This window comes from Ramlibacter sp. (assembly GCF_036676645.1).
GTDB lineage: Bacteria > Pseudomonadota > Gammaproteobacteria > Burkholderiales > Burkholderiaceae_C > Ramlibacter.
On sequence record NZ_JAKFCM010000013.1, the window covers coordinates 1 to 112040 of the forward strand.

Consider the following 112040-nt stretch of genomic DNA (forward strand, 5'->3'; position numbering starts at 1 on the left):
GGCACGCGCAGCTCGGCGATACCGGCCATCAACCGCGGGATCTCGCTGCGCACCCAGTCGATCTCGTCCTGCGGCACCTCGAACACCAGTTCGTCGTGCACCTGCAGGATCATCTTCGTGCGCTTGCCATCCCGGTCCAGCACCTCCTGCACCTTCACCATCGACATCTTGATCAGGTCGGCCGCGGTGCCCTGCATGGGCGCGTTGATGGCGGCGCGCTCGGCGCCGGCGCGGCGCGGGCCGTTGGGTGAGTTGATCTCGGGCAGGTACAGGCGCCGGCCGAACACCGTCTCGACGTAGCCGCGGCTCTTGGCCGACAGTCGCGTTTCGTCCATGTACTGCTTGACGCCCGGGTAGCGCTGGAAATAGCGGTCGATGTAGGCGGCCGCCGCCTTGGTCTCGATGCCCAGGTTGCGCGCCAGCCCGAAGCTGCTCATGCCGTAGATCAGGCCGAAGTTGATCACCTTGGCATAGCGGCGCTGCTCGCTGGACACATCCTCCGGCGCCAGACCGAACACTTCCGCCGCGGTGGCGCGGTGCACGTCCATGTTCTCGCGGAAGGCGCGCAGCAGCGCGGCGTCCTCGCTGATGTGGGCCATGATGCGCAGCTCGATCTGGCTGTAGTCGGCGCTGGCGATCACGTGGCCGGGCGCGGCGATGAAGGCCTCGCGGATGCGCCGGCCCTCGGTGGTGCGGATCGGGATGTTCTGCAGGTTGGGGTCGTTGCTCGACAGCCGGCCGGTCACGGCCACCGCCTGCGCGTAGTGCGTGTGCACGCGCCCGGTGCGCGGGTGCACCATCAGCGGCAGCTTGTCGACGTAGGTTCCCTTCAGCTTCGACAGGCCGCGGTGCTCCAGGATCTTGGCCGGCAGCGGGTAGTCCTCGGCCAGCTTCTCCAGCACCTCCTCGTCGGTGCTGGGGGCACCGCTGGCGGTCTTCTTCAGCACCGGCAGGCCCTGCTTGTTGAACAGGATCTCGCAGATCTGCTTGGGGCTGCCCAGGTTGAAGGGCTGGCCGGCCAGGTCGTGCGCCTCCTGTTCCAGCCGCAGGATGCGCTGGCCCAGCTCATTGCCCTGGCGTGCCAGCTCCTGGCTGTCGATCAGCACGCCGTTGCGCTCGATGCGGTACAGCGTCTCGCTGCTTTGCATCTCCAGTTCGTAGATGAAGCGCAGCTTCGAGTCGCGCTCCAGCTTGGGCCACAGCGCCAGGTGCACATCGAGGGTCTGGTCGGAGTCTTCGCAGGAATATTCGGCGGCCTTCTCGATCGACACCTGCTGGAACGGGATCTGGTGCTTGCCGTTGCCGGCGATGGTCTCGTAGTCGATGCCGCTGCGCCCCAGGTGGCGCTCGGCCAGGCTGGCCAGTCCATGCGGCTTGTGCACTTCCAGCACGTAGCTTTGCAGCATGGTGTCGTGCGCGTACCCGTGCACTTCGATGCCGTGGTTGGCGAAGACGTGGCGGTCGTACTTGATGTGCTGGCCCAGCTTGGCGCGGCCGGGGTTCTCCAGCCAGGGCTTCAGGCGGGCCAGCACCTCCTCGCGCGGCAACTGCTCCGGCGCGCCCGCGTAGCTGTGCGCCAGCGGGATGTAGGCGGCGATGCCCGGCGCGGTGGAGAACGACAGGCCGATGATCTCGGCCTTCATCTCGTCGAGCGAATTGGTCTCGGTGTCGATCGCCACCAGCTCCGTCGCCTCCAGCTGAGCGATCAGCGCATCGAGCTGCTGCCAGGCGAGCACGGTTTCGTACTGCAGGTTGCTCGCCTGCGACAGGCCGGACAGGTCGGGCTCCTGGAACAGCGTGCCGGGCGGCGGCGCCTCCGCGCGGCCCTTGTGCTCCTTGATCTGCTCGGGCGGCACGTCGTGCGTCTCGAGCTGCTTGGCCAGGCCCTTGAAGCCGTACTGCTCGTAGAAGGCCTTGAGCCGTTCGGTGTCCTGGCCGTTGATGACGATGTCGTCCAGCGAAGGAATGCCGGGGATGTGTTCGGCGAGCGCGCAATCCTTCTTGATCGTCAGCAGCTCGCGCCCCCTGGGCAGCCAGTCCAGCGCCTTGCGCAGGTTCTCGCCGACCGCGCCCTTGACCTCGTGCGCGCGCGCGATCAGCCCGTCGAGCGAGCCGTACTCCTGCAGCAGCTTGACGGCCGTCTTGGGTCCGACCTTCTCGACGCCCGGCACGTTGTCCACCGAGTCGCCCACCAGCGCCTGGTAGTCCACCATCAGCCGCGGCGGCACGCCGAACTCGGCCTCCACGCCGGCCAGGTCGCGCACCTTGTCGTTCATGGTGTCGATCACCGTGACCTGCTCGTCCACCAGCTGGCTCAGGTCCTTGTCGCCGGAGGAGATCACGGTGCGGATGCCGCGCTCGCTGGCCAGGCAGGCCAGCGTGCCGATCACGTCGTCCGCCTCCACGCCGGGCACGTGCAGCACCTTCCAGCCGAGCAGGCGCACCACCTCGTGGATGGGCGGGATCTGCGCGCGCAGGTCGTCCGGCATCGGCGAGCGGTTGGCCTTGTATTCGGGATACAGGTCGTCGCGGAAGGTCTTGCCCGGCGCGTCGAACACGCAGGCCGCGTAGTCGGCCCGCACGTCCTTGCGCAGCTTCTGCATCATGTTGATCATCCCGCGGATCGCGCCGGTGGCCGGGCTGGTGGGATCGCCGGGCACCGCCCGCAGGTCGGGCATGGCGTGGTAGGCGCGGTACAGGTAGCTGGAGCCGTCCACCAGCAGCAGGGTCTTGGGGGTGGCGGTGTCGGCGGCGTCGGTCATGGTGGGGATTGTGCAGCGCCTACAATCCAGCGATGTCCCGCGCCATCGCCGCCGCCCCCCTCCTGCTGCTCTCGTGCGCGGCCTTCGCGCAGGCTCCGGCCGCCGCGCCGCAGGAACAGCAGCCGCTGGAAGGCCGCCGCAACCAGCGCGTCGAGCGCCTGGTGCACGAGGACGCCGGCTCCCGCATCGAGGAACTGCGCTATGCCGGCCAGGCCCAGAGCATCACGGTGCAGCCCAAGGTCGCCGAAGCCCCGGCCTACGAAGTGATGCCGGCGACGCCCTCGCGCGACCGCGTCGCCGACGAGCGCCAGGGGTCCGCCGGCGGCGGCCAGCGCTTCTGGAACGTGTTCCGCTTCTGATCACCCATCGCCATGGCGGTCTTCACCGAGGTTCCGGAGGAGGAGGCGCGCAAGCTCGCGCAACGGCTGGGCCTGGGCGAGTTCGTCGCCCTGAGCGGCATCCAGGGCGGCATAGAGAACACCAATTACTTCCTGTCCACCGAGCAGGAGGGCCGGCGCCGCGAATGGGTGCTGACGCTGTTCGAGCGCCTGGGCTTCGAGCAGCTGCCGTTCTACCTGCACCTGATGAAGCACCTGGCGCACCGCGGGATCCCGGTGCCGGATCCGCAGGGCGACAGCGACGGCGACATCCTGCACAGGCTGTGCGGCAAGCCGGCGGCGGTGGTCGATCGCCTGCCGGGGCACAGCGAGCTGGCGCCGATCGCGGCCCACTGCGCCGCCGTCGGCGAGATGCTGGCTCGGCTGCACCTGGCCGGGCGCGATTTCGACCGCAGCCAGCCCAACCTGCGCGGGCTGGCCTGGTGGAACGAGACGGTGCCGGTGGTGCTGCCGTTCCTGCAACCGGAGCAAGCCACGCTGCTGGCCGGCGAACTGGCTTTCCAGAACCACGTCGCCGCTTCGCCGGCGTACGCCGCGCTGCCGCGGGGGCCGATCCACGCCGACCTGTTCCGCGACAACGTGCTGTTCGAGGGCGGCACGCTCACCGGCCTGTTCGACTTCTACTTCGCCGGGGTGGACAGCTGGCTGTTCGACCTTGCGGTGTGCCTGAACGACTGGTGCATCGACCTGCCCACCGGCGCGCACGACCCGGTGCGTGCCGATGCCTTCCTGCAGGCCTACCAGCGGGTCCGCCCACTGGAGGACGCCGAGCGCCGCCTGCTGCCCGCCATGCTGCGCGCCGGCGCGCTGCGCTTCTGGATCTCGCGGCTGTGGGACTTCCACCTGCCGCGCGAGGCGGCCCTGCTGCAGCCGCACGACCCCGCCCACTTCGAGCGCGTGCTGCGCGAGCGCGTCGCGCGGCCGCTCACGCCCTGAAGGGCCGTCCCCCGGTGGGGTGCGTTAAATTCGTCACGCCGCCTTCCCTGCTGTTCCCGAATGAAACTCAACGTCGTCCCGGCCCGCACCGGCCTGCTCTGGGTCCGGCTCGGCATCCGCACCTTCCTGCGGCAGCCGCTCGCCCTGGCGGGGCTGTTCTTCATGTACATGGCCGTGGTGCTGGTGGTCACCCAGATCCCGCTGGTGGGCATGGTGATCGGCGGCATCCTGGTGCCGGCCGCCACCTTGGGGCTGATGGCCGCCACGGCCGAAGCGGCCAGCGGGCGCTTTCCCATGCCCACGGTGCTGGTCAGCGCCTTCCGCGCCGGGCGCGAGCGCCTGCGCTCCATGCTGGTGCTGGGCGTGATCTACACCGTGGCTTCGGTTGCGGCGACCTCGCTGGGCTCGCTGCTCGCCGGCGGCGCGCCCGCCGCGGCGCCCGGTGCCACCCCCGAGCAGCCCCCGATCGATTCCGGCCTGCTTTTCACGCTGCTGCTGCACACGCCCCTGTTCCTGATGTTCTGGCACGCACCGGCGCTGGTGCACTGGCACGGCGTCACGCCGGCCAAGAGCCTGTTCTTCAGCGTGGTCGCCTGCTGGCGCAACCTGGGCGCGCTGCTGGTCTATGGCCTGGCGTGGATGGGCGTGTTCCTGCTGGTGGGCACCGTGCTGGGGCTGCTGGGCGTCATCGCCGGCGGCGCCAACCTGGCGCGCGCCGTGATGGTGCCCACCGCCCTGCTGATGGCCGCCATGTTCACCAGCTCGATCTGGTTCACCTTCCGCGACAGCTTCACGGGCGACGAACCCGCCTCGCCAGCTGGGGAGAAAGATCGGTCGTGACTGCCGGCGGCGATTGAAGCCGGGTCATGCATCTGCCGTGTCGAACACGCGCTCGCGTGTTCCGAGGGGCGGGAGATGGATCCCGGCTTTCGCCGGGATGACGAGGATGATGTCACCGTTACGGGCGATGTCCCGCCCCTCCCGGACGACGTCCGCCCCCTCCCGGACGATGTCCGCCCCCTCCCGAACGATATCCGCCCCCGGGGCGATGTCCGCCCCCGGGGGAATGTCCGTCCCGGATGAGGTCGGTCCGCGGATGAGCTCACCGTCCGCCGGCCGCCTGCAGCAGGCGCGCGATGTCCCCGAGCCCGCGCTGGCGCGCGTGCTGCAGCGGCGTGGCTGCGTGCCGGTCGGCAAGGTTCGGGTTCGCCCGGTGCGCGAGCAGCAGCCGCACGATCTCGACGTAGCGAGGTCCGCCGTCGCCCAGGATCACGGCTTCCAGCAATGCCGTCCAGCCCAGGTCGTTGACGTGGTCCACGTCGATGGCGGTGCCCAGCAGCAAGCGGACCGTGTCGACGTGGCCGCGGTGGCAGGCCGGGATCAGCGCCGTGCCGCCGTAGCGGTTGGTGCTGGCCAGGTCGGCGCCCGCCGCCAGCGCCGCCCGCACGATTTCGGTCAGGCCGTCGGCGCCGGCCAGCAGGAACACGCTGTCGCGCCGCTGGTCCTGCGCGTTGACGTCGGCCCCACGCGAAATCAGCAGCAACGCGCTTGCCACGTGGCCACCCTGGGTGGCGGCGAGCGCGGCGTTGCGGCCCGAAGCGTCGCGCGCGTTCACGGGCGCGCCGGCGTCCAGCAGGCGGCGCACCTCGCGGGTGTCGCCGCGCGCCGCAGCGGCGACGAGCGGCAGGGCGCTGCCGCCTTGCGCCTGCACCAGCGCGGGCAGCAGTCCGGTTGCCAGCAAGGTCCGTCGAAGCATGCAGTGATTGTGTTGCACGCCGCCTCCGTCAGGCTGACGAGGCGTCCTCCGACAGCCACGGATCAGCGCCGCCGCTGAAATCACCGCTGGACTGAGGAAAGGAGAGCGCCATGTCCCAGCAAGCCCTGATCCGGGGAGAGGTCTGCTTCCGCGCCGGCGACGGCATGCTGATGCCCATCCCGGACGGACCGGTCGACATCGAACTCGCCGACGACAGTGTCACGCTCGGCTGGCAGGAAGGCCGCGACGCCAGCTCGGCCGCAATCACTCGCGACGAGTTCGACCGCTACGTGCGGGAAGGCAAGATCCGCCTGGGTTGATCCCGGCGGGCGGCTGCGTGCACCGCCACGCAGCCGGCGCCGGAGGAGGTGCCGCGCCGGGCCGGCGCCTGCCTCAGCGCATGAACAGCTTGGAGAAGATGACGCCGACGGCAAAGGCGACGCCGATCGCGGCCAGCGGATTCGCGCGCACCTGCTCGCGCGTCATCTCGCCATATTCCTGCTGCCAACCCATCATGCGGTCGCTGCCCGAACTGAGGGTCTGCTCCAGCCGGTCGACCGCGTCATGGGCGCTCTGCGCCATCCGGTGGACCCGGCCGCTGTCGCTGCCCATGCCGCCCATGGCGCTGCCGCCCACGGAAGCGCTGCCGGCCGTGCCGGTCGTGTCCGTGGTAGTGCTGGTGGGAAAGGGTGAGGTGGAGGTTTCGCTGTTCATGGTGGTACTCCGTGGTGCAGGCCGAAGGAATTGCCGGCGTCGGCGGCAGGAAATCGCCGGCGGCGCCGGCGGTTCGTCGACTGTAGAAAGCCCAGCGTTGGCGGCCTGTCGTCCACCGGGTTGGGACCGGGTAGGACACCACTGACAGCCGCGCGGCGGGCGGCGCCGGTCGCCGCGCTTATGATGAGCCGCAGTTCCATGAGTGCATCGCAGACGCTCGCGCCCCAGGGCGCCATCACCGACGTCGCCGGCATCGAGGTCGGCCATTTCACCCACACGCGCCGGGCCACCGGCTGCACCGTGGTGCTGGCCCGCCAGGGCGCCGTGGCAGGCGTCGACGTGCGCGGCGCAGCCCCCGGCACGCGCGAGACCGACCTGCTCGCGCCCACCAACCTGGTCGACCGCGTGCACGCGGTCATGCTCTCGGGCGGCAGCGCCTGGGGGCTGGACGCGGCCGGCGGCGCCATGCGCTGGCTGGAGGAACAGGGCATCGGCCTGGGCGTCGGCCCGGCGGTGGTGCCCATCGTGCCGGCCGCCGTGCTGTTCGACCTCTACCTGGGCGACCTCTCCGTGCGGCCCGATGCGGCCGCCGGCCTTGCCGCCTGCACCGCCGCCTCGGCCCGGGCGCCCGAGGAGGGCAGCGTCGGCGCGGGCGCCGGCGCCCTGGTCGGCAAGATCTTCGGACTGGACCGCGCCATGAAGGGCGGCATCGGCACGGTGTCGGTGCGCGCGGCGGGCATCACGGTCGGCGCGATCGTGGCCTGCAACGCATTGGGCGACGTGGTGGACCCGGACACCGGTGCGCTGGTCGCGGGTGCGCGCAAGGACGATGGCCGCACGCTGATGGATTCGCGCCGCGCCCTGCTGGCCGGCCAGCCGCCCAAGCGGCTGATCCCGGGCGGCAACACCACCATCGGCGTGGTCGCCACCGATGCCGTGCTGACCAAGTCGCAGGCGGCGCGCCTGGCGACCGTGGGCCACGACGGCTTCGCGCGCGCCATCAACCCGGCGCACACGCTGCTGGATGGCGACACGCTGTTCGCGCTGGGCACGGGCGCTTCCGGCCGGGCGGCCGAGATGATGCTGTTGGCCACCATGGCCGCCGAGGCCGTGGCGCTGGCGACCGTGCGCGCCGTCCGCACCGCGCGCGGCATGACGGTGGACGGCGTGCGCGTGCCGGCGGCCGGCGAGTTGTAGTCGGGGCGGACCCCGACGGGCTCAGGGCGCCAGGCGGCGGCGTCGCGCTTGGCGGTGTCATGGCGGGCTTGACCCGCAATCCATCACCCGACGACCGAATACGGCAGTGCGATAGTCGCGGGCGGGTGATGGATCCCGGCTTGCACCGGGATGACATGGCGGATGGATGCTGACATGCGCAGGCATGCCTCCACGGGGACGCAGGCGCAGCGAAGCTGTCGCCTACTTGAGCGCCTTGAACCGAACCCGCTTCGGCTTGGCCCCCTCCTCGCCCAGGCGCTTCTTCTTGTCGGCCTCGTACTCCTGGTAGTTGCCGTCGAAGAACACCCACTGGCTGTCGCCCTCGGCGGCCAGGATGTGGGTGGCGATGCGGTCGAGGAACCAGCGATCGTGGCTGATCACCATGACGCTGCCGGCGAATTCGAGCAGCGCATCCTCCAGCGCCCGCAGCGTTTCCACGTCCAGGTCGTTGGACGGCTCGTCCAGCAGCAGCACGTTGGCGCCCTGCATCAGCGTCTTGGCCAGGTGCAGGCGGCCGCGCTCGCCGCCGGACAGCGTGCCCACCTTCTTCTGCTGGTCGCCGCCGTTGAAGTTGAAGCGGCCGCAGTAGGCCCGGCTGGCCATCTGGAACTTGCCGACGGTGATGATGTCCAGGCCGCCGGAGATGTCCTCCCAGACCGTCTTGTCGTTGGACAGTTCGTCGCGGCTCTGGTCGACGAAGGCCAGCTTCACGGTCTTGCCGATCTTCACGCTGCCCGAGTCCGGCTTCTCGCGCCCGGCAATCATCTTGAACAGCGTGGACTTGCCGGCGCCGTTGGGGCCGATGATGCCGACGATGGCGCCGGCCGGGACCTTGAAGCTCAGGTTGTCGATCAGCAGGCGGTCGCCGAAGGACTTGGAGACGTTCTCGAACTCGATCACCTCGGTGCCCAGGCGCTCGGCCACCGGGATGAAGATCTCGTTGGTCTCGTTGCGCTTCTGGTACTCGACGTCGGAAAGCTCCTCGAAGCGGGCCAGGCGCGCCTTGCTCTTGGCCTGGCGGCCCTTGGGGTTCTGGCGCGCCCACTCCAGTTCCTTCTTCATGGCCTTGGCACGGGCTTCCTCGCCCTTCTGCTCGGCCTCCAGGCGGGCTTCCTTCTGCTCCAGCCAGGTGCTGTAGTTGCCCTTCCAGGGGATGCCGCGGCCGCGGTCCAGTTCCAGGATCCACTCGGCGGCGTTGTCCAGGAAGTAGCGGTCGTGGGTGATGCCCACCACCGTGCCCGGGAAGCGCGCTAGGAACTGCTCCAGCCACTCCACCGACTCGGCGTCCAGGTGGTTGGTGGGCTCGTCCAGCAGCAGCATGTCGGGCTTGGACAGCAGCAGGCGGCACAGCGCCACGCGGCGCTTCTCGCCGCCCGACAGGTTCCTGATCACCGCGTCCCAGGGCGGCAGGCGCAGCGCGTCGGCCGCGATCTCGAGCTGGTGCTCGGTGTCGCTCTCCGCGCCGGCGGCGGCGATGATGGCCTCCAGCCTGGCCTGCTCCTCCGACAGCTGGTCGAAGTCGGCATCGGGTTCGGCGTAGGCAGCGTAGACCTCCTCCAGCCGCTGCTTGGCGGCATTGACCTCGCCCATGCCGCCTTCGACCGCCTCGCGCACGGTTTGCTCGGGGTCGAGCTGCGGTTCCTGCGGCAGGTAGCCGATCTTCAGGCCCGGCATCGGCGTGGCTTCGCCTTCGATCTCGGTGTCGATGCCGGCCATGATCTTGAGCAGCGTCGACTTGCCCGAGCCGTTGAGGCCGAGCACGCCGATCTTGGCGCCGGGGAAGAAGGACAGCGAGATGTCCTTCAGGATCTGCCGCTTCGGCGGCACGATCTTGCCGACGCGGTTCATGGTGTAGACGTACTGGGCCATTGGAGCTTGGTGGGAATGCCGGGCGAAACCGCGCATTATCCCCGTTGGGCATTGCCGCAGGGCGGGGTGCGACATTGCCGCCCGACGTGTCATTACCGGCTCGATCCAGGCCGAGTCAAGCGGGCATGTCTCAGGCCGAGTCATTGCGGGCTTGCTCCGGGTCGTGTCATTGCGGGCTGACCCGAGGCGTGTCATTGCGGGCTTGACCCGCAATCCATCGCCCGCATCCAATACTGCGCACGAACGTCGCCCGGGAGCTGGATCCCGGCTTTCGCCGGGATGACATGGAGCGTGGAGCGCCGGGTTCGACGAAACGAAAGGGGATCGACGAAAGGAGATCGACGAGAGGGATCGACGAGCCGCGGCCGGGAAACCACGGTTGGCCTTGGGCCGCGGAGCAAGCCGGAACGCCGGTGCCTTACTCCCCCCCGCCCTCCAGGCTGTTCTTCAGCGCCGCCTTGGCCACCTGGTCCAGCGCGTCGTCCACCACCGGGCGGTCGGCGACCACACGCAGCGAGCCCTGCGAACGCAGGCGCTCCAGCGTGCGCCGCGACATGGAGTGCGCGGTGCCGGCCAGCGAGGTGAACATGAACAGCGTGCCGTGCGGGCTGGCCCAGGTGAGTTGCACGCGCGTCCACTGGCCCTCGACCACCAGTTCGGCCCAGGTGCCGGTGCGCAGGTCGGCGGCGCCGGCGGGCACCGGCTCGTGCGGCAGGACGGGATCGTCGAACGGGATGCCGGCGGCGGCCAGCTCCTGCGGCAGCAGCGACTCGTCGCCCAGCCAGCCCGACTCCTGCACCTCGCTGTCGGCCAGCCAGGGCTCGCCCGCCTCCTCGGCGCCGGCGGGGCGCGGCTCCGACTCGAGCTCGGCGGCCCGCCGGCGCGCGTCTTCCTGCGCACCCTGCAGCACGGCTGCGTGCAACGCGCCCAGGCCGTCGAAGAAGTGCTCGCTCAGTTCCACGGGATACGCGATGCGCTGCAGGCCTTCGCGCAGCTTCGCCACCAGCGCCGGAACCATCTGCGCCAGCCGGTGCGCGCGGCGCCGCTGCGAGGTGGACTTCTGCACGCTCCAGATCAGGTCGTCGACCAGCGCCCGGTAGCCAAAGGGGTCGTCCGAGCCGTCGGTGCAGCTCAGCTGGGCCTCGGCCACCACCTGCGACCAGGAACCCTTGAGGAAATCGACGACGAACGGCGCGACCTCCAGCCCGTCGGCCGCCTGCGCGAACTCCGCGGCGAGCCGTTGGGCCAGCAGGTTGCGCTGCTCCGCGTGCTGCAGGGCGCGCGCGGCGTCCTCGCGCCGCTGCCGTACGGTCTGGTCCTGTTCGCCCCAGACGCCCTGCAGGTGCTCCAGCAGTTCGCCGAAGGTGTCGGCATCGACCACCTTGCTCTCGGCGAGCCAGCGCGAGGCGTACTTCACCGAATCGAGGAAGCGCTTCCAGCCCTCCTCGTCGGCGCTCTTGAACGCCAGGCTGCGCTGGGTCACGCGGTCGAGCAGCTGGCGCGCGGGGTGCGCCCGATCGCTGAAGAACCGGGAATCCTTCTGGGCCAGCTTCTGCACGGCCGGCTGCAGCACGCGAAGCTGCTCCTTGTAGCCGGGCAGCAGCCGCTCGTCCTTCGCCAGGGTCTCGAACATCAGGCGCAGCACTTCGTCGCCGAGCTGGTGGCCCAGCCGCAGGCCCGGAGCGGCCTCGTGGGCGGCCGCCGGCTGCGCGGACGCGGCGGGGGCGGGCTTGGGCCTTTGCTCCAGCCGCTTGACCAGCGCATCGACCTGCTTGAGCTCCTGCAGCAGCGCCATCGAAGCGGGCACGGTATGCAGGAATTCGGCCTTGCCCGCGGGCCCGTCGAAGTCGCCGGCCAGCAGCTTGCGCAGGCGATCCAGCGTGAGCAGGGTCTTGGCCATGCTGCCCGAGGCCTGGGCGCCCTGCGCGCCGCCGCCCTGCTGCAGCTTGCCCCCGACGGGCACCGCCGGCTCGACGCCCGAGGACAGCAGCCAGTCCGACAGCTCGCGGTACAGGCGCCGCAACTGGGCGCCGAGCAGGCCGGCCGACGGGGCGATCAGCGTCTCGCGCGCCTGCGCATCCGGCACGTGCTCGGCCAGCGTGCTCTGCAGCGCCCGCACGAACACTTCGGGGCGCAGCGGATTCAGCCCGGGCTGGATGGTGCGCCAGCCCAGCAAGGTGCTGACCAGCGCATCGACCGTCGGCAGCACGTCATCGACGGCGAACGAGACCTCCTGCTGGGCGCGCGCCACCTCGATGCTCTGGTCGAGCTCGTCGTCGCCGAACAGCTGCAGGTCCTCGTAGCGCAGCACCTCGGTCTGCCCCTGCTCCTTGCCGCCGCCCTCGCGCGCGATGCGCGTGAGTTCCTTCTCGTAGCAGGCCTGCACGGCCGCAGCCTGTGCTTCGAGCACGGCAATGGCCTGCTTGATGGCCGGCTGCTGGAACGCGGCCACGCTCTGCGGGCCGACCGGCGCCGCGCCGCGCACCAGGCCCTGCACCACCTCGGCCATCAACGGCTGGGCCTGCTCCAGCATGGTGCCGAGGCAGTCGTTGAGGGTGGGCTGCAGTGCCGTCGGATCGTCCGCGACACCGAACCGCCGGGGAAGCATCTTGGCCATGGTCGGGCTGATTATGGCCAGCCAACCCAGCTTTGCGAAGCATGCGACAATGGCGGCTCCCGCGTGAACAGCAGTCGCTTGCGCGGGCTCAGCGCTTCGCTGGGGAGTTGCCGGCCAACGCAGCCGCAGCCCTCCCGACCTCAACCCCATCTGCCTCTGACTGGCTCGGCGCCACGGCGCCGCACAGGCCGATACCCGCGCCACGGTGTGGCGCTCACGCTGTTCATGACATTCGACGAACTCAAACTGGCTCCCGCCATCCTCAAGGCCGTGCGCGAGCAGGGCTACGAAACCCCCACCCCCATCCAGGCCCAGGCCATCCCGGCCGTTCTCGAGGGCCACGACCTGCTCGCCGGCGCGCAGACCGGCACCGGCAAGACCGCCGCCTTCACCCTGCCGCTGCTGCACAAGCTCTCCAAGGGCCAGGGCAGGACCAACAAGTTCGGCAAGGACGGCATTGCGGCCCTGGTGCTCACGCCGACGCGCGAGCTCGCCGCCCAGGTGGAAGAGTCCGTGCGCACCTACGGCAAGCACCTCCCGCTGACCTCCACGGTCATCTTCGGCGGCGTCGGCATGAACCCGCAGATCGAGCGCATCAGGAGCGGCGTCGACATCCTCGTCGCGACGCCCGGTCGCCTGCTCGACCTGCAGCAGCAGGGCCACCTGGACCTGTCCACCGTCGAGATCCTCGTGCTGGACGAAGCCGACCGCATGCTGGACATGGGCTTCATCCACGACGTGAAGAAGGTGCTGGCGCTGCTGCCGAAGGACAAGCAGAGCCTGCTGTTCTCGGCCACCTTCAGCGATGAAATTCGTGACCTTGCAAACGCATTGTTACGCGACCCGCGTAGCATCCAGGTCACACCCCGCAACACCACGGTCCAGCGCATCACGCAGGTGGTGCACCCCGTGGGGCGCGCGAAGAAGAAGCAGCTGCTGGCCCACATCATCCAGGAGCACGACTGGAGCCAGGTGCTGGTCTTCACCCGCACCAAGTTCGGCGCCAACCACGTGGCCGAGTTCCTGAACAAGAACGGCGTCACCGCCATGGCCCTGCACGGCAACAAGAGCCAGGGCGCGCGCACCCAGGCGCTGGCCGGCTTCAAGAGCGGCGAGATCCGGGCGCTGGTGGCCACCGACATCGCGGCCCGCGGCATCGACATCGACGACCTGCCGCACGTGGTGAACTACGAGATCCCGAACGTGCCGGAGGACTACGTCCACCGCATCGGCCGCACCGGCCGGGCCGGCAAGGAAGGCCAGGCGGTCAGCCTGGTGTGCCTGGACGAGGAAGGCTTCATGCAGGAGATCGAGCGCTTCACCCGGCAGCAGATCCCCGCGCAGGTGATCGAAGGCTTCGGTCCCGAGGCGGACGAGCGCGCCGAGCCCATCGCCATGGGCCGCCAGACCCTCTGGGGCGGCGCCGGCAAGCCGCCCAGCCGTGAAGTGATGGCGGCGGCCGCCAAGGCCGCCCGCCAGGAGATGATGCAGCGCATCCGCGAGAACAGGGGCGAGCGCAAGGCGGCCGGCGGCGAAGCTCGCGCTGGAAACGGCGCAGCCCGCAACGGCGCCGGCGCCGGCGCCGGCCCGCGCAACGGCAGCGGCCAGCGCGGCCGCCCGGCGGGGCAGCCGCCCCAGCAGGCCCTGAACGGTCGCTCGCACAACGGCGGCGGGCAACAGCGCGCGCCGCAGCAGCCCCGGCCCGAGCGCGTGGCCCCGGATGCCGACGGCTTCGAGGAGCGCGAAGAACGCCTGCCGCGCAACGTCGATCCGCTGCGCACCAACCTGCCCAGCCGGCGCGACACCATCGGCGTGCGCCGCCCGGCCAACGGCAACGGCCAGCCCGATCCCATGCGCACCAGCATCGATGCCATGGGCGCCGGCAATCGCCGCGGCGGGGGTGGCGGCAACCGCAACCGCGGCGGCTCGCGCGGCTACGGGCGCTGACCCCTTGCCCTTGCTGTCCTGAGGGGGCTGCCCCGGGCCCATCGGAGGGCACTCGCTGCAGCGGCTGAGGCGCACAATGGGCGAATGCCCGCGTCCGCGCCGCCTGCCGCCCGCACCGCCCTGCTCGCCGGCGCCACCGGGCTGGTCGGCCGCGAGATCCTCGCGGGGCTGCTGGCCGATGCGAACGTGGGCCAGGTCCACACGATCGGGCGCCGCGAGTTGCCCGCGCGGCATCCGAAGCTTGCGCAGCAGGTGGTCGACTTCCGGGCCCTGCCTGTGCTGCCGTCCGTCGACGAGGTCTACCTGGCCCTCGGGACGACCATCAAGGTCGCGGGCAGCCGGGAGGCATTCCGTGCCGTGGACTTCGAAGCCAACCTCGCGGTGGCCCGTGCCGCGCGCCAGTCCGGCGCATCCCGCCTCGCCCTCGTGAGCGCCATGGGCGCCGACGCGAAGTCACCGATCTTCTACAACCGCGTGAAGGGCGACCTCGAGGCCGCGCTGGCCGGCCTCGGCTACGAAGCGCTGGTCATTGCGCGCCCCTCCTTCCTGGCGGGCGACCGCGAGTCGCTCGGGCAGCCGGTGCGCTCCGGCGAGACGCTGGCCTTGCGGGCCAGCACCGCGCTGCGGCCGCTGATCCCCGCCAACTACCGCTCGATCCTTGCGCGCGACGTGGCAGCCGCGCTGCTGCAGTCCTTGCCGCAGGCGCGCGGCACCACCGTGCTGCCGTCCGGCCGCATGCAGGGCGCTTCGCGCCGCTGACCCGCCTTCAGTCGCGCACGAACAGCGTCACCAGCGGTTCGTTGCCGACCTGCGCGCTGCGGTGGCCATGGACCGCCGGATCGAAGGTCGCTCCGGCGGGCAGCAGGTCGGCCGACCAGAAGTGCTCGCCGGCGCGGAACACGCGCGTGCTGCCGTCCTGCAGGCCGATCTCCATCGCGCCGGAGAGGACGAACAGCCACTGGGTGTGCGGCGAGCAGTGGAAGCTGCTGCGGAATCCGACGGGGCTGTGCCGAAGCTGGCAGCCGCTGGCCGGCAGCAGCGCCGACAGGCGCGCCTCCGGCTTGCCCTGGTCCAGCGCAACCCGTTCCTCGCGGAAGCGGGCGCGGCCGTCGCTGTCGGTGAAGAGGATGACCTTGGTGAAGTGCATGCAAGTGCCTCGGATTCCGGGGTGATCGCGCGGCAGGCGCGCGGACGGCGCATGGTAGCCCTGGCAACACCGACGTCCATATCCGCAGCGCATCGCTACGATGCCGACATGAACGCGCCTACCTCACCCGGCATCCGCTTCGGCCTGCAAGGCCGAGTCTGTATCGTCACCGGCGCCTCGCAAGGCATCGGCGAAGCCTGCGCGCGCCGCTTCGCGGCCGACGGGGCCCAGGTGGTGATCGCCGACATCGAGGACCCGCGCGGCCAGGCGCTGGCCGCCGGACTCGGCGGCCTGTTCGTGCACTGCGATGTCGGCGACAAGGCCCAGGTCGACGCCCTGGTGGCCGAGGTCATGCGCCGCCACGGGCACATCGACGTGCTGGTCAACAACGCCGGCATCTTCAAGGCCGCCGACTTCCTCGAGGTGAGCGAGGCCGATTTCGACGCGGTGCTGCGCGTCAACCTGAAGGGATCGTTCCTGGCCGGCCAGGCCGTGGCACGCGAGATGGCCAGGGCGGGCGGCGGCGCCATCGTCAACATGAGCTCGGTGAACGGCGTGCTCGCCATTCCCACCATTGCCAGTTACAACGTCAGCAAGGGCGGCATCAACCAGCTCACGCGCGTGATGGCGCTGGCGCTGGCCGACAAGGGCATCCGCGTCAACGCGGTCGCGCCCGGCACCATCGCCACCGAGCTGGCCGCCAAGGCGGTACTGACCAGCGAGGAGGCGAAGAACCGCATCATGAGCCGCACGCCCATGAGGCGCCTGGGCCAGCCCTCGGAGATCGCCGACGTGGTCGCCTGGCTGGCCAGCGACGCGGCAAGCTACGTCACGGGCGAGATCGTGGTGGTGGACGGAGGGCGGATGACGCTGAACTACACGGTGCCGGTGTGAGGGCGGACAGGGCGCTACGGGCTCGAGCCGCAGCTGTGTCATTGCGGGGTCGAGCCGCAGTTGTGTCATTGCGGGCTTGACCCGCAATCCATCTCCCGTCGCCTGGACAAGCACTGCACGTGATCGGGGTGCCGGGAGATGGATCCCGGCTTTCGCCGGGATGACATGCAAGGCGTGGACAAGCACTGCGCGTGGCCGGGCCCCGGAGCTGGATCCCGGCTTTCGCCGGGATGACATGCAAGGGAGGTGAATGCCTCAAGCGTTCATCACCGCCACCGCACGCGCATTGAGGTACGCGTCCAGCGCCTCCGGCCCGCCTTCGCTGCCGTAGCCGGAATCCTTGAGCCCGCCGAAAGGCATTTCGGCGGAGGGCATGGCCGGCATGTTGATCCACAGCATGCCGACCTCCACGCGCCGCGCCAGCAGGTCGGCGTTCTTCAGCGAGCGGGTGAAGGCGTAACCGGCCAGGCCATAGGGCAGGCGGTTGGACTCGGCGATCGCGTCCTCCAGCTTGTCGAACGCGCGGATCGCCGCCACCGGCCCGAACGGCTCGTCGTTGAAGACGCGGGCCTGCACCGGCACCTCGTCCAGGATGGTCGGCTGCCAGAAGTTGCCCGCATCGCCGATGCGCTCGCCGCCGGCCAGCACCTTGGCGCCCTTCTCCACCGCATCCTTCATGAACTCGGCCATCGCGGTGAGGCGGCGCGGATTCGCCAGCGGGCCCATCTGCGTGCCCTCGGCCAGGCCGTCGCCGACCTTCAGCCCTTGCGCGTGCCTGGCCAGCGCGGCGGCGAAGTCCTTGCGGATGCTCTCGTGCACCAGGAAGCGCGTGGGCGAGATGCAGACCTGCCCGGCATTGCGGAACTTGGCGCCGCCCGCGCACTTCACGGCCAGCGCGATGTCGGCGTCCTCGCACACGATCACCGGCGCGTGGCCGCCCAGCTCCATGGTCACGCGCTTCATGTGCTGGCCTGCCATCGCGGCCAGCTGCTTGCCCACCGGGGTGGAGCCGGTGAAGGTGATCTTGCGGATCACGGGGTGCGGGATCAGGTAGCTGGAGATCTCCGCCGGATTGCCGTACACCAGCCCCAGCACGCCCGGCGGGAGGCCGGCGTCCTGGAAGGCGCGGATCAGCTCGGCCGGGCCGGCCGGCGTTTCCTCCGGCGCCTTCACCAGCATGGAGCAGCCCGCGGCGAGCGCGGCGCTGACCTTGCGCACCACCTGGTTGATCGGGAAGTTCCAGGGTGTGAAGGCCGCCACCGGGCCGACCGGGTCCTTGATCACCATCTGGCGGATCGCCAGGTTGCCGCGCGAAGGCACGATGCGGCCGTAGACGCGAAAGCCCTCTTCGGCGAACCACTCGATGATGTCGGCGGCAGCCATCGCCTCGCCCTTGGCTTCCACCAGCGGCTTGCCCTGCTCCTGGGTGAGCAGGCGGCCGATCGACTCGGCGCGCTCGCGCATGAAGCCGGCGGCCTTGCGCATGATCTTGCTGCGCTCGGCGGCCGTCATGTCGCGCCAGGTCTCGAAGCCCTTCCGGGCCGCTTCCAGCGCCTTGTCCAGGTCGGCCTTGCCGGCATGGGCCACGCGGCCGATCTCCTTTCCGGTCGCCGGATTGAGGACTGCCAGGCTGCGGCCATCCGCGGCGTCCTGCCACTGGCCGTTGATGAAGAGCTGCGTGTTCGGGTAGGTCATGTCGCTCGTGGACTGGAGGTGGGAAAAACAGTGGATTGTCGGACATCCGACAGGCAGCCGGTCCCCGCACCTCGACCGCAAAAAAACAACCTCTGCGGCGAGCGCCGCGGCCCACAGGAGCGCGCCCCATGGATATAAACGCAGCGGGAGGGGCATTCACCCTTGCAGGAGAAGTAGCGAATGCGCCAATACGACGCCAGCCGCCAGGTGCTGGTCACCGGCGGGGCCGGCTTCCTGGGCAGCCATCTTTGCGAGCGCCTGCTCGCCCAGGGCGACCAGGTCATCTGTGTCGACAACTTCTTCACCGGCGCGCGGCGCAACATCGAGCACCTGCTCGACCAGCCGCGCTTCGAACTGATCCGCCACGACGTCTCGCTGCCGCTGCAGCTGGAGGTCGACCAGATCTACAACCTCGCGTGCCCGGCGTCGCCCGTGCACTACCAGCACGATCCGGTGCAGACCGTCAAGACCAGCGTGCTGGGCGCGCTCAACGTGCTCGAGCTGGCCCGGCGCACCGGGGCGCGCGTGTTCCAGGCCTCCACCAGCGAGGTCTACGGCGACCCCGACGTCCACCCCCAGCCCGAGAGCTACTGGGGCCGCGTCAACCCGGTCGGCCTGCGCAGCTGCTACGACGAGGGCAAGCGCTGCGCCGAGACCCTGTTCATGGACTACCACCGGCAGTACGGCATCGACGTGCGGATCGGCCGCATCTTCAACACCTATGGCCCGCGCATGCACCCGAACGACGGCCGGGTGGTGTCCAACTTCATCGTGCAGGCCCTGCGCGGCGAGCCGATCACCATCTACGGCGCCGGCGGGCAGACCCGCAGCTTCTGCTTCGTCGACGACCTGGTCGACGCCTTCCTGCGCTACATGGCGCTGGAGAAGCCGGCGCCCGGGCCCATCAACCTGGGCAATCCGTGCGAGTTCACCATCCGCCAGCTGGCCGAGCTGGTGCTCGAGTTGACGGGCTCCGGTTCCGATCTGGTGTTCGAGCCGCTGCCGTCGGACGACCCGCAACAGCGCCGGCCCGACATCGGGCGGGCGCGCGAACAGCTCGGCTGGGAACCGACGGTGCAGCTGCGCGAGGGCCTGGCGCGCACCATCGAGTACTTCGAAGAGCTGCTCCAGGTGGCGCACTGAGAGACCCGGCGGTGGACCCCCTGCTGCCCGCGGAAGTCGGCGCGCTCTGGACGGCCGCCATGCGCCGGGGCGACTGGGAGGCCGCCTGGCGACAGACCGACCGGCTGGAAATCCCGCGCCGGCAGGCGCAATCGCAGCCCGGATTCGAGCGGCAGCCCTGGCACCTGTGCTGGGACGGATCGCCGTTCGAGGGCCGCTCGGTGCTGGTGCGCTGCGAGCACGGACTGGGCGACACGCTGCTGTTCCTGCGCTTCGTCGAAGGTCTGCACCGGCGCGCCCGCGAACTGCACCTGATGGTCCAGCCACCGCTCGTGCGCCTGCTGCAGCAGGCACCAGGGCTGGGCCAGGTGCACGATGGCTGGCGCGGCCCCGACTGGCCGGAACACGAGGTCGAGATCGAGGTGATGGAACTGGCCTATGCATCGCGCGTGACCGCGGGCACGGTGCCACCGCCGTATCCGCACCTGGCGACCCAGGCGCGCCGCCGATCCTCGCTGCAGCTGGGCGAACGCGACGGGCGGCGGCGCGTCGGCCTGTTCTGGGCCACCAGCGACTGGGACCCGAGCCGGTCGGTGCCGTGGCCGGCGCTGGCGCCGCTGCTGCAGGCTTCGAACGCCCGCTTCTTCGCCCTGCAGCAAGGCCTTTCGTCGGCGCAGCACTGCGCGCACGGGCCCGACCTGGAGCCACTGTGGCGCCGCACGGCCCGCATCGAGGATGCCGCGGCGGCGCTGCTGCAGCTCGACCTCGTCATCGGGATCGACAGCATGCTGGCGCACCTGGCCGCATCGATGGGCCGGCCGGCCTGGCTGCTGCTCAAGCACGAGTGCGACTGGCGCTGGATGGATGCCCGCGCCGACTCGCCCTGGTATCCGTCGGTGCGCCTGTTCCGCCAGCGCCGGCCGGGCGACTGGGCCGGCCTGGTCCGGGAAGTCGCCGCCGCCCTCGCCGCGCTGCCGGCTGCGACCGGGCCCGCGCGCCTTCGGGCCTGACACCGTGGCGGAACCGGCCGACGGCGGCGCGGCGCAGCGCCCGCAGCATCCGAGCCGCTACCGCGAGGCGCGCAGCGTGGCCGACATCACCCGCGCCAACGTGCAGGCCATGCGCAAGCTCGACGAGGCCGAGAACGCGCAGCACACCGTGTCGGACCGCTTTGCCAACCTGGTGGCACGGGCCTGCGGCCACATCGCATTCGCGATCGTCCATGCGATCGCCTTCGGCGGCTGGATGCTGTGGAACACCTTCGGCACGCCCCATCCGCCCGATCCCTATCCGTTCACGCTGCTGACGCTGTGGGCTTCGGCCGAGGGCATCTTCCTGATGTCCTTCGTCCTGATCAGCCAGAACTACCAGGCGCGCATCAGCGAGCGGCGCAACCAGCTGGACCTGCAGATCAACCTGCTGGCCGAGCAGGAGAACTCCCGGATGCTCGTGCTGCTGGAGGACATCGCACTGAAGACCGGCGCGCTGACCGAGGGCGACGCGGAGATCGGTGCGCTGGTGCAGGCCGCCGAACCCGAACAGGTGGTGCGGCAGATCGACGAGGCCTACGACGACGGCAAGAAAGGGGGCTGAGGGCGCCTCGCCGCCGCTCAGAGATTCGTCTGCTGCGGCGGTATGACGCCCGGGTCCGGAAGCCCGCCGGCGCCGGCCCCGGAGCTCGCCTGCGGCGGTGCCACCGATCCCAGCGCGTAGCTGGTCATGGTGATGCCGCCCTTGGTGCCGCCCTCGGCAAAGGCTGTCACCCGCTCGCCGGTGGCGTGCGCCATGCCCGCCAGGTACAGCAGCGGGATGAAGTGCTCGGGCGAGGGCACCGACAGCGCGTAGTCCGGATGCGCGTGCACGGCCAGCAGTTGCCGTGGATCGCTGGTCATGATGCGACGCACCTCGGCGTCGAATCGCTCGCCCCAGTCCCAGGCGCGATCCTGCAGGCCCCAGTCGATGCGGCGCAGGTTGTGCACCACGTTTCCGCTGCCGAGCACGAAGACACCGCGCTCGCGCAAGGGCGCCAGGCGCGCCCCGAGATCGAAGTGGTACTGCGGCGATTCGCCGCTGTGGATGGACAGCTGCAGCACCGGCACGCTCGCGTCGGGGAACAGGTGGGCCAGCACCGACCAGGTGCCGTGGTCCAGGCCCCAGCTGTCCTCGTCCAGCCCGACGAAGGCCGGCTGCACCACGTCGGCGATCTCTCCGGCCACTTCGGGTGAACCGGGCGCAGGGTAGTCGAACTCGAACAGCTCGCGCGGGAAGCCGAAGAAATCGTGGATCACGCGCGGCCGCTCCATGGCGGTGACGGCGCTGCCGTGGATGAACCAGTGGGCCGAGATGCACAGGATGGCGCGCGGCCGCGGCAGGCTGCGGCCCAGCTCGCGCCAGGCGCTGGTGAAGCGATTGGTCTCCAGCGTGTTCATCGGGCTGCCATGGCCGATGAAGGCGGCGGGCATGCGGGTCTGGGTCATAGGGGTGCGGGTCGCGAAACTCTGTGGCGAGCAGGATAGTGCACCCATCCTGTCATCCTGGCATCCCCATCGGTGTCATGCCTGCGCTGCACCGCATCGCGGCGCCGCACTCGGGCGGGCTGACCCATCCGTGTCATCGCGGGTCCCATTCCCGTCGAGGGCTCCCCTCCGTGTCATTGCGGGCTCCCATCCGTGTCATTGCGGGCTTGACCCGCAATCCATCACCTGTCCCACGAACACGTGCTTGCCTGTACCGGCGCGGGGAGCTGGATCCCGGCTTTCGCCGGGATGACACCGCAGGGGCGAGGGCGCCACTCCTGCGGGGAGGGTCGCATCGGCGTGTGTTCAGTCCGTCCCATTGACCAGCCGTACCTGCTGCCAGCCCTCCCCGGCTTCGAGGATGCTGATCGACGCGGGCGCCAGCTCGAAGCGTTCCAGGTCGTCCAGCGACATCCGCAGCGCGGTGGCGAGCACCGCCTTGATCACGTCGCCATGCGAGGCGATCAGCACGGCGCCGGCCGGGTAGCGCTCGCGCAGCTGCTCCAGGCCTTGCACGGCGCGGCGCCGCACCTGCGGCAGCGTCTCGCCCCCCGGCGGCTGGGCCTGGCTGCGCCGCTCGCACCACTGTCGCCAGCGGTCGGCATCGCGTCGCTGCAGCACATCGAAGCCCAGGCCCGTCCACTGGCCGAACTCGATCTCGTCGAAGGCCTCCAGGATGCGGATCGGCAGCCGCCGCCGGCCGGCCAGCGGCGCCGCGGTTTCCCGCGCCCGCGGCTGCGGGCTGCTGTAGATGGCGGCAATGTCGCGCCCCTCCAGCCGTCGCACCAGCTGCTCGGCCTGCAGCCAGCCGCGTGCATTGAGCGAGACGCCCGGCAGCCGGCCGGCTAGGCCGCGGTCGAGCCAGTCGTGCGCGCCGTGCCGCACGAGCAGGAAGGTGGTCACGCCACCGCCACCCCGTCGCCGGCCGCCGCACCGGCCCCAGCCCCCTGCGCCGGTGCATAGCGGCGCACCATGCGCGCGCAGAACTCGGCGAATTCCTGCGGAACCTGCGGCGCGCTCGTGTGGTGCGGCTGGAGGCCCCGGTGCTCCGGCGTGAAGCAGAACGTGATCGTCACGTCGAAGCCGTCGAGCGCCGCCATCTGCCGGTCGAACCAGGCATCGGCACCGGTCCGGAAGCTGTCGGCCCAGGACAGCCCGGTGCGCAGCTTCTTCACGCCCAGCCGCCGCAGCCAGCGCACGGCGTCGTCCAGCCGGTGGTCGTCGAAGTGGAACCACTGGCAGATGCCCAGCTCGGGCGTGTAGTCGGCAAAGCGCGCGCAGGCCAGCTTGGGCGAGCCGTCCTCGCGCAGCAGGCCCATGTGGAAGTGCCGGTAATAGCTGGAACCTTCGGCCTCGCGGTGCCGCGTGGTGGCCGGCCAGGCCGCCGGCAGGTCGTACAGCGAGTACCAGTGGATCCGCGGCGCGCGGCCGACCAGCAGTTCCGCGGTGCGCTTGAGACCCCACTCCTGCACTTCCTCGGCGCCGAAAGTGGACACGCCCACTTCGGTCACCCAGACCGGCAGCGGCGTCACCGCCTGGATCGAGGCCAGCTGGGCGGGCCACTCGTCGATCTGCCAGTGGTTCCAGTCGAGCGGGAAGCCATGCACGGCCAGCGCTTGCATGTCGCCCAGCGCGCCGGCGTCGCGCAGCCTCTGCACGAACAGCGGGTCGATCGGCGAGATGCCGCCGAGCACCCGCGTGAGGGCGGGGCTTTCGGCCTTCACGGCCGCGGCGGCCAGTTGCGCCATCTCCGCGAAGCGGGACCAGTCGGGATCCAGTTCCAGGTCCCAGTGCGACTTGTTGTTCGGTTCGTTCCAGAACTTGACGGCTTCGATCATGACTCGCGCAGGGCTTTGGGGGCGGGGGCCGTCCGGGCGCTGCGCCGGCGCTGGCGCAGCGGCGCGTCGCCGCGGATGAAGGCCTGGACCAGCTCGCGCGCCTCGTCGTCGCTGAACTGCAGCGGCGGCGACTTCATGAAGTAGGCGGCGGGGCCGTTGAGCGCCCCGCCGATGCCGCGATCGAGCGCGATCTTGGCGCAGCGGACGGCATCGATCACGACGCCGGCCGAATTGGGCGAGTCCCAGACCTCGAGCTTGACCTCGCACTGCATGGGCACGTTGCCGAAACCGGTGCCTTCCATGCGGATGTGGCAGAACTTGCGATCGGCCAGCCAGGGCACGTAGTCGCTCGGGCCGACGTGCACGTCATTGGCCTGCATCGGGTGGCCGAGCTGGCTGGTCACGGCCTGGGTCTTCGAGATCTTCTTGGACGCGAGGCGCTCGCGCTCGAGCATGTTGAGGAAATCGGTGTTGCCGCCGAAGTTCAGCTGGTAGGTGTGGTCCAGCCGGACGCCGCGCTTCCTGAACAGGTCGGTGAGGATGCGGTGCACGATGGTGGCGCCCACCTGCGACTTGATGTCGTCGCCGATGATGGGCAGCCGCCGCTGCGCGAAGCGCTTGTTCCAGTACGGCGCCGAGGCGATGAACACCGGGATGCAGTTGACGAAGGCACAGCCGGCCTCCAGCACCTGCTCGACGTACCACTTGGTGGCCATCTCGGAGCCCACCGGCAGGTACGACACCACCACGTCGGTCTTCGTCGCCTTGAGGATGCCCACGATGTCGTCGGTGCTGGCGCTGGACTTGGGCACCACGTCCTTGAGGTAGGCGCCCAGGCCGTCGTGCGTCATGCCGCGGTGCACCTTCACGCCCAGGGGCGGCACCTCGGCGAAGCGGATGGTGTTGTTGGGGGCCGCGTGGATCGCCTCGGCCAGGTCCAGGCCGACCTTGTGCGCGCTGACGTCGAATGCCGCGCTGAACTCGATGTCCCGCGGCCGGTAACCGCCGAGATCCACGTGCATCAGCCCCGGTACGAAGTCATCGACTGTTGCATCTGAATAGAAATGCACGCCCTGCACCAGCGCTGAGGCACAGTTTCCGACGCCGATGATCGCGACCCGAATCGAGGACATGCATCACTCCTGCAAAAGCCAGCAACGCATGCTACTTGCGCATTCAGCTCCTCGTTGCAGTTTTCCTGCCCATCCATGCAAATATTTCCATGGAAGCGTTGGCGCCCCGCCCACGGGCACAGCCGAAACACATAACATCGGTTTCCTCCTAAAAACGAAATCGAATGGAAACCATGCGACAGGTCCTGATCACGGGAGGCGCCGGATTCATCGGATCCCATCTTGCAGACGAGCTGCTGCGGCACGGCTACACGGTGCGGGTGCTGGACACCCTGGTCGAACAGGTGCATGGGCACGAGCGGCGGCCACCGCCCTACCTCGATGCGCAGGTCGACCTGCACGTCGGCGATATCTGCGACGAGGAAGCGGTCGCGCGTGCCCTGGAGGGCGTCGACGCGGTCTTCCACCTCGCCGCCGCCGTGGGCGTCGGGCAGAGCATGTACGAGATCGCCCACTACACCCGCACCAACAACCTGGGCACCGCCGTGCTGCTGGAAGCCCTGGTGGCCCGGCCGGTGCAGCGGCTGGTGGTCGCGTCCAGCATGAGCCTGTATGGCGAGGGGCTGTACCGCAACGGGGCCGGGCAGCGGGTGGAAGCCGGTGAACGCTCGCTCGAGCAATTGAAGCGCGGCGACTGGGAGCTGCATGGCACCGATGGCGGCGTTTTGCAGCCGGTGCCCACGCCGGAAAGCAAGGCGCCGGCCCTCGCATCCATCTACGCACTGTCGAAGTACGACCAGGAACGCATGTGCCTGATGACCGGCCGTGCATACAATTTCGATACCGTTGCTCTGCGGTTCTTCAACGCTTACGGACCGAGGCAATCGCTTTCGAATCCCTATACGGGCGTGCTGGCGATCTTTGCCTCGCGGCTGCTGAACGACCGGCCTCCGAAGATCTTCGAGGACGGCCTGCAGCAGCGCGACTTCGTCAGCGTGTACGACGTGGCCCGGGCGTGTCGCCTGGCGCTGGAGTCGCCGCAGGCCGCCGGCCAGGTGTTCAACGTCGGCAGTGGCGAGCCGCAGACCGTGCGATCGATCGCCGCGCGCCTGGCCCGGGTGATGGGCAAGCAAGATATAGAACCCGAGATCGTCGGCAAGTACCGGGTCGGCGACATCCGGCACTGCTTTTCCGATATTTCCAGGGCCCGGCAGGTGCTGGGCTACGAACCGCGGGTCACGCTCGACGAGGGAATGGCCGAGCTGTCGGCCTGGCTGGCCGGGCAGGCGGCTGTGGACAAGGTGGCACAGGCGAGCGCCGAGCTCAGCGCCCGGGGGCTGACCGTATGAGCGGACCGCTGACCCTGGTCACCGGCGGGGCCGGCTTCATCGGATCCAACCTCGCCCACCAGCTCCTTTCGATGGGCCGCAAGGTCCGCATCCTGGACAACCTGTCGCGCCCCGGGGTCGAGCAGAACCTGGAGTGGCTGCGCGAGCAGCACGGCAGCGCGCTGGAGGTCGTGGTCGGCGACGTTCGCGACGAAGTGGCCGTGCAACAGGCGGTGGCCGGCACGGCGCAGGTCTTCCATTTCGCCGCCCAGGTGGCGGTGACCACCAGCCTGGTCGACCCGCGCACCGATTTCGCGACCAACGCGCAGGGCACGCTGAACGTGCTGGAAGCGGTGCGCGCGCGGCCCGCGCCGCCCTTCTTCCTGATGACGTCCACCAACAAGGTGTACGGCGACCTGGCCGACCTGGCCCTGCAGCCGGTCGGCCCGCACTACCAGCCGCTGGACCTGTCGATCCAGGCGCGCGGCGTAGCCGAGAGCCGCCCGCTGGATTTCCACAGCCCCTATGGCTGCTCCAAGGGCGCGGCCGACCAGTACGCGCTCGACTACGCGCGCAGCTACGGACTGTGCACGGTCGTGTTCCGCATGAGCTGCATCTACGGGCCGCGGCAGTTCGGCACGGAGGACCAGGGCTGGGTCGCGCATTTCCTGCTGCGGGCGCTGCAGGGCGAGCCGATCACCATCTACGGCGACGGGCGCCAGGTGCGCGACATCCTGTTCGTCGAGGACCTGGTCCATGCCTTCCTGCTGGCCGAGCAGAACGGCCGGGCGCTGGCCGGCCGCGCCTTCAACATCGGCGGCGGGCCGCGCAACGCGATCAGCCTGCTGGACCTGCTGGAGCGCATCGAGGCGCTGGAAGGCTGTCCTGCGGCCGTGTCGTTCGCCGATTGGCGCACCGGCGACCAGCGCTACTACGTCAGCGACACCCGCGCCTACGAGCAAGCCACCGGCTGGCGGCCCCGGGTGTCCGCGCGCGCCGGCATCGCCCGCCTGCACACCTGGCTGAATGCCCACCGGCGCCCACCCGCCCCGCAACCGCCCCGCCTGCGGGCCGCGGCGGCCCATTGACGGGGGCCGGCGATGCAGGCCTGCGTGATCCGGGAGCCGCTGCAAGCCGTGCTGCAGGATGCGCCGCGGCCGGAGCCGGGGCCCGGGCAGGTGTTGTTGCGCCTCGAGGGCTCGGGCGTGTGTGCGTCCAGCCTGCCCCTGTGGGAGGGGCGCAGCTGGTTCCAGTATCCGCAGGCGCCGGGCGCCCCGGGCCACGAAGGCTGGGGGCGCATCGCGGCGCTCGGGCCGGGGGTCGACGGACTGGCGATCGGCGACCGGGTCGCGGCGCTGAGCTATGGCGCGCACGCCGAGTACGACCTGGCCCAGGCCGATGCGGTCGTGCCGCTGCCGCCGGCCCTCGAGGGCCGGGCCGTGCCCGGCGAGCCGCTGGGCTGTGCGGTCAACATCTTCCGCCGCAGCGACATCCGCGCGGGACAGACGGTCGCCATCGTCGGCATCGGCTTCCTGGGTTGCCTGCTGACCCGGCTGGCGGTGCACGCCGGCGCGCGCGTCATCGCCATCTCGCGCCGGGGCTTCTCGCTCGACTTCGCGCGGCAATGCGGGGCGCAGCACGTGGTTTCGATGGACGACCACGGGCGGGTGATCGAGCGGATCAAGGCCCTCACCGACGGCCGCTGGTGCGAGCGCGTGATCGAAGCCACCGGGCTGGAGTGGCCGCTGCAGCTGGCCGGCGAGCTGGCGGCCGAGCGCGGCCGCCTGGTGATCGCCGGCTATCACCAGGACGGGCTGCGGCAGCTGAACGTGCAGCTGTGGAACTGGCGCGGGCTGGACGTCGTCAATGCGCACGAGCGCGACCCGCGGGTCTACGTCGAAGGCATGCGCGCCGCGGTTGGCCTGATGGCGCAGGGCGTGCTCGACCCGGAGCCGCTGTACACGCACCGACTGCCGCTGGACCGGCTGGGCGAAGCCCTGGAACTCACGCGCACCCGGCCGGACGGCTTCATGAAGGCGCTGGTGGTGGCATGAGGCCTTGCAGCGCCCTGGTGGCTGGTTCCCTCACCCTCGGCGGGAAGGCCCCGGCTTGTCCCCACCCCCACCGGGGGAGGAAGGAAGACAGGGCTCGCCCGTGACCCCCCGCCTCGGTTTCCTCGGCCTCGGCTGGATCGGCCAGCACCGCCTCCAGGCGCTGCTGGACGAGCAGGCCTGCGAGGTCGTCGCCATTGCCGACCCCTCGCCCGACGTCCGCTCCCGCGCCCGCGAACGGGCGCCAGCCGCGGCCATCGTCGCTTCGCTCGACGAGCTGCTCGTCCACGACCTCGACGGGGTCGTGATCGCCACGCCCAGCGCGTTGCACGCCGGCCAGGCCCTGCAGGTGCTGGAGCGCCGCATCGCCGTGTTCTGCCAGAAGCCGCTGGCGCGCACCGGGGCGGAAACACGGGCCATCGTGGCCGCCGCGCGCAAGGCCGACCGGCTGCTCGGCTGCGACCTGTCCTACCGCCACACCGAAGCCATGCGGCGCATCCGAAATTGCGTGGTGGAGGGCGGGATCGGCGCGGTCTACGCGGCCGACCTCGTCTTCCACAACGCCTATGGCCCCAACAAGGGTTGGGCGCGCGACATGGCCTTGGCCGGCGGCGGCTGCGCCATCGACCTGGGCACGCACCTGGTGGACCTGGCGCTGTGGGTGCTGGGCTTTCCGGACGTGCGCCAGGTCGGCAGCCGGCTGTACGCGCACGGCCGGCCGCTGGCGCGCGGCGCGGCCGAATGCGAGGACTACGCCCTCGTCCAGCTCGACCTCGCCGGCGGCATCGTCGTGCGCCTGGCCTGCTCCTGGGACTTCCCCGCCGGGTGCGACGCCATCATCGAGGCGCACTTCCACGGCAGTGCCGGCAGCGCGTCCATGCGCAATCGCGGCGGCTCGTTCCACGACTTCGTCGCCGAGCACTGCCGGGGCGCGCACCGCACGCTGCTGGCCGAGCCGCCCGACGCCTGGGGCGGCCGTGCCATCGTCGACTGGGCCCGCCGCCTCGGCGCCGGCGCCCGCTACAGCCCCGCCATCGAATCGATCGCGCGGGTCGCCGGAGTGCTGGACGCGGTCTATGCGCGGTGAGTGCCGGCCTTCCATCCTGTTGACCGCGGACACCGTGGGCGGTGTCTGGACCTACGCCGTCGAGCTGGCCCGCGCGCTGGGACCGCTCGGCATCGCCGTCCACCTGGCCACCCTGGGCGGTCCGGTCCGGCCCCACCAGCGCCAGGCCGTCGAAGGACTGCCCCACGTCCGGCTGCACGAGAGCCGCTTCGCGCTGGAATGGATGCCCGATCCCTGGCGCGAAGTCGACGCGGCCGGCGACTGGCTGCTGGCGCTGGAGCGCAGCCTGCAGCCGCAGCTGGTGCACCTGAACCAGTTCGCCTTCGGCGCCCTTGCCTTTGCCGCGCCCGTGCTGCTGGTCGCGCACTCCTGCGTGCTGAGCTGGTGGCGCGCGGTGCACGGCAGCCGCGCGCCGGCCGAGTGGGACACCTATCGACGCCGTGTCGCCGCGGGCCTGCAGGGCGCCGGCCAGGTCGCCGCGCCGACCGCCGCCATGCTGGCCGCGCTGCGTGCCGAGCACGCCTTCGCCGGCGACGGCCTGGTGCTGCCCAATGGGCGCGACCCGGCCCTGTTCCGCGCCGCCGCCAAGCGGCCTTTCGTGTTCTCGGCAGGCCGCTTCTGGGACGAAGCCAAGAACCTCGCCGCCCTGCAGGCCGTGGCGCCACGGCTGCCCTGGCCGGTGTGCGTGGCCGGCTCGTGCGCCCCTCCGGGCGGCGGGCGCGAACGGCTGCCCTCGGGCGTGCAGGCACTGGGCGAACTCCCGGTGCGCGAAGTGGCGGCGCAGATGGCCTGCGCCTCGATCTATGCGCTGCCGGCACGCTACGAGCCCTTCGGACTGTCCGTGCTGGAGGCCGCGCTGAGCGGCTGCGCGCTGGTGCTGGGCGACATCGCCAGCCTGCGCGAGACCTGGGGCGATGCGGCCGTCTACGTGCCGCCCGACGACACGCACGCGCTGGAGCAGGCCCTGCAGGGGCTGATCGCGCGACCGGACCAGCGCAGCGCGCTGGCGGCCGCCGCGCGCCGGCGCGCACGGCAGTGGTCCCCTGCCGCCATGGCCGAGGCCTGGCTGCGCGCTGCGTCGCGGCTCGCGCCCGCGCTGGCCGGCCAGGCCGAGGAGCCGCAATGCGCGTGATCCTGTTCTGCCATTCGCTGGTCTCCGACTGGAACCACGGCAATGCCCACTTCCTGCGCGGCATCTGCAGCGAGCTGCTGGCGCGCGGCCACGAGGTCGGCGTCTACGAGCCGCGCGACGCCTGGAGCGTGACCCACCTGCTGGCCGGGCATGGCGAGCAGGCCCTGCGCGCCTTCGCCCGCGCCTACCCGCACCTGCGCAGCCACCGATACGACCGCGAAACTCTCGACCTGGACCCGGCGCTGGCCGGCGCCGACCTGGTGCTGGTGCACGAGTGGAACGAGCACGACCTGGTGCGCCGCATCGGCCTGCACCGCAAGGCCAACCCGCACTACCGCCTCCTGTTCCACGACACCCACCACCGCAGCGTGACGCAGCCGCAGGACATGGCGGCCTACGACCTGCGCCACTACGACGGCGTGCTGGCCTTCGGCTCGGTGATCCGCGACCTGTACCGGCGCCACGGCTGGTGCGAGCGCGCCTGGACCTGGCACGAGGCGGCCGACACGCACATGTTCCGGCCGCTGGCCCCCGGGCCTGGGCCGGGAACCGTTTCCCGGCCGCCCGGGACGGGCTCGCTGGTCTGGATCGGCAACTGGGGCGACGGCGAGCGCAGCGCGGAGTTGCAGGAGTTCCTGCTCGAGCCGGTGCGCGCGCTCGGCCTGAAGGCGCGCGTGCATGGCGTGCGCTACCCGGCCCACGCGCTGGAGAGCCTGCGCCAAGCCGGCATCGACTACGGCGGCTGGCTGCCCAACCACGAGGCGCCGCGCGTGTTCGCGCGCCACGATGTCACCGTGCACGTGCCGCGGCGGCCCTACGTGCAGGCACTGCCGGGCATCCCCACCATCCGCGTCTTCGAGGCGCTCGCCTGCGGCATTCCGCTGGTCTGCGCCCCCTGGGACGACTGCGAAGGCCTGTTCGAGCCGGGCGCCGACTTCCTGGTCGCGCGCGACGGTCGCGAGATGCGCGAACAGCTGCGTGCCGTGCTGGCCGACCCGGCGCTGGCGCGGTCGCTGGCCGACCACGGCCTTCGCACCATCGCTGCGCGGCACAGCTGCGCCCGGCGCGTGGACGAGCTGCTCGGGATCTACGCCGAACTGTCCCCGCCCCGCCAAGCTGCAAGGGAGGTCAATGCATGAGCAAGGGGATGCGCATCGCGTTCTTCGCATCCAGCCTGGTGTCCGCCTACTGGAACGGCGCCGCCACCTACTACCGCGGCATCGTGCGGGCCCTGCATGCGCGTGGGCACCGGGTCACCTTCTACGAGCCCGACGCGTTCGGCCGCCAGCAGCACCGCGACATGGCCGATCCCGCCTGGGCCGAAGTCGTGGTCTACCCGGCCGGCAGCGAAGCCGGCGTGCTGCGCACCGTGGAGGCTGCGCGCGGCGCCGACCTGGTCGTCAAGGCGAGCGGCGTCGGCGTGCACGACGAACTGCTGGAGCGCGCCGTGCTGGGCCTGCAGGGGCCGTCCACCACGGTGGTGTACTGGGACGTGGACGCCCCCGCCACGCTGGACCGGATGCAGGCCGATCCCGCCGATGCGCTGCGCCTGCTGGTGCCGCGCTACGACCTGGTCCTCACCTACGGCGGCGGCGAGCCGGTGCGCCAGGCCTACCGGGCCCTGGGCGCGCGCGACTGCATCCCGATCTACAACGCGCTCGACCCCTCCACCCACTTCCCGGTCGAGGCCGATCCCCGTTTCGAGGGCGACCTGGCCTTCCTGGGCAACCGGCTGCCCGATCGCGAGGCGCGCGTCGAGGCTTTCTTCCTGCACGCCGCAGCCGCGCTGCCGCAGCGCCGCTTCCTGCTGGGCGGCAGCGGCTGGCAGGACAAGCCCCTGCCGCCCAACGTGCGCCACGTGGGGCACGTCTACACGGCCGCCCACAACGCGTTCAACTGCACGCCGCTGGCGGTGCTGAACGTCAGCCGCGAGAGCATGGCGCGCTATGGCTTCTCGCCGGCCACGCGGGTGTTCGAGGCCGCCGGCGCTGCCGCCTGCCTGGTCACCGATGCGTGGCCGGGGCTGGAGCAGTTCTTCGAGCCGGGCAGCGAGGTGCTGGTGGCGCGCGATGGCGACGAGGTCGCGCAGCAGCTCCAGGGGCTGGATCCGCAGCGCGCCCGGGCGATCGGCCGGGCCGCGTACCGCCGCGTGCTGGCCGATCACACCTACGACCACCGCGCTGCGCAGTTCGATGCGGTGCTCGAGGGCCGCTCCCGGGCCCGGGAGGTGGCGGCATGACGCGCAAGCTGTCCATCGTCATCCTCGGCCTGTCCATCACCTCCTCCTGGGGCAATGGCCACGCGACCACCTACCGCGCACTGGTGCGCGAGCTGGTCGCAGCGGGCCACGAGGTGCTGTTCCTGGAGCGCGACCAGCCCTGGTATGCGGCCAACCGCGACCTGCCGCAGCCGCCCTGGGGCCGCACCGCGCTGTACGGCAGCCTCGACGAACTGCATGACCGCTTCGCCGAGGACGTCCGCACGGCCGACCTGGCGATCGTCGGCTCCTTCGTCCCGCAGGGCGCGCAGGCGGGCGACTGGGTGCAGGCCGAGGCCGGCGGCATCCGGGCCTTCTACGACATCGACACGCCGGTCACGCTGGCGCGGCTGGCGCGCGGCGAGCACGACTCCCTGCGGCCCGACCAGGTCGCCGGCTACGACCTGTACCTGTCCTTCACCGGTGGCCCCACGCTGCAGCGGCTGGAGCGCGAGTTCGGTTCGCCGCGCGCGCGGGTGCTGTACTGCTCGGTGGACCCGCAGCTGTACCACCCCGAGCCGCAACCGCCCGCCTGGGACCTGGGCTACATGGGCACCTGGAGCGAAGACCGCCAGCCCGGCGTCGAGCGCCTGCTGCTGCAGCCCGCGCGCGCCTGGGCCGCAGGCCGCTTCATCGTCGCCGGCCCGCAATATCCCGGCGACATGGCCTGGCCGGCCAACGTCGAGTACCGGCCGCACCTGCCGCCGGCCGAACACCGCGCCTTCTACAACCGCCAGCGCTTCACGCTCAACCTCACGCGGGCCGACATGCGGCAGGCCGGCTGGTCGCCCAGCGTGCGCCTGTTCGAGGCGGCCGCCTGCGGCACCCCGATCGTCAGCGACCGCTGGGCCGGCATCGAGACCCTGTTCGTGCCCGGCCGCGAGATCGTGCTGGCCGAGGAGCCTGCGCAGGTGCTGGCCGTGCTGCGCGACATGGGCGAGGACGAGCGCCAGGCCATGGCCGGGCGCGCCCGCCGCCGCATCCTCGACGGCCACACGGCCGCGCACCGCGCGCGCGAGCTGGTGGCCCACGCGCTGGACCTGGACCTGGAGGCTGCGCCATGAACGTCACCGTGTTCGGCGCCGGCTATGTCGGCCTGGTGAGCGGCGCCTGCCTGGCCGACGGCGGCAACAGCGTGATCTGCCTGGATACGGACCCACGCCGCATCGACCTGCTCGAAGCCGGCCAGATGCCGATCTACGAGCCGGGCCTGCAGGAGGTGATCGCCCGCAACCGCGCCGCCGGGCGGCTGCGCTTCACCAGCGACAGCCCCTCGGCCGTCGCCCATGGCGAGGTCATCTTCATCACCGTGGGCACGCCCCAGGCCGAGGACGGCAGCGCCGACCTGAGCCAGGTGCTGTCGGCGGCCGACAGCATCGGCCGCTGGATGCAGGGCTTCAAGCTGGTGGTGACCAAGTCCACCGTGCCGGTGGGCACGGGCGAGCGGATCCGCACCGCCATCGCCGACGCGCTGCAGGCGCGCAACCTGCCGCACGGCCCGCAGGCCTTCGCGGTCGCGTCCAACCCCGAATTCCTCAAGGAAGGCGCCGCGCTGGAGGACTTCATGCGGCCCGACCGCATCGTCATCGGCACCGAGCCGGGGCCCGACGGCGAACGCGCGCGCACGCTGCTGCAGCGCCTGTATGCCCCGTTCAACCGGGTGCAGGACCGCGTGCTGCTGATGGACCTGAAGGCGGCCGAGATGACGAAGTACGCGTCCAACGCCATGCTGGCCACGCGCATCAGCTTCATGAACGAGCTGGCCAACCTCGCGGCCGGCGCCGGCATCGACATCGAGCAGGTGCGCAAGGGCATGGGCGCCGACCCGCGCATCGGCTACGGCTTCCTGTACCCCGGTACCGGGTACGGCGGCAGCTGCTTCCCCAAGGACGTGCGGGCGCTGATCCGCACCGCCTCCGTGCACGGCAGCCACCTGCGGGTGCTGGAAGCGGTGGAGGCCGTCAACGAGGCGCAGAAGCACATCCTGGTGCAGAAGATCGCCGCCCGCTTCGGCAGCAACCTGCGCGGCCTGCTGTTCGGCCTGTGGGGGCTGGCGTTCAAGCCCAACACCGACGACATGCGCGAGGCGCCCAGCCGCATCGTGATCCGGGCGCTGCTGGAGAGCGGCGCCCTGGTGATGGCGCACGACCCGGTGGCCATGCGGCAGGCGAAGGCGGCGCTGGCGCACGACTTCGCCGGTCGAATCTCGCTGCTCGACCGGCTGCGCTACGCCGACACGCCCGTGGCCTGCACCGAAAACGCCGATGCGCTGGTGATCGCCACCGACTGGCAGGCCTTCAAGAGCCCGGATTTCGACGCGCTGAAGAAGGCCATGCGCCAGCCGGTGATCTTCGATGGCCGCAACCTGTACGACCCGGCCATCCGCCAGCTCGGGTTCGAGTACCACGCCATCGGACGATGACCCGCCACCTGCAGGGCGAAGCCGACGCCGAAGCGATCCGGCGGCAGGCGCAGGCACTGGGCCCCTGGTTCCACAACCTGCACCTGCCCGGCGGGGTGCAGACCGTGCCCGACCACTTCCTGGGCGGCGACTTTCCCGGCTTCAAGTGGCAGCAGGTCGCGCCCCACGTGCCGGCCGACCTGTCGGGCTGGCGGGTCCTGGACGTGGGCTGCAACGCCGGCTTCTACAGCTTCGAGCTGGCGCGCCGCGGCGCGGGCGTGCTGGCGCTGGACGTCGACGAGCACTACCTGAAGCAGGCGCGCTGGGCCGCCCGGGTGCAAGGCCTGGCCGACCGCGTGCAGTTCCGCCGCATGGGCGTGTACGAACTGGCGGCGCTGGGCGAGGCCTTCGACCTGGTCTGGTTCATGGGGGTCTTCTACCACCTGCGCTACCCGCTGCTGGCGCTGGACCTGCTGGCGCAGCGCACCCGGCGGCTGATGATGTTCCAGACACTCAGCATGCCCGGCGAGAGCGTGTATGCGGACACGCGCGACCACCCGATCGACGAGCGCGAGCCGCTGCTGGACCCCGGCTGGCCGAAGATGGCCTTCATCGAGCACCGCTTCGCCGGCGACCCGACCAACTGGTGGGTCCCCAACCGCGCCGGCATCGAAGCCATGCTGCGCTCCAGCGGCCTGCGCGTGCTGGGCCGGCCCGACCGGGAGATCTACCTGTGCGAGCCCGACCCGGACAGCCGCGCGCGGGAGCGGATCGCGGCGAGCGGATTCGACGCGGCGCTGCGGGCGGTGAATGGCCGGCGCGACTGAGTCCTGGCCCCGGGCCGCCTGCCTGGCCGAGTGGCAGCTGCCGGACCGCGACCAGGTGGACACGGTGCGCTCGGCGCTGTCGCGTGCGCGCCGCTGCACGGTGTTCGTCGACTGGGCCCGGCAGGCGCCTTCACCCGCGCATCCGCTCGATTGGGAGAGCCGCGCCCGGATCGTGGGCGAGTCGCTGGCCGAAGCAGAGCGCGCACGGACCTCTTTCGTGCCGCTGCGCCAGTGCTACGACCCCGTGCGCACCCTGCAGGCCGTGGCGCGAGGCTTGCGCACGGAAGGCGCCGGCGCGGACGAACCGGTGCTGGTGCTGCTGCCCCGGTCCCTGGAGCCGGCGCAAGAGGATGCCGCGCCGCGCTGGCAGCTCGAATGGCACGACGGCGATGCGCGCGCCGCCAGCCGGCTCGACCGGCTGTACGCAGCGGACGACCCGGCGGCGGTGCTGCAGCACTTGCAGCCGGACCTCGCGCCGGCCGCCGCCGCGCTCGCCCGGGAATGGCTTGCCGGCGCGGACTTCGGCCGGTTGCGCGAGGAATGGCGGGTCATCGCGGGCGAGAAGAAGGCCTGGTCCGTGGCGCCCTACCCGGTGGTGCTGGTGACCGTCGATGCGGTCGTGCAGGCCGGCGGCCAGGTGCTGCTGGTGCAGCGCGGGCGCGCGCCGGGCCGCGGCCTGTGGGCGCTGCCCGGCGGGTTCCTGGATCCGGGCGAGACGGTGCTGCAGGCGGCGCTGCGCGAGCTGGCCGAGGAAACCGGCTGGCCGCTCGGCGCGCGCGAGATGCGCCAGGCGCTGCGCGGCGTGCAGGTGTTCGACCACCCGCGGCGCAGCCAGCGCGGCCGCATCGTGACGCATGCGCACCACTTCGACCTCGGACCCGGGCCGCCACCGGCGGTGCGGGGCGGGGACGACGCCGCTGCCGCGCGCTGGGTGCCGCTCGCGGACCTGCCGGCCCTGGAAGCCCGGCTGCACGACGACCACTTCCACATCCTGGACCGGTTCCTCGGCGTGGCCGGCGGCGCCTGAGCGCCGCCGCCTCCTCCTCAACCTCGCAGGCCGCCGATGCCGGCCAACGGAGCCGGCGCCGTCGTCGGCGGCGGCGGCGCGGGAGTCGGTGTCGGGCTGGGCGCGGGTGTGGGCGTCGGGCTTGGTGCGGGAGTCGGGCTCGGCGCGGGGGTCGGAGCAGGTGTCGGCGCCGCGGTCGGGGCAGGCGTCGGCGCCGGAGTGGGCGCTGCCGTCGGGGCTGGAGTCGGTGCCGGTGTCGGCGCTGCCGTCGGTGCCGGGGTGGGTGCCGGTGTCGGCGCTGCCGTCGGTGCCGGGGTGGGTGCCGGTGTCGGCGCCGGAGTCGGGGCGGGCGTCGGAGCTGGCGTGGGGGCCGGTGTCGGGGCCGGGGTGGGAGCGGCGGTGGGCGCTGGCGTCGGCGCCGGGGTAGGCGCCGCAGTCGGGCCCGGCGCAGGCGTCGGTGCCGGTGCGGCGGCCTGCCGGGTGCCGCTCATCACGAGGCCGTTCGCGCCATCGGCGCGCAGCGCCGTGCCGACGAGCTGGGCCGGGGTGCCGGTCGTGTCGACATAGGCGACCCCGCTCGCACTGGCGCCGTCGCCGAGCGCGCAACTGGCACCGCTGAAGCTGGCGCTGAGGTTGAACACGTTCTTGCCGGAGCCGCGGGGCACCAGCTGGCCGCTGATCGCGCAGCCCTGGTCCTGCCCGCTCACCCCGCCCGAGGCATCGACGAGCAGCGCCGGAAAGCTGAAATCGGCGAACAGCGTGCGCCCTTCCACCCGCCAGCTGCCGACCACGTCCGCCTGCAAGGCCGCGCGGTCGTAATCCGGCACGTACGACAGCGTCAGCGTGGCGCCGTTGCCGAGCAGGCCGGTCATGCTGGACCGGGGCACCAGGGTGCCGGTGGCGGTGCCCGGCTCGCGCACGGTCGCATCGGCATTGAAGTCGACGAATTCGGAGCTGAACCGGTCGCCCGAGCCGATGGTCGCGCCCTGCAGCAGGCCGCGCACCGATCCGTCGGCACGGTAGAAGCCCCAGGTCTGGCCGTTCTCCAGCACCAGCAGCGAGATCGTGAGGCCGTTGCCCGTGCTGCCGCTCCACAGGCCCTCGGCCGCCTGGCCGAAGCCGGCCGCCGGCGCGTCGCCGCCGCCCCCACCGCCGCCGCAGCCACCCAGCAGCAGGCTGGCCAAAGGTGGAACCAGCGCAATCGACAGCCTGATGCGCAGCATGCAACTTCTCCCTGGGTGTCTCCCCTGGCACAGCAGGGGGCTCCCCACTTCAGCGCAAATGCGTGCGTGGCGCAACGGACAATCCGCCCAGGCCGGGCAGGACAAACCTCCCATGACAAGCCGGCCTCGGCCGGCGGCGCTGCTCAGGCTGTCGCAGGAGCGGCCCGCACCGGCCGGGCCTCCCGGATGGGCAGGTGGATCAGCGCGGCGCCGGCGGCCAGCACGATGTCGGCGTACCAGACCCAGTCGTAGCGGCCGGTGGCCTGGAACACCGCGCCGCCCAGCCAGGCGCCCAGGAAACCGCCGACCTGGTGCGTGAGCATCACGATGCCGAACAGCGTGGCCATGTTCGCCGGCCCGAAGAACTTGGCCACCAGCCCGGCCGTGGGCGGCACGGTGGACAGGAAGGTCACGCCCATCACGGCCGAGAACAGCAGCACCACCGGGCCGGTCTTGGGCGCCAGCAGGAACAGCAGCACCGCGATGCCGCGCGTGGCGTAGACCAGCGACAGCAGCGACTTCATGCGCCAGCGGCCCACCGCCCAGCCCATCGCCACGCTGCCCACGATGTTGAAGAACCCCAGCAGCGACAGGGCCCAGCCGGCCCATTGCGTGGGCAGCCCGCAGGCTTCCACCACGCCGGGCAGGTGGGTGGCGAGGAAGGCCACGTGGAAGCCGCAGACGAAGAAGCCGGCCGCCAGCAGCCGGTAGCCCGGATCCCGCAGGGCCTGGACGATCGCCTCGCGCGTGCCGAGGCGCGGGGGCGCCGCCGCTGCGCCCGGGTGCTGCGGATGCTGCGAGTGGCCGCGCAGCACCCAGGCGGCCGGCAGGCACAGCAGCACCAGCAGCGCCATCGCCTGCATCGCCCCGACCCAGCCGATGCCCACCATCAGGGCGGCGGCCAGCGGCGCCAGCAGGAACTGCCCGGTGGAGCCGCCCGCGTTGACGATGCCGGTGGCGATGCCCTGCCGGCCCGGCGGGATCAGCCGCGTGGCCGCCGCCATCAGCACCGCCGGGCCGGCCATGCCGGCGCCACCGGCACCCAGGATGCCGATCGCCAGCAGCAGGCCGGCCGTGCTGGTCATGTAGGGCGTGATGAAGGTGCCCACGGCCACCATCAGCGCGCCCGCCAGCAGCACGCGGCCGGCGCCGATGCGGTCGGCCACGATGCCGGCGAACGGCTGGGTGATGCCCCACCACAGCTGGCCGAAGGCGAAGGCCAGGCTGATGCTGGCCAGGCCCAGGCCGGTGGACGTGTTCAGCGGCGACAGGAACAGGCCCATGGTCTGGCGCACGCCCATCGACAACGCAAAGGTGCCGGCCGCGGCCAGCAGGATCACCCACATCGCCGCGCGGGTTCTCGGTTGGCTCATTCGTCTTCTCCGGTGGCCGGCGGCGGCGCCAGCCGCTCGCTGCATTCCTCGATCAGCGCATGCAGGGCGAGCACCCGCCCGTTGCCCAGCAGCGCGTTGAGCTGTTCCTGCGCCACCCGCCAGCGGCGGCGCGCTTCCTGGTACTTGTCGCGCCCGGCTTCGGTGGCCTCGACGCTGCGGCTGCGCGCGTCGCCGCCGGCCTGCACCACCACCCAGCCGGCCGCCACCAGCGGCTGCAGGTTGCGGCTGAGCGTGGAGGGCGTGAGCTTCATGGCGCGCGCCAGGTCCACCGGGCGCATCGGGCCCAGCCTGCAGATGTGCGCCAGCAACGAATACTGGGTGGTCTTCAGGCCGGACTTGCCGACCTCGGCGTCGTAGTGCTGCGCCACCTGCCGCATCAGCTTGCGCAGCTTGAGGTGGGTGCAGCCCTGGGGCCTGACAGCGGCGTTCATGGGAAACTATTGTAGCTGCAACCTTTGCATATGCAAGTTTATAATCGGGCCTCCGTGAAAGGCGCCCCGATGACACAGCACAACCTCCTGGAAGACTGGCTCGCGCAGGAACGCGAGCAGAACGCGCGCTTCGATGCCGGGCCCGGCGCAGGCGTGGCCCGCCCCGAGCAGGTGGCCGGCCTGGGCGGGCTGGAACTGATGCAGGCCATGCTCGCCGGCCAGCTGCCCTACCCGCCGATCGCCCGCACGCTGGACTTCCTGCTGATCGAGGCGGAGGACGGCCGCGCCGTGTTCCAGGGCACGCCCGGCCCGGCCCACCTCAACCCGATGGGCGGCATCCACGGCGGCTGGTATGCGACGCTGCTCGATTCCGCCATGGGCTGCGCCGTGCACACGAAGATGCCGGCGGGCCGCGGCTACACCACCGCCGAGCTGAGCGTCAACCTGGTGCGCGCGATCGGCCCCAAGGCCCCGCGCATCCGCGCCGAGGGCAAGGTGGTGCACGCCGGCCGCCAGCTCGCCACCGCCGAGGGGCGGCTGTACGGCCCCGACGGCACCCTGTACGCGCACGGCACGACCACCTGCCTGGTGTTCGAGCGAACCGCACGCTGACCGGCGCGTGCCGATAATCGCCGCATGCGCCTCCTCCACACCATGCTGCGCGTCGGCGACCTGCAGCGCTCCATCGACTTCTACACCCGCGTGCTCGGCATGAAGCTGCTGCGCACGACCGAGCGGCCCGAGCAGAAGTACTCGCTGGCCTTCGTCGGCTACGGCAGCAATCCGGACCATGCCGAGATCGAGCTGACCTACAACCACGGGGTCGCGAGCTACGAGATGGGCACCGCTTACGGCCACATCGCGCTCGGCGTGCCCGACGTGGCCGCGGCCTGCGAGAAGATCCGCGCGGCCGGCGGTGCCATCACGCGCGAGCCGGGCCCGGTGAAGGGCGGCTCGACGGTGATCGCCTTCGTGACCGACCCCGACGGCTACAAGATCGAGCTGATCCAGCGCAGCGCCGAGCCGGCCTGACCGGCTTCAGCCGCGATCCGGCGGCCCGTGTGCAGCCGACAGGCTGCAGGCGGGGTCGCCCTCGTCCTCGTTCCAGTCGATCGCCACCGTGGCGTGGCCGATGCCGAAGCGTTCCACCAGTTCGTGCTCGACCCGGCGCACCAGGGTGCGCGGATCGGCGTGCGGCGCCGGCTTGACGTGCAGGGTGGCCAGCGCCTGGCCCGAGGTGATCAGCCACACGTGCACGTGGCTGACCGCCACCAGCCCGGGCACCGTGGCCAGCAGGTGGTGCTCGATGGCGTCCGGAGACGCGTCGTCGGGCGCGCCTTCCAGCAGGATGTGCAGCGACTTGCGCAGCAGCGGCCAGGCGCTGCGCAGGATCAGCAGCGAGACCAGCACCGACAGCAGCGGGTCGATCGGCGCCCAGCCGGTGTAGTGGATCACGACGGCAGCGACGATGGCGCCCACCGAACCCAGCAGGTCGCCCATCACGTGCAGGGCCGCGCCCCGGATGTTGACGTGCTCGCTGTCGCCCTGCGAGAGGATGCGCAGGACGACCAGGTTCACCAGCAGCCCGGCGACGGCCACCGCCAGCATGGGTCCGGCCAGCACCGGCTGCGGATCGCGCAACCGGTGGAACGCCTCCCAGGCGATCCAGCCCACGAGGGCCAGCAGCGCGGCTGCGTTGGCCAGCCCGGCGACCACCTCGAAGCGCAGGTAGCCGAAGGTGCGGCGCGGGTCGGCCGGGCGCCGGCCGGCGCGGAACGCTCCGTAGGCCAGGGCCAGCGCGGCCGCATCGGTGAGCATGTGGCCGGCATCGGCGATCAGCGCCAGCGACCCCGACAGCAGGCCGCCGGCCACCTCCACGCCCATGAAGGCGAAGGTGAGCAGGAAGGCGAGCAGCACCTTGCGTTCGTTGCCCGCCGTGACGGGCGGGGCATGGTCGTGGTCGTGGTCGTGCCCGTGGCCTTCATGGCCGTGCGCGTGGGCGGCGTGATCGTGTGGCATGGGTGGATTCTTGGCCTTTCGCAGGCGCGTGGACTCGACGGCCCTCATGCTGGAGCTTGCCATCATGGCAGGGTCAAGCGTTGCGCCGCCCCCCGGCGCGCGGGCGGCTGTTACAGGGACCCCCGGGCCGGCCGGCCCGGCCATACGCTCGGGTCTGCACTGCAGGAGATCCCCATGCCCGTCGACGTCCGCACCGGCCAGGCGCCGCCCGCCCATACGCGCGAGGAATTCGGCCGGCGCTTTCGCGCCCGCTTCTTCGACCCGGCGTTCCGCGCCGAGGACGAGGCCATCCGGCGGCTGGAGGCGATCGCCTGGGAGGGCTACTGCGGCGCACGCAAGTCGCCGGTCAAGCGCAAGGCCGGCCCCGGGTTCAAGGACCCGGACTACGAGATGTCGGTGGAGTGGTACCACACGCGCAACCGCCTGATCGCGGCGCAGCAGCGCTGGGGCGACCCGGCCACGCCCTCGCGGGTGCTGCTGGTCAACGCCGCCACGCGCAACGACGGCACCTGCCCGGGCGAGATGTCCAAGAGCTTCCGGCTGACCCGGATCGCGCAGCAGACCCTGGACGAAGCCGGCCTGCAGACCGACCTGCTGGACCTCAGCCGGCTGGCTTCCGACTACGACCGCCACATCCACCCGTGCAAGGGCTGCCTGTCCACCGCCATGCCGCTGTGCCACTGGCCCTGCAGCTGCTACCCCAACCACGAGCTGTCCCAGGTGAACGACTGGATGGCCGAGATCTACGAGTCCTGGACATCGGCCCACGGGGTGCTGCTGGTCACGCCGACGCACTGGTACACCATGTCCAGCCCGCTCAAGCTGATGATGGACCGGCTGGTCTGCGCCGACGGCGGCAACCCGGACCTGAGTTCCACCCATGGCAAGGACCCGGGGATGGCCAAGCAGCTCGAGCTGGACGGCTGGCCCTACCCCAAGCACCTGGCCGGGCGCGCGTACGGCGTGGTGGTGCACGGCGACGTGGCCGGCATCGAGGGCAACCGCCGCGCCCTGTGCGACTGGCTCGACTGGATGGGCCTCATCGATGCCGGTCCGCAGGCCCGGCTGGACCGCTACATCGGCTATTACGAGCCCTACGCCACCAGCCACCAGGCCCTGGACCGCGACAGCAGCGTCCAGGAGGAAGTGCGCAACGTCGCGCGGGCGCTGGCCATCGCCGTGCAGGAGTTGCGCGAAGGGCGCCTGAGCGCACCTGGCCGCGGCCTGCGGTCGCCACGGCCGAAATGAGGGGGCCCGCAGCGGGCGCTCAGGCCGGGGGCACCAGCTCGGCCAGCAGGCGCAGCAGCGCATCGCGCTCGGCGGCCGGGTCGAACCGCGGCGAGCGTTCGGCGCATTGCGCGGCCAGGCGGTCCAGCAGGCCCTCGCCGGGGGCTGCCGCCTGGCCCTCGCGACAGCGGGCGAGCAGCCCCGCCAGAGCGCCCGCATCGCCGGCGGGAAAGTAGCCCGAATAGCCGGCGCCGAGCAGCCCGACGTTGCCCGGCACGCGGGAGGCCAGCACCGGCGTGCCGCAGCGCACGGCCTCGATGATCACGTGCGCGCCGCCTTCGAGCACGCTGGCATGGACCAGCACGTGGGCCTGGCGGATGCGCTCCAGCGCCTGCTCGTGCGCCAGCGCGCCGAGCCAGCGGTAGCCGGTGCATCCGGCGGCCGTGGCCCGCGCCTGCTCGCCCAGTGCGGGCTCGAGCGCTTCGCCGACGTGGTCGATCCGGATGTCCTCGCGCCCGCGCAGCCGGCGCGCCACCTCGAACAGCGTCTGCGGTGACTTCACCGCACGCAGGTGGCCGACCATCACGGCCTGCAGGCAGTCGCGCGGCTTGTCCGCAGGAGACCGCAGCGGCGCCGACTGGACCACCACGCGCGCCTTGGCCTGCAGCGGGGGCGGCAGCGCCTGCGCGCCCAGTTCCTGCAGCACCACCAGGCACTGCGCCACCTCGAGCGAATGCCGCGCCGAGGCGTCGAAAGCAAGGTCCTGGTACAGGTCGGTGCCGGTCAGCACCACCGCCAGGCCGCGGCCGGGATGCGCCTGCGCCCAGTTCCGGATCGACTCGGCCGAGCGGCGCGCATGCAAGGCCAGCATGACGGCATCGTCCTGCGCCTGTCCGCCGTCCGGCCACTGGCGCACGACCCGCGTGCGGAACGCCGGCGCCAGCATCCCAACCCAGCGCGAGGCGGTGCGCCAGTTGCCGTTGTTCGCATCGGCGAGCGCGGGGCTTACGATGACGACCGATGGTCCAGGCATCACGGATTTATAGCGCGGACGGCCCGCCCGAGGCCCTCGCGCTGCGCAGCGGCACGGCGGCGGACGCGCGGGCCGCGCTGCTGGCCGCGCGGCAGCGCACGCTGGCGCTGGCCGATGCCACGCTGGCTGCGGTGGGCACCGGGTACCCGGGCGTGCGCTACGCACCGGAACTCAACCCGCCCCTGTGGGAACTGGGCCACGTCGCCTGGTTCCAGGAATGGTGGATCGCCCGCAACCGCCAGCGTGCGCTGGGCACCGCCTGCGATCCGGACCACGCGCGCGGGCCCTCGCTGCTGGTGCAGGCCGATGCCTGGTACGACTCCAGCCGCGTCGCGCATCGCACCCGCTGGACGCTGCCCCTGCCGGACGCGGACGGCACCCGCGAGTACCTGGCGCGCACGCTGGCGCAGACCTTGGCCTTGCTGGATGAATTGCCGACGGCGGCCGCCGACAGCGCGCTGTATTTCTTCCGGCTGGTCGCGCTGCACGAGCAGATGCATGCCGAGGCGGCGCTCTACATGGCGCAGTCGCTGGGGATCGATGTCGATGACGGGACGCCGGTCGCCCCGCAGCCGGCGGGCGGCCGGGAGCTCGAACTGCCCAGCCAGCGCTTCCGGATGGGCTGCAGCGGCAGCGGGTTCGCCTTCGACAACGAGCTGGCGGCGCACGAGGTCGCGATCCCGGCCCTGCGCATCGACGCCCGGCCCGTGACCTGGGCACGTTACCTGCCCTTCGTGCAGGCCGGCGGCTACGAGCAGCCGCAGCGGTGGTCGGAACGCGGCCGCGCCTGGCTGGCCGCGCGAGCCGGCCGCCACCCCTCCGGCCTGCGGCAGGTCGACGGCCAGTGGCAGCAGCGCCACGGCTCGCGCTGGCACCCGGTGGACCTGGCGCAGCCGGCCGTGCACCTCAGCGCCTACGAAGCCGAGGCCTGGTGTCGCTGGGCCGGCCGGCGCCTGCCCACCGAGGCGGAATGGGAATGCGCTGCGCTCACCCTGCCGGGCTTCGCCTGGGGCCAGGTGTGGGAATGGACCGCCAGCGCCTTCGAGCCCTATGCGGGATTCACGCCGCATCCCTACCGCGACTACTCGGCCCCGTGGTTTGGCAGCCGGCGCGTGCTGCGCGGCGCCAGCCCGGCCACCTCGGCCTGGCTGGCGCACGCGCGCTACCGCAATTTCTTCGAGCCGCAGCGCGACGACGTGTTCGCCGGCCTGCGCAGTTGCCAGGACGGCTGAGCGCGTCCCTACAATCGCAACCCATCAGCAGGAAAGAACTCGCGAAGTGAAGAACGAGGAGACGGAGCAGTTGCTGGCCCTGTACCGGACGATGGTCCGGATCCGCGCCTTCGAGGACGCCGCCGAGGCCGCCAGCCAGGGCGGCGTCAATGCTTTCGGCAAGGCCGCGGACGGCACCGCCCGGGTGCGCGGCCCGCTGCACCTGTCCACCGGGCAGGAGGCCGTGCCGGCCGGCGTCTGCGCCCACCTGCGGCCGGCCGACTACCTGACTTCCACCCATCGCGGCCACGGCCACACGCTCGCCAAGGGCGCTGATCCGGTGCGCATGATGTGCGAGCTGTTCGGCAAGGCCAGCGGCTACAACGGCGGCAAGGGCGGCTCCATGCACATCGCCGACTTCTCGGTCGGCATGCTGGGCGCCAACGGCGTGGTGGCGGCCGGCCTGCCGATCGCGGTGGGCGCGGCGCACGCGCAGCTGCTGCAGCAGCGCGAGGGCCTGACCGCCTGCTTCTTCGGCGACGGCGCGATCAACCGCGGCCCCTTCCTGGAATCGCTGAACTGGGCACGCGTCTACGGCCTGCCGGTGCTGTTCGTCTGCGAGGACAACCGCTGGAGCGCCACCACGCCCAGCGGCCCGATGACCGCAGGCGACGGCGCTTCGGCCCGGGCGGCCAGCCTGGACATCCCCTCGGTGCAGGTCGACGGCAACGACGTGCTGGCGGTCGCCCGGGCGGCCGGCCAGCTGGTGGCGCAGGTTCGCGCCGGCAGCGGGCCGCACCTGCTGCACGCCATCACCTACCGGGTCAAGGGCCACGTGTCGGTCGACCCGGCCGCCTACCGCGACCCCGCCGAACTGGCGGCAGCGCTGCGGCACGATCCGATCGCCCGGGCCCGCGCCGCCTGGCTGGCGCTGCCGGGCGCCGAGGCCGCGCGGCTGGACGCGATCGAGCGCGAAGCGGCCGACGAGGTGCGCCGCGCCGTGGCCGCGGCCGACGCCGCGCCCTGGCCCGAGGCGGCCAGCGCCTTCACCGACGTGCAGACCACCGGAGCGGGCCAATGGCGCTGATGACCTATGCGCAGGCGGCCGCGCTGGCCCTGCAGCACGAGATGGAAGCCGACGCCCGCGTGGTGGTGCTCGGCGAGGACGTCGGCCGCGGCGGCATCTTCGGCCAGTACCGCGGCCTGCAGGAGCGCTTCGGCGCCAGGCGGGTGATCGACACCCCGATCAGCGAAGCCGCCATCCTGGGCGCCGGCGTCGGCATGGCGCTGGCCGGCCTGCGGCCGGTGGTCGAGATGCGGGTGGTCGACTTCGCCCTGTGCGCGATGGACGAGATCGCCAACCAGGGCGCCAAGAACCGCTTCATGTTCGGCGGCCAGGGCCGGGTGCCGCTGGTCGTGCGCATGCCCACCGGCATCTGGGACGCCTCGGCCGCGCAGCACTCGCAGTCGCTGGAGAGCTGGTTCGCCCACCTGCCCGGCCTGGTGGTGCTGTGCCCGGCCACGCCCCAGGACAACTACGCGATGCTGCGGGCAGCGCTGGCCAGCGGCGACCCGGTCATCTACATGGAGCACAAGACGCTCTGGGGACTGGAGGGCGAGGTCGATCCCGGCCAGGCCGCCGAGCTCGGCCGCGCGCGCGTGCTGCGGCCGGGGAGCGACCTCACCGTCGTGAGCTGGAGCCGCCAGCTGCAGGCCTGTGCCCAGGCCTGCCAGGCGCTGGCCGCGGCCGGCGTGCAGGCCGAACTGATCGACCTGCGCAGCATCTGGCCCTGGGACCGCGAGGCCGTGCTGGCCTCGTGCCGGCGCACCGGCCGCCTGCTGGTGGTGCACGAAGCCGTGCAGGCCGCCGGCTTCGGCGCCGAGATCGCGGCGACCGCGGCCGAAGCCACCGGCTGCCGCGTGCGCCGGCTGGGCGCGCCGCGCATCCCGGTCGGCTATGCGCCGGTGCTGGAAGCGCAGTCACGGGTCGACGCCGATGCGATCGTGCAGGCGGCGCAGGCGCTGCTGGCCCCAAATGGAGCGACGGCATGACGCCCCCCCACACCGAGGCGGTGCACCCGCTGCCCGAGGAGCTGCCGCTGGACGACGCGCAGGACGAGCCCACGCGCGTGCCGCTGGCGATCGAGGACTGGCTCACCGTCATCGTGATGGCCCTGCTGGCGCTGATCACCTTCGCCAACGTGCTGGTGCGCTACTTCACCAGCCAGTCGTTCGCCTGGACCGAGGAGATCTCGGTGTTCCTGCTGATGGTGGTGACGCTGGTGGCCGGCTCGGCCTCGGTCGCACGCAACCGGCAGATCCGCATCGAGTTCTTCGCCGACGCCGGCCCGCCGGGGCGCCAGCGGGCGCTGGCGCGCTTCGGTGCGCTGATGGTCTGCGGGATGTTCCTGTTCCTTGCCGCGCTCAGCGTGCGCATCGTCTACGACCACTGGCACTACGACGAGACCTCCCCCGGCATCGGCGTGCCGCAGTGGTGGTATTCGATCTGGCTGCCGGTGATGTCGCTGGCGATCGCCGGGCGCGCCTTCGGGCTGTTCCTGCGCCGCGGAAGGCAGCCATGATCGGCTTCCTGCTCTTTGCCGTGTTCATCGGCATGATGGTGGTGGGCGTGCCGATCGGCGTGGCCCTGGGCCTGGCAGGCACCGCCGCGATCGGGTTGGCCAACGTCGACTCGCAGTGGTTCGGGTTGCTGGCCGTGCCGCAGAACTTCTATGCGGGCCTGCACAAGTACCCGCTGCTCGCCATCCCGATGTTCGTGCTGCTCGGGTCCATCTTCGACCGCTCGGGCGTGGCGTCGCGGCTGGTGAACTTCGCGGTCGCCATCGTCGGTCGCGGCCCGGGCATGCTGCCGCTGGTGGCGATCGCGGTGGCCATGTTCCTCGGCGGTGTTTCGGGCTCGGGCCCGGCCAATGCGGCCGCGGTCGGCGGCGTGATGATCGCGGCGATGGCGCGCGCCGGCTACCCGGCCGGCTACTCGGCATCGATCGTCGGCGCCGCGGCGTCCACCGACATCCTGATCCCGCCCTCGATCGCCTTCATCGTCTATTCGGTGCTGGTGCCGGGCGCCTCCGTCCCCGCGCTGTTCGCCGCCGGCCTGGTGCCGGGGGTGCTGGTGGGCCTGGCGCTGATCGTGCCCGCCGTCTGGCTGGCCCGCCGCCACCGCATGGGCGCGGCCGAGGCCGAGCTCGCGCGGCCTCCCTTCTGGGCCAGCCTGCGCGAGGCCAGCTGGGGGCTGGCGGCGCCGGTGCTGATCCTGGGCGGCATGCGGGCCGGCTGGTTCACGCCGACCGAGGCGGCGGTGGTGGCGGTGTTCTACGGCCTGTTCATCGGCATGGCGGTGCACCGCACGATCGGCGTGCGCGACCTGTTCCCCATCCTGCGCGAAGCGGGCGAGCTGTCGGCAGTCATCATGGTGGTGGTGGCGCTGGCAGGTGTGTTCGCCTACTCGCTGTCCACCCTGGGCATCATCGATCCGATCACCCGCGCCATCACGCAATCCGGCCTGGGCGAGTGGGGCGTGCTGTCCCTGCTGGTGGTGCTGCTGGTACTGGTGGGCATGGTGCTCGACGGCATCTCCATCTTCCTCATCTTCATTCCGTTGCTGACGCCCCTCATCGCGCACTACCGGTGGGATGTGGTCTGGTTCGGCGTGCTGCTCACGCTGCTGGTGGCGCTCGGCCAGTTCACGCCGCCGATGGCCGTGAACCTCATGGTGACCTGCCGCATCGCCCGCGTGCGCATGGAGGACACGCTGCGCTGGATCGGCTGGCTGCTGGCCGCGATGCTGCTGGTGGTCATGCTCGTGATCGCGTTCCCGTCGCTGGCCCTGTGGCTGCCGCAGAGCCTGGGCTACTGAGATTTCTCGACCCTGACCGACTTCACTGAAGGAGACCTGCCCATGAAGACCCGCCATTTCCTCAAGTTCGCCGCCGCGGCCGCCGCGCTGGCTTTCGCTGCCGCCGCGCCGGCGCAGACCTACAAGCCCGAGTACAAGATGTCGCTCGTGGTCGGCACCGCCTTTCCCTGGGGCCAGGGCGGGCAGATCTGGGCCGACCTGGTCAAGGAGCGCACCCAGGGCCGCATCAACATCAAGCTGTACCCCGGCGTGTCGCTGGTGCAGGGCGACCAGACCCGCGAGTTCACCGCCATCCGCCAGGGCGTGATCGACATGGCGATCGGCTCGACCATCAACTGGTCGCCCCAGGTGAAGGAACTGAACCTCTTCTCCATGCCCTTCCTGATGCCCGACTACGCCGCGATCGACGCGCTCACCCAGGGCGAAGTCGGCAAGCGCATGTTCGCCACCCTCGACCGCGCGGGCGTGGTGCCGCTCGCCTGGGGCGAGAACGGCTACCGCGAGATCACCAACTCCAAGAAGCCGATCAAGTCGCCCGAGGACATGAAGGGCATGAAGATCCGGGTGGTCGGCTCGCCGCTGTTCCTGGACACCTTCACGGCGCTGGGGGCCAACCCGACGCAGATGAGCTGGGCCGACGCCCAGCCTGCACTGGCCAGCGGCGCGGTCGACGGCCAGGAAAATCCGATGTCGATCTTCACCGCCGCCAAGCTGCACACGGTGGGCCAGAAGAACGTGACCATGTGGGGCTACGTGGCCGACCCGCTGGTGTTCGTGGTCAACAAGGACGTCTGGAACTCGTGGACGCCGGCCGACCGCGAGATCGTGCGCAAGGCCGCCATCGACGCCGGCAAGCAGGAGATCGCGATCGCCCGCAAGGGGCTGGTCGAGGCCGACAAGCCGCTGCTCAAGGACATCGCCGCGCTGGGCGTGACCGTCACCCAGCTCACCCCGGCCGAGCGCGACGCCTTCGTCAAGGCCACCCGGCCGGTGTACGACAAGTGGAAAACCACCATCGGCACCGACCTGGTGACGGCGGCCGAGAAGTCGATCGCGGCGCGCAAGTAAGCCGCGGACCCGTCACGAACGGAAAGCCGCCTGCGGGCGGCTTTTTTCGCTTGGCAGAGGCTCAGGCAGTGACATGCAATGGGAGCCGTCCTACCGGCGCTTCAGTGCCATCGCACCGGCGCGGGGGTGCGCTCCGACACCACCCCCACGGCGGCAGGCCTACCTTGGCAGCATCCAGACCCCAAGGAACCTGCCATGGACTCCAACCTCCTGATCGTGGCGCTGGTGATCCTCGCGCTGATCGCCCTCGCCCTGTTCCTCCAGCAGCGCAAGTCCCGCAGCGACCACCTCCGGCGCGACTTCGGCCCCGAGTACGGCCGCGCCATGCACGACCTGGGCAGCCGCGACAAGGCCGAAGCCGAGTTGCTGGCGCGGCGCAAGCGCGTGGACAAGTTGCGCATCGTGCCGCTCAGCCCGGCCGACGCGCAGCGCTTCAGCCAGCAATGGCGGTCGCTGCAGGCGCGCTTCGTCGACAGCCCGCGCGGCGTGCTGGCCGAGGCCGACGTACTGGTGCGCGAGCTGATGGAAAAGCGCGGCTACCCGGTCGGCGATTTCGACCGGCGCGCGGCCGACATCTCGGTGCACCACCCCGGCGTGGTCGAGCACTACCGCGCCGCCCACGACCTGACCGAGCGCGAGCGCGGCGGCGAGGTCGACACCGAAGGCATGCGCCAGGCCGTCATCCACTACCGGGCGCTGTTCTCCGACCTGCTGCAGACGCAGGGCGATCCGGGCGAGCCGCACGGCCGCCACCACCCCGAGATGAGGACCTCCGCATGAAGCCCGAACCGAACGAACGCATGGGCACCGCCGACCTGGTCGCCGGCGCCGAGCCGCAGGACCCGCGCCCCTGGCAGGAGCGACAGCCCCCCGCAACGATGCAGCAGGGTCGCGACGTGCAGGCCCAGCACCTGGGTGGCGGCGTCATGCCGCAGCAGATGGAGCAGCGCCAGCCGATGGACCAGCCGCCGCCGCAGCACGGGGAGCCGCAACACGGTGCCGCAGTGCCGCGCGATCCGCACGCTCCAGGCCAGCCGCCGGCGCATGGGATGGAGCAACTGGCCGCCCTCTTTCCGCCCGGGGTCGCCGCCGACTTCCGCCACCGCTGGGACGAGGTGCAGATCGGCTTCGTCGACGACCCGCGCCAGGCCGTGCAACATGCGGACGAACTGGTCGCCCAGGTGATGAAGAGCCTGGCCGCCAGCTTCGCCGGACAGCGGGCGCAGCTCGAAGCCAGCCTGGGCCGGGGCGAGCAGGCCGACACGGAAGATCTGCGCGTGGCCCTGCGCGGCTACCGCTCGTTCTTCCAGCGGCTGCTGTCGCTCTGAGCGCGTTCATCCGCGGCCGCGTCCCACACGGCCGGCGGGCGCGCACGCCTACATTGAGCGCCGGCTCGCGACAGGCGCGGGCCGCCGCACGCCATGCAGAAGCCGACGCACCCGCGGGCCGCCGCTGTTCCACCCGGGCAGCCGCCGCCGCAACCGAAGCCGCCGCTGGGCCCGCAACCGGAGCCGCCCGGGCCCTTGCCCGCGCCGCCCCCTGCGACCCAGACCCGTTGACCCGTTGACCCACCAGGAGAACGCCATGCCCCGAGGTTCCAGTCCCAAGCGCGAGCGCCAGTACGAGCACATCAAGGAAAGCTACGAGCAGCGCGGCCAGGGCCGCCGCGCCGAGGAGATCGCCGCGCGCACGGTGAACAAGGAGCGTGCCGAGACCGGCGAGACCAAGGCCTCGCGCAAGAGTCCCAGCCGCGCCGGCGGCCAGGCTGGCAAGGCCGGCAAGCCGGCCGCGGCGCGCGGTGGCGGGCCCACCCGCGAGCAGCTGTACGAGGAAGCCCGCCGCAAGGGGGTCGAGGGCCGATCGAAGATGAGCAAGGCGCAGCTGAAAAAAGCGGTCGCCCGCTGACGGCGCAGGTCGCCCCCGGGTGCAGGTCTGGCGCCGCGCTCAGCGGGACTTGCCGGGGAAGAGCCCATCCCACCACTCCTTGGCGGTGGCGATCACGGTCTGCAGCGCCTGCGGATCGCGCTGGGTCAGCGCGCGGACGTAGGCCCTGGCCTGCCGGGCCGTCACGTGCGGCGGCAGCGGCGGCACGTTGGGATCGGTGACCACCTCCACCACCACCGGCCGGTCGGCTGCCAGCGCCTGGACCAGGGCCGGGGCCACCGAGTCGGGTTCGTCCACGCGGATGCCCTCCAGCCCCAGCGAGCGCGCGTAGTCGGCATACGGGAAGGCCGGCAGCACCTGCGAGGCTTCGAACCGGGGATCGCCGGCCATCACCCGCTGCTCCCAGGTGACCATGTTGAGGTCGCTGTTGTTCAGCACCAGCACCAGCAGCCGCGGCTCGGACCACTCGCGCCAGCGGTGGGCGATCGTCACCAGGCCGTTGATGCCGATCATCTGCATGGCGCCGTCGCCCGACAGCGCGACCACCACCCGGTCCGGGTAGGCCAGCTTGGCCGCCAGCGCGTATGGCACCGCCGGGCCCATGGTGGCCAGCCCGCCGGACAGCGAGGCCATCATCCCGCGCCGGATCTTCAGGTCGCGCGCGTACCAGGCGGCCGAGCTGCCGGAATCGCAGGTCAGGATGCAGTTGTCGGGCAGGCGCGGCGACAGTTCCCAATAGACCTGCTGCGGGTTGACCGGGTCGGCGGCGTTCTTCGCGCGCGCCTCCAGCACCTGCCACCACTTGCGCACGTTGTCCTCGACATCCTCGCGCCAGCCGCGTTCGGTCTTGCGCTGCAGCAGCGGTATCAGCGCGCGCAACGTCTCGCGGCTGTCGCCCACCAGGTTGATCTCCATCGGATAGCGCAGCCCCAGCTTGCGGCCGTCGATGTCGACCTGCACGCCGCGCGCCTGCCCCTCCCGGGGCAGGTATTCCGAGTACGGAAAGCTCGACCCCACCATCAGCAGCGTGTCGCAGTCGCTCATCATCTGCCAGCTCGGCTGCGTGCCCAGCAGGCCGATCGAGCCGGTGACGAAGGGCAGGTCGTCCGGCACCGCGGCCTTGCCCAGCAGCGCCTTGGCCACGCCGGCGCCCAGCCGCTCGGCCACCTCGATCACCTCGTCGGTCGCGTGCAGCGCGCCGGCGCCGACCAGCATCGCCACCTTGCGGCCGGCGTTCAGCACCTGGGCGGCGGCGCGCAGGTCGGCCTCGGCGGGCACCACGCGCTTGGCCGTCATGCCGATGCCGCTGTGCACGGTGCCGTGCTCGCGCGGCGGCGTTTCCACCGCCGGCAGGTCCTGCACGTCGTGCGGCAGGATGATGCAGGTGACGGCGCGCCGGTCGAGCGCGATGCGCATGGCGCGGTCGACCAGGTGCCGGATCTGCTCCGGGACCATGCCGACGTGGACGTACTCGTGCGCCACGTCCTTGAACAGCGTGTGCAGGTCCACCTCCTGCTGGTAGTCGCCGCCCATGGCCGCGCGCGCCGCCTGCCCGACGATGGCCAGCACCGGCTGGTGATCGGCCTTGGCGTCGTACAGCCCGTTGAGCAGGTGGATGGCGCCCGGGCCGGAGGTCGCCATGCACACGCCGACCTCGCCCGTGAACTTGGCGTGCGCGCAGGCCATGAAGGCGGCCAGTTCCTCGTGCCGGGCCTGCACGAACTGCATGCGGTCGCCGATGCGGCCGAAGGCGCCCATCAGGCCGTTGATGCCGTCGCCGGGATAGCCGAACACGCGGCGCACGCCCCATTCATGGAGTCGTTCGAGTAGCTGGTCGCTGGTGGTCTTGCTCATCCTGCCCGTTTCGGCTGCGCCCGGCGCCGCCCGCCCCAGTCTGTGCGCGGTCGTGGGGCCCGGATGTAGGACGGGTCCGGAGATGCCTGGCCCCGCCTGCATCCGGGGTCGCGGCCCACGGGAGAACCGGCACGGCAGGCCCGCGCGCTGCCCTGCACTAGCATCGCAGGCCATGGACACGACTGCGGATTTCATCGTCATCGGCGCCGGCATCGCGGGCGCGTCGGTCGCCTTCTGGCTGGCGCCGCGCGGGCGCGTGCTGCTGCTCGAACGCGAGTCGCAGCCGGGCTACCACTCGACCGGGCGTTCGGCGGCGCTGTTCATGGAGAGCTACGGCACCGCCCAGGTGCGCGCGCTGACCCTGGCCAGCCGCGCGTTCTTCGAGGCGCCCCCGGACGGCTTTGCCGAGCACCCCCTGCTCGGCCCGCGCGGCGCGACGATGGTCGCTTCGCCGGGGCAGGAGTCCGAACTGCTGGCGCACTGGGCGGTGCTGCAGCCGATCTCGCCGCGCGGGCGCCTGCTGGATGCGGCGGGCGCGCAGGCACTGGTGCCGGTGCTGCGGCCGGAGCAGGTGCTGGGCGCGGTGCACGAGCCCGACGCGGCCGACATGGACGTGCATGCCATCCACCAGGGCTTCCTGCGCGGCGTGCGGCGGCACGGCGGGCGAACGGTGAACGATGCGGAGGTGACCGCCCTCGCGCGGCAAGGCGCGAGCTGGATCGTGCGCACGCGTGCCGGCGACTTCGCCGCACCGGTCGTCGTCAATGCCGCCGGCGCGTGGGCGGACGCCATCGGGCAACTCGCCGGCGCGCGCCCGATCGGGCTGCAGCCGCGGCGCCGCTCCGCCTTCATCTTCGCGCCGCCCGCGGGCGTGGACTGCAGCGCGTGGCCGCTGACCATTGGCATCGCCGAGGACTGGTACTTCAAGCCCGATGCCGGGATGCTGCTCGGCTCGCCGGCCAACGTCGACCCGGTGGCGCCGCACGACGTGCAGCCGGAGGAACTGGACATCGCAATGGCGATCGACCGCATCCAGCAGATGACGACCATGACCGTCCGCCGCCCCACGCGCACCTGGGCCGGGCTGCGTTCCTTCGTGGCCGACGGCGACCTGGTGGGCGGCTGGGATCCCCGGCTCCCCGGCTTCTTCTGGGTCGCCGCGCAGGGCGGCTACGGCATCCAGACGTCCCCGGCCATGGGGGAAGCCTGTGCCGCGCTGGTGCGCGGCCTGCCGCTACCCGAACGCATCGCCGGCTTCGGCCTGACCGAGGCCATGCTGTCGCCGGCCCGGCCTGGCCTGGCCGGCGCAGCCTAGCCGGCCGCGAGCAGCCGCGAGAGGTTCCAGGCGCCGGCCACCAGCAGGGCACCGCCCAGCGCCGGGGCCAGGCGTTCGCCCCCGGGCGCCAGCTTTTCCAGCGCGACAACGATCGCCAGCGCGGCGATCCAGGCGAGATTCATGACGCCGCCGACGAACAGCAGTCCCATCAGCGCCCAGCAGCAGCCCAGGCACGACAGGCCGTGCTTCAGCCCCATCACGAGGGCGCCGCGTGCACCCGGCCGCCACTCGCCGAGCAGGAATCCGGCCGGGCTGCGGCAGCGCGCCAGGCAGGCCTTCTTCAGGGGCGAGAACTGGTAGATCCCGGCGATCGCCAGCAGCAGCGCGTTGAGCGCGGCCGAGGTGCTGACGATCATCGGGTCCACCCAGTCCAGCGCCTGCAGCGCCCACTGCATCGCCACCGCGGCCACGCTGAAGCCGAGCCACACCAGCAGGTAGCCGCCGACGAAGCCGCCGGCCCGGGCCGGTTCGCCGCTGCGCAGGCTGAGGCGCGAGAAGGTCTGCACCATCGGCAGTGCCGCCGGCAGCATCATCGCCGCCATCATCACGGCCCACATCGCGCCGATCGCGAGCACGTTCGGGCCGCTCCAGGCGGGCGCCCCGGGCATCGTCAGCTGCACCAGCGGGTGCCCCATGTCGAAGGCCATCCAGCCCAGCACGGCCCACGTGACGATCGCGATGGCCAGCACGCCTGCCCGCATGGAGACCTCCTTGGCGCGGCCGTTTGCGCGCCCGCAAACCTTCGGCCCATTGCGCGCCGCTGTCAACTTGAAAGCCGCGGGCTGCGCGCCTAAGCTGCCACTCCCCGCCATCCGTGGCGGCAACCCCATCCGGCATCACGGATGACTTCGCATCCTCAGGAGAAAGCGATGAGCTGGCACATCTCCGGCGAATACATGGAAACCTGCAACTGCGCCTACCTCTGTCCCTGCCTGTCTTCCAACCTGGCCGCGAGGCCGACCGAAGGCGACTGCAAGGCCGCGGTCGCGATGCGCATCGACCGGGGCGAGAAGGACGGCACCCAGCTCGACGGCTTGTCCTTCATCGTCATGCTGCAGTCGCCGGGGCCCATGGGCGCCGGCAACATCACGGTCGGCCTCATCGTGGACGAGCGCGCCACCGACTCGCAGGCCGAGGCGATCGGCGCCATCGCGTCCGGCGCCGCCGGCGGTCCGATGGCGGCGCTGGCGCCGCTGGTGGGACGGATGGCGGGCATGGAGCGCAGCCCGATCCGCTTCGAAGCCGACCGGCTGACACGGGCGGTGCGCGCCGGGGAACTGGTCGACCAGGCGTGCGAAGGCGTTCCCGGCGCCAATCCGGAACAGGCGATCTCGCTGGAAAACACCGGCCACCCCGTGAGCAGCCGCGTCTACCTCGGCAAGGCCACGCGCAGCCGCTTCAACGTGTTCGGCATGGACTGGAACGACAGCAGCGGCGAACGCAACGGCCACTTCGCGCCGTTCGCCTGGTCGGGTTAGTCCCGGTCCGGCTGCCGCCCGATCGGCCCGCGCACAGGCTGCAAGGCAAGAGCTTCCACGAGCTGGCCCGGCGATCCCACTCGTGCTCGCCCGCCGGCCCACCCTCGCGCTCGCCTTCGGTTCGGTCCTGGCCTGTGTGCCCGCGGCGGCCCTCACCGTGCCGGACGACATGGCGCAACGCATGCAGGCCTGCGTGGTCTGCCATGGCAAGGAGGGGCGCGCCACCAACCACGGCTTCTTCCCGCGCATCGCCGGCAAGCCGGCCGGCTACCTGTACAACCAGCTGGTGAACTTCCGCGAAGGCCGGCGCAGGAACGCGACCATGGCCTACCTCGTGGACCACATGTCGGACGCCTACCTGCGCGAGATCGCCGGGTACTTTGCCGGACTCGACCTGCCCTACCCGCCGCCGCAGACCACGGGGGCGCCGGCCGCGGTGCTGGCGCGCGGCGAGCAGCTGGTGCGCCAGGGCGACCCCGGGCGCGGCATCCCGGCCTGCACGCAATGCCATGGCGACGCGATGACGGGCGTCAACCCGGCGATGCCGGGGCTGCTGGGCCTGCCGCGCGACTACGTGCTGGGCCAGTTCGGCGCCTGGCGCACGGGCGCGCGCCGCGCGGCCCAGCCGGACTGCATGGCCGAAGTGGCCCGGCGGATGTCGCTCGAGGACGTCAGCGCGGCGGCCGTCTGGCTGTCTTCGCAGCCGGTGGCGCCGGGGCCGGCGCCGGCCGGTTCCCTGCCGGCGAAGCTGCCGCTGGAATGCGGGAGCGCCGCGCGATGAAACGCTTGCCGACAGGATTGCGGGCAGCCCTCGCCGTCCTGGCGCTCCTGCTGGCCGCGGCAGCGTGGGTGGCCTGGTCGAACGTGCGCGGCGAGGAGCCACTCCCCGCACAGGCGACCAGCGTTCCCGTCACTCCTCAGCTGCTGGAGCGCGGCGCGTATCTGGCACGGGCCGGCAACTGTGCCGCCTGCCACACCGAGCGCGGCGGGCCCGCGTTCGCCGGCGGCAAGGGCATTCCGACGCCGTTCGGCATCGTCTACGCCGGCAACATCACGCCCGACCCCGCCACCGGCATCGGCAACTGGTCCGCGGCGGAATTCTGGCGGGCGATGCACCACGGGCGCTCGAAGGGCGGGCGCTTGCTGTACCCGGCTTTCCCCTACACCGAATACACGCTGGTCACCCGCCAGGACTCCGACGCGCTGTACGCCTTCCTGCAGAGCCGGCCGGCCGTGCAGCGGCCGAACCGGGAACACGCCCTGCGCTTTCCGTACGACCGGCAGGCGGCCCTGGCGGTCTGGCGCGCGCTGTTCTTCTCCCCGGCCGAGTTCAGGCCCGATCCCGCGAAATCCGACGAGTGGAACCGCGGCGCCTACCTGGTGCGGGGGCTGGCCCACTGCCAGGCCTGCCATGCGCCGCGCAACGCCTTCGGCGCCACCAACGACAGGCTGGAACTGAGCGGGGGCCTGATCCCGATGCAGAACTGGTACGCCCCATCCCTCGCGTCACCGGCCGAAGCCGGCGTGCAGGACTGGTCGATCGACGAGATCGTGCAGTTGCTCAAGACCGGCGACTCGCCGCGCGGCGCGGCGATGGGGCCCATGGCGGAGGTGGTGTTCAGCAGCACGCAGCACCTGGCGGAAGCCGACCTGCGCGCCATGGCGACCTTCCTGAAGCAAGTGCCGCGGCACGATCCGCCCGCCGCCACGCCCGCGCGTGCGTCCCACGAGGTGCTGGAACTCGGCGCCCGCGTCTACGGCAACCACTGCGCCCAGTGCCATGGGAAGCAGGGCGAAGGCGCAGGCGCCGCCTACCCCGCCCTGGCCGGGCACCGGACCGTGACGATGGCCTCGAGTGCCAACCTGGTGCGCGTCATCCTCAGTGGCGGCTTTCCGCCGACCACGGCCGGGCATCCGCGCCCCTTCGGCATGCAGCCCTTCGGCCTGAGCCTGAGCGATGCGGAGGTTGCCGCCGTCGCCAGCTACGTGCGCAGCTCATGGGGCAACGCCGCTCCGGCGGTGATGCCGCTGGACGTGCAGAGAGTCCGGTGAGGGGGAGCCGATGCGGCGTGGACGAGGGCGACCGGCCCTACGCGCACCAGACGGCGATCCGCTGCGCCAGGTCCATCCACAACGCCCAGCCCGCCGCGCCGGCCAGCAGCACGCCGGCGGCCCGGGTGCCCCAGTCCTGGCGCAGGCGGTTGCCGGCCTGCTTGAGCCTGGCGAACAGCCAGGGGCCGAGCAGCAGCCCGCTGGAACTGGCGGCGCCGAACAGCGCCATCGAGGCGGCGCCCTCCAGCGCGCCGCCACTGAGCGAGGCCACCAGCAGCGCCGACCAGAGCAGGCCGCAGGGCATGAAGATCCACAGGGCGCCGGCGGCGAACAGGCCGCCGCTGCGCTGCGCCATCGGGCGGATGCGCGTCCAGGCGCTGCGCCCGGCGCTGCTCACCCAGGCCGGCTGGCGCGCCAGCACCACCAGCGACAGCGCCCAGGCCAGCACGACCAGGTGGAACAAGGTCCAGGCCGGGCGCAGCACGGCGGCGTGCTGCGTGAGGGAAGCGAAGGCCTGCACGGCGCCGGCCACGACGGCACCGGCGGCCGCATAGCCGGCGAGCCGCCCACCCTGGAACAGCCAGCGCGCACGCGCCGGTCGCGCGCCGGACGCGAGGCCGCCGCAGGCGGCGCCGCACATCGCCGCGCAGTGCGGCGCGCCGGCGATGCCCATCAGCAGCGCCGTGCCGGCCAGGGAGAGGGAGATCACGGCGGGCCGCTCACAGGATGCGCGAGAAGCGCGAGCGGTTGGCGTTGGCGTGCAGGTAGCGATCGAACACCATGGCCACGGCGCGCACGAAGAACCAGCCGACCGGCGTGACTTCGATGCCCTTGTCGTCCACGGCCACGAGCCCCTCGGCGGCCAGCGACTGCAGCCGCTCGAGTTCCGAGGCGAAGTAGCTGCGGAAATCCAGCAGCCAGCCGGCCTCGATGTCCTCGTACTGCAGCTGGCCCTGGCACATGATGGCCATGATCACGGCGCGGCGCACCAGGTCGTCCCGCGTCAACGACAGCCCGCGCACGATCGGCACCCGGCCCTGGTCGAGCAGGTCGTAGTACTCCTCCAGCGTCTTGGCGTTCTGGCTGTAGGTGGTGCCGACGCGGCCGATGGCGGACACGCCCAGCGAGACCAGGTCGCAGTCCGGGTGGGTGCTGTAGCCCTGGAAGTTCCGGTGCAGGCGCCCCTGCCGCTTGGCCACGGCCAAGGCGTCGCTGGGCAGCGCGAAGTGGTCCATGCCGATGTACTCGTAGCCGGCGTCCAGCAGCGCCGCCATCGCCTGCGACAGCATCGCGACCTTGTCGCCGCCCAGCGGGATCTCGTCGCTGTTGATGCGCCGCTGCGCCTTGAAGCGCTCGGGCAGGTGGGCGTAGCCGTACAGCGCGATGCGGTCGGGCCGCAACTCGCACACCTGCACCAGCGTGCGCGCAAACGACTGCGGCGTCTGCTTGGGCAGGCCGTAGATCAGGTCGACGTTGATGGATTCGAAGCCGATGCGGCGCGAGGCCTCCACCAGCGCGAACACCAGCTCGGCCGGCTGCACGCGGTGCACCGCCTTCTGCACGTCCGGGTCGAAGTCCTGCACGCCGAACGACAGCCGGTTGAAGCCCATTTCGGCCAGCGCGCGCAGCCGGCCTTCGTCGACCGTGCGCGGATCGACCTCGATCGAGTACTCGCCCCCGGGCGCGATGTCGAAGGCGCGCCGCAGCATCGCCATCAGCTGGCGCAGCTCGTCGTCGGTCAGGAAGGTGGGCGTGCCGCCGCCCAGGTGCAGCTGCGACACCGACTGGCGCCGCCCCAGGTGCAGCGCGTGCATGTCCAGCTCGCGCTGCAGGTACTCCAGGTAGACCGGCGAGCGATTGTGGTGCTTGGTGATGATCTTGTTGCAGGCGCAGTAGTAGCACAGCTGCTCGCAGAACGGGATGTGCACGTACACCGACAGCGGCTGCGGCACCGGGCTGGCCGCGCGCTGCGCCAGCGCCGCCAGGTAGTCGGCCTCGGTGAACGCGTCGACGAAGCGGTCGGCGGTGGGGTAGGAGGTGTAGCGCGGCCCCGGCACGTCGAAGCGCCGCAGCAGGTCGTCGGAAACCGGGAGCTTGGCCATGTGTCGGTCGTCCCGGGTTCTCAGCGCGCCACCAGCACCGGGATCTCGGCCTGCGCGACCACCTTGGCGGCCACGCTGCCCAGCATCAGCCGCTGCAGTCCGGAGCGGCCGTGCGAGCCGACCACGATCAGGTCGGCGCCCAGCTCCCGCGCGCTCTCGGTGATGCCCTTGGCAGCGGCCACGTCCTCGACGCGGCGCAGCTGCACGTCCACCTTGGGCTCGGCGTCGGCGGCGGCGATCACCGCGGCATGCGCCTGCGCGGCGTACTCCAGCGCCGCCGACATGTAGGCCTGGAAGCCCATCGGGTTGGCCTCGCCCACGCCCAGGTAGGGGTAGGGATCGACCACGTACAGCGCGGTCAGCCGGGCGCCTTGCTCGCGCGCCATTCCCACCGCGAGCTGCACGGCGCGGGCGGAAGCCTCGGAGCCATCGGTGGCCAGCAGGATGTGCTTGAACATGGGAACCTCCTCAAGGGTGTTGGACGGGTGGATGCCGCAATGCTCGCTCGCGCGGGCGGAAAACGGCTTGACATGTGTCAACGCAGGGCTGCGGAACGGACGAGCCGCGTGCTTGAGGCAAGTCAAAGCAGCGCGGGCCCTGCATTCCCACAATCGAATGCCAGTTTCGCCCAGGAGTTCCCATGCCCACCCTGCTGCCCGATCCCGTCCGCGCCACCGAGGTGGGCCAGCAGCTGGCCCGGCGCGAGGCCGAACTGCGGTCCCTGCTGCAGGCCTGCACGCTGGGGGCGATGCAGGGCGCCGACGAGCGCGAGGTGGGCGATTTCAAGGACATGGCGGTCGCCGAGACCCAGGCGGTGGTCGACGAGGCCCAGGCGGCCCAGGTCGTCGCCGAACTGCAGCGGCTGCAGGCTGCGCGCGGCCGGCTGGCCGAAGGCAGCTACGGCTTCTGCCAGGAGTGCGGCGAAGCGATCGACCCGCGCCGGCTGTCCGCGCTGCCCACCGCCACCCATTGCGCGTCCTGCCAGCAGTGGCTGGAGCGCCGGGCGGCACGCACGCACTGAGCGGCAATTCCCCCGGACAAGCCCCTTGGCGGCCTGCGCCCGGCTTGCCGCGGTCGCAAACGCTGCGCCACCTTCCCCTCTCATCCCCGCCCTGTGTCATCCCGGCGCAAGGCCGGGATCCATCTCCGGCGGCCCGAACCCGCACGATCGGCGCATTGCGGGCGGGTGATGGATTGCGGCTCGAGGCCGCAATGACAACCATCGGCGCAAGGGCGACCCTTGCGCTCAACCCGTGCCCTTGTCCTTCTTCGACGGCCCGCGCGTGGCCGGGGCGCCGGCACGCCGGCCTTATCGCCGCCCCCAGGGCCCGGTTGCTGAACTTGTCGCCACCCTTGGCGCGCTTGCCCATGGCGCTGGCGGGGTGCAGCTGGTCCAGAGGCAGGTCCTTGCTGTCCCGGCGGGGTTGCTTGTCCTGTTTCCTGTCGGTCTTCTTGCTCAACTGGCCGCGTGGACGGCGAGTGGCTGGTCGGCCGGGTCGCCCGCCTGGCGCGGCAGTTCGTACAGGCGGAACGGCGCGTGCCCCGGCCGCGTGCGCTGCAGCAGCGGCCGCGCCACGTTGAACACCGGCACGCCGTTGATGGTGCGCGCCTCCAGCGTGCCGCGGTGGGCGTGCCCGTGGAACACCGCATCCACCGGGTAGCGCAGCAGCGGCTCTTCCAGCCGGCTGCTGCCCAGGAAGGGGTAGATTTCCGGCGGTTCGCCGGCGATGGTGCCGGCGATCGGCGAGTAGTGCAGCAACGCGATCTTGCGCGGCATGCGCAGCTTGGCCAGCGCCGATTCCAGCTTCATGGCCTCGTTCTGCGCTTCCTTGACGAACAGCTTGATCGCCGGCTCGCCCCACGCGCCCAGCGAGCCGCGTCCGAAGCCGCCGGCGAACCCCTTGGCGCCGGCGATGCCCACGCCCTCGATCTCGCAGGCCTCGCCATCGAGCACGCGCACGCCGGCGTGGGCGAGGATCTCGCAGACCTTCTCGGGCATGCCGGACTCGAAGTCGTGGTTGCCCATCACGGCCACGACCGGCACCTTCACCATGGCCAGCTCGTCGGCCAGCACGTGGGCTTCCTCCGCCGTGCCGTAGTCGGTGAGGTCGCCGCACAGCAGCAGCGCGTCGGCGTGCTCGGTGGCCTCGGCGAAGAAGCCGCGCAGGTGGCCTGCGGAATCGCGGGTGGCGTGCAGGTCGCCGACGGCGGCGAAGCGCACGCGGGCGGAGGAAGCCGTCCGGGTCTTGGGCATTCGGGTTCTTCTGGTTGTCGCGGCACGGCGCCGCCGGAGCCCCATGCTGCCGTGCCTGCGGCGCCGGCGGCATCGTCCAACCGCCGCCGCGGCCTGTAGGCGCCCGCCGACGCCGCTTGAGGCTTCTTGCCCGGATGGCGGCGGACGGGTTGCGCATTAGGCTTTCATCCCGAATCGCCATGACCCGCCCAGCATGTCCGCCCTCGCACTCGCCCCCTCGCTGGAGGATGAGGTCCTGCCCGGCACGGCGGCGTTCTACCGCCGCGCGCTGCAGGAACTGTCGGATGCCGGCGTGCCCTTCCTGGTGGGCGGCGCCTTCGCGCATGCCTGCTTCACCGGCATCCGGCGGTCCACCAAGGACCTGGACCTGTTCATCCGCCGCGAGCACTACGAACGGGTCGATTCGCTGATGCGGGCCCAGGGCTGGCGCACCGAGCTGGCCTTTCCCCACTGGCTGGCCAAGGTGTACGCCGGCGAGGACTTCATCGACCTGATCTTCAATTCGGGCAACGGCGTCACGCCGGTGGACGACGAGTGGTTCGAGGGCAATGCGCAGGCGCAGGTGCTGGGCGTGCCGGTGCTGATCGCCAACATCGAGGACTCGCTGCTGTCCAAGGCCTTCATCATGGAGCGGGAGCGGTTCGACGGCGCCGACATCGCGCACCTGGTGCAGGCCAACGCCGAGCAGCTCGACTGGCCGCGGCTGGTGCGCCGCTTCGGCCCGCACTGGCGGGTGCTGCTCGCCCACCTGACCCTGTTCGGCTTCGTCTACCCGGGCGAGCGGCACCGGGTGCCGCGCTGGGTGATGGACACGCTGCTCGGGCGGCTGGCGCAGGAGACCGGCGAAGCGCCGGCGGAAGACCCGCGCGTGTGCGCCGGCACGCTGCTGTCGCGCGAGCAGTACCTGCACGACATCGAAAGGCTGGGCTACGTCGACGGCCGCCTGACGCCGCTGAGCACCATGACGCCGGGCGATGTCGAGAGCTGGACGGAGGCCATCCCGGCCCGCCAGGAGGAAGCCGAAGCGCTGGCGGACGCGGCGGTGGCAGCGGCGCCGGAGGGGCCCGTTCCGCTGCCGGTTCCGGCACGCCCGCGCGGGCGCGGTTTCCGGCCGCAGTGACCCCGGCCGGACCACGGCCGCCCTGACGCAAGTCAATCCCCTGAAGGCCGCGGGCCGATACGTTCGGCGCCATGCCCCCTCCTTCCGCCACGCTGGCCGGTTCTGCCCCGGTGCGCCATGCCGCCTTCGAGGACCTGCAGGCCCTGCTGACGGGCACCCTGCTGGCTGCGCTGGGCCTGGTGCTGTTCCAGCAGGCCGGCCTCGTGACCGGCGGCACGGTGGGGCTGTCGCTGCTGCTGCACTACTCGGCCCACGTGCCGCTGCCGATCGCGCTGCTGCTGGTCAATGCGCCGTTCTACGCGCTGGCGCTCCTGCGGATGGGACGCGAGTTCACCCTGAAGACACTGCTGGCCGTGAGCCTGATGGCGCTGTTCGCCTGGCTGCTGCCGAACGGGCTGGCGATCTCGCGCGTGGACCCTCTGCTGGCGGCGGTGCTGGGCGGGCTGCTGTGCGGGGTGGCGATCCTGGTGCTGTTCCGCCACCGGGCCAGCCTGGGCGGCCTGAACGTCCTGGCCCTGTACCTGCAGGAGCGCTCGGGCCTGAGCGCGGGCAAGGTGCAGATGGGCCTGGATGCGTTGATCGTGCTGGGCGGCGGCCTGCTGGTGGCCGACCTGCCCCGCGTGCTGGCATCGGTGCTGGCGGTGGTGGTGCTGAACCTGGTGCTGGCCGTGAACCACCGGCCGGGGCGCTATTTCACCGGCTGAGCCACCGGGCCTGGGGCGGTCGGCCCGGCCTGCCGGTCGCGCATGGCGTCGGCGAGGAGCCTGGCCACCTGGCCGGGGCCGACGGGCTTGACCAGGTGGTGGTCGAAGCCGGCGGCAGCCGTCTTGCTCACGTCCTCGTGGCGGCCCCAGCCGGTCACGGCGATCAGCAGGGTGCCGGGGCTCTTTTCGCGGATGCGCCGGGCCGCGGCATAGCCGTCCATGCGCGGCATGCCGATGTCCAGCAGCACGGCATGCGGCTCGAACGAAGCGGCCATCTCGACCGCTTCCTCGCCGTCGGCGGCGACGCGCACCTCGTGGCCCATCACCTCCAGCAGCACCGCCAGCGTCTGCGCCGCATCGGGGTGGTCGTCGGCAACCAGCACCCGCAGGCGCAGTGGCTCGGCGGCGGGCGCGCGGCGGTCGGGCGTTGCCGCTTCCTGGGCCACCAGCGGCAGCCGCACCACGAACTCGCTGCCGCGGCCCGCCCCTTCGGAATGCGCCTGCACCGATCCGCCCTGCATTTCCACCAGCCCGCGCACCAGCGACAGCCCGATGCCGAGCCCGCCTTCGGCACGGGCGCGCGCGGGGACGGCCTGCGAATAGATGCGAAACAGGCGGGGCAGCACGGCCGGGTCGATGCCGATGCCGTTGTCGCGGACCCGCACGACCGCCTGGCCGTCCTCGGCCCCGGCGCTGAGCCGGACGCGGCCGCCGCGGTCGGTGTACTTGGCTGCGTTGTTCAACAGGTTGGCGAACACCTGCGCCAGTCTCGGGGCGTCGCCCTGCACCACCAGCGCTCCCCGGGGGAGGTCGGCTTCGAACGAGTGTCCGTTGGCGTCGAGCAGCGGGCGGCTGGTCTCGATGGCCCGCTCCAGCGGCTCGGCCAGGTCGATGCGCTGGAGCCGGACCTCCAGCTGGCCGCGCGCGATGCGGGTGACGTCGAGCAGGTCGTCCAGCAGCCGCGACATCTGCTCGACCTGGCGCTCGATGATGTCGCGCGCCCACGCCGAGCGCGCTTCATCGTCGCGGCAGACCTTGAGCACGTGCACCGCATGGCGGATCGGCGCCAGCGGATTGCGAAGCTCGTGCGCCAGCACCGCCATGAACTCGTCCTTGCGCCGGTCGGCGATGCGCAGCGCCTGCTCGCTGCTGCGCCGCTCGTGCACGTCGATGCAGGTGCCCATCCATTCGCGGATGCGGCCGTCTGCGTCGAGCTGGGGCACGGCCCGGATCTCGAAGTACCGGTAGCTGCGGCTCGGCGCATGCCAGATGCGCGCCTCGGCCGCGTAGGGGCCGAGGTGCTCGCGCGCGTCGAGCAGGCTGCGCCACAGGACCGTCAGGTCATCGGCATGGACCGCCTTCTGCCACCCCAGCGCACGGTACTCGTCCCACGCCTGGCCGGTGTACTCGGACCAGGCCGGCTGGGGTGCGGTGAAATGGCCCCGCGCGTCGGTGATCCACGCGATGGGCGCCGACACGGGGGTCAGCGACTCGGATCCAGCGTCGCTCGGGGCCGGTGCGGGTTGCATGGTGCCTCCCTGTGACTGCTATGTGCAGCCGAGGCACATTATTGGCTGCTGTGCTTGCCATGAGTCAAGTCGGCCATGAACGCAGTGGCCTTTTCCATGGCCGGGGTGCAGGCTGCCCGGCCGCCTGCTCAAGCGTGCAGCCGCTGGCGACCGCCACGCATGCCCCCGCCCTTTCCCGGCCCCTTCAGCGCGGCCAGGCTGCGGCCCAGCTCGCCAGCCACCGTGCGCGACAGGCGCTCCTGCAGGAGCGCCAGCACCGCGGCCTCTTCGGGCAGCAGGCCGGCTTCACCGCCCTCGCCGGCCGGCTGGATGTCCAGCGCCAGCTCGCCCGCCTGCCAGGCCGCGAACACTTCCGGGTGCACGTAGCACTTGCGGCTGATCGCCGGGGTGTTGCCCAGCTTCGCGGCCACTCCCTCGATGGCTTCGCGCAGCGTCTTCTTCAGCTCCGCCTGCGTGCCGGGCCTGTCCGCCGCCTGCAACGCGAGCGCCGCCATCACCGTGCCGGCCCAGGTGCGGAAGTCCTTGGCCGTGATGTCGCGACCCGTGATCTCCCGCAGGTAGGCATTCACGTCGGTGGAGGTCACCTCGCGCAGGACGCCGGCTTCGTCGGCGTACTGGAACAGGCGCTGGCCGGGCAGGTCCTGGCAGGCCCGCACGACCTTGGCCACGCGCCGGTCGTGCAGTTGCAGGCGCCAGCTCTTGCCGCTCTTGCCCTTGAACTGGAAGCGCAGCCGCGAGCCCTCGACCTCGACATGCCGGTTGTGCAGCGTCGTCAGTCCGAAGCTGCGGTTGCGGCGGGCGTAATCGTCGTTGCCGACCCGGATCAGCGTGCTCTCCAGCAGGTGCACCACGGTGGCCAGCACCTTTTCGCGTGGCAGCCCGCGCAGCGCCATGTGCCGCGCGACGGCGGCGCGCAGCCGGGGCAGCGCCTGCGCGAACCCAGGCAGGCGGCTGTACTTGTTGTCCTCCCGCACCTCGCGAAAGCGCGGGTGGTAGCGGTACTGCTTGCGCCCGCGCGCGTCGCGACCGGTGGCCTGCAGGTGGCCTTGCGGCGACGGGCAGATCCACACGCCGGTCCAGGCCGGCGGAATGGCCAGGCTGCGGATGCGCGCAAGGGTGCGTTCGTCCCGGACCGGCGCACCGCCGGCATGGAAGTAGTCGAAGCCGGCCGCCGCCGGCTCGCGGCGGATGCCCGGATCCTCATCGCTCACGTGCACCAGGCCGGCCGAATGCGCGGCCCGCTGCGGATCGTCTTCGCCTGCCGGCCGCCGTTGCTTCATGGTCGTGCCGCCATCCTGCAGCGTTCAGGCGGGCGCGCAGGTAGGACGCGGACTGCGCCTGCATGGCGACTCCTTCCCGACAGCGTGCCGATGAGCACAGCTGTGCGTCTGCCGACGTGATAATGAATCGTGTCCATCGCCGTTCGCTGATTGCCTTGGCCGTCGCTCCGCCCTCCCCCATCGCCAACTTCGACTCCCGGCTCCAGCTGCTGATCGAAGCCGTGGTCGACTACGCCATCTTCGTGCTGGACCCCGGCGGCCACGTGGCGTCGTGGAACAGGGGGGCGCAGAAGCTCAAGGGCTGGACCCGAGACGAGATCGTCGGCCGGCACTTCTCGGTCTTCTATCCGCCCGAAGCGGTGGCCACCGGCTGGCCGCAGGAGGAGCTCAGGCGCGCCGCGCGCGACGGCCGCTTCGAGGACGAGGGCTGGCGGGTGCGCAAGGACGGCAGCCGCTTCTGGGCCAACGTGGTGATCACGGCGCTGCGCGAACCGGACACGGGCGAGCTGAGCGGCTTCGCCAAGGTCACGCGCGACCTCAGCGAGCGGCGCCGGCACGAGGAGGCGCTGCGCGCCAGCGAGGAGGCCTTCCGCCTGCTGGTCAACGGCATTGCCGACCACGGCATCTTCATGCTCGATGCCGAAGGCAACGTGCGCAGCTGGAACCGCGGCGCCGAGCTGATCCACGGCTACACCGGCAGCGAGATCATGGGCCGGCACTTCGGCATCTTCTTCTCGTCGCAGGACCGCGCGGCCGGCAAGCCCGAGCGCGAGCTGGCGCTGGCGCGCGCGGACGGCCGCTTCGAGGACGAGGGCTGGCGCGTGCGCAAGGACGGCAGCCGCTTCTGGGGCCGGGTGCTGGTCACCCCGATCCATGGCAGCAGCGGCCAGCTGGCCGGCTATGCCAAGGTCACGCAGGACCTGTCGGTGCAGCGCAAGATCGCCGACCTGGAGCGCTCGACCCGCCGCATGAACGAGTTCCTGGCGATGCTGGCGCACGAGTTGCGCAATCCGCTGGCGCCGATCCGCAATGCCGTGACCATCATGCAGAAGCTGGACGAGCAGCTGCCCGCGCCGGTGCAGCGCATGCGCGACGTGATCGACCGGCAGCTGACCCAGATGACCCGGCTGGTCGACGACCTGCTGGACGTGTCGCGCCTGACCACCGGCAAGATCAAGCTGCGCTGCGAGCCGGTGGACATGTCCGAGGTCGTCGCGCGCAGCGTGGAGACCGTGCGGCCGCTGATCGAGGGCCGCGCGCACGCGTTGTCGGTCGAGGTGCCGCCGGGGCCGCACCCCGTGCACGGCGACCCCACGCGGCTGGCGCAGGTCTTGCAGAACCTGCTGGTCAACGCTGCCAAGTACACCGCCGAGGGCGGGCGCATCACGGTGACGCTGCGCCGACCCGAGGGCAGCATCGAAGTCTCGGTCGCCGACAACGGCCGCGGCATCGCCCCCGAGGAGCTGGAACACATGTTCGAGCTGTTCGCGCAGGGGGCGACCGGGTTGTCGCCGACCGCCACCGACACCGGCCTGGGCGTGGGGCTGGCGCTGGCCCGCACGCTGGTGCAGATGCACGGCGGCAGCATGTCGGCGCACAGCGAAGGCGTGGGCAAGGGCGCGACCTTCGGGTTCCGGCTGCCGCTGGCCCCCGTCCGTCCTTCCGCCAGCGCCTGATCGGTCGCAAGGGGCGCGCCGACTTCGCCAGGCTCTTCGCCCCAAGGTCGCGCGTATCGGATGGATTGAGATTGCGGGAGGCGCTGCCAGCGCCTACCCACTCGCCGTGGATCGGATTCTTGTACCTGCGTTTTCACAGCCGCGACGATTCTGTCGCGGCTCGCGGTGCGTACCATGGCCGATTCGCCTCACCGGCTCCCGGCCCCCAGCCATTCCAGGAGCACGGACCCGTTATGGGCGCCGAGCGGAGGTGGCGCGTGGCGATAGGTTACTGGCGAGCCGGACAGCCGCAGGGGATTGCCGACGAGGCGAGTCGTGCCGCCATCCGGATGCGGGAGTTCCACCTGCAGACCGCGGGCGCGCACCTGCGGGTCGTCGAACGCCTGGCGCAAGTCGTTGATGGGGCCGCACGGGACCGCCGCCTCATCGAGGACTTCGATCCATTCAGATGTCGTCCTGCGCACCGTGGCGGCGCGGATGAGGTCCAGGAGTTCCTCGCGATGCTCCACCCGGGCGGTGTTGGTGCGGAATCGCTCGTCCGTCGCCCACTCAGGATGCTGCGCAACCGCGCAAAAGCGCGCGAACTGTCCGTCATTGCCCACCGTGAGGATCATGTATCCATCGGCGGTCGGGAAATCCTGGTAGGGAACGATGCTGGGGTGGGCGTTCCCCATGCGGCCCGGCACCTTGCCGCCCACCAGGTAGTTCGAGGCCTGGTTGGCAAGCGCTGCGACCTGCACGTCGAGCAACGCAACGTCGATGTGTTGCCCGCGGCCGGTAGCGGCGCGGTGATGCAGCGCCGCCAGGATGGCCGTGGACGCGTACAGGCCCGTCATGACGTCGACCAGCGCGACGCCGACCTTGATGGGCCCTCCTCCCGCCTCACCATCGGGCCGGCCGGTGATGCTCATGAGGCCACCCATCCCCTGGATCAGGAAGTCGTAGCCTGGTCGCTGCGCATACGGTCCGGTCTGGCCGAATCCCGTGATCGAGCAGTAGATCAGCCGGGCATTCGCCTCGCGCAGGCTTTCGTAATCGAGGCCGTACTGCCGCAAGCCGCCCACCTTGAAATTCTCGATCAGGACATCCGCCTTCGACGCGAGTTCCCGCACGACAAGCTGCCCGTGCGGGTCCGCCAGATCCAGCGCCACTGAACGCTTGTTCCGGTTCGCGCAGGTGAAGTAGGCCGACTCTGCGGCGCTACCGGGCCTGACTGGCTCTCGCCAGGGAGGCCCCCAGGCGCGGGTGTCGTCGCCGCTGCCGGGTCGTTCGACCTTGACCACGTCCGCCCCGAGATCGCCCAGCATCTGCCCCGCCCACGGGCCTGCCAGCACCCGCGACAGATCGAGGACGCGGATGCCTTTCAATGCACCTTGTTCCACGTGTCCACCTCAGAACGCCGCGGCGCAGCCGGCGAGGGGCCGCGAAGCAAGCCGCACCCCCGACCCTCGATTGATGTCGCCATGGTCACCGCTCAGGCCAGTTGCCCGGCGCCCGGCAGGTCGAATCCAACGGCGTCCAACCGCTCGTGGAGCTGCGTTTCCTCGCCGGGCGAGAGGTTCACCAGCGGCGGCCTGACGGTGAGCCAGTCGCGGCGTCCCGACTTCCACGCGATCGCCGCCTTCATGGCCGCGATCAGGGGGAACTTCGCGAAGGCCTCGCGCGTGGCATCCAGCCGGTCCTGCTGCTGCTGTGCATCCGGGGCCTGCCACGACTTGAAGAGCTCGAGGATCGGACCCGGGTTCACGTTTCCGGTGGCCGTGATGCAACCCGCCCCACCCGCGCGCATCGTCGCCAGCAGGTAGGTTTCGCTGCCTGCGAACACCTGGAACCCGGCAGGGCCGAAAGCCTCGATCATGCTGCGCGTGTTGTTCCAGTCGCCGGAGCTGTCCTTCATGCCGGCCACGCAGCCCGGGTAGCGCTCCAGCAGGCGTTGCACCAGGCCGTGCGTGATCGGCACCTGCGACACCGCCGGGATGTGGTACAGGTACAGCCGCAGGCGATCGTCGGCCACCGCCTCGATCACGGTCGAGAACGCCCGGTACAGGCCCTCCTCCGAGACGTTCTTGTAGAAGAACGGCGGCAGCATCAGCACGCCGGCGCAGCCCGCCGAGACGGCCGCCCGGGTCAGCTCGATGCTTTCGGGCAGGGCGCAGCAGCCGGTCCCCGGCATCATGCGCGAGGCCGGCAGGCCCGCTTCGAGCAGCGCATCCAGCAGCCGGCGCTTCTCGGTGAGCGCCAGCGAGTTCGCTTCGGAGTTGGTGCCGAACACGGCCAGCCCGACCTCCTGCTGCAGCAGCCAGCGGCAATGCCGGATCAGCCGGTCGGGATCCGGGCTGTAGTCCGCGTTGAAAGGGGTGAGGACCGGCGAGAGCACGCCGGCCAGGTCTTGCTTGGAAGTCGTCATGTCGGTGAACGCCATTGGCCATCCGGCGCGCCGGACGGTCGGGGGAATGGAAGCTCGGCCGGCGGCGCGGCGGCCGAGGATCGGAGTTTGGAAAGAAGGAGCAGGCGCCGAACGAAATCGCTGCGCGCCGCGTGCGGCGAATCGTCGGTGCACGGCCCGATGCAGGCGTCGCGCCGTTGCGTCGTGCTGCCGCCGGTCGGTTCGCGGGTCATGACTTGGGGCCGGCGGCCCGTTCCACGAGGTCCGCCAGCGTCGCCGCGCTTTCGACCCGGGCGAAGTACCGCGCCAGGTTGGCCAGGCTCTGCTCGTGGAACTCGGGCCGCCAGGCGCAGCAGCCATCCGACGCGACGAACACGCGGTAGCCCAGCTCCGCCGCGTTGCGGGCGGTGCTCTCGACGCAGGCGTCGGTGTAGACCCCGGTCACCACGACCGAGCGGATGCCCCGCTGCTGCAGCTGCTCGTGCAGCCGGGTGGACACGAAGCTGTCCATGGAGGTCTTGCTCAGCACGAGGTCGCCCGGCTCCGGGCTCAGCTCCGCGATGACGTCGCTGGCCGGATCCGCGCGCGAGGTCAGCACCGAGGCGCCGGTCGCCTTGCGCCGCTGCTCGCTGCGGTAGCGGATGGTGGATGTGCGGACGTCGGAGCCGTCCCCCACGACCGAGCCGAACAGCATGAACACCACGTCCTGTTCGGCGCTGCGGAAGGCCTGGCGCAGCCGGCCGATCGCCGGCACCACCTCGTCGCGCACCCGCCCGACCAGGTAGTCGGTGTAGCCGGGCGAGCTGCTCTCCATCGACTTGACCAGCCCGACGCCGGGCGAGACGCCGACCGGCTGCATGTCGATCACGATCAGCGCGGCCGGCAGTTCCAGCTCGAAGTCGAAGGCGGGGAAAACGGCGGCACTCATGGCAGTCTCCCCGGCCCTCAGGCCAGCGCCGGCAGGCGCATGCGGATGTGCTTGGCCTCCATGTAGGCCAGCAGGCCTTCGCTGCCGAGCTCGCGCCCGACGCCGCTGTGCTTCCAGCCGCCGAACGGCGCCTGCAGCTCGCACACGTCGTTGACGTTGATGCCGACGCCGCCGAACTCGAGCCGCTCGGCCAGCTGCAGCGCCTGGCCGATGTCCTGGCTGTAGATGTAGCCGGCCAGGCCGAAGCGGGTGGCGTTGGCACGGCGGATCACCTCCTCGGTGGACGAGTAGCCGACCACCGGCGCCACCGGCCCGAAGGTCTCCTCGCACATGACCAGCGCGTCGTCCGGCGTGTCGGCCAGCACCGTGGGGGCATAGAAGCTGCCGCCGTCGTAGCCGGCGCCGGTGAGCCGCTGGCCGCCGGCCAGCAGCCTGCCGCCGCGCGCCACGGCATCCTGCACGTGGCGCTGGACGCGCTCGATCTGCGCGTCGTTGATCATCGGGCCGAACAGCGCGCCGGGCGCGGCGCCGTCCATGGGCCGCACCGCCCGGGTCGCCTCGACGAAGGCGTCGAGGAAGCGGCCGCGGATCTTCTCGGCCACGTAGATGCGGTTGACCGACAGGCAGATCTGCCCCATGTTGGTGTACGAGCGCTGCACGGCGGCCGCGACCGCCAGGTCGATGTCGGCATCGGGCATCACGATCATGGGGCACTGGCCGCCCAGCTCCAGCACGATCCGCTTGAGCTCGGTCGCGGCTTCCCGCATCACCATCTGGCCGGTCTCGATCGAGCCGGTCAGGGTCACCAGGCGCGAGCGCGGGTCGCGGATCAGCTTCATCGACAGGCCTTCGTTGCTGCCGACGACGTTGTTGATGACGCCGGCGGGAATGCCGGCGTCCACCAGGCACTGCACCGTCAGCGCGGTCGACAGCGGTGTCAGCGGCGAGGGCTTGTTGACCACCGTGCAGCCGGCCGCCAGCGCCGGCGCGACCTTCCACGCGAAGATGTCGACCGGGTAGTTCCACGGCACCATGGTGACCACCACCCCGAGCGGCTGGTGGATCACCAGCACCCGCAGCTCTTTCGAGATGGCGTTCTCCTGCGGGTGCTTCCAGGCGTCGGCGCGCAGCGGCGCCATGTCGGCGTAGAACTCGAACACGCGGGCGGTGTAGTCGATCTCGCGCAGGCTGTCGACGATCGGCTTGCCCTGCTCGCTGGTCAGCGCCTGCGCAATCTCCATTCGGCGCTCGCGGATCAGCTCGCCGGTGCGGCGCAGCAGCCTGGCCCGGATCTCGACGTCGGTCGCCGCCCAGCCGGGGAAGGCGGCCTGGGCCGCGGCCAGCGCGCGGTCGGCGTCGGCCGCCGTGCCCCAGGCGGTGGTGCCGGCGATGCTTCCATTGGCCGGGTTGCGCACGTCGATCGTGCCGCCCTCCAGCGCTTCGACCGCCTGGCCGTCAATGAGGAAGGGGGCGTGCCGTTGCTGTGACATTCATTGCTCCATGGATGGGTGAAAACGCGGGTGGGCGGGCGCCTTCGGACGATTCGCTCTCGTCCTGCGCCGGGCGCGCCCCGAGGTAGAGGTGTTCGACGCGCTCGTCGTTGAGCAGCTGCGCGCCAGTGCCGGTGTAGGCATTGCGGCCCTGGTCGAGCACGTAGCCGCGGTCGCAGATCTCCAGGCAGCGCCGCGCGTTCTGCTCGACGATGAGCACGGCGACGCCCTGCGAGCGGATCGCCGCGATGAACTCGAAGACCTGCTCCTGCATGATCGGCGACAGGCCGGCCGAGGGCTCGTCCAGCAGCAGCAGCGAGGGGCGCAGCATCAGGGCCCGGGCCAGGGCCACGATCTGCCGCTCGCCGCCCGAGAGGTCGCCGGCACGCTTCTGCAACAGGCGCTCCAGCGGCGGGAACAGCCCGCGCACGTAGTCGAAGCCGTCGCGCCAGCGGTCCGGGGCGATGAACACGCCGGTCTGCAGGTTCTCCAGCACCGTCAGCTGGGCGAACACGTTCTCCAGCTGCGGCACGTAGCCGATGCCGCGCGCCACCAGCCGATGGCCGGGCGATCCGGTGATGTCCTGGCTTTCGTGGCGGATCGTGCCGGCGCGGGTGCGCGCGATGCCGAACACCGACTTCAGCAGGGTCGACTTGCCGGCGCCGTTGGGCCCGAAGATGCCGACGATCTCGCCCGCATGCAGCTCGAGCGAGCAGCCCCGCAGCACGTCCACGCCTGGCAGGTAGCCGGCCACCAGGTCCTGCACCGCCAGGATCGGCGCCTGGCCTTCGGTTGGACGCGGCTGCGGCTGCGGCTGCAGCCGGGCGGGGGCGGCACCGGCGCGGCGCGCACCGAGGTAGGCCTCGATGACGGCCGGGTCGGCGGCCACCTGAGCGGCCTGTCCCTCGGCGATGATGCGTCCCTCGGCCATGCACACCACGTGGTCGCTGATGCGGCGCACCAGCTCCATGTCGTGCTCGATGATCAGGACGCTGGTGCCCTGCCGGTTGAGCGCCACGATGTGCTCGAGCAGCGAATCGCGCAGCGCCGGGTTCACGCCGGCCATAGGCTCGTCCAGCAGCAGCAGCTTCGGCTCGGCCATCAGGGCCCGGGCCATCTCCAGCAGCTTGCGCTGGCCGCCCGACAGCACGCTGGCCGGCTCGTCGCGCAGGTGGGCCAGCTTGAAGCGCTCCAGCACCTCGGTGGCACGTTCGGCCAGGCGCCGCTGCGCCGGTCGCCAGCGCACCGGCCACAGCGCCGACAGGAAGGTCTCGCCCGTGGGGTCCTTGGCGCCGAGCATGACGTTCTCCAGCACCGACAAGCGCGCGGCGACCGCCGTGTGCTGGAAGGTCCGCACCAGCCCGAGGCGGGCCACGCGGTGCGCGCCCAGTTGCGAGATCTCGGTCGAGTCGAAGCTCCAGCTGCCGGCCGAGGGCCGCATGAAGCCGGACAGCACGTTGAAGAAGGTGCTCTTGCCGGCTCCGTTGGGGCCGATCAGCGAGGTGATGGCGCCGCGCGCGATCGCGAACTGCTCGACGTCCACGGCGGTGAAGCCGCCGAAGCGGCGCACCACGCCCTGCGCCTTCAGGATGACAGGATCATGCGGCACGGCGCAGCCCCCGCTTTCCGAACAGGCCGTCGGGCCGGTACATGACGAGCAGCATCAGCCCGGCGCCGAGCAGCACGAAGCGTGCGGCACTGACCTGCTGCGGCCCCAGCCAGGAGAGCGTCTGGCTGGCGCCGGCCAGCAGGCCGTCGGTCAGCGCCACGATCATCCAGAAGATCGCCACCCCGAACACCGGTCCCCAGGCCTTGCCCATGCCGCCCAGGACCAGCCCGGTATAGGCGAAGAAGGTCATCGTCGGCAGGTAGGTCTCGGGGTTCACGTCCTGGTGGCTGAGCGCCAGCAGCACGCCGGCCAGGGCGCCGATTAGCCCGCCCAGCACCAGGCTCTGCATCTTGTAGCGGAACACCGGCTTGCCCAGCGAGGTCGGCCCCGGCTCGTTGTCGCGGATCGCACGGATCACGCGGCCCCAGGGCGAGGCGACCAGCATCCGCACGAACAGGATGGTGACGACCACGGTCGCCCACGCCACCCCGCACAGGAACAGCTGGGCCTCGTTCCAGTGCAGCGGACCGAGGACATAGTCGCCGGGCGGGATCGGGTTCAGCGCGAAGAAGCCGTCGCCGAAGCGCTGCAGGCCCTGCACGCCGCCGGTGACCGGCTCCATCCAGCTGCTGCGGAACAGCAGCCGCAGCGACTCGGTGACCGCCAGCGAGACGATCGCGAAGTAGTCGGCGCGCAGCCGCAGGGTCGGCAGTCCCATCAGCAGCGCCAGCACGACGGCGAAGGCCAGCGCCATCGCCAGCGCGCCGGCAAAGCCCAGGCCGAGCGACAGCACGCCGATCGCCAGCCCGTAGGCGCCCATCATCATGAAGCCGGCCTGGCCGAAGTTCAGCAGGCCGGTGTAGCCGTAGTGCAGGTTCAGGCCGACCGCGGCCAGCGCCAGCACGGCCGCCTCGGGCGACACGGCGGCACGCGCCGTGAGCGAGAGAAGCTCCAGGAAATCCACGTCGATCTACCCCACGCGCTGCGCGCGATTGAACAGGCCCTGCGGGCGCACCAGCAGCACGGCGGCCAGCGCCAGCATCGCCAGCGCCGTCTTGAGCTCGACCGGGAACACCAGCGTGCTCAGCTCCATGCAGATGCCCAGCACGATGCCGCCGGCGATCGTTCCGAAGGCGGTCCCGATGCCGCCGAGGATGACGGCGGCGAACACGAACATCAGCGTCTGGTAACCCATGTCCCAGCGCACCTGGTGGCTCACCGCCATCAGCACGCCGCCGGTGGCGGCCAGGGCCGAGCCGACGATCCAGATGTCGCGCTTGATCCGGTTGACGTCGATGCCGGTGGCCTCGGCCAGGCCGGGGTCGCCCGCCACCGCGCGCATGGCGCGCCCCAGGCGGGTGCGCAGCAGCAGCACGCCCAGCCCGAGCAGCGCCAGTACCGCCACCGTGCAGACCACCAGGTCGCGCGGCGTGATGGCCAGGCCGGCCAGGCGCAGCGGCTCCTGCAGTGCGTACTCGCGGTACGGCTGGGTGTTCGATTCGAACAGCGCCAGCAGCAGGTAGCGCATGGCGAACGACAGCCCGATGGTGAACACCAGGATCGCGAAGTGCTCCTTGGCGCGCGACTCCAGCGGCCGCAGCAGCCCGGTCCCCAGGGCACCGCCGAGTGCTCCCACCGCCAGCACGGCGAGCGCTGCCGAGGCGATCAGCGGCCATTGCGGGCCGCCGGCCATCGAGCTGAGCAGGAAGGCCAGCAAGGCCCCCAGCGTCATGAACTCGCCATGCGCGAAGTTGATGATGCGCGAGACGCTGTAGATCAGCGACAGCCCCACCGCCGCCATCGCGATGATCAGGCCGAACACCGTACCGTCCAGCACCACCTGCATCACCCGCGTCGCCACCGAAGGCCCCTGGCGCTGCTGCACGGCGCCGGCACGCTCCAGCGGGTACAGCACCAGCTTGCTCTGCCCTTCCTGCACGTCCACCGTCAGCGTGGGCGAGCGGCCCGCCGGCAGCACGACGCCGTCCGGCAGGGTCTTGGCTTCCAGGGTGACGCGGTACGGCCCGGCCGCCGGCAGCGCGATCTCGAAGCGGCCGTCCGGCCCGGAGCGGCCGCGCAAGGTCTCGCCGCCCTGGGTGGACTGCACCGCCAGCTCGACACCCGGAACGGGCTCGGGTGCATCGGCGGATTTCACGCGCAGCGTGCCGCCGATCGCCGTGCCGGCCTGCGCCGGCACGGCTGCGACCAACAGCCCGGCCCCCATCAGGAAGCAGGCGATCAGGAGCCTGATTGCCGTCATGGCGCCTTCACTTGCACCTGGCGCACCGGCTGCGACACGCCCTTGGCGTCGACCGCGTAGATCTGGAAGCGCGCGGTGGTCGGGTCGCCCTTGTCGGTCAGCCGGGTCGGTCCGGTCGGGCCCACGTAGGCGATGGTCTTGCCCGCCGACAGCGCACGCACGCAGTCGCGGTAGTTGGTGCACTCGACCTCGCCCTTGGTGACCAGCGGCACCTGGCTCTTGTAGACGGCGGGGTCGGTCGACTTGGCCGCGGTCATCGCCAATGCCGTGATCACCAGGCAGTCGTACTGCTCGGGGGCGAACTGGTTGGTGCGCAGGCCCGGCGCATGGGCCGCCAGGCGCGGGCCGAAGTCGTTGCCGCGGATGGTCAGCACCGAGCCGCCCTGCTTGACCTTCTCCAGCACCGCGGCGTCGGCCGGGTTGACGCCCTTCCAGAAATCGGGGCCCAGCACGCCGGTGGTGTACACGCCGATGTTGCGCGGCCCGAGGCCGCGCTCGATCATGGAGCGGAAGATCTTGCCGCGCTCGTCGTAGCCGATCACCGCCACGCCCTCGGGGCGCAGGCCGGCGATGCGCTGGACCTCGGAGTCGAAGCTGGTCTGCGCCGGGTCGTAGACGATGGTGGCCAGCACCTCGCCGCCAGCCGCCTTGAACGACTGCTCGATGGCTTCGGCCAGGCCCTTGCCGAAGGCATCGCCGCGCGCCAGGATGGCGATCCTGCTGTGGCCGTCCTCGATCGCCAGTTGCGCGTAGACCGGGCCCTGCAGCACCTGGGAGTAGGAGGTGCGCGCGAAGTAGCCCTGGTGCGGATAGGCGGTCAGCTGGGGCCCCGTGTTCGCGCCCGAGCACATCGAGGCGCGCGCCCGCACCACCTTGTCCAGCAGCGACAGCGTCACCGAAGTCGAGCCGGTACCCATGATGGCCCGCACGTTCTGGCTGAGCAGGCGGTCCAGCGCCTGGGACGCGATGTTCGCGTCACCCGCCTCGTCGGCATGCACCAGCGTGAGCTTGCGGCCCAGCACGCCGCCGGCGTCGTTGACGTCCTTGGCCGCCAGCTCGACGGCGGCGGCCATCGGCGGGCCGAACTGCGCGGCCGGGCCGGTCATCGGCAGCAAGGTGCCGATCTTCAGCTCGCCACCGGCGGCCTGCTGCGCGTGGACCGCGGCGGCGCCGAACGCGAAACCGATGCCCAGCGCGGCAGCGAACACGGCGCGCGGTATGGATGGGGGGGTCATGCGCATCACTGATCTCCTTGGGTCATGTTTTCGGGCAGAAGCGGCCCGGGCGCTGGTGAATGGGCGAAAAGCGGCCGACCCGGCACCGGCATGCGGGCGACTTGCACGGTGCCGGTGAGCGAGGCGGTCAGGTACAGGTCGCGCGGCTCGCGCGGGTCGAAGGCCAGGTTGGTGAGGTGGGTCTCGTCGGCGGCCGGCTGCACCAGGTGCGTCGGCAGCATGCGGGCGTCGAAGCGCCACACGCCCACGCCGAGGTGGCAGACCAGCAGGCCGTCCTCGGCGTCCGTCTCGATGCCATCGGGCCCGGCGGTCCCGCCGGACAGCTGAATCGCGACGCCCACCTTGGAGACGCCGCCATCGGCCATCAGCGGCACGCGCCAGACCTGCTGGCTGCGGGTGGCCGCGACGTAGCCATGGCGGCCGCTGCCCGCGAGGGTGACGCCGTTCGGGCTGGGGATGCAGTCCAGCAGCTTGTCGAGCGCGCCGCCGGCGCGCAGCCGGTACAGCCGTCCGGTCGGGTCGGCCACGCCGGTCTGGCCCTGGTCGGTGAACCAGAGGTCGCCGTTGGGCGCGAAGTGCAGGTCGTTCAGCCCCTTGAAGCTCTCGCTGTGCACCGTCTCCAGCACCGGCGCGACCGCACCGGACGCAGCGTCCAGGCCCAGCAGGCCGCGGCGATAGTCGCAGATGAAGATGCGGCCGTCGCGGTGGATCTTCAGGCCGTTGGGCCAGCCGTCGTATTCGGTGACCAGCTCCCAGGCACCGTCCGGGTCGATCCGGAAGACGCGGCCGAACGGCACGTCCACCAGCCACAGCCGGCCCTGGCGGTCGAAGCTCGGGCCCTCCAGGAAGCAGTCCAGCAGCTCGCCGCCGCGGTTGGCATCGGCCCACGCGCTGCGCTTGCCGCGGCGGTACTTCGCCGGCATGCGCGACCACACCCGGGCGGGGATGCGCTCGACGGGGCCGAAGGGGTTGAACATGGCCGCTTCAGCTCCAGTGCGGGCGGCCCCACACGGCCGACCAGAAGGTCTCGTAGCCGAGGCGGCGGCGCTGCGCTTCCAGCTGCACGACGGTGCGCGGGTCGATGTGGCCGAGGCTGATGTCCGGGCCGAAGACGCGCAGGTACTTCAGCTGGTCGTCCGCCGACAGGGCTTCGCACACCATGCGCTCGCTGCCGATCTCGGCGATCACACGCTTGACCTGCTCGAACTTGAGCGGACCGACCACGTCGGCCGGGGTCTCGCCCCGGGCCATCGCCTGGTAGATGAAGTGGGCCTGGGTGGCGCCGGCCTCGAAGTCCGCCTTGGCGCGCGCGATCCGGTCGTTCAGCGGGACGATTTCGATCACCGGCTTGCGGATCGCCTCCTGCACGACGGTGGTGACGTTCAGGCCGCGCTCCACGCCCATGCGGATGTAGCCCGAGCGCTCCTCGCGCGTCATCTCCACCACGCCGTCGCAGATCTCGATGCCGGTGAAGCCCATCTCCTGGGCCCAGTCGTAGAAGGCCGGCACCTGGCCCAGGCGGATGGCCATCTCCAGGATCGTTCCGCCCGGATAGGGCTCGATGCCGCGCTCGCGCAGCATGCCGGTGATGGTCTTGAGCACTGCCGGCTTGGCCAGCAACGCCGAGCCATAGGCCAGCTTGGCGCGGTCGATGAACTCGCTCGAGGTCTCGAGCAGCGCCTCGAGCTGCCGGGGACCCTCCCCGAACAGCGTGATCCAGGTGGAGCCGGCGATGCGGGGCTTGCCGGCGCGCGGACTGACGAGGAGGTTGGCGAAGGGATGGGAGTCGGACATCGTGGGCTCCAGAAGGTTGGGGGAAGCGTTTCCGGTGTAAGAAAACGTTTTCATACAAGCGTGCGGCAGCACCCCATCGATGCGGGTTCAGGGGTTTGCAGGTCCGCGCGCGCTCGACTCGCGCACGATCAGGCGGGTGTCGAGCACCACCTGCTTCGGCTCGGTCGAACGGTTGGCCAGGCGCGCGAGCAGCGTCCGGATGGAAACCGCACCCAGCTCGTAGGTCGGCTGGGAGACCACCGTGACCGTCGGGCGGACCACGTCGGTCCAGAGGGCGTCGTCGTAGCCCACCAGCGCGAGCTCGCCGGGAATCTGGACGCCCTGGCGCAGGAACACCCGCATCGCCCCGAGCGTCATCAGGTTGTTGGCAACGATCAGTGCGTCGGGCCGTGGCTTGAGGTCGAGCAGGGCCAGCGCCTGGTTCTCGCCGCTTTCGAAGCTGTAGTCGCCGGGCAGCACCAGGTCCGGGTCGAACTCGAGCTGCGCCTCCTTCAGCCCCTCCAGGTAGCCCTTGAACTTCTCGGAAGCCGTCCACAGGCCCGAGGGACCGGCCAGCAGGGCGATCCGGCTGCAGCGGTTGCCCGCCAGGTGCAGCACCGCCTCGCGCGTGCCGGCGCGCGTGTTGACCAAAACCTGGTCGACGCTGGCGCCGCGGATGGCACGGTCCATCGCCAGGACCGGGACCCCCCGGTCGATGGTGGAGGTCAGGGCCTTGGTCCCGGTCGGGGAGGCCGACACCAGGATGATGCCGTCGACCTGCCGCGCCTGCAGCGTTCGCAGGGCCGCCAGCTCCTGCTCCGGCTCACCGTCCGAGTTGACGATCAGCGCGGTGTAGCCCTCGTTGCTGGCGACGTCCTGGATGGCCCGCACCGCATCGCTGAAGTGGGCGTTGCCGATGTGCGGCACCACCACCCCAACGGTGTTCGACTTCTGCATCCGCAACGTGCGCGCCGAGAAGTTCGGGCGGTAGTTCAGCCGCCGCACCACCTCCTCCACCTTGGCCCGCAGATCGCGGGACACCCGTGCGTTGCCTTGCAGCACGCGCGAGACGGTGGCGATCGAAACGCCGCTTTCGCGGGCAATCTCGCGGATGCCGACGGGCTCGGTCAGGCTGGCGGCTGAACTGCTGGACTTCATGGCTGGTGCGCGGTGGCGGGGTCGGCGCGGCGCAGTCCTTCGAACGCAGCCGGCAAGGGCCTATCCATTTCGGGCGGCCGCAGTTGCGCGTGCATGCCACCGTCGATGTAGAGCACCTGGCCCGTAATGTAAGCGGCGTCGCAGGACGCCAGGAAGGCGGCCCCGGCGGCGACGTCCTGGACCTGGCCGACCCGCCCCAGTGGCACCGGGCGGGCACGCTGGCGCTGCCCCTGGATCCCTTCGTGATCGAAGAACTCGGTATGGATCGCCCCCGGCCCGATCGCGTTGACGCGCACGCCGAACGGGGCCAGGTCGAGCGCGGCCGCCCGGGTGAAGGCTTCCACCCCGCCCTTCGAGGCGTCGTAAGCGGCCATCGCGCGGTGCGCGCGCGCGGCCCCGAAGGAGCTGAGACAGACGATGGAGCCGGCGCGGCCGGCTTCCACCATGCCCCGGGCCGCCGCCTGCGTGCACAGGAACATGCTCTTGAGATTGGTGCGCTGGACATCGTCCCAGTGCGCCTCGGTCATCTCCAGCAGGTGCGATACCGGCACCGACCAGCCGGCGTTGTTCACCAGCACGTCGACCCCGCCCTGCCAGGCCTCGGCCTGCGCGAACATCGCTTCCACCTGCGGGCGGCTGCCCACATCGGCGACCAGGGCCAGCACCTGCGCGCCCTGCTCGCGCAGTTCCGCCGCGGTGAGCGCCAGCGCCTCCTCGGCGATGTCGTTCAGGACCAGCTTGCAGCCTTCCTGCGCCAGCCGCTGGGCGATGCCGCGCCCGATGCCGCGGGCGCTGCCGGTGACCACGGCCACCTTGCCGTGCAGATCGTGATGCATGCCGGGGCGTCTCACGCGAGCCTGAACTGCTCGACCGCCTGCGCATCGAACTCGACCCCGAGGCCCGGGACGTCCGGGACCACCAGGCAGCCGCCTGCGGGCCGCGCCCGCGAGGCGGGCGTCAGCAGGCGTTCGAAGTTGAACACGTCCTTGGCCAGGTCGAAGTGCTCGACCACCATGCAGTTGGGCGTGCACGCCGCCAGGTGCACGTGCAGGTTGTGGTGCCAGTGCGGCGCCATCGGCACGTCGAACGAGGCGCACAGCGCCGCGATCCGGCGCCATTCGCTGATGCCGCCCACCACGGCGGCATCGGCCTGGACGATCGCGGCCGCACCCTGCTCCATCAGGGCCCGGAAATCCCATCGGGTCTGGTGGATCTCGCCAGTGGCCACCGGCGTTTCCAGTGCTGCCGCGACCCGGGCATGGCCGGCCACGTCTTCCGGCGACAGCGGCTCCTCGAACCACCACAACCCCAGCGGGCCGGCGGCACGCTCGAAGGCGCGGCCCGCTTCGATCGCCTCGGCCGCATGGCGGTACGCGTTGTTGGCGTCCAGCGAGAGCCGGCCCTCGGGCCCGACCAGCTCGCGCGCCAGCTTCACCCGCGCGGCGTCCTCACGCACGGTGCGGCCGCCCACCTTGATCTTGTGGTCGGTGAAACCCAGCGCCTGGTTGCCGCGGATCTCCCGCTCGAGCTGCTCGAACGGATCGCCCGTGCGGTAGTAGCCGCCGGACGCGTAGGCCGGGACCTTGTCCTTCCAGCCGCCCAGGTACTTGGCCAGCGGCAGGCCGGCCTTGCGCGCGACCAGGTCGAACAGCGCGATGTCGATCGCCGACATCGCGCGCAGCACCGCGCCGCGCCGCCCGATCAGGAGGGCTTCCTGGTACATGTCCTTCCACGCGCCCTCGATGTCGTGGACCGGCCGCCCCCGCAGCACCGGAACCAGCGAATGCAGGACGTTGTCGCGCAGCGCGCGCGCGCCGGTGGTGCCGGCGTAGGTGTAGCCGGTGCCGGTGCTCCCGTCCTCGTCCTCGATCGTGACGATCACGTACTCCCGGGCATGCACCGTGCGGCTGGACATGCTGGTGACGATGTCCAGCGGCACGGAGACGGCGACCGCCGTCACTTCCTTGATCAGCATCGAAATGACTCCAGCGGGTTTACAGGGGCGGTGCGTCGGACAGGCACAGCAGCGCCACCACGGTCAGCGGGCTGTCGCCGACGTTGCGGAAGAAGTGGGGCCGCCCCGGCGGCAGCCAGAAGCAGTTGGAGCCATCCATGGCGTACTGCCACTCGTATTCGCCACCCGGCAGGCCCACGTGCACGATGGTGAAGCCGCCGGAGATCGCATAGACGACTTCCCGGTCGTCGTGGGTCCACGCGGGCGACTGCTCGCCAGCGGCGATGGTGAACTTCCGGCAGGCCAGCCTCTGCAGGCCATCCGCGCCGTGGTGGACCAGGTAGTCGCCGGTGTCCGGCAGCGCGCGCGCCGGGGCTGCAGGCCGGGACAGGTCGGCGCTGATGAGGATGTGCTCGAGCACGTCTTCGCCGGTATTGACCACGTGGTGCGCGATCCCGCCCGGAATGGTCACCGCGGAGCCGGGGCCGACCTCGACGTACTCGGCGCCGCGCAGCACCTTGCCGCGGCCGCGCCGGAAATAGATCACCTCCTCGGAGTCCCCCTCCGCGTGGACCGGCGACTTGCCCGCGGCGAAATACGTCGACTGCTCCACCGCCAGCACGCTGCTGGCCAGCAGGTCGGCCCGCCGGAAGACGGTGCGCACCAGGCGGTGGTTTTCATTCATGGTCGGCTGGGTGGGGAGTGTCGCCAGCCTCATTCGAGTACCCATCGGATCTCCTGAGATTCAGAAAACGTTTTCACAACTATGCCGCGTGAAGACTTCGCTGTCAACACCGTAGCCGACGGCTTTTCTCAAATACTTCCCACTGGAGGATTCGCTCGGGGCCCGTCCGCAGGATTGCTTGACAGACACGCCGGCCGGCCGTGCAGGACAGAAATCGTTTTCAACCTGCTTCCGCGCTGCCAAGGCGCGTGACGGCCCCGTGATCGACAGCCGGCGACAAGCCGGACGCTGGCGGCAAGCGCCGTCAAACGGCCTGTCTGGCCACCAACTCCTCGATGGTGTGCATCAGCGCTTCGGGCGCCACCGGCTTGACCACGTGGCCGTCGAAGCCCGCCTCGGCGGCGCGCTGCAGGTCGGCCGGTTGGCCCCAGCCGGACAGCGCCACCACGGTCATGGCCCGACCCCACGGGGTCGCGCGCAGTGCCCGGCAGGTGTCATAGCCGTCCATCCGCGGCATGCCCAGGTCGAGGACCACCACCTCCGGACGCAATGACTCGGCCTGGGCCAGACCCTCCACGCCGTCGTAGGCGGTACTGACCTCGTTTCCCATCAGCCGCAGCACCTCGGCCAGCATGTCGGCCGCATCCCGGTTGTCATCGACGATCAGCAAACGCAGGCCTTGCACACCCTCGACCTGCCCCGGGCTTCCACGGTCCTGCACGCCGACCGGCTCCGCGGGCAGCGGCAAGAAGACCGAGAACTCGCTGCCCTGGCCGAGCCCGGCGCTGTGCGCCTCGACCGAGCCGTGGTGCAGCTCGGCCAGCAGCTTGGCCAGCGGCAGGCCGATGCCCAGTCCGCCGGTGGCGCGCACCGACTGGCTGCCGCCCCGATAGAACGGGTCGAACAGCCGCGGCAGCTGATCGGGTGCAAGCCCGATGCCTTGGTCGCGCACCCGCACCACGGCCTGCCCGCCCATCGGCTCGATGCTGATCGCGATCGGCCGGCCCGCTGCCGAGTAGCGCACCGCATTGGTCAGCAGGTTCTGCACGATCTGCACCAGCCGGACCTCGTCGCCGATCAGCCAGAGGGGCTCTTCGGGTAGCGCCAGCTGCAGCGGATGACGGCCGGCCTCCAGCTCGGCCTGCACGTTCTCCAGCGCCGAGCGCACCACGTCCTGCAGGACGACGGGGGCCTGCTGTAATTGGAGCTTGCCCCGGCTGATGCGGCTGGCGTCCATCAGGTCGTCGATCATCCGGGTCAGGTGGCCGACCTGCCGGCCGATGACCTCGGCATGGCGCGCGAGCCTCGAGTCCTGCGCGCTGATGAGGCGCAGCAGCTCGGCGGAGGCGCGGATCGGCGCCAGCGGATTGCGCAACTCGTGCGCCAGCGTGGCCAGGAACTCGTCCTTGCGGCGATCGGCTTCGACCAGGGCGGCTTCGGCCCGCTTGCGCGGGGTGATGTCGCGCTGCGTGCCCCAGGCGCGCACCAGCAGGCCGTCCTCCACCACGCCCGACAGGCTGTGGGCGAACCACAGGGGGTGGCCATCGGGGCCCTGCTCCTGCGATTCGACCTCATGCGCGTGATAGCCTGAACGGGCCAGCCTGACGAGGTAGTCCCGCACCCGGCGGTCGCTGCCCATGATCAGCTCGAGCCGTTGGCCCAGCACCTGCGCCGGCGACGCCAGCCCATACATGCGCGCGAACGCCTCGTTGCAATCGGTGAAGCGGCCACTGTGCAGGAAAGCGTCCGCCTGTTCGTCCGGCGACAACCGGGTGTCCACCGGCGGGAAGAACTCCATGCGCCAGATGCCTTCGGTGGTGTCCTGCCAGACCAGTTCGCCACGCAGCAACGGGTGGAGCCACACATCGAACCCCGAGCTCTGGGGCGCCGGACTCGCGTTGCTCGGCGGCGCAGGAGGCTGATCAGCTGACATTTTGAGCACCTCGTAGGGCGAAAGTCGCATCCTAGAAGCGCCCCAACCGAACGACAAGAGTCACCGGCACATCCGGCGCCAGGCCGAATACTTCGCGGACCTTGCTCGACCACCGGATCATGCCGGCGGACAGGTCCCGTTCGCAGGTGCCGAGGTCGGCCTGCCAGTTACTGGCGACAGGACACTAGCCGATCCAGCCGGGCAGCCAGGTCGCGATCGCCGGCAGCCAGAACACCGCCGCCAGCAGCAGGATGCTCATCGCCACGTAGGGGACCACGGCCTGGAAGATGTGGCCCATGGTGACCGCCGGCGGCGCGACGCCCCGCATGGTCATGAGCAGCAGCCCGTGCGGCGGCAGCAGCAGCCCCAGCTGCATGCAGATCAGGAACATGATGCCGAACCACACCGGGTCTATGCCCAGCTGCTGCACGATGGGCATGAAGATCGGCAGCGTGATCATCATCATGCTGACCTGGTCGACGAAGATCCCCAGGAAGATCAGCATGCCCATCATGCCGGCGACGATCATCCCGGTGGACCAGCCCTGCCCGGTGATCAGCTGCACCAGCCCGTTGCTGGCGCCCGAGAAGGACAGGATCTGGGCGAAGGTGGTCGCGCCCAGGATGATGAACAGGATCATCCCGGAGATGTTGGCGGTGCCCTTGAGCGCCTTGAGCAGCGCCTTGAAGGTCAGCGCCCGGTAGGCCGCCGCCAGCACCAGGGTGGCGAAGGCGCCCAGCGCCGCGCACTCGGTGGGCGTGGCCCAGCCCGCGGCCAGCGCCCCCACTACCACGCCGAAGATCGACAGCGTGGGCAGCACGTAGGCGAAGAACGGCTTCCACTTCTCCCAGCCGCGGTAGGCGGGCTGCTGCTCCGCGGCGGGCGCCAGCGCCGGCGTGATCCGCACCCGCATCACGATCCACAGCACGAAGGCCGCCGACAGCAGCGCGCCGGGCAGCACCCCGCCGACCAGCAGCTTGGAGATCGAGATGCCGGACAGCGAGCCGAGCAGCACCGTCAGCGCCGAGGGCGGGATCAGCATGTCGACCGCACCGATCGCCATGATCGGGCCGGTGGCCAGCGTCGGGTGGTAGCCGCGCGCCAGCATCACCGGCAGCAGCAGCGAGCCCAGCATGGCGGTGGTGGCGATGGTGGAGCCGGAGATGGCGGAAAACACCGTTCCTGCGACCACGGCGACGACCGCCAGCCGGCCCGGCAGGCGGCGGATCAGCCGCTCGATGCCCTCGATCACCTGCAGCGCCAGCCCGGTGTGGAACAGCACCTCGCCCATCAGCACGAACAGCGGGATCGGCGTCAGCGAGAACGCCATGACCGAGCTGACGCTGCTGCGCGCGAGCTGCGCCAGCCCGGCCTCCCCGCCCATGTACAGCCAGGCGCCGACGATGTTGATGGTGATGAAGGTCAGCGCCACCGGGATGCCGATGAACAGCAGCAGCGTGGAGCCGCCCAGCATCAGCCAGGCGCCGACGACCCAGTCGCTCATTCGAAAGCCTTCCTCACGCGGCGCTCACCGCATCCTGCCGCGGGGCGCGCTCGCCGGCGGCGAGGCGCTGCATGCGCAGCACCATCTCCACCGACAGCAGCACGAAGGTGATGGGCAGCGGCGCCAGCGACCACCACTCGGGCGTGACCAGTGTCTTGATCATCAGCGAGCCGTCGCTCCAGCTGGCCCAGGTGGCGCGGGTGCCGTACCAGGCCATGAACACGCAGCAGGCCAGGCCGACGATGTCGCCCAGCCACTCGATCTGCCAGGCCACCCTGGGCGGCAGTGCCTGCAGCACGATGTCGACCCGGATGTGCTGGCCCTGGCGCAGCAGCCAGGGCGCCACCAGCATGGTGGTGAGGAACAGCATCATCTCGGAGATCTCGTTGCTCCAGGCCAGCCCGCGCGGCAGGCCCGGCACCGGGATGTTGCGCAGGGTCACGTCGACCACGATGACCATCATCATGGCGAACATGACGGCGCAGCCGGCCAGCGCCAGGCCGGCCAGCAATCCCTGCCAGGCGAGGGCGAGGCGCGCCCTCACTGCTTGGGCGCGAACAGCGGCTTGAAGCGCGCGGCGACCTCGGGGCTGAGCTTCTGCGCGTTGGCCCAGCCCACCTCGTAGGCCTTGTCGCGGTACGCCTTGGCGGTGGCGGCGTCGAACTTGATCGTTTCGATGCCGGCCTTCTGCTGGCGCGCGATCTCATCGGCGGTGTACTGGGCCCAGAAGGTGTTCTGCGCCTCCAGTGCCAGCAACTGCTTGTTCAGGTAGTCGCGCTGGGCCTGCGTCAGCTTGCGGTACGCCGGCAGGTGCATGATCAGCGACACCTCGGCGTCGTAGAAGCCGGGGTCGACGCGGTACTTGGTCTTCTCCTGCCAGTTCAGGTCGAAGATGCCGCCGATCGGCCAGCCGTAGCCGTCGACCACCCCGCGCTCCAGCGCCGTGTAGACCTCGCCCGGCGGCGTGGTGACCACGTTGGCGTTGAGCGCCTGGAAGAACTCGCGGTACACCGGCGTGATGCGGATCTTCAGGCCGGTCAGGTCGGGCTTGTCGATCTTCTTGGTGGTGTACAGGTGGAACGGCTGGTTCTCCACCATCCGTCCCAGGTACTGCATGTTGGCCTTCTCGTTCCAGACCTTGTTGATCGCGTCGAACGCGCCGTTCCTGCGCTGCTCGGCGACCGGGATCTGGGTGAGCTTGAGGAAGTCGGCCTCCGGCATCACGTTGGTGTAGAAGGCGCCGGTGGACAGGGCCATGTCGACCACGCCGGTCTTGACGGCGTTGCCCACCTCGAAGGTCGGGATCGCCTTGGGGCCGCCGATGAAGTTGATCTGCAGCACGCCCTTGCCCTCGGCGTTGAACTTCTTGATCCACGGCTGCAGGCGCTGCACGTAGATGCCGTTCTCGGCGAAGGCGCTGACCAGCCGCAGCGTGGCCTCCTGCGCGGTCGCCGTGCCCGCGAAGCCGGCTGCCAGCAGCATCGCTGCGACCGCACCCAGTACCTTTGCGTGAATTCGAGCCTTCATCTCGTCGTCTCCTTTTGTCGTGGTCCAACGGTACACATTGGCAGTCGCGCGTCAATCGGTGGGGACGCGCATCCCACTCTTTCGCTCTCAGAGTCCGAGGTGACGGGACCACAGGCTCCGGTCCGCCTCCAGTTGCGCGGAACTCCCGGTCCATGCCACCTCGCCTTTTTCCAGGATCACGTGCCGGTCGGCCAGGCCGATCAGGCGCCGCACGTACTTGTCGATCACCAGCATGGACATGCCGGCCTGCCGCAGGGTGGACAACGCGTGCCACACCTCCTCGCGCACCAGCGGCGCCAGCCCTTCCGTCGCCTCGTCCAGAATGAGCAGGCGCGGATTCGTCGCCAGCGCACGGGCGATCGCCAGCATTTGCTGCTCGCCGCCCGACAACTGCCCGCCGAGGTTGGAGCGGCGCTCGGCCAGGCGGGGAAACAGATGCAGCAGGCGATCGATCGTCCACGCATGCGCAGTGCCATGCCCACCGCGTGCAAAAGCGGTCAGGTGTTCCAGCACGCTCAGGTTGGCGAAGACCTGGCGCCCCTCGGGAACCACCGCGATCCCCTGGCGGGCCACCCGGTGCGGCGCCAGCCCCACGATCGCGCGACCGCCCAGTTCGACGGTGCCCCCGGTGGGCCGCAGCAGCCCCATGATCGACCGCACCAGGGTGGTCTTGCCCATGCCGTTGCGACCCAGCACGCCCAGGATTTCGCCCTCGCCGATGTGCAGGTCGACACCGAACAGCACCTGGCTGCGGCCGTAGCCCGAACACAGGCCCTGCACGCGCAGCAAGCCGGGGGCCACGCCGGGTGAGGTCATGCGGTCTCCCCTTCCGCACTGCCGAGGTAGGCGGCTTCCACGGCCGGGTCGGCCCGGACCTCGTCCGGCCGTCCGCTGGCGATGATGCGGCCGTTGACCAACACCGACACCGAATCGGCCAGCCGGAATACGGCGTCGACATCGTGCTCGACCAGCAGCACGGTGAACTCCTGGCGCAGCCCGGCGATCAGCGTCGCCATGGCCTGCGATTCCTGGGCGCCCATGCCGGCCAGCGGTTCGTCCAGCAGCACCAGCTGGGGCCGTCCGGCCAGCGCCATGCCGACTTCCAGCGCGCGCTGCTCGCCGTGCGACAGCTGCTCGATGCGCCAGTCGTGCTTGCCCGCCAGGCCCAGCCGGTCCAGCAGCGCCCGCGCCTGGTCGAACAGCGCCGTCTCGGCACGCAGCGCCCGCCAGGCCGAGAACGTGCGCCCCTGCGAGGCCTGCACGGCCACCGCCATGTTCTCCAGCACCGACAGGGACCTGAACAGCCGGGTGATCTGGAACGAGCGCACCAGGCCCCGCCGGGCGCGCTTGTGCGTCGGCAGGCGGGTGATGTCGCTGCCGGCGAACCGCACGCTGCCGCTGTCGCTGGCGAGCTGGCCGGCCACCTGGGCGATCAGGGTGGTCTTGCCGGCACCGTTGGGGCCGATCAGGGCGTGGATCTCGCCGGCCCTGACCGCCAGGTCGACGCCATCGGTCGCGGCGACGCCGCCGAACCGCTTGTGCAGGGCGCGGATCTCCAGCAGGGGCGCGGCGGCACTCACGAGCGGATCCTTCGCGCCGCCACGGCCTGCAGTAGGCCGGCCAGGCCGCCGCGCGCGAACAGCACCACGGCCAGCAGCACCCAGCCGATCCAGAATTCCCAGTATTCGGTCTGCGCGGACAGCACCTCCTGCATCAGCAGCAGGGCGGCCGCACCGAGCAGGCCGCCCCACAAGGTGCCCACGCCGCCCAGCAGCACCATCACCAGCAGCGTGCCGGACTGGGTCCAGTGCAGCAGGTTCGGGCTGACGTAGCCCTGCAAGTTGACGCTGAGGGCGCCGGCCGCGCCGCACATCACCCCCGCCACCACGAACACCGCCAGCTTGGCGGCGAATACCGGCAGGCCGAGCGCCTCGGCGCGCACTTCATCGTCGCGCAGGGCCTGCACGGCGCGGCCGAACCGGGAGGCCGCGAAGCGGTGCAGCAGCAGCAGCTGCGCCGCCAGCACCGCCAGCGCGCAGTAGTAGAAAGTGGGGTCGTCGCGCAGGTCGATGCCGCCCGGCAGCAGCGAACGCACGCGCACCGTCAGGCCTTCGTCGCCCCCGTAGCCCTTGATCGAGTTGCCCAGGTAGAACAGCATCTGCGCGAAGGCCAGCGTGATCATGATGAAGTAGACGCCGCGCGTGCGCAGCGAGATCGCGCCGATGACGAGTGCGGCAAGTCCGGCGACCGCCACCACCGCCAGCAGGTGCAGGAATCCCGACTGCACGCCCTCGCTCAGTAGGATGCCGGTGCTGTACGCCCCCAGGCCGAAAAAGGCCGCGTGCCCCAGCGAGATCATCCCGCCATAGCCGAGCAGGAGGTTGAGGCTGGTGGCCGCCACGGCGTAGACGAGGATGCGGCTGGCCGTTCCCAGGTAGAAGCCGGCATCGGCCGCGTCCAGGGCACGGGGCAGCGCCAGGGCAGCCAGCAGCAGGGCAGCGGCGATGGCGATCCGGGCCGCCGTCATCCGCTGCGCACCGGAAACAGCCCCTGCGGGCGCACGACCAGCATCGCGGCCATCAGCATGTACACCGACATCGAGGCCAGGGCCGGGCCGGCGGCGCTGGCCCACTGCGGCGGCAGCACCTCCCGCAGCATCTGCTGCAGCAGCGTGCGGCCCAGCGTGTCTACCACCCCGACCAGCAGGGCGCCGACCAGGGCACCGCGGATCGAGCCGATGCCGCCGATGACGATCACCACGAAGGCGAGGATCAGGATGTTCTCGCCCATGCCCACCTGCACGGCCAGCAGCGGCGCCAGCAGGCTGCCGGCAACCGCGCACAAGGCCGCGCCCAGGCCGAACACCAGCGTGAACAGGCGCCCCACGTCCAACCCCATCGCCTCGCTCATCTCCCGGTTGGAGGCGCCGGCGCGCACCAGCGCCCCCATGCGCGTGCGCTGCACCCCGAGGTACAGCAGCAGCGCCACCAGCACGCCGACCCCGATGATCACCAGCCGCCAGGCCGGGTAGTGCAGGCCGGGGAGGATCTCCACCGGGCCTTCCAGGGCCGCCGGCGCCGACAGCGGCAGGTCATTGCCGAACAGCATCTTCACGCCGTCGTTGAGGATCAGGATCAGCGCGAAGGTGGCCAGCACCTGCGACAGGTGGTCGCGCGCGTACAGCGTGCGCAGCAGGCCGGCCTCCAGCAGCATCCCGAACAGCGCGGTGAGCACCACCGCGCCGGCCACGCCGACCAGGAACGAACCGCTCCAGGCCGTCAGCCAGGCGGCCAGAAAGGCGCCCACCATGTAGAGCGAGCCGTGCGCCAGGTTGATCATGTCCATGACGCCGAACACCAGCGTCAGCCCGGCCGCCAGCAGGAACAGCATGAAGCCGAGCTGAAGCCCGTTGAGTGCCTGCTCGAGGACGAAGACGCCGCTCATCGGGCCGCAGCGCGCCGGTCGCTACTTGCCCATGGTGCACAGTTGCGAGTAGGCATCGCCGTGGTCGCGCAGGATGGGCTCGCTGAACGACTTGTTGACCAGGCCGCCGTTGCCGTCGCTGCCGATGGTGCGCACGTAGTAGTTCTGGATCGGATACTGGTTGACGTTGAAGCGGAAGGCGCCACGCACCGAATCGAACTTCGCGTTGCGAACCGCGCGCCGCACCGCCTCCTTGTCGTCGAGCTTGCCCTTGAGGCTGCGCACCGCCGCGTCGATCAGTTGCGCGTCGTCGTAGCCCTGCGACGCATAGAGCGTCGGCGTGCGCTTGTACTCCTTGCGGAACTCGGCGACGAACTTCTTGTTGGCCGGGTTGTCCAGGTCGGGCGACCAGTGCGCGGTGTTGAACAGGCCCGCCATGGCTTGGCCGACCGGGCCGATCACGTCCTGGTCGGCACTGAAGCCGGGCAGCAGCAGCATGGTCTGCTGCCCAAGCCCGGCGCCGACGAACTGCTTGATGAAGTTGATGCCCATGCCACCCGGCAGGAAGATGTACAGCACCTGCGGCTTGGCGGCACGGATCTCGGCCAGTTCCGCGGCGTAGTCCAGCTGCCCCAGCTTGGTGTAGTTCTCGCCGACCACCTGGCCCTTGAAGGTGCGCTTGAAGCCGGCCAGCGAATCCTTGCCCGCCTGGTAGTTCGGCGCGAGCAGGTACACGCTCTTGAGGCCGCGCTGGTTGGCGAAGGCACCGGCGGCCTCGTGGTAGGCGTCGTTGGGCCAGGACACCGCGAAGAAGTACGGGTGGCAGTCCTTGCCGGCCATCGACGAGGGCGCCGCATTGGCGCTGATGTAGGTGACCTTGTTGTCCAGCGCCTCGGGCAGCGCGGCGAGCATGATGTTGGAGAACACCACGCCGGTCATGAAGTCGACGCGGTCGCGCTTGACGTTGCGCTCGAACAGCTGGCGCGCCACGGCCGGCTTGAACTGGTCATCGCTGACCAGCACTTCGGCGGGCATGCCGCCGAGCTTGCCGCCATTGAGCTTGACGAACAGCTGGAACGCGTCTCGGATGTCGGTCCCCAGCGCCGACGATGGGCCGGACAGGGTGCTGACGAAGCCGACCTTGACCTTGTCGGCGGCCATCGACGTGGCCGCGGCACCGGCCAGCGCGAGCGCCAGCAGGGTGCGGGTCCACGCGGAGACGGGGCGGGATGGTTGCGTGTTCATGCGGAGCTCCTCGTTGAAGGGACGGGCCGGCGCCTCAGACCCACACTTGCAGGACGTAGTCGAACGATGCCTGGCTGTTGAACAGGTCCACGCGTTGCAGCCGGATCTTCAGCGCGCCGTCGTCGCCGCGCACCAGCGTGTGCTGGTAGCGGCCGCCGAAGTGGCGCACGGTGTCGCGCCGCAGCTCCATCATGTGGAAGCGCGACCGCACCTGGACCTGGTCGGGTCCGGCGGACTCCAGCACGACGTGGCTCACCACATGGCTGGTCTCCCACATGGGTACCTGCGACCACGCGTTGGGGTGCGAGACGCGCCCCTTGCGGATCTCCATCATCAGCCGGTCCTCGGCGAAGATCGAGGGCGAGCCCTCCCAGTCGGTCTGCTCCGGCGTGACCGGCATCCAGTAGACGCCGTCCGGGGCGAACAGGTCGATCCAGTCCTGCCAGTGCTTGCCGTCCAGCAGCTCGGCCTGCCGGTACAGCAGTTGCTCCACCTCGCGCTGCAGCAGGGCCTCGGCGTCGGTGCGCGCCAGGATGCCGGGCGGCGGCAGCCGGGTGGCGGGTGCGTGGCCGCCCGTCGCAGCGCGCGGGCGGTGGTCCGGCTCCACGGCCTGGGCGCCGGTGCGGGCTTCGCCGTCGCGGCCCTCGATCACCACTTCCTGCGCCAGCAGGTGCTCGAAATCGGGGCCCGCGCTCGGGATGGCGGCGGCGCCGCCGGGCGTCTTGCCGTTCATGCTGCGCCTCCTTCCTGCGACAGGTACTGGCTCCAGGCCTGGAACTGGTTGCGCATCACGGCCTCCGAGGTGCCGTGGTTGGAATAGGTGACGCCGTCCTCGACGCGGTCGTCGCCGAACCAGCGGTGGAAGCTGACCCAGTCGCCGCCCTTGGACTGCAGGCCCCACTGCCCCTTGGTCCAGTTCTCCAGGTCGTCGGCGTTGATCATGGTGGCCGGCGAGTTGACCAGGTTGTAGTACCAGAGGCTGCGGCGGTAGATCGCCTCCGGCGCGCCCTTCAGCCGGAAGTGCCAGATCTCCGACAAGGTCTTGTCGGGGCCGATCGGGCGCAGGCAGCGCAGCTGCTGCAGCGGCGACTGCACGGACAGGTAGGGATAGACCAGCACGTGGTGGATGCTGCGCGACAGGTACTCCTCGGCCTTCTCGGCGCCATAGGCCTTGACCAGCATCGCCTCGTGCTCCAGCGTGTCGGGATCGCGCGGGCGCAGGCCCATGTAGGCCTTGAGGATGCCGTGGCCGCGCGGGAAGTTGATCGTCTGCACGGAATCCCACTGGTCGAAGCTGGAGGCGAAGGCCGACAGGTAGTGGTAGTACAGCGGTGCCGACCCGCGCTCGGTCTTGAGCCGTCGCTCGACCCGGCCGGCGGCGATGCCCGTGGACTGGTGGGTCACCGACGGGTGCAGCGCGTCGAGCTGGTTCTCCATGAAGAACTTCCAGTTCGAGTGCTGCACCACCCGGTGGCAGATCGGCACCACCTCGACCTCGCCGACCGGCGAGCGGTCGCACATGTCGTCGAAGCCGATCCGCGCCTCCCCGAGGAACTCCAGCAGCGAGGGGCCTTCGGCGGCCAGGCTGGCGAACACGAAGCCGCGGTAGCTGTCCACCCGGGCGGCCCGCTTCATGCCGCAATCCGGGTTGTCGCGGGTCATGCGGGTGCCCTCGTAGCCCTGGGCCAGCGGAATGGCGCGCACGTTCCCGTCGAGGTGGAAGCTCCACGCATGGTAGGAGCAGACGAAGGCACTGCCGGTGTTGCCGCGCAGGTTGCCGACGAGCTGCACGCCGCGGTGCGGGCAGCGGTTGTACAGCACCTGCACCTCGCCACCGGCCTGCCGCACCATGATCATGGGCTGGCGGCCGATCGTGACGGCGTAGTAGTCGCCGGGCGAAGGGACCTGCGACTCGTGGCCGCAATAGACCCAGGTGGTCTCCCAGATCTTTTCCATCTCCTCGTCGAAGATCGCCTGGTCGGTGTACACGCGCTTGTGCACGCGATCGGGTTGGACAAGCTCTCGAACGTTCATGGGGTCTCCTTCCAAGTGGGTCCCGGTCGTCGCCCGGTGCGTTTCACATCAAAGCCATCCGCTCGGCCAGCGCCCGCCCGTCGTCGTCGGCCAGGGCGGCCTCGCTCAGTTCCCTCAGTCGCTGCGCGGCGCCCGGTGAATCCACCAGGGACGGCACGGCGTTCATGATCGTCTGGTAATTGCGCCAGCCGCGCTCGTGGGTGTCGCCGTAGCCCTTGACCAGGCGTTGTGCCCGGACCACCTCCAGCGCAACCGCGAGGTGGGTGGCAGCCAGGCGCTGCACCTGCGCCAGCCACTCGCCGATGCGCTGCTGTTCCGCGGCGAAGCGCAAGGAGCGGCGCCGCAGCGGCCTCAGGGCCGCGATGGCATACAGCTGCAGGAAGCCGCCCAGCGAGCTGGTGCGCACCACCTTGCCCTGGCGCGTGAAGCGGCCGACGACCGCGCGCGCCATCCGGCTGGCGAGCAGCCAGCGGCCCAGGCCGGCCGGCAGGATGTCGGCGATCTCCTCCACCCGCGGGTGCATGTATTCGTTGATGGCGAGCAGCTGGTCCGGATTCAGGCGCACCTCCCCCGCCACGCGCTGGAAGCGGGTCCGGCGCGTCTTCAGGTCGGCCACGCGGATCGCGTCCTCGTAGCTCATCCACAAGGCCAGGTGCCGCGCTGCCTCGACCAGCACTTCGCCGGCATCGCGCAGCGGCAGCAGGCGGTCGAGATAGTCGGCGGCATGGGCCTCGTCCTGGTAGTCCGCCAGGCGCAGCACGCCGTGCCGCAGGGTGTCGTGGGCGGCGGGCGGAAACTGCTGCGCGATGCGCTCGCCCAGGCGGGCCAGCCGGGGACCGAGCGCGACGGCGGGGCCGGCGGGCGCCGCCGGCGCGGATCCCGCCGCCGCCGCCTGGTAGCCGGCGGCGAACGCCTCCAGGCTGGCCTTCACGCCGACACCGCCGCGGCGGATCGCCTCCTCGAACTGCTCGCGCGCGAAAGGGAGTGCGCCGGACGCGGCCAGGGCGCCGAACAGCACGGGCGAGATCGGCCCGCCGGCCTGCTCGGCCAGCTGCGCGAAGTCGGCGGCGACGAAGCGGGCCGCGGCGGCCCGGGCGCCCGCCAGCAGCTTGTCGCTGTCGACCCGGCCGTCGCCCAGTGCGGTCCGCTCGGTCATCGAGTAGACGCGGTGCGTGGAGGCGATGAAGGTGGTGCGCCCGGGCGTCACCAGGCCGCGCTGCAGCGCCCGGCCGGCTTCCATCAGCTCGGAGGCGATCACCACGTCCAGTTCACCGGGCACGGGCGCCAGCGCCAGCACCGGCTGCGCGCCGGGGGTCACCGCGGCCTGCGGGAACAATTCGATGTAGTACACGGTCGCGCCGGTGCGCTGCGCGACGCCCGGCACCGAGGTGGCCTGCGCGAAGTGGCCGTTGGCCTCGCCCAGGTCCACCAGCCAGTCGGACAGCACGCCGCCGCCTTCGCCGCCCATGGCGAGCAGCGCGATGGTGATCGCGCGCGGCGGCGTCATGCCGCCAGCCCCTGCAGCCGCCGCTCGATGCGGTCCTGGAGGAAGCCGATCACGGCGGCCGATACCTTCTGCCGGAACCGGTCCCAGCGCGTCGGGTTGTTCACGATCTCGGCCCGGTAGAACGAGGGGCACAGCACCGCGGCGTGCGCCACCTCGCCGCACAGGCCGCAGCCCACGCAGCTGTCCATCACCGCCGCCACCGGATCGCGGCGCAGCGGATCGGGATTGGGGCGCACGGTCAGCGAGGGACACCCGGACAGGCGGATGCAGGAGTGGTCGCCGGTGCAGGTGTCCGGGTCGACGCCGAAGCGCTCGCGCACCACGCGCTGGCCCTGGGCGATCGCCTTGCGCGCCAGCGGCTTGACCCGGCGCTGCTTGTTCAGCATGCACTCGCTCGAGGCGACGATCACCTTGGGGCCCTTCACCGGCGTGGTCAGCGCGTCGCGCAAGGCATCGCGCATCTTCGACAGGTCGTAGGTGTGGTCGATCGTGCGCACCCACTCCACGCCGACACCGCGCACGGCCTTCTCGATCGGGTGGTTGGTGGCGCGGATCGGGTTGGGCGCCTTCGAGGACAGCAGGTCCTGCCCGCCGGTGGCCGCCGAATAGCCGTTGTCGATCACCACCAGCACGTTGTCGCTGCGGTTGAACACCGCGTTGCCGACGCCGCTGGTCAGCCCGTTGTGCCAGAACCCGCCGTCGCCCATGATGGCCAGCGCCCGCTTGCCCGTCTCCGGCGTGTTGAAGGCCGACGCGCCGGCCCAGCCCAGCCCGTAGCCCATGGTGGTGGCGCCGATGTTGAACGGCGGCAGGATGGAGAACAGGTGGCAGCCGATGTCGCAGCTGACGTGGTGCGTGCCCAGCTCGCGCTCGACCAGCTTGATGGCCGTGAAGATCGGCCGCTCGGGGCAGCCGGTGCAGAACGAGGGCGGCCGGCCATGCACCTGCGCCTCGGCCTCGCGGATCGCGATGGCCTTGGGGTTGCCTTCCAGGCGGGCCGGAACCGGCGCCGGCCTGGCGGCTACCGGCAGTTCGCGGCCCTCCAGCAGCGCCGGCGCGTACTGGCGCACGAAGGCGGCGATGCCCTTGACCAGCACGCCGCCGGTGTACTCGCCGGCCATCGGCAGCAAGTCCTTGCCGTGCACCTTCGTCTGGACATCGGCCTTGCGCAGGATGGCGTGCACGGCCTGCTCGATGAAGTCGGGCTGGCCCTCCTCGACCAGCAGGATGGCGCGCTTACCGGCGCAGAAGCGGGTGAACTCCGCGTCGACCAGCGGGTAGGTGACGTTCAGCACGTACAGCGGCACGCGCGACCGGCCGAACGCATCGGCCAGGCCCAGCAGCTCCAGCGCGCGCAGCACGCCGTTGTACAGGCCCCCCTGCAGCACGATGCCGAAATCCTGCTCGTCTTCGGCGAACAACTCGTTCAGCCCGCGCTCCTGGATGAAGCGCACCGCCGCGGGCCAGCGCTGCTCCACCTTCTCGTGCTCGTGCAGGTACGTCGAGGGGGGCAGCGCGATGCGGCCGACGTCGCGGCGCGGCTGCTCGATGGCGTCCTTGAGCGTGAAGGCGGGCCGGACGTTGTCCTTGCAGGCGAAGCGGCCGTGCACGTGGCAGGCGCGGATGCGCAGCTCCAGCATCACCGGGGTGCGGCTGGCCTCCGACAGCTCGAAGCCCTGCTCCACCGCCTGCACGATGGACGGCAGGTTGGGCCGCGGGTCCAGCAGCCAGACCTGCGACTTCATCGCGAAGGCATGCGAGCGCTCCTGCATGATGCTGGAGCCCTCGCCGTAGTCCTCGCCCACGATGATCAGCGCGCCGCCCGTGACGCCGCCCGAGGCCAGGTTGGCGATCGCGTCGGAGGCGACATTGGTGCCCACGGTGGACTTGAAGGTGACCGCGCCGCGCAGCGGGTAGTTGACGGAAGCGGCCAGCGTCGCGGCGGCGGTGGCTTCCGACGCGCTGTGCTCGAAGCGGATCCCCAGTTCGCGCAGGATGTCGTTGGCATCCGTCAGCACGTCCATCAGGTGCGAGATCGGCGCGCCCTGGTAGCCGGCCACGTACGAGACGCCGGACTGCAGCAGCGCCTTGGTCACGGCCAGGATGCCCTCGCCGCGGAACTCCTCGCCGGCGCCCAGGCGCAGCTTCTCGACTTCAACGGCAAAGGAACGTTCGGCCATGGCTTCCCGGGGCAGCGGTAGTGCATCAATCTACGCACCGGTTTGACATTTGGCGAATGGATTGTGTCGATGTTCCGTATCCAATCCATGAATGATCCGGCGTAACCCTGAATACGAAGGAATTCACTTCGTCGAGGCTGCGGGTGGCCGACCCTGCGCCGTCGCGCCGGATCCATGGAACGGCCGGGCTGCGCACCCGATCCGGCTGAAGCGTCACGGGGTGCGAAACCCTTGATCCAGATCAGATGCCGCCGGCGCGGACCGCGCTAATTTGCGTATTCTGGTACCGCAATGCGTATTTAAACAGGAGCACCCGATGGAGACAGCCCCGTTCGAAGGCCCCGAAGCCGAGCTCGACGAAATCCTCGAGTACTGCAACACCCTCAGGCAGTCGCCCGTGCCGGACGACGGTGCCCTGCCGACCGGGTTCACCGGCACGCTCGGGCACTTCCCGGTCTACTTCCCCGAGGAGATCGCCCACGCCGCGGGCCTGTTGCCCGTCAACATCCTGGGCGGCGGCAACAAGCTCGAGCTCAAGCATGCCGACGCCCACATGGGTTCCTTCATCTGCTCGATCTGCCGGTCGACCTCGGAGATGGGGCTCAACGGTTCGCTGCAGGGCCTGAAGGGCTTCATCACCCACCCGATCTGCGACGCCGCCAAGCACCTGGCCGGCATCTGGGGCCGCAACTTTCCCGAGCAGCTGGCCCAGATCCTGTACCTGCCGCAGAACCCGAACACGCCGGGCGCGGTGCGCTACGTGGCCTCCGAATACCAGCGCCTGCGCGGCGAGCTGGAGCGCAAGTCGGGCCAGGAGGCCACCGACGCGAATCTGGCCGCCAGCATCCGCGCCTACAACCGCAACCGGGCCCTGCTGCGCGAGCTGTACGCGATCCGGCGCGACGAGCCCTGGAAGCTCAGCTGCACCGAGTCCTACCTGCTGCTGCGCGCGCGCACCCGCATCCCCTGCGAGGCGCACAACGAGCTGCTCGAGCGCGCGCTGGTGGGCATCCGCGCCCGCAACCGCCAGGCGCAGGACAAGCCGCGCGTGGTGTTCGTCGGCGGCTTCTGCGAGCAGCCCCCGCTGGAGATGCTGGAGGCGATCGACGACAACTGCTACGTGGTCGACGACGACCTGCTGATCGGCCTGCGCTGGCTCACCAGCGACGTCCCGGGCACGGGCGACCCGATCTGGGCGCTGGCCGAGAGCTTCATCCAGCGCTGCGCCGCCAGCCCGGTGCAGCATGACGAGCGCAAGAGCAAGGAGGCCTACCTGATGGAGATGATCGCCGGCAGCAAGGCCGAGGCGGCGATCGTCACCGCGGCCAAGTTCTGCGAACCCGGCCTGGACGAACAGGTGGCCTGGTCCAAGCACCTCGACGAGGTCGGCGTGCAATACCTCGTGCTCGAGTTCGAGGAAAAGATGACCTCCTTCGAGCAGATGGCGATGCAGCTCGAGACCTTCGCCGAATCCCTGCTGTTCGCAACCGCCTGACCGGAGCAACCCCATGAACATCGAAACACTCGAACGGGCCCCGGCGCCCGCGGCTGGCGCAGCCGAATTCAACCCGATCCAGGAAGGCCAGCGCCTGATGAAGGCCTGGTACGCCAACCTCGAGCAGGCCAAGGCACGCGGCCAGAACGTCGCCAACGTCTTCGTGATGGGCAACGCGGTGGAAATCCTGCGCACGTTCGACTTCCAGCTCGTGTTCCCGGAGATCAACTCGCTGCAGACGGGCGTGCGCAAGAAGTCGGAGGAGTACCTGCGCGAGTCCGAGGACTACGGCTATTCGCCCGACGTGTGCTCCTACGTCAAGGCCGACGTGGGGCTGATCCTGCGCGAGCAGCAGCACCCGGCCGGCCAGATCCCGAAGGCGGACATCGCCATCACCTCGAACATGTGCAGCACCTTCATCAAGTGGGGCGAGATCTGGGAGCGCATGCTCAAGATGCCCACCTTCACGCTGGACCTGCCCGGCCAGCGCGGCCCGAACTGGCAGGTGCGCCGCGGCGATGCCCAGCACATGGCCGACTCGCAGTGGGTGGAGGCGCAGTTCCGCCACCTGATCGCGCGCTGCGAGGACATCACCGGCCGGCGCTTCGACTTCGATCGCCTGGCGCAGGTGCAGGACCGGGTGAACCGCATGGTCCACCACTGGAACAACGTGATGGCGCTCAACCGCGCCTGCCCCGCGCCGTACAACGCGATGCTCGACGGGCTGACCTACATCGGCATCATGAACGTCTACCGGGGCACCGAGGAGGGCGTGGAGTACATGCGACGCCTGGAGGAGCAACTGCGCGCCAAGGTGGCGCGCGGCGAGGGCCGCGTGGCCGAAGAGCGCTTCCGCCTGCTGTTCTCCGGCACGCCGTGCTACGTCTCCATGCGCCGGCTGGTCGAGCTGTTCGAGAGCTGGGGCGGCGTGTTCGCCTATTCCGACTACCTCACCTTCGCGGCGGGCGGCATGGATGCCGGCGAGATGGTGTACGACACCTCGCGCCCGCTGGAGAGCCTGGCCGAGATCACGGCGCTGGCCGCCCAGCGCGGCCTCTCCAACCAGTTCTTCGCGCACGAGCGGCTGGCCCAGCAGATCAAGGAGTACGACGTCGACGGCATCGTCTTCCACGGCATCAAGAGCTGCCGCTTCGTCTCTTCGGGCATGGCCGACACGCGCAACTACCTGAACCAGCGCCTGAACATGCCCAGCCTGTACATCGAATCGGACCTGATCGACCCGCGCTACTGGTCCGACGCACAGATCAAGAACCGCGTCGACGCTTTCTTCGAGTCGCTGCACCAGCGCGGCGGCGCGGCTCCCAGCACCGGCCGGCACGCGGCCACCCCCACGATCGGAGGCAAGGCATGAGGTACTTCGGCGGCGTCGACGTCGGCTCGACGCAGACCAAGGCGGTGGTCCTGGACGAGGACGGCAAGCTCGTCGGCCGGGCCCTGCTCGACATGGAAACCAGCATGATGACCATCGCCCAGGAGGCGTTCCGCGCGGCACTGGCGGACGCCGGGCTGGCCGAGGCCCAGGTGGAACGCATCGCCAGCACCGGCTACGGCCGCTACAACGTGTCGTTCGGCCACGAGCAGGTGACCGAGATCAGCTGCCACGCGCGCGGCGCGGTGGCGCTGTTCCCCGGCACGCGCACGGTGATCGACATCGGCGGGCAGGACACCAAGGCCATTGCGGTCAAGCCCGACGGCCAGGTGGCCGACTTCACGATGAACGACAAGTGCGCGGCGGGCACCGGCCGCTTCCTCGGCGCGGCCTCGTACGCGCTGGAGATGTCCCTGTCCGACCTGGGGCCGCTGGCGCAGCAGTCGCGCAACCCGGTGCGCATCACGACCACCTGCACGGTGTTCGCCGAGTCCGAGATCATCAGCCACCTGTCCAAGGGCATCCTGCCGGAGGACGTGCTCATGGGCGTGCACCAGGCGATCACCAGCCGCTGCGTGTCGCTCGCGCGCCGGGTGGGCATCCACTCCGAGGTCACCTTCACCGGCGGCGTCAGCCGCAACGTCGCCATGGTCCAGCTCATCGAGGAGGCGGTCGGCATGACGATCAATGTCAGCCCCGACGCCCATTTCTGCGGGGCGCTCGGCGCGGCGCTCTTCGCCCGCGAACACGCCCTTTCCAACGCGGCCGCGCCGGCCGAAGCGGCCCTGGCCTAGGAGGACGGACATGATCTACGTTGTCGGACTGGACATCGGCTCCACCTACACCAAGGCGATCGCGCTCGACGGCGACCGCGAGGTCGTGGGCACCGCGGTGCGGCGCACCGGCTTCAAGCTGGCGCAGGCGTCCGAGGCGGTCTTCGAAGACCTGCTGAAGAACTGCCAGCTGCAGCGCGCGGACGTGGTCTACGTCGGGGCGACCGGCTACGGCCGCTACACCGTGCCGTTCCGCCATGCCCAGATCACCGAACTGACGGCCCACGCCCAGGCGGCGGTGCACCTGTTCCCGGACACGCGCACCATCCTGGACATCGGCGGGCAGGACATCAAGGCGATCAAGGTCGACGGCGAGGGGCGCGTGAAGGCGTTCCGCCTGAACGACAAGTGCGCGGCCGGCACCGGGGCCTTCCTGGAGAAGACCGCCCGCTACCTGGGCCTCACCACCGAGGACATCGGCCCCTATGCGCTGCGGTCGGCCTCCCCTAAACCCATCAGCAGCGTGTGCGCGGTGTTCGCCGAATCGGAGGTGATCAACCACCTGTCCAACGGCATTCCCGCCGAGGACATCATGATGGGCGCGATGGTCTCGCTGGGCGGGCGTGCGATCCAGCTGATGCGCCGCGTCGGCCTGGAGCCGGGCTACATGCTGACCGGCGGCATGACCCGCAACGAGGCGATGGTGAAGGCGCTGGAGAGCGCGCTGGGCGAGCAGTTCCACGTCGCACCGAATGGGCTGGGCCAGCTCAACGGGGCGTACGGCGCCGCCTTCCTGGGCCTGCGCCGGGTGGAGAAGCTGCTGGCCGAGAGCAAGCCGATCCCGCCCACGGCGGCGCAGCAGGGCCTGGTCGAGGGGACCAAGCCGGTCCGCCGCTGGTCGGCGATGGCCGCCACGCGCAAGCGCTTCGAGCCTTGCAGCACCGGCGAATGCCCGGTCGTGGTGGTCAAGACGGCACCGGCCCGGCCGGAGCAGGCCCCCGCCTGAGCGGCGGACCATTCGTCCACGGCACGAGAACTGGAGCTGAGCGATGACCTACGTCGTCACCGAAGCCTGCATCAACTGCAAGCACACCGACTGCGTCGAGGTGTGTCCCGCCGACGCCTTCCACGAGGGCCCCAACTTCCTCGTCATCAACCCCGACCTGTGCGTCGACTGCGATGCCTGCGTGGCCGAATGCCCCGTCGAGGCCATCTACGCGGACACGGACGTGCCGGCCGGCCAGCGCGAATTCCTGGCACTCAATGCCGAGCTCTCCAGGGACTGGCCGAGCATCACGAAGAAGCGCCCGCCCCTGCCCGATGCGGCGCAGTGGGCCGGTGTGCGCGAGAAGTTCAACCACCTGCAGCGCCCCTGAGGCGCGCGCATTGCGGACAAGGACCAGCATGGAAACGATCGGCATCTACATGCAGCGGGACCACGAGCTCATCGACGGCATTGCCGAGCGTGCCGTCGCTGCCGCCGTGGCACGGGACTGGGCCACGCTCGAGCGCGAAGGGTCGGAGTTCCTGCGGCGGCTGCGCCGCCACATCGAAGTGGAGGAGGACGTGCTGTTCCCGGCGTTCGAGCAGCGCACGGGCATGGCAGCGGGCGGCCCGAGCGCGCAGATGCGCGAGGAGCACGAGCAGATGCAGCCGATCCTGGCGCAGCTCGAGGCGGCGGTGAGCGGCCACGACGGCCCGGCCTACGGGCATGCGTCCCGGGCGCTGCTCGACATCCTCGTTCCGCACAACCAGAAGGAGGAGCAGATGATGTATCCGATGCTGGACGAGGCCCTGGGCGCCGATGGGCCGGCGCTGTTGTCGGACGTGAAGGCAATGGCCCTCTGAGGGTCGCCGGGGCGCACCCGGGACGCTGCCGCGTCCGGCGGGCCGGGAAGCTGCGCAGCCCAGCGCGCGGCCGCCCGCTTCACATTTGGCGGGCGGATGGCAGGGATGTCGTACATTCATCGAACCGATGGCGACATCCCCCGTGAACTGAAGCGTGAATTTCCGCCAGCTCGACCTCAACCTGCTGCGGGTGCTGGCCGCCATCCACCGCACCGGCTCGGTCACTGCCGCCGGCAAGACCTTGTCGCTGTCGCAGTCGGCCACCAGCAACGCGCTGGCGCGTCTGCGGCAGTACTTCGGCGACGAGCTGTTCGTGCGCTCGGCCACCGGCTTGCACCGCACCCGCCTGTGCGAGCAGGTGGCGCCGGCCGTGCTCGCCCACCTGGCGTCGCTGGAAGCGCTGGTCACCGGCGTCGAGGCCTTCGACCCGCTGGGCAGCCGCGCCACCTGGCGGCTGTCGCTGTCCGACCTGGGCGAGATGCTGTTCCTGCCGCAACTGACGGCCGCGCTGCGCCAGCGGGCGCCCGGCACCCGGGTGTCCAACATCTCGGTGGCGGCGCCGGCCGTGGCGGCGGCGCTGGAGGCGCGGGAGATCGACTGCGCGATCGGCATCCTGCAGCCGCCCCACCGCGGCGTGCACGCCGAGCCGCTGTTCCGCGAGCAGTACGTGGCGATCACCGCGCCCGGCTGGAAGCCGCCGTCCGGGCGCCGGGGGCCATCGCTCACCCAGGCCCAGCTGGCCGGCGCGGCCCTGGCCGTGGCGTCGCCGATGGCCACCTTCCACAGCAGCGTGGAGGAGATGCTGGTCAAGCTGAAGCTGGCCGAGCGGATCGTGCTGCGCGCCCGCCACTTCGGCGCCCTGCCCGAGCTGGTGACCGGGTCCGACCTGCTGGCGATCGTGCCCGCCATGTACGCGGCCAGCCTGCGCGGCGTGCGCACCTGGCAGCTGCCGTTCGCGCCGCACTACGAGGTGCGGCTGGTGTGGCACGCCAGCACGGCACGCGATCCGGCCCAGCAGTGGCTGCGGGAACTCCTGCACGAGTTGTTCGAGCGTCCCGCCCGCCCGTGAGCGTCGACGCTCCGGAGGGGGCGCGTTCCTACAGCCCTTGCGGAGCACCGGTCGCACCATGGTCCGCACACACAGGAGCACGGCCATGCCCGACGCCAAGGACAACACCAAGCTCACCGGCGACACCCACCTGCCCGAAGTCGCCAGCGACCTGCCCAGGGGCAGCGAGGACGTTCGCAAGCAGCCGCCCGCCGGCGGCGACATCAAGGACAAGGAAGCCGGGACCAGCGACAGCTATGGCAAGACGCGCGATTCGGGCGAGCGGCCCAAGTGAGGCTGCCGCACGGCACGTGCCCGCAATTGGCCGCACCCACCCTCCACGTCCTGCCCCGCGGAGCGGCGCAGCTTGGTGAGCACGCCGCTGCGGTGCAGCCGCCGTGCCAGCTCGGCCGCCTGCTCCCATGACGGCCGCCGGTATGGCAGGTCGGGCACCGTGTTGTAGGGGATCAGGTTCAGCACCGCGTGCCGGCCGTGCAGCAGCCGCACCAGGCCCTCGACTTCCTCGTCGGTATCGTTGATGCCCTCCAGCAGCGTCCACTGCACCTGCAGCGGATAGCCCGATTCGCGCGCGTAGCGGTCGCTCGCCGCCACCAGTTCGTCCGGCGCGATGCGCGGCGCGCGCGGCAGCAGCTCGGCGCGCAGGTCGGCCCGGGTGGTGTGCAGCGACAGGGCCAGTGCCGGCTTCACCGGACCGCGCGGCAGCCGCTCGAACACCCGCTCGTCGCCGACCGTGGAGAACACCAGCTCCTTGTGGCCGATGTTGCCGACCGTTCCGAGGAATTCGATCGCGTCCATCACGCTGGCCAGGTTGTGCGCCGGCTCGCCCATGCCCATGAACACCACCTTGCGCACCGGCCGCAGCGAGCGCGCCAGCGCGACCTGCGCCACGATCTCGGCGCTGCCGATCTGGCGCAGCAGGCCTTCGCGGCCGGTCATGCAGAAGCGGCAGCCGACCGCGCAGCCGACCTGGGTGGACACGCACAGGCCGCCGCGCGGCAGCAGCACGCTCTCGCAGGTCTGGCCGTCCGGCAAGCGCACCAGCAGGCGCTCGGAGCCGTCTTCCGCCGGGTGGCGGGACACCAGCTGCGCCAACGAGGCGAATCCGGCCGTGATCGCCGGCAGCGCCTCGATCAGCGATTTCGGCAGGAAGCTCCCGATCGCGCGCGGGCCGCTGTCCTGCGGCAGCGCGTGCGACCACAGGCGCAGCACCCGCCGCTCGTGCGTCGGGCCGGCGCCGGCAGCACGCAGGCGCTCACGCAACAGGATGAGGGACGTCATGCGCCCAGCTTAGCGTTCTTCCCGGCCCTGGGAACCCGCCGCGGCAGCGACGATCCTGCTAGTCCGAGATCTCGATGGACTCGAAGAACCGGTAGCCGACGCCGCGCACGGTTGCCACGGGCAGCTTCAGGCCACAGGCCTGCTCCACCTTGCGGCGAAGCCGTCGCATCTGGCTGTCCAGCCGGCGCTGGTCGTACTGCAGGTAGTCTTCGCCGAGCGCCGCAACGATGGCGCGCCGGCTCACCACGGAGCCGCCCCCTTTGCCGAGTGCCAGCAGCACGACATGGTCCTGGGCGGACAAGGGCACCGCGGACAGGGCGGGCGGCATCAGCCGGGGCGGCGAGCCGCACAGCTTCCACCGGGGTGCAGCGTCCGCTGCCTCCAGGGTCTCGGCCCTGTTCGCGGAGTCCCTGCGCCCGGTCACGTCGCGGGCTACCGCGATGCGGACGCCATCCTGCGGAACCCAGCGCGCGGACCACATGATGTGCACGAGGCGGCCGTCCTTGCGCACATAGCGGTTCTCGAAGTGGCGCTGAAGATAGCCGTCCATGATGCGAGCGACGGCCTGCAGGGTCCGGGGCCGGTCCGGTTCGTACACGAAGTGGATCATCGGCTTGCCGATCATCTCCTCCGGCCGGTAGCCGAAGATGGCCTCGCAGGCGCCGCGGATCGCGAGGAAGCGTCCGTCGGGATCGACCACGCAGATCGCGTCCAGCAGCAAGTCCGTCAGGTGCTGGGGCTCGGTCGGACGGGGGCCGGTGCCCGAATCGGCGTCCATGGATACAGAGGGCGTCGCCCGGGCTGCTGGACCTGCATCCGCAGCCGCGTGTGGGAAGGTCGAACTCATGCTGCACCTGCTTCCAGCTCGAGAAGATTCAATTGGCTCGCCGGCGACGCGCTCAGGTTTGCTCAGGCACCTGCCGCCGGGGGTGCGTAGTATCCGCCCGCATTGCCGTTGCGGACTCTACTAGACACCATGCTGACGACGACAAAGGATGCCCCGGACGCGGGCCGGGGACACCTGGGCGAGGCCCAGGACGCCTCCCTGCGCGGCATGGCCGCGCTGTCGAGGAGCCGGCTGATCGATTCCCGCCCGAGGCGGCGCGATGATGACCAGGTCCTTGCCCTGGTCCAGGACCTGCCCGGATCCGGAAGCAGCTGGTGCCGCGTCTTCACGGTGGGGCTGCTGAACGAGGCCGGCGAGTTGTACCGCGAAGTCGACCTCCCTGGCGAATACGCCGCCTTGCTGTTCACCGCCCGGATGAATGCCAACGGGTTCTGGCGGTTGCAGCCCGGAGAGCCGTTCTTCGTCGACGGCTACGACAGCGTCTTCGCCAGGCGCTGAACGCAGCCCCGCCTATCCCCGCTTGGCCACCAGCGTCAGGATGTCGTAGCTGGCCACCAGCTCGCCGTGCTGGTTGGTGACCTCCACGTCCCAGGCCACCACGCCCTGTCCCACGCCCTTCGCGTCCTTCTTGCGCTTGTCGATCTTGCGCTTGGCCGTCAGCCGCGCCTGGATGGTGTCGCCGATGCCGACCGGCTTGACGAAGCGCAGCGTGTCCAGGCCGTAGTTGGCCAGCACCGGCCCGGGCGAGGGCCAGACGAACAGGCCGGCGGCCGCCGACAGCACGAAGTAGCCGTGCGCGATGCGCTGGCCGAACGGGCTCTCCTTGGCCGCGATCTCGTCGAAGTGCATGTAGAAGTAGTCGCCCGACAGGCCGCCGAAGGCGACGATGTCGGCCTCGCTCACGGTGCGGCGGTGCGTCAGCAGCGAGTCGCCGACCTGCAGGTCCTCGAAGTGGCGGCGGAACGGGTGCAGCTCGCTCTCGCGCACCTTGGCGCCGCGCACGTGCTCGCCGGTCACCGCGCTCAGCATGGTGGGCGAGCCCTGCACGGCCGCCCGCTGCAGGTAGTGCTTGACGGCGCGCAGGCCGCCCAGCTCCTCGCCGCCGCCGGCGCGGCCCGGCCCGCCGTGCTTGAGCAGCGGCAGCGGCGAGCCATGGCCGGTCGATTCGGCCGCGGCCTCGCGGTCCAGCACCAGGAGGCGGCCGTGCGTGGCCGCGGCGGCCGGCACGAAGCGGGCGGCCGTGGCCGGATCCCGGGTCACCAGCGTGCCGACCAGACTGCCCTTGCCCTTGGCGGCGAGCTGCAGCGCCTGGTCGATGTCCTCGTACGCCATCAGGGTGCTGACCGGCCCGAAAGCCTCGATGTCGTGCACGGCATCGTCTGCCATCGGGTTCTTCGCCAGCAGCAGCGTGGGCGCGAAGAACGCGCCTTCGGCCACGCCCTCGCCCCTGGGCGCGAAGCCGTCGCGCTCGCCGAACACCAGCTCGGCCTTCTTCATCAGGGCCTGCACGCGCCCGGCGACGTCGGTGCGCTGGTCCTGCGAGGCCAGCGCGCCCATGCGCACGTCCTCGAGCGCCGGGTCGCCCACCACCACCTTCGCCAGCCGCGCCTTCAGCCGCTTCGCCACCTCGTCCACGTACTTCGCGGGCACGATGGCGCGGCGGATGGCGGTGCACTTCTGGCCGGCCTTCACGGTCATCTCGCGCGCCACCTCCTTGACGAACAGGTCGAACTCCTCGTCGTCGGGCGTCACGTCCGGCGCCAGCACCGCCATGTTGAGCGAATCGGCCTCGGCATTGAACGGGATCGAGTGGCGCACCAAATTCGGCTGCACGCGCAGCTTGGCGGCGGTGTCGGCCGAGCCGGTGAAGGTGACCACGTCGGCGCCGTCCAGGCGATCCAGCAGGTCGCCGGTGGAGCCGATCACCAGTTGCAGGCTGCCCTCGGGCAGCAGGCCGGATTCGACCAGCAGCCGCACCGCCTTCTCGGTGAGGTAGCTGGTGGCGGTGGCGGGCTTGGCGATGCAGGGCACGCCGGCCAGGAAGCTGGGCGCGAACTTTTCCAGCAGGCCCCACACCGGGAAGTTGAACGCGTTGATGTGCACCGCGACCCCGCCGCGCGGCACCAGGATGTGGGTGCCGGCGAAGCCGCCCTTCTTGCCCAGCGCAATCGCCGGACCCTCGTGCAGCAGGTTGCCCGAGGGCAGCTCGTTGGCGCCGACGCCGGCATACGCGAACAGCGTGCCGCTGCCGCCCTCGATGTCGATCCAGCTGTCGGTGCGGGTGGCGCCGGTGTGGGCCGACACCGCATAGAGCTCCTCCTTGCGCTCGCCCAGTAGCTTGGCCATGGCCTTGAGCCGCTCGGCCCGCTGCTGGAAGTCGAGCTCGAGCAGCCGGGGCACGCCGACCTTGCGCGCGTGCTGCACCGCTTCGGCGAAGTCGAGCTGCTCGGCGTGCGTGCTGGCCACCGGCTGGCCGTTGACGGCGCTGCGCAGCAGCTGCGCCGCTTCGCCACCGACCCAGCGGCCGGCGATGTAGCTCTGGAGGATGGGGGTGGTCATGTCAGGGTCTCCTTGTCGTCGGCGAGCTTATCGCCTTGCGGCGCCCGCACCGCCTGCAGTCCGCCGAGGAACAGGTCCGTCACGATCGGCGCCATCGCCTCGTGGTCCAGCTTTCCGTCGGCCTTCATCCAGGTGAACATCCAGTTGACCATGCCGAACAGCAGCATGGTCAGCGGCTTGGCGAGGGTCGCTTCATCCAGGTCGGGGCGGATGCCGGCGATCACCTTGGCGAACGCGGCCACGACCGCCCGCTCGCGATCCAGCACGCGCCGGCGATCGGCCGGCTCCAGGAAGCGCACCTCGCTGGTCAGCACCCAGTGCGCGTCCTGCGCCTCGGCGTACTCCTGCACGAAGCGGCGGATCAGCAGGTGCAGGCGCTCGCGCGGGCCGGCCTCGCGCTCGGCGGCCTCGCCGACGATGCGCTGCAGTCGCAGCACGTGCGAATCGGCGATGGAGAACAGCAGCGCGTACTTGTCGCGGTAATAGTGGTACAGGGTGGCCTTGGACAGCCCGCAGGCCTCCGCCACCTGGTTCATGGACGTGGCCCAGTAGCCCTGGCTGGCGAACAGCCGCGCGGCGCCGGCCAGGATGGCCTCGCGCTGGTCGTCGTAGCCGGCGTGGCGCCCGC

At 70.9% G+C, this 112040-nt stretch carries 106 protein-coding genes (1 of these 106 running past the window's edge); 51 read left to right on the plus strand and 55 right to left on the minus strand.

Going from position 1 to position 112040, the window contains the following annotated elements; translation table 11 throughout:
* On the minus strand, positions 1–2762 hold a 2762-nt coding region (polA, locus tag V6M57_RS01470; protein WP_332813204.1), incomplete at its 3' end, for a DNA polymerase I.
* Positions 2763–2794: 32 nt separating this feature from the next.
* Here polA and V6M57_RS01475 point away from each other — a divergent pair.
* Genes V6M57_RS01475 through V6M57_RS01485 form a run of 3 tightly spaced genes read left to right on the plus strand, consistent with a single transcriptional unit; the run spans position 2795 to position 4936 of the window.
* Entirely contained in the window at positions 2795–3121 is a 327-nt protein-coding gene (locus V6M57_RS01475) for a hypothetical protein (protein WP_332813205.1), read from the plus strand.
* A gap of 12 nt (positions 3122–3133) precedes the next feature.
* A complete protein-coding gene (locus V6M57_RS01480; RefSeq protein ID WP_332813206.1) occupies positions 3134–4096 on the plus strand; it encodes a homoserine kinase in 963 nt (320 codons plus the stop codon).
* A gap of 60 nt (positions 4097–4156) precedes the next feature.
* On the plus strand, positions 4157–4936 hold the full coding sequence (locus V6M57_RS01485; RefSeq protein WP_332813207.1) for a BPSS1780 family membrane protein: 780 nt from the start codon (positions 4157–4159) through the stop codon (positions 4934–4936).
* Positions 4937–5198: 262 nt separating this feature from the next.
* On the opposite strand, the gene V6M57_RS01490 is transcribed toward V6M57_RS01485, so the two are convergent.
* Positions 5199–5852 (minus strand): ankyrin repeat domain-containing protein, encoded by a 654-nt coding sequence (locus tag V6M57_RS01490; RefSeq protein WP_332813208.1) that lies wholly within the window; start codon positions 5850–5852, stop codon positions 5199–5201.
* Positions 5853–5962: 110 nt separating this feature from the next.
* Here V6M57_RS01490 and V6M57_RS01495 point away from each other — a divergent pair, with 110 nt between their 5' ends.
* A complete protein-coding gene (locus tag V6M57_RS01495) occupies positions 5963–6172 on the plus strand; it encodes a hypothetical protein (protein ID WP_332813209.1) in 210 nt (69 codons plus the stop codon).
* A 73-nt stretch (positions 6173–6245) separates the two neighbouring features.
* On the opposite strand, the gene V6M57_RS01500 is transcribed toward V6M57_RS01495, so the two are convergent.
* A complete protein-coding gene (locus tag V6M57_RS01500) occupies positions 6246–6566 on the minus strand; it encodes a hypothetical protein (protein ID WP_332813210.1) in 321 nt (106 codons plus the stop codon).
* A 198-nt stretch (positions 6567–6764) separates the two neighbouring features.
* On the opposite strand from V6M57_RS01500, the gene V6M57_RS01505 reads away from it, so the two are divergent.
* Positions 6765–7763, plus strand: a complete 999-nt coding sequence (locus tag V6M57_RS01505; RefSeq protein ID WP_332813211.1) for a P1 family peptidase — start codon at positions 6765–6767, stop codon at positions 7761–7763.
* A gap of 222 nt (positions 7764–7985) precedes the next feature.
* On the opposite strand, the gene ettA is transcribed toward V6M57_RS01505, so the two are convergent.
* Both ettA and V6M57_RS01515 read right to left on the minus strand, forming a co-directional pair.
* Positions 7986–9653, minus strand: coding sequence for an energy-dependent translational throttle protein EttA (gene ettA, locus V6M57_RS01510; RefSeq protein WP_332813212.1), 1668 nt, complete (start codon positions 9651–9653; stop codon positions 7986–7988).
* A 418-nt stretch (positions 9654–10071) separates the two neighbouring features.
* On the minus strand, positions 10072–12270 hold the full coding sequence (locus tag V6M57_RS01515) for a DUF1631 family protein (protein ID WP_332813213.1): 2199 nt from the start codon (positions 12268–12270) through the stop codon (positions 10072–10074).
* A 225-nt stretch (positions 12271–12495) separates the two neighbouring features.
* Between V6M57_RS01515 and V6M57_RS01520 the strand changes: the two genes are divergently transcribed.
* Positions 12496–14217, plus strand: a complete 1722-nt coding sequence (locus V6M57_RS01520) for a DEAD/DEAH box helicase (protein ID WP_332813214.1) — start codon at positions 12496–12498, stop codon at positions 14215–14217.
* Positions 14218–14301: 84 nt separating this feature from the next.
* The gene (locus V6M57_RS01525) at positions 14302–14976 is read left to right on the plus strand and encodes a nucleoside-diphosphate sugar epimerase (RefSeq protein ID WP_332813215.1); all 675 of its coding nucleotides are present in this window, start codon (positions 14302–14304) and stop codon (positions 14974–14976) included.
* 7 nt (positions 14977–14983) lie between these two features.
* On the opposite strand, the gene V6M57_RS01530 is transcribed toward V6M57_RS01525, so the two are convergent.
* On the minus strand, positions 14984–15364 hold the full coding sequence (locus tag V6M57_RS01530; RefSeq protein ID WP_332813216.1) for a hypothetical protein: 381 nt from the start codon (positions 15362–15364) through the stop codon (positions 14984–14986).
* A 108-nt stretch (positions 15365–15472) separates the two neighbouring features.
* Here V6M57_RS01530 and V6M57_RS01535 point away from each other — a divergent pair, with 108 nt between their 5' ends.
* Positions 15473–16258, plus strand: a complete 786-nt coding sequence (locus V6M57_RS01535; RefSeq protein ID WP_332813217.1) for an SDR family NAD(P)-dependent oxidoreductase — start codon at positions 15473–15475, stop codon at positions 16256–16258.
* Positions 16259–16513: 255 nt separating this feature from the next.
* On the opposite strand, the gene V6M57_RS01540 is transcribed toward V6M57_RS01535, so the two are convergent.
* Positions 16514–17953, minus strand: a complete 1440-nt coding sequence (locus V6M57_RS01540) for an NAD-dependent succinate-semialdehyde dehydrogenase (protein WP_332813218.1) — start codon at positions 17951–17953, stop codon at positions 16514–16516.
* 180 nt (positions 17954–18133) lie between these two features.
* Here V6M57_RS01540 and V6M57_RS01545 point away from each other — a divergent pair, with 180 nt between their 5' ends.
* Genes V6M57_RS01545 through V6M57_RS01555 form a run of 3 tightly spaced genes read left to right on the plus strand, consistent with a single transcriptional unit; the run spans position 18134 to position 20668 of the window.
* The gene (locus tag V6M57_RS01545; protein ID WP_332813219.1) at positions 18134–19096 is read left to right on the plus strand and encodes a UDP-glucuronic acid decarboxylase family protein; all 963 of its coding nucleotides are present in this window, start codon (positions 18134–18136) and stop codon (positions 19094–19096) included.
* Positions 19097–19107: 11 nt separating this feature from the next.
* A complete protein-coding gene (locus V6M57_RS01550; protein WP_332813220.1) occupies positions 19108–20085 on the plus strand; it encodes a hypothetical protein in 978 nt (325 codons plus the stop codon).
* Positions 20086–20089: 4 nt separating this feature from the next.
* A complete protein-coding gene (locus tag V6M57_RS01555; RefSeq protein WP_332813221.1) occupies positions 20090–20668 on the plus strand; it encodes a DUF1003 domain-containing protein in 579 nt (192 codons plus the stop codon).
* Between the two features lie 17 nt (positions 20669–20685).
* Here the strand turns inward: V6M57_RS01555 and ygiD are convergent, their stop codons facing one another.
* The 4 genes from ygiD to V6M57_RS01575 form a co-directional block, all read right to left on the minus strand.
* Complete coding sequence (ygiD, locus tag V6M57_RS01560) at positions 20686–21552, minus strand: 4,5-DOPA dioxygenase extradiol (protein WP_332813222.1); 867 nt, start codon at positions 21550–21552, stop codon at positions 20686–20688.
* A gap of 345 nt (positions 21553–21897) precedes the next feature.
* Positions 21898–22494 carry a histidine phosphatase family protein gene (locus tag V6M57_RS01565; RefSeq protein ID WP_332813223.1) on the minus strand — a complete coding sequence of 199 codons (597 nt, stop codon included), beginning with the start codon at positions 22492–22494 and terminating at the stop codon, positions 21898–21900.
* Positions 22491–23429 (minus strand): beta-xylosidase, encoded by a 939-nt coding sequence (locus V6M57_RS01570; RefSeq protein ID WP_332813224.1) that lies wholly within the window; start codon positions 23427–23429, stop codon positions 22491–22493. Before V6M57_RS01570 ends, V6M57_RS01565 begins: the two co-directional genes overlap by 4 nt.
* Positions 23426–24562 carry an inositol-3-phosphate synthase gene (locus V6M57_RS01575; protein ID WP_332813225.1) on the minus strand — a complete coding sequence of 379 codons (1137 nt, stop codon included), beginning with the start codon at positions 24560–24562 and terminating at the stop codon, positions 23426–23428. Before V6M57_RS01575 ends, V6M57_RS01570 begins: the two co-directional genes overlap by 4 nt.
* 164 nt (positions 24563–24726) lie before the next feature.
* On the opposite strand from V6M57_RS01575, the gene V6M57_RS01580 reads away from it, so the two are divergent.
* From V6M57_RS01580 to V6M57_RS01630, 11 genes are all read left to right on the plus strand, one after another.
* On the plus strand, positions 24727–25851 hold the full coding sequence (locus V6M57_RS01580; protein ID WP_332813226.1) for an NAD-dependent epimerase/dehydratase family protein: 1125 nt from the start codon (positions 24727–24729) through the stop codon (positions 25849–25851).
* Positions 25848–26918: an SDR family NAD(P)-dependent oxidoreductase gene (locus tag V6M57_RS01585; protein ID WP_332813227.1), complete on the plus strand. Its 1071-nt coding sequence runs from the start codon at positions 25848–25850 to the stop codon at positions 26916–26918. Before V6M57_RS01580 ends, V6M57_RS01585 begins: the two co-directional genes overlap by 4 nt.
* Before the next feature lie 12 nt (positions 26919–26930).
* The gene (locus tag V6M57_RS01590) at positions 26931–27884 is read left to right on the plus strand and encodes an MDR/zinc-dependent alcohol dehydrogenase-like family protein (RefSeq protein WP_332813228.1); all 954 of its coding nucleotides are present in this window, start codon (positions 26931–26933) and stop codon (positions 27882–27884) included.
* A 100-nt stretch (positions 27885–27984) separates the two neighbouring features.
* Entirely contained in the window at positions 27985–28968 is a 984-nt protein-coding gene (locus V6M57_RS01595; protein WP_332813229.1) for a Gfo/Idh/MocA family protein, read from the plus strand.
* Between the two features lie 19 nt (positions 28969–28987).
* Entirely contained in the window at positions 28988–30079 is a 1092-nt protein-coding gene (locus V6M57_RS01600) for a glycosyltransferase family 4 protein (RefSeq protein WP_332813230.1), read from the plus strand.
* On the plus strand, positions 30070–31218 hold the full coding sequence (locus V6M57_RS01605) for a CgeB family protein (protein ID WP_332813231.1): 1149 nt from the start codon (positions 30070–30072) through the stop codon (positions 31216–31218). The genes V6M57_RS01600 and V6M57_RS01605 overlap by 10 nt, the downstream gene beginning before the upstream one ends.
* A complete protein-coding gene (locus V6M57_RS01610; RefSeq protein WP_332813232.1) occupies positions 31215–32318 on the plus strand; it encodes a CgeB family protein in 1104 nt (367 codons plus the stop codon). The genes V6M57_RS01605 and V6M57_RS01610 overlap by 4 nt, the downstream gene beginning before the upstream one ends.
* The gene (locus V6M57_RS01615; RefSeq protein ID WP_332813233.1) at positions 32315–33400 is read left to right on the plus strand and encodes a CgeB family protein; all 1086 of its coding nucleotides are present in this window, start codon (positions 32315–32317) and stop codon (positions 33398–33400) included. Before V6M57_RS01610 ends, V6M57_RS01615 begins: the two co-directional genes overlap by 4 nt.
* Positions 33397–34758, plus strand: a complete 1362-nt coding sequence (locus V6M57_RS01620; RefSeq protein WP_332813234.1) for a UDP-glucose dehydrogenase family protein — start codon at positions 33397–33399, stop codon at positions 34756–34758. The genes V6M57_RS01615 and V6M57_RS01620 overlap by 4 nt, the downstream gene beginning before the upstream one ends.
* Positions 34755–35564, plus strand: coding sequence for a TIGR04290 family methyltransferase (locus V6M57_RS01625; RefSeq protein WP_332813235.1), 810 nt, complete (start codon positions 34755–34757; stop codon positions 35562–35564). Before V6M57_RS01620 ends, V6M57_RS01625 begins: the two co-directional genes overlap by 4 nt.
* The gene (locus V6M57_RS01630) at positions 35548–36591 is read left to right on the plus strand and encodes an NUDIX domain-containing protein (protein WP_332813236.1); all 1044 of its coding nucleotides are present in this window, start codon (positions 35548–35550) and stop codon (positions 36589–36591) included. Before V6M57_RS01625 ends, V6M57_RS01630 begins: the two co-directional genes overlap by 17 nt.
* A gap of 17 nt (positions 36592–36608) precedes the next feature.
* Here V6M57_RS01630 and V6M57_RS01635 read toward each other — a convergent pair whose 3' ends face one another.
* From V6M57_RS01635 to V6M57_RS01645, 3 genes are all read right to left on the minus strand, one after another.
* Positions 36609–37793 (minus strand): hypothetical protein, encoded by a 1185-nt coding sequence (locus V6M57_RS01635; protein ID WP_332813237.1) that lies wholly within the window; start codon positions 37791–37793, stop codon positions 36609–36611.
* Positions 37794–37936: 143 nt separating this feature from the next.
* Positions 37937–39166 carry an MFS transporter gene (locus V6M57_RS01640; RefSeq protein WP_332813238.1) on the minus strand — a complete coding sequence of 410 codons (1230 nt, stop codon included), beginning with the start codon at positions 39164–39166 and terminating at the stop codon, positions 37937–37939.
* Entirely contained in the window at positions 39163–39618 is a 456-nt protein-coding gene (locus V6M57_RS01645) for a MarR family winged helix-turn-helix transcriptional regulator (protein WP_332813239.1), read from the minus strand. The genes V6M57_RS01640 and V6M57_RS01645 overlap by 4 nt, the downstream gene beginning before the upstream one ends.
* A 69-nt stretch (positions 39619–39687) precedes the next feature.
* Between V6M57_RS01645 and V6M57_RS01650 the strand changes: the two genes are divergently transcribed.
* A complete protein-coding gene (locus V6M57_RS01650; protein WP_332813240.1) occupies positions 39688–40230 on the plus strand; it encodes a PaaI family thioesterase in 543 nt (180 codons plus the stop codon).
* 24 nt (positions 40231–40254) lie between these two features.
* A complete protein-coding gene (gloA, locus tag V6M57_RS01655) occupies positions 40255–40650 on the plus strand; it encodes a lactoylglutathione lyase (RefSeq protein WP_332813241.1) in 396 nt (131 codons plus the stop codon).
* A gap of 6 nt (positions 40651–40656) precedes the next feature.
* Here the strand turns inward: gloA and V6M57_RS01660 are convergent, their stop codons facing one another.
* Positions 40657–41637, minus strand: a complete 981-nt coding sequence (locus tag V6M57_RS01660) for a cation diffusion facilitator family transporter (RefSeq protein ID WP_332813242.1) — start codon at positions 41635–41637, stop codon at positions 40657–40659.
* A 174-nt stretch (positions 41638–41811) separates the two neighbouring features.
* Between V6M57_RS01660 and V6M57_RS01665 the strand changes: the two genes are divergently transcribed.
* Entirely contained in the window at positions 41812–42885 is a 1074-nt protein-coding gene (locus tag V6M57_RS01665; RefSeq protein WP_332813243.1) for a flavodoxin family protein, read from the plus strand.
* Between the two features lie 19 nt (positions 42886–42904).
* Here V6M57_RS01665 and senB read toward each other — a convergent pair whose 3' ends face one another.
* On the minus strand, positions 42905–43897 hold the full coding sequence (gene senB, locus V6M57_RS01670; protein ID WP_332813244.1) for a selenoneine biosynthesis selenosugar synthase SenB: 993 nt from the start codon (positions 43895–43897) through the stop codon (positions 42905–42907).
* Between senB and senA the strand changes: the two genes are divergently transcribed.
* The 9 genes from senA to V6M57_RS01715 all read left to right on the plus strand — a co-directional run bounded on the left by senA (position 43885) and on the right by V6M57_RS01715 (position 51958).
* Positions 43885–45129, plus strand: a complete 1245-nt coding sequence (gene senA / locus V6M57_RS01675; protein WP_332813245.1) for a selenoneine synthase SenA — start codon at positions 43885–43887, stop codon at positions 45127–45129. The two genes, senB and senA, sit on opposite strands and share 13 nt — an antisense overlap.
* Positions 45130–45220: 91 nt before the next feature.
* Entirely contained in the window at positions 45221–46195 is a 975-nt protein-coding gene (locus tag V6M57_RS01680) for a thiamine pyrophosphate-dependent dehydrogenase E1 component subunit alpha (protein ID WP_332813313.1), read from the plus strand.
* Complete coding sequence (locus V6M57_RS01685; protein ID WP_332813246.1) at positions 46186–47160, plus strand: alpha-ketoacid dehydrogenase subunit beta; 975 nt, start codon at positions 46186–46188, stop codon at positions 47158–47160. Before V6M57_RS01680 ends, V6M57_RS01685 begins: the two co-directional genes overlap by 10 nt.
* Positions 47157–47690: a TRAP transporter small permease gene (locus tag V6M57_RS01690; protein WP_332813247.1), complete on the plus strand. Its 534-nt coding sequence runs from the start codon at positions 47157–47159 to the stop codon at positions 47688–47690. The genes V6M57_RS01685 and V6M57_RS01690 overlap by 4 nt, the downstream gene beginning before the upstream one ends.
* A complete protein-coding gene (locus V6M57_RS01695; protein ID WP_332813248.1) occupies positions 47687–48985 on the plus strand; it encodes a TRAP transporter large permease in 1299 nt (432 codons plus the stop codon). Before V6M57_RS01690 ends, V6M57_RS01695 begins: the two co-directional genes overlap by 4 nt.
* Before the next feature lie 42 nt (positions 48986–49027).
* Positions 49028–50053, plus strand: a complete 1026-nt coding sequence (locus V6M57_RS01700) for a DctP family TRAP transporter solute-binding subunit (protein ID WP_332813249.1) — start codon at positions 49028–49030, stop codon at positions 50051–50053.
* A 195-nt stretch (positions 50054–50248) separates the two neighbouring features.
* Complete coding sequence (locus tag V6M57_RS01705; RefSeq protein ID WP_332813250.1) at positions 50249–50833, plus strand: hypothetical protein; 585 nt, start codon at positions 50249–50251, stop codon at positions 50831–50833.
* Positions 50830–51381 (plus strand): hypothetical protein, encoded by a 552-nt coding sequence (locus tag V6M57_RS01710; RefSeq protein WP_332813251.1) that lies wholly within the window; start codon positions 50830–50832, stop codon positions 51379–51381. Before V6M57_RS01705 ends, V6M57_RS01710 begins: the two co-directional genes overlap by 4 nt.
* A gap of 256 nt (positions 51382–51637) precedes the next feature.
* The gene (locus V6M57_RS01715) at positions 51638–51958 is read left to right on the plus strand and encodes a plasmid stabilization protein (RefSeq protein WP_332813252.1); all 321 of its coding nucleotides are present in this window, start codon (positions 51638–51640) and stop codon (positions 51956–51958) included.
* Between the two features lie 39 nt (positions 51959–51997).
* Here the strand turns inward: V6M57_RS01715 and V6M57_RS01720 are convergent, their stop codons facing one another.
* Positions 51998–53791, minus strand: a complete 1794-nt coding sequence (locus V6M57_RS01720; RefSeq protein ID WP_332813253.1) for a thiamine pyrophosphate-requiring protein — start codon at positions 53789–53791, stop codon at positions 51998–52000.
* A gap of 172 nt (positions 53792–53963) precedes the next feature.
* Here V6M57_RS01720 and V6M57_RS01725 point away from each other — a divergent pair, with 172 nt between their 5' ends.
* Positions 53964–55106: an NAD(P)/FAD-dependent oxidoreductase gene (locus V6M57_RS01725; RefSeq protein ID WP_332813254.1), complete on the plus strand. Its 1143-nt coding sequence runs from the start codon at positions 53964–53966 to the stop codon at positions 55104–55106.
* On the opposite strand, the gene V6M57_RS01730 is transcribed toward V6M57_RS01725, so the two are convergent.
* Complete coding sequence (locus V6M57_RS01730; protein ID WP_332813255.1) at positions 55103–55828, minus strand: DUF2182 domain-containing protein; 726 nt, start codon at positions 55826–55828, stop codon at positions 55103–55105. The genes V6M57_RS01725 and V6M57_RS01730 overlap by 4 nt on opposite strands.
* A 168-nt stretch (positions 55829–55996) precedes the next feature.
* On the opposite strand from V6M57_RS01730, the gene V6M57_RS01735 reads away from it, so the two are divergent.
* From V6M57_RS01735 to V6M57_RS01745, 3 genes are all read left to right on the plus strand, one after another.
* Positions 55997–56605: a DUF1326 domain-containing protein gene (locus V6M57_RS01735; RefSeq protein WP_332813256.1), complete on the plus strand. Its 609-nt coding sequence runs from the start codon at positions 55997–55999 to the stop codon at positions 56603–56605.
* Positions 56606–56687: 82 nt separating this feature from the next.
* Positions 56688–57386: a c-type cytochrome gene (locus V6M57_RS01740; protein WP_442968765.1), complete on the plus strand. Its 699-nt coding sequence runs from the start codon at positions 56688–56690 to the stop codon at positions 57384–57386.
* Positions 57383–58657, plus strand: a complete 1275-nt coding sequence (locus V6M57_RS01745; protein ID WP_332813257.1) for a c-type cytochrome — start codon at positions 57383–57385, stop codon at positions 58655–58657. The genes V6M57_RS01740 and V6M57_RS01745 overlap by 4 nt, the downstream gene beginning before the upstream one ends.
* Positions 58658–58694: 37 nt before the next feature.
* Here V6M57_RS01745 and V6M57_RS01750 read toward each other — a convergent pair whose 3' ends face one another.
* From V6M57_RS01750 to V6M57_RS01760, 3 genes are read right to left on the minus strand one after another with little or no spacing between them, the layout of a single operon-like run.
* A complete protein-coding gene (locus tag V6M57_RS01750; RefSeq protein ID WP_332813315.1) occupies positions 58695–59363 on the minus strand; it encodes a sulfite exporter TauE/SafE family protein in 669 nt (222 codons plus the stop codon).
* A gap of 13 nt (positions 59364–59376) precedes the next feature.
* The gene (gene hemN / locus V6M57_RS01755; RefSeq protein WP_332813258.1) at positions 59377–60759 is read right to left on the minus strand and encodes an oxygen-independent coproporphyrinogen III oxidase; all 1383 of its coding nucleotides are present in this window, start codon (positions 60757–60759) and stop codon (positions 59377–59379) included.
* Between the two features lie 20 nt (positions 60760–60779).
* On the minus strand, positions 60780–61217 hold the full coding sequence (locus V6M57_RS01760) for a universal stress protein (RefSeq protein WP_332813259.1): 438 nt from the start codon (positions 61215–61217) through the stop codon (positions 60780–60782).
* A gap of 182 nt (positions 61218–61399) precedes the next feature.
* Between V6M57_RS01760 and V6M57_RS01765 the strand changes: the two genes are divergently transcribed.
* Entirely contained in the window at positions 61400–61780 is a 381-nt protein-coding gene (locus tag V6M57_RS01765) for a TraR/DksA family transcriptional regulator (protein WP_332813260.1), read from the plus strand.
* A 435-nt stretch (positions 61781–62215) separates the two neighbouring features.
* Here V6M57_RS01765 and V6M57_RS01770 read toward each other — a convergent pair whose 3' ends face one another.
* Positions 62216–63013 carry a metallophosphoesterase family protein gene (locus tag V6M57_RS01770; protein ID WP_332813261.1) on the minus strand — a complete coding sequence of 266 codons (798 nt, stop codon included), beginning with the start codon at positions 63011–63013 and terminating at the stop codon, positions 62216–62218.
* A gap of 193 nt (positions 63014–63206) precedes the next feature.
* Here V6M57_RS01770 and V6M57_RS01775 point away from each other — a divergent pair, with 193 nt between their 5' ends.
* Entirely contained in the window at positions 63207–64133 is a 927-nt protein-coding gene (locus V6M57_RS01775; RefSeq protein ID WP_332813262.1) for a nucleotidyltransferase, read from the plus strand.
* Between the two features lie 71 nt (positions 64134–64204).
* Complete coding sequence (locus V6M57_RS01780; protein WP_332813263.1) at positions 64205–64837, plus strand: YitT family protein; 633 nt, start codon at positions 64205–64207, stop codon at positions 64835–64837.
* Here V6M57_RS01780 and V6M57_RS01785 read toward each other — a convergent pair.
* Entirely contained in the window at positions 64822–66366 is a 1545-nt protein-coding gene (locus V6M57_RS01785) for a hybrid sensor histidine kinase/response regulator (RefSeq protein WP_332813264.1), read from the minus strand. The two genes, V6M57_RS01780 and V6M57_RS01785, sit on opposite strands and share 16 nt — an antisense overlap.
* Positions 66367–66494: 128 nt before the next feature.
* Entirely contained in the window at positions 66495–67646 is a 1152-nt protein-coding gene (locus V6M57_RS01790; protein WP_332813265.1) for a DNA topoisomerase IB, read from the minus strand.
* Positions 67647–67801: 155 nt separating this feature from the next.
* Between V6M57_RS01790 and V6M57_RS01795 the strand changes: the two genes are divergently transcribed.
* Positions 67802–69322, plus strand: coding sequence for a sensor histidine kinase (locus V6M57_RS01795; protein WP_332813266.1), 1521 nt, complete (start codon positions 67802–67804; stop codon positions 69320–69322).
* Between the two features lie 188 nt (positions 69323–69510).
* On the opposite strand, the gene V6M57_RS01800 is transcribed toward V6M57_RS01795, so the two are convergent.
* The 27 genes from V6M57_RS01800 to V6M57_RS01930 all read right to left on the minus strand — a co-directional run bounded on the left by V6M57_RS01800 (position 69511) and on the right by V6M57_RS01930 (position 100153).
* Positions 69511–70704 (minus strand): CaiB/BaiF CoA transferase family protein, encoded by a 1194-nt coding sequence (locus tag V6M57_RS01800; RefSeq protein ID WP_332813267.1) that lies wholly within the window; start codon positions 70702–70704, stop codon positions 69511–69513.
* A gap of 92 nt (positions 70705–70796) precedes the next feature.
* Complete coding sequence (locus V6M57_RS01805) at positions 70797–71744, minus strand: dihydrodipicolinate synthase family protein (RefSeq protein ID WP_332813268.1); 948 nt, start codon at positions 71742–71744, stop codon at positions 70797–70799.
* 193 nt (positions 71745–71937) lie between these two features.
* Complete coding sequence (locus V6M57_RS01810; protein ID WP_332813269.1) at positions 71938–72636, minus strand: cysteine hydrolase family protein; 699 nt, start codon at positions 72634–72636, stop codon at positions 71938–71940.
* Positions 72637–72653: 17 nt separating this feature from the next.
* Complete coding sequence (locus tag V6M57_RS01815) at positions 72654–74126, minus strand: aldehyde dehydrogenase family protein (RefSeq protein WP_332813270.1); 1473 nt, start codon at positions 74124–74126, stop codon at positions 72654–72656.
* Positions 74092–75735: an ATP-binding cassette domain-containing protein gene (locus V6M57_RS01820; protein ID WP_332813271.1), complete on the minus strand. Its 1644-nt coding sequence runs from the start codon at positions 75733–75735 to the stop codon at positions 74092–74094. Before V6M57_RS01820 ends, V6M57_RS01815 begins: the two co-directional genes overlap by 35 nt.
* The gene (locus V6M57_RS01825; RefSeq protein WP_332813272.1) at positions 75725–76699 is read right to left on the minus strand and encodes a branched-chain amino acid ABC transporter permease; all 975 of its coding nucleotides are present in this window, start codon (positions 76697–76699) and stop codon (positions 75725–75727) included. Before V6M57_RS01825 ends, V6M57_RS01820 begins: the two co-directional genes overlap by 11 nt.
* Before the next feature lie 6 nt (positions 76700–76705).
* The gene (locus V6M57_RS01830) at positions 76706–77995 is read right to left on the minus strand and encodes a branched-chain amino acid ABC transporter permease (RefSeq protein WP_332813273.1); all 1290 of its coding nucleotides are present in this window, start codon (positions 77993–77995) and stop codon (positions 76706–76708) included.
* Positions 77992–79236, minus strand: coding sequence for an ABC transporter substrate-binding protein (locus V6M57_RS01835; RefSeq protein ID WP_332813274.1), 1245 nt, complete (start codon positions 79234–79236; stop codon positions 77992–77994). The genes V6M57_RS01830 and V6M57_RS01835 overlap by 4 nt, the downstream gene beginning before the upstream one ends.
* Positions 79236–80207, minus strand: a complete 972-nt coding sequence (locus V6M57_RS01840; RefSeq protein WP_332813275.1) for an SMP-30/gluconolactonase/LRE family protein — start codon at positions 80205–80207, stop codon at positions 79236–79238. Before V6M57_RS01840 ends, V6M57_RS01835 begins: the two co-directional genes overlap by 1 nt.
* Positions 80208–80214: 7 nt before the next feature.
* Positions 80215–81024 carry a phosphosulfolactate synthase gene (locus V6M57_RS01845; protein ID WP_332813276.1) on the minus strand — a complete coding sequence of 270 codons (810 nt, stop codon included), beginning with the start codon at positions 81022–81024 and terminating at the stop codon, positions 80215–80217.
* Positions 81025–81111: 87 nt separating this feature from the next.
* Complete coding sequence (locus tag V6M57_RS01850; RefSeq protein WP_332813277.1) at positions 81112–82161, minus strand: LacI family DNA-binding transcriptional regulator; 1050 nt, start codon at positions 82159–82161, stop codon at positions 81112–81114.
* Positions 82158–82997 (minus strand): SDR family NAD(P)-dependent oxidoreductase, encoded by an 840-nt coding sequence (locus tag V6M57_RS01855; RefSeq protein ID WP_332813278.1) that lies wholly within the window; start codon positions 82995–82997, stop codon positions 82158–82160. The genes V6M57_RS01850 and V6M57_RS01855 overlap by 4 nt, the downstream gene beginning before the upstream one ends.
* Positions 82998–83008: 11 nt before the next feature.
* Entirely contained in the window at positions 83009–84136 is a 1128-nt protein-coding gene (locus V6M57_RS01860; RefSeq protein WP_332813279.1) for a mandelate racemase/muconate lactonizing enzyme family protein, read from the minus strand.
* A 19-nt stretch (positions 84137–84155) separates the two neighbouring features.
* Complete coding sequence (locus tag V6M57_RS01865) at positions 84156–84800, minus strand: cupin domain-containing protein (protein WP_332813280.1); 645 nt, start codon at positions 84798–84800, stop codon at positions 84156–84158.
* Between the two features lie 304 nt (positions 84801–85104).
* Positions 85105–86733 carry a hybrid sensor histidine kinase/response regulator gene (locus tag V6M57_RS01870; protein ID WP_332813281.1) on the minus strand — a complete coding sequence of 543 codons (1629 nt, stop codon included), beginning with the start codon at positions 86731–86733 and terminating at the stop codon, positions 85105–85107.
* Positions 86734–86917: 184 nt separating this feature from the next.
* A complete protein-coding gene (locus tag V6M57_RS01875; RefSeq protein WP_332813282.1) occupies positions 86918–88237 on the minus strand; it encodes a TRAP transporter large permease in 1320 nt (439 codons plus the stop codon).
* 13 nt (positions 88238–88250) lie between these two features.
* A complete protein-coding gene (locus V6M57_RS01880; RefSeq protein ID WP_332813283.1) occupies positions 88251–88781 on the minus strand; it encodes a TRAP transporter small permease in 531 nt (176 codons plus the stop codon).
* The gene (gene dctP / locus V6M57_RS01885; RefSeq protein ID WP_332813284.1) at positions 88778–89764 is read right to left on the minus strand and encodes a TRAP transporter substrate-binding protein DctP; all 987 of its coding nucleotides are present in this window, start codon (positions 89762–89764) and stop codon (positions 88778–88780) included. Before dctP ends, V6M57_RS01880 begins: the two co-directional genes overlap by 4 nt.
* An 87-nt stretch (positions 89765–89851) precedes the next feature.
* Entirely contained in the window at positions 89852–90580 is a 729-nt protein-coding gene (locus V6M57_RS01890) for an ABC transporter ATP-binding protein (RefSeq protein ID WP_332813285.1), read from the minus strand.
* Complete coding sequence (locus V6M57_RS01895; RefSeq protein WP_332813286.1) at positions 90577–91344, minus strand: ABC transporter ATP-binding protein; 768 nt, start codon at positions 91342–91344, stop codon at positions 90577–90579. The genes V6M57_RS01890 and V6M57_RS01895 overlap by 4 nt, the downstream gene beginning before the upstream one ends.
* On the minus strand, positions 91341–92291 hold the full coding sequence (locus V6M57_RS01900; RefSeq protein WP_332813287.1) for a branched-chain amino acid ABC transporter permease: 951 nt from the start codon (positions 92289–92291) through the stop codon (positions 91341–91343). Before V6M57_RS01900 ends, V6M57_RS01895 begins: the two co-directional genes overlap by 4 nt.
* Positions 92288–93208 carry a branched-chain amino acid ABC transporter permease gene (locus V6M57_RS01905; RefSeq protein ID WP_332813288.1) on the minus strand — a complete coding sequence of 307 codons (921 nt, stop codon included), beginning with the start codon at positions 93206–93208 and terminating at the stop codon, positions 92288–92290. Before V6M57_RS01905 ends, V6M57_RS01900 begins: the two co-directional genes overlap by 4 nt.
* A 21-nt stretch (positions 93209–93229) precedes the next feature.
* A complete protein-coding gene (locus tag V6M57_RS01910; RefSeq protein WP_332813289.1) occupies positions 93230–94432 on the minus strand; it encodes an ABC transporter substrate-binding protein in 1203 nt (400 codons plus the stop codon).
* Positions 94433–94466: 34 nt separating this feature from the next.
* The gene (locus V6M57_RS01915; protein ID WP_332813290.1) at positions 94467–95165 is read right to left on the minus strand and encodes an aromatic-ring-hydroxylating dioxygenase subunit beta; all 699 of its coding nucleotides are present in this window, start codon (positions 95163–95165) and stop codon (positions 94467–94469) included.
* The gene (locus V6M57_RS01920; protein WP_332813291.1) at positions 95162–96466 is read right to left on the minus strand and encodes an aromatic ring-hydroxylating dioxygenase subunit alpha; all 1305 of its coding nucleotides are present in this window, start codon (positions 96464–96466) and stop codon (positions 95162–95164) included. The genes V6M57_RS01915 and V6M57_RS01920 overlap by 4 nt, the downstream gene beginning before the upstream one ends.
* A gap of 43 nt (positions 96467–96509) precedes the next feature.
* Positions 96510–97973 carry an indolepyruvate oxidoreductase subunit beta family protein gene (locus tag V6M57_RS01925; protein ID WP_332813292.1) on the minus strand — a complete coding sequence of 488 codons (1464 nt, stop codon included), beginning with the start codon at positions 97971–97973 and terminating at the stop codon, positions 96510–96512.
* Complete coding sequence (locus tag V6M57_RS01930; RefSeq protein WP_332813293.1) at positions 97970–100153, minus strand: indolepyruvate ferredoxin oxidoreductase subunit alpha; 2184 nt, start codon at positions 100151–100153, stop codon at positions 97970–97972. The genes V6M57_RS01925 and V6M57_RS01930 overlap by 4 nt, the downstream gene beginning before the upstream one ends.
* 316 nt (positions 100154–100469) lie before the next feature.
* On the opposite strand from V6M57_RS01930, the gene V6M57_RS01935 reads away from it, so the two are divergent.
* The 8 genes from V6M57_RS01935 to V6M57_RS01970 all read left to right on the plus strand — a co-directional run bounded on the left by V6M57_RS01935 (position 100470) and on the right by V6M57_RS01970 (position 107002).
* Positions 100470–101648, plus strand: a complete 1179-nt coding sequence (locus tag V6M57_RS01935) for a 2-hydroxyacyl-CoA dehydratase (RefSeq protein ID WP_332813294.1) — start codon at positions 100470–100472, stop codon at positions 101646–101648.
* A 13-nt stretch (positions 101649–101661) separates the two neighbouring features.
* On the plus strand, positions 101662–103020 hold the full coding sequence (locus tag V6M57_RS01940) for a 2-hydroxyacyl-CoA dehydratase subunit D (protein WP_332813295.1): 1359 nt from the start codon (positions 101662–101664) through the stop codon (positions 103018–103020).
* Complete coding sequence (locus V6M57_RS01945) at positions 103017–103832, plus strand: acyl-CoA dehydratase activase (RefSeq protein ID WP_332813296.1); 816 nt, start codon at positions 103017–103019, stop codon at positions 103830–103832. Before V6M57_RS01940 ends, V6M57_RS01945 begins: the two co-directional genes overlap by 4 nt.
* Before the next feature lie 10 nt (positions 103833–103842).
* Positions 103843–104817, plus strand: coding sequence for an acyl-CoA dehydratase activase (locus V6M57_RS01950; protein WP_332813297.1), 975 nt, complete (start codon positions 103843–103845; stop codon positions 104815–104817).
* Between the two features lie 43 nt (positions 104818–104860).
* A complete protein-coding gene (fdxA, locus tag V6M57_RS01955; RefSeq protein ID WP_332813298.1) occupies positions 104861–105187 on the plus strand; it encodes a ferredoxin FdxA in 327 nt (108 codons plus the stop codon).
* 28 nt (positions 105188–105215) lie between these two features.
* On the plus strand, positions 105216–105659 hold the full coding sequence (locus V6M57_RS01960) for a hemerythrin domain-containing protein (RefSeq protein ID WP_332813299.1): 444 nt from the start codon (positions 105216–105218) through the stop codon (positions 105657–105659).
* 154 nt (positions 105660–105813) lie between these two features.
* Positions 105814–106728 carry a LysR family transcriptional regulator gene (locus V6M57_RS01965; RefSeq protein ID WP_332813300.1) on the plus strand — a complete coding sequence of 305 codons (915 nt, stop codon included), beginning with the start codon at positions 105814–105816 and terminating at the stop codon, positions 106726–106728.
* Between the two features lie 85 nt (positions 106729–106813).
* Positions 106814–107002, plus strand: a complete 189-nt coding sequence (locus V6M57_RS01970; protein ID WP_332813301.1) for a hypothetical protein — start codon at positions 106814–106816, stop codon at positions 107000–107002.
* Here V6M57_RS01970 and V6M57_RS01975 read toward each other — a convergent pair.
* Together V6M57_RS01975 and V6M57_RS01980 are read right to left on the minus strand one after the other, a co-directional pair.
* Positions 106963–108006: an RNA methyltransferase gene (locus V6M57_RS01975; protein WP_332813302.1), complete on the minus strand. Its 1044-nt coding sequence runs from the start codon at positions 108004–108006 to the stop codon at positions 106963–106965. The genes V6M57_RS01970 and V6M57_RS01975 overlap by 40 nt on opposite strands.
* 58 nt (positions 108007–108064) lie before the next feature.
* The gene (locus tag V6M57_RS01980; protein ID WP_332813303.1) at positions 108065–108784 is read right to left on the minus strand and encodes a PAS domain S-box protein; all 720 of its coding nucleotides are present in this window, start codon (positions 108782–108784) and stop codon (positions 108065–108067) included.
* A gap of 198 nt (positions 108785–108982) precedes the next feature.
* Between V6M57_RS01980 and V6M57_RS01985 the strand changes: the two genes are divergently transcribed.
* Entirely contained in the window at positions 108983–109351 is a 369-nt protein-coding gene (locus V6M57_RS01985) for a hypothetical protein (RefSeq protein WP_332813304.1), read from the plus strand.
* 12 nt (positions 109352–109363) lie between these two features.
* Here V6M57_RS01985 and paaZ read toward each other — a convergent pair whose 3' ends face one another.
* Both paaZ and V6M57_RS01995 read right to left on the minus strand, forming a co-directional pair.
* Positions 109364–111412, minus strand: a complete 2049-nt coding sequence (gene paaZ / locus V6M57_RS01990; protein WP_332813305.1) for a phenylacetic acid degradation bifunctional protein PaaZ — start codon at positions 111410–111412, stop codon at positions 109364–109366.
* Positions 111409–112040, minus strand: partial view of a TetR/AcrR family transcriptional regulator gene (locus tag V6M57_RS01995; RefSeq protein WP_332813306.1) — the 3' portion only. Its footprint extends 7 nt past the window's final position; only the last 632 of its 639 coding nucleotides appear in the window; its start codon lies beyond the right edge, outside the window; the stop codon is at positions 111409–111411. The genes paaZ and V6M57_RS01995 overlap by 4 nt, the downstream gene beginning before the upstream one ends.

Coding starts and splice junctions, on each gene's coding strand:
- V6M57_RS01475 (WP_332813205.1), top strand. CDS start 2,795: ATGTCCCGCGCCATCGCCGCCGCCCCCCTCCTGCTGCTCTCGTGCGCG.
- V6M57_RS01480 (WP_332813206.1), top strand. CDS start 3,134: ATGGCGGTCTTCACCGAGGTTCCGGAGGAGGAGGCGCGCAAGCTCGCG.
- V6M57_RS01485 (WP_332813207.1), top strand. CDS start 4,157: ATGAAACTCAACGTCGTCCCGGCCCGCACCGGCCTGCTCTGGGTCCGG.
- V6M57_RS01490 (WP_332813208.1), bottom strand. CDS start 5,852: ATGCTTCGACGGACCTTGCTGGCAACCGGACTGCTGCCCGCGCTGGTG.
- V6M57_RS01495 (WP_332813209.1), top strand. CDS start 5,963: ATGTCCCAGCAAGCCCTGATCCGGGGAGAGGTCTGCTTCCGCGCCGGC.
- V6M57_RS01500 (WP_332813210.1), bottom strand. CDS start 6,566: ATGAACAGCGAAACCTCCACCTCACCCTTTCCCACCAGCACTACCACG.
- V6M57_RS01505 (WP_332813211.1), top strand. CDS start 6,765: ATGAGTGCATCGCAGACGCTCGCGCCCCAGGGCGCCATCACCGACGTC.
- ettA (WP_332813212.1), bottom strand. CDS start 9,653: ATGGCCCAGTACGTCTACACCATGAACCGCGTCGGCAAGATCGTGCCG.
- V6M57_RS01515 (WP_332813213.1), bottom strand. CDS start 12,270: ATGGCCAAGATGCTTCCCCGGCGGTTCGGTGTCGCGGACGATCCGACG.
- V6M57_RS01520 (WP_332813214.1), top strand. CDS start 12,496: ATGACATTCGACGAACTCAAACTGGCTCCCGCCATCCTCAAGGCCGTG.
- V6M57_RS01525 (WP_332813215.1), top strand. CDS start 14,302: ATGCCCGCGTCCGCGCCGCCTGCCGCCCGCACCGCCCTGCTCGCCGGC.
- V6M57_RS01530 (WP_332813216.1), bottom strand. CDS start 15,364: ATGCACTTCACCAAGGTCATCCTCTTCACCGACAGCGACGGCCGCGCC.
- V6M57_RS01535 (WP_332813217.1), top strand. CDS start 15,473: ATGAACGCGCCTACCTCACCCGGCATCCGCTTCGGCCTGCAAGGCCGA.
- V6M57_RS01540 (WP_332813218.1), bottom strand. CDS start 17,953: ATGACCTACCCGAACACGCAGCTCTTCATCAACGGCCAGTGGCAGGAC.
- V6M57_RS01545 (WP_332813219.1), top strand. CDS start 18,134: ATGCGCCAATACGACGCCAGCCGCCAGGTGCTGGTCACCGGCGGGGCC.
- ygiD (WP_332813222.1), bottom strand. CDS start 21,552: ATGACCCAGACCCGCATGCCCGCCGCCTTCATCGGCCATGGCAGCCCG.
- V6M57_RS01570 (WP_332813224.1), bottom strand. CDS start 23,429: ATGATCGAAGCCGTCAAGTTCTGGAACGAACCGAACAACAAGTCGCAC.
- V6M57_RS01575 (WP_332813225.1), bottom strand. CDS start 24,562: ATGTCCTCGATTCGGGTCGCGATCATCGGCGTCGGAAACTGTGCCTCA.
- V6M57_RS01580 (WP_332813226.1), top strand. CDS start 24,727: ATGGAAACCATGCGACAGGTCCTGATCACGGGAGGCGCCGGATTCATC.
- V6M57_RS01585 (WP_332813227.1), top strand. CDS start 25,848: ATGAGCGGACCGCTGACCCTGGTCACCGGCGGGGCCGGCTTCATCGGA.
- V6M57_RS01590 (WP_332813228.1), top strand. CDS start 26,931: ATGCAGGCCTGCGTGATCCGGGAGCCGCTGCAAGCCGTGCTGCAGGAT.
- V6M57_RS01605 (WP_332813231.1), top strand. CDS start 30,070: ATGCGCGTGATCCTGTTCTGCCATTCGCTGGTCTCCGACTGGAACCAC.
- V6M57_RS01610 (WP_332813232.1), top strand. CDS start 31,215: ATGAGCAAGGGGATGCGCATCGCGTTCTTCGCATCCAGCCTGGTGTCC.
- V6M57_RS01615 (WP_332813233.1), top strand. CDS start 32,315: ATGACGCGCAAGCTGTCCATCGTCATCCTCGGCCTGTCCATCACCTCC.
- V6M57_RS01620 (WP_332813234.1), top strand. CDS start 33,397: ATGAACGTCACCGTGTTCGGCGCCGGCTATGTCGGCCTGGTGAGCGGC.
- V6M57_RS01625 (WP_332813235.1), top strand. CDS start 34,755: ATGACCCGCCACCTGCAGGGCGAAGCCGACGCCGAAGCGATCCGGCGG.
- V6M57_RS01630 (WP_332813236.1), top strand. CDS start 35,548: ATGGCCGGCGCGACTGAGTCCTGGCCCCGGGCCGCCTGCCTGGCCGAG.
- V6M57_RS01635 (WP_332813237.1), bottom strand. CDS start 37,793: ATGCTGCGCATCAGGCTGTCGATTGCGCTGGTTCCACCTTTGGCCAGC.
- V6M57_RS01640 (WP_332813238.1), bottom strand. CDS start 39,166: ATGAGCCAACCGAGAACCCGCGCGGCGATGTGGGTGATCCTGCTGGCC.
- V6M57_RS01645 (WP_332813239.1), bottom strand. CDS start 39,618: ATGAACGCCGCTGTCAGGCCCCAGGGCTGCACCCACCTCAAGCTGCGC.
- V6M57_RS01650 (WP_332813240.1), top strand. CDS start 39,688: ATGACACAGCACAACCTCCTGGAAGACTGGCTCGCGCAGGAACGCGAG.
- gloA (WP_332813241.1), top strand. CDS start 40,255: ATGCGCCTCCTCCACACCATGCTGCGCGTCGGCGACCTGCAGCGCTCC.
- V6M57_RS01660 (WP_332813242.1), bottom strand. CDS start 41,637: ATGCCACACGATCACGCCGCCCACGCGCACGGCCATGAAGGCCACGGG.
- V6M57_RS01665 (WP_332813243.1), top strand. CDS start 41,812: ATGCCCGTCGACGTCCGCACCGGCCAGGCGCCGCCCGCCCATACGCGC.
- senA (WP_332813245.1), top strand. CDS start 43,885: ATGGTCCAGGCATCACGGATTTATAGCGCGGACGGCCCGCCCGAGGCC.
- senB (WP_332813244.1), bottom strand. CDS start 43,897: ATGCCTGGACCATCGGTCGTCATCGTAAGCCCCGCGCTCGCCGATGCG.
- V6M57_RS01680 (WP_332813313.1), top strand. CDS start 45,221: ATGGTCCGGATCCGCGCCTTCGAGGACGCCGCCGAGGCCGCCAGCCAG.
- V6M57_RS01685 (WP_332813246.1), top strand. CDS start 46,186: ATGGCGCTGATGACCTATGCGCAGGCGGCCGCGCTGGCCCTGCAGCAC.
- V6M57_RS01690 (WP_332813247.1), top strand. CDS start 47,157: ATGACGCCCCCCCACACCGAGGCGGTGCACCCGCTGCCCGAGGAGCTG.
- V6M57_RS01695 (WP_332813248.1), top strand. CDS start 47,687: ATGATCGGCTTCCTGCTCTTTGCCGTGTTCATCGGCATGATGGTGGTG.
- V6M57_RS01700 (WP_332813249.1), top strand. CDS start 49,028: ATGAAGACCCGCCATTTCCTCAAGTTCGCCGCCGCGGCCGCCGCGCTG.
- V6M57_RS01705 (WP_332813250.1), top strand. CDS start 50,249: ATGGACTCCAACCTCCTGATCGTGGCGCTGGTGATCCTCGCGCTGATC.
- V6M57_RS01710 (WP_332813251.1), top strand. CDS start 50,830: ATGAAGCCCGAACCGAACGAACGCATGGGCACCGCCGACCTGGTCGCC.
- V6M57_RS01715 (WP_332813252.1), top strand. CDS start 51,638: ATGCCCCGAGGTTCCAGTCCCAAGCGCGAGCGCCAGTACGAGCACATC.
- V6M57_RS01720 (WP_332813253.1), bottom strand. CDS start 53,791: ATGAGCAAGACCACCAGCGACCAGCTACTCGAACGACTCCATGAATGG.
- V6M57_RS01725 (WP_332813254.1), top strand. CDS start 53,964: ATGGACACGACTGCGGATTTCATCGTCATCGGCGCCGGCATCGCGGGC.
- V6M57_RS01730 (WP_332813255.1), bottom strand. CDS start 55,828: ATGCGGGCAGGCGTGCTGGCCATCGCGATCGTCACGTGGGCCGTGCTG.
- V6M57_RS01735 (WP_332813256.1), top strand. CDS start 55,997: ATGAGCTGGCACATCTCCGGCGAATACATGGAAACCTGCAACTGCGCC.
- V6M57_RS01745 (WP_332813257.1), top strand. CDS start 57,383: ATGAAACGCTTGCCGACAGGATTGCGGGCAGCCCTCGCCGTCCTGGCG.
- hemN (WP_332813258.1), bottom strand. CDS start 60,759: ATGGCCAAGCTCCCGGTTTCCGACGACCTGCTGCGGCGCTTCGACGTG.
- V6M57_RS01760 (WP_332813259.1), bottom strand. CDS start 61,217: ATGTTCAAGCACATCCTGCTGGCCACCGATGGCTCCGAGGCTTCCGCC.
- V6M57_RS01765 (WP_332813260.1), top strand. CDS start 61,400: ATGCCCACCCTGCTGCCCGATCCCGTCCGCGCCACCGAGGTGGGCCAG.
- V6M57_RS01770 (WP_332813261.1), bottom strand. CDS start 63,013: ATGCCCAAGACCCGGACGGCTTCCTCCGCCCGCGTGCGCTTCGCCGCC.
- V6M57_RS01775 (WP_332813262.1), top strand. CDS start 63,207: ATGTCCGCCCTCGCACTCGCCCCCTCGCTGGAGGATGAGGTCCTGCCC.
- V6M57_RS01780 (WP_332813263.1), top strand. CDS start 64,205: ATGCCCCCTCCTTCCGCCACGCTGGCCGGTTCTGCCCCGGTGCGCCAT.
- V6M57_RS01785 (WP_332813264.1), bottom strand. CDS start 66,366: ATGCAACCCGCACCGGCCCCGAGCGACGCTGGATCCGAGTCGCTGACC.
- V6M57_RS01790 (WP_332813265.1), bottom strand. CDS start 67,646: ATGAAGCAACGGCGGCCGGCAGGCGAAGACGATCCGCAGCGGGCCGCG.
- V6M57_RS01805 (WP_332813268.1), bottom strand. CDS start 71,744: ATGGCGTTCACCGACATGACGACTTCCAAGCAAGACCTGGCCGGCGTG.
- V6M57_RS01810 (WP_332813269.1), bottom strand. CDS start 72,636: ATGAGTGCCGCCGTTTTCCCCGCCTTCGACTTCGAGCTGGAACTGCCG.
- V6M57_RS01815 (WP_332813270.1), bottom strand. CDS start 74,126: ATGTCACAGCAACGGCACGCCCCCTTCCTCATTGACGGCCAGGCGGTC.
- V6M57_RS01830 (WP_332813273.1), bottom strand. CDS start 77,995: ATGACGGCAATCAGGCTCCTGATCGCCTGCTTCCTGATGGGGGCCGGG.
- V6M57_RS01835 (WP_332813274.1), bottom strand. CDS start 79,236: ATGCGCATGACCCCCCCATCCATACCGCGCGCCGTGTTCGCTGCCGCG.
- V6M57_RS01840 (WP_332813275.1), bottom strand. CDS start 80,207: ATGTTCAACCCCTTCGGCCCCGTCGAGCGCATCCCCGCCCGGGTGTGG.
- V6M57_RS01845 (WP_332813276.1), bottom strand. CDS start 81,024: ATGTCCGACTCCCATCCCTTCGCCAACCTCCTCGTCAGTCCGCGCGCC.
- V6M57_RS01850 (WP_332813277.1), bottom strand. CDS start 82,161: ATGAAGTCCAGCAGTTCAGCCGCCAGCCTGACCGAGCCCGTCGGCATC.
- V6M57_RS01855 (WP_332813278.1), bottom strand. CDS start 82,997: ATGCATCACGATCTGCACGGCAAGGTGGCCGTGGTCACCGGCAGCGCC.
- V6M57_RS01860 (WP_332813279.1), bottom strand. CDS start 84,136: ATGCTGATCAAGGAAGTGACGGCGGTCGCCGTCTCCGTGCCGCTGGAC.
- V6M57_RS01865 (WP_332813280.1), bottom strand. CDS start 84,800: ATGAATGAAAACCACCGCCTGGTGCGCACCGTCTTCCGGCGGGCCGAC.
- V6M57_RS01870 (WP_332813281.1), bottom strand. CDS start 86,733: ATGTCAGCTGATCAGCCTCCTGCGCCGCCGAGCAACGCGAGTCCGGCG.
- V6M57_RS01875 (WP_332813282.1), bottom strand. CDS start 88,237: ATGAGCGACTGGGTCGTCGGCGCCTGGCTGATGCTGGGCGGCTCCACG.
- dctP (WP_332813284.1), bottom strand. CDS start 89,764: ATGAAGGCTCGAATTCACGCAAAGGTACTGGGTGCGGTCGCAGCGATG.
- V6M57_RS01890 (WP_332813285.1), bottom strand. CDS start 90,580: ATGACCTCACCCGGCGTGGCCCCCGGCTTGCTGCGCGTGCAGGGCCTG.
- V6M57_RS01900 (WP_332813287.1), bottom strand. CDS start 92,291: ATGACGGCGGCCCGGATCGCCATCGCCGCTGCCCTGCTGCTGGCTGCC.
- V6M57_RS01905 (WP_332813288.1), bottom strand. CDS start 93,208: ATGAGCGGCGTCTTCGTCCTCGAGCAGGCACTCAACGGGCTTCAGCTC.
- V6M57_RS01910 (WP_332813289.1), bottom strand. CDS start 94,432: ATGAACACGCAACCATCCCGCCCCGTCTCCGCGTGGACCCGCACCCTG.
- V6M57_RS01915 (WP_332813290.1), bottom strand. CDS start 95,165: ATGAACGGCAAGACGCCCGGCGGCGCCGCCGCCATCCCGAGCGCGGGC.
- V6M57_RS01920 (WP_332813291.1), bottom strand. CDS start 96,466: ATGAACGTTCGAGAGCTTGTCCAACCCGATCGCGTGCACAAGCGCGTG.
- V6M57_RS01925 (WP_332813292.1), bottom strand. CDS start 97,973: ATGACGCCGCCGCGCGCGATCACCATCGCGCTGCTCGCCATGGGCGGC.
- V6M57_RS01930 (WP_332813293.1), bottom strand. CDS start 100,153: ATGGCCGAACGTTCCTTTGCCGTTGAAGTCGAGAAGCTGCGCCTGGGC.
- V6M57_RS01935 (WP_332813294.1), top strand. CDS start 100,470: ATGGAGACAGCCCCGTTCGAAGGCCCCGAAGCCGAGCTCGACGAAATC.
- V6M57_RS01940 (WP_332813295.1), top strand. CDS start 101,662: ATGAACATCGAAACACTCGAACGGGCCCCGGCGCCCGCGGCTGGCGCA.
- V6M57_RS01945 (WP_332813296.1), top strand. CDS start 103,017: ATGAGGTACTTCGGCGGCGTCGACGTCGGCTCGACGCAGACCAAGGCG.
- V6M57_RS01950 (WP_332813297.1), top strand. CDS start 103,843: ATGATCTACGTTGTCGGACTGGACATCGGCTCCACCTACACCAAGGCG.
- fdxA (WP_332813298.1), top strand. CDS start 104,861: ATGACCTACGTCGTCACCGAAGCCTGCATCAACTGCAAGCACACCGAC.
- V6M57_RS01960 (WP_332813299.1), top strand. CDS start 105,216: ATGGAAACGATCGGCATCTACATGCAGCGGGACCACGAGCTCATCGAC.
- V6M57_RS01970 (WP_332813301.1), top strand. CDS start 106,814: ATGCCCGACGCCAAGGACAACACCAAGCTCACCGGCGACACCCACCTG.
- V6M57_RS01975 (WP_332813302.1), bottom strand. CDS start 108,006: ATGACGTCCCTCATCCTGTTGCGTGAGCGCCTGCGTGCTGCCGGCGCC.
- V6M57_RS01980 (WP_332813303.1), bottom strand. CDS start 108,784: ATGGACGCCGATTCGGGCACCGGCCCCCGTCCGACCGAGCCCCAGCAC.
- V6M57_RS01985 (WP_332813304.1), top strand. CDS start 108,983: ATGCTGACGACGACAAAGGATGCCCCGGACGCGGGCCGGGGACACCTG.
- paaZ (WP_332813305.1), bottom strand. CDS start 111,412: ATGACCACCCCCATCCTCCAGAGCTACATCGCCGGCCGCTGGGTCGGT.